General features: G+C 40.9%; 102 protein-coding genes, 2 tRNA genes, 2 pseudogenes, 1 CRISPR repeat array and 1 other annotated feature. Of the genes and pseudogenes, 58 read left to right on the top strand and 48 right to left on the bottom strand.

The window, feature by feature from the left end:
• Positions 1 to 328 precede the first annotated feature (328 nt).
• The 3 genes from H6G96_RS10400 (at position 329) to H6G96_RS10390 (ending at position 6609) form a co-directional block, all read left to right on the top strand.
• On the top strand, positions 329 to 1915 hold the full coding sequence (locus H6G96_RS10400; protein ID WP_242063232.1) for an efflux RND transporter periplasmic adaptor subunit: 1587 nt from the start codon (positions 329 to 331) through the stop codon (positions 1913 to 1915).
• Positions 1916 to 1983: 68 nt separating this feature from the next.
• The gene (locus H6G96_RS10395) at positions 1984 to 5277 is read left to right on the top strand and encodes an efflux RND transporter permease subunit (protein WP_190911384.1); all 3294 of its coding nucleotides are present in this window, start codon (positions 1984 to 1986) and stop codon (positions 5275 to 5277) included.
• A 669-nt stretch (positions 5278 to 5946) separates the two neighbouring features.
• A complete protein-coding gene (locus tag H6G96_RS10390; RefSeq protein ID WP_190911383.1) occupies positions 5947 to 6609 on the top strand; it encodes a hypothetical protein in 663 nt (220 codons plus the stop codon).
• Positions 6610 to 6614: 5 nt separating this feature from the next.
• Here the strand turns inward: H6G96_RS10390 and H6G96_RS10385 are convergent, their stop codons facing one another.
• Positions 6615 to 7673 (bottom strand): glycosyltransferase, encoded by a 1059-nt coding sequence (locus H6G96_RS10385; RefSeq protein ID WP_190911382.1) that lies wholly within the window; start codon positions 7671 to 7673, stop codon positions 6615 to 6617.
• Positions 7674 to 8047: 374 nt separating this feature from the next.
• The gene (locus tag H6G96_RS10380) at positions 8048 to 8992 is read right to left on the bottom strand and encodes a glycosyltransferase family 2 protein (RefSeq protein WP_190911381.1); all 945 of its coding nucleotides are present in this window, start codon (positions 8990 to 8992) and stop codon (positions 8048 to 8050) included.
• Positions 8993 to 9147: 155 nt separating this feature from the next.
• Between H6G96_RS10380 and rplS the strand changes: the two genes are divergently transcribed.
• The 8 genes from rplS to rplL all read left to right on the top strand — a co-directional run bounded on the left by rplS (position 9148) and on the right by rplL (position 13554).
• Complete coding sequence (rplS, locus tag H6G96_RS10375; RefSeq protein ID WP_190911380.1) at positions 9148 to 9510, top strand: 50S ribosomal protein L19; 363 nt, start codon at positions 9148 to 9150, stop codon at positions 9508 to 9510.
• A gap of 152 nt (positions 9511 to 9662) precedes the next feature.
• A tRNA-Trp gene (locus tag H6G96_RS10370) sits at positions 9663 to 9735 on the top strand.
• A 269-nt stretch (positions 9736 to 10004) separates the two neighbouring features.
• A complete protein-coding gene (gene secE, locus H6G96_RS10365; protein ID WP_190734013.1) occupies positions 10005 to 10226 on the top strand; it encodes a preprotein translocase subunit SecE in 222 nt (73 codons plus the stop codon).
• Positions 10226 to 10867 carry a transcription termination/antitermination protein NusG gene (gene nusG, locus H6G96_RS10360; RefSeq protein WP_190911379.1) on the top strand — a complete coding sequence of 214 codons (642 nt, stop codon included), beginning with the start codon at positions 10226 to 10228 and terminating at the stop codon, positions 10865 to 10867. The genes secE and nusG overlap by 1 nt, the downstream gene beginning before the upstream one ends.
• A 6-nt stretch (positions 10868 to 10873) precedes the next feature.
• Positions 10874 to 11299, top strand: a complete 426-nt coding sequence (gene rplK / locus H6G96_RS10355; protein WP_100898684.1) for a 50S ribosomal protein L11 — start codon at positions 10874 to 10876, stop codon at positions 11297 to 11299.
• 115 nt (positions 11300 to 11414) lie between these two features.
• On the top strand, positions 11415 to 12128 hold the full coding sequence (gene rplA, locus H6G96_RS10350; RefSeq protein WP_190734009.1) for a 50S ribosomal protein L1: 714 nt from the start codon (positions 11415 to 11417) through the stop codon (positions 12126 to 12128).
• Positions 12129 to 12209: 81 nt separating this feature from the next.
• Positions 12210 to 12378 (top strand) — a sequence feature (ribosomal protein L10 leader region).
• Positions 12379 to 12441: 63 nt separating this feature from the next.
• Positions 12442 to 13026: a 50S ribosomal protein L10 gene (gene rplJ / locus H6G96_RS10345; RefSeq protein ID WP_190734007.1), complete on the top strand. Its 585-nt coding sequence runs from the start codon at positions 12442 to 12444 to the stop codon at positions 13024 to 13026.
• Between the two features lie 132 nt (positions 13027 to 13158).
• Positions 13159 to 13554 (top strand): 50S ribosomal protein L7/L12, encoded by a 396-nt coding sequence (rplL, locus tag H6G96_RS10340; RefSeq protein ID WP_190911378.1) that lies wholly within the window; start codon positions 13159 to 13161, stop codon positions 13552 to 13554.
• A 150-nt stretch (positions 13555 to 13704) separates the two neighbouring features.
• Here rplL and H6G96_RS41255 read toward each other — a convergent pair whose 3' ends face one another.
• A complete protein-coding gene (locus H6G96_RS41255; protein WP_347242215.1) occupies positions 13705 to 13905 on the bottom strand; it encodes a type II toxin-antitoxin system HicA family toxin in 201 nt (66 codons plus the stop codon).
• A gap of 38 nt (positions 13906 to 13943) precedes the next feature.
• Complete coding sequence (locus tag H6G96_RS10330; RefSeq protein WP_242063229.1) at positions 13944 to 14147, bottom strand: type II toxin-antitoxin system HicB family antitoxin; 204 nt, start codon at positions 14145 to 14147, stop codon at positions 13944 to 13946.
• 843 nt (positions 14148 to 14990) lie between these two features.
• Between H6G96_RS10330 and H6G96_RS10325 the strand changes: the two genes are divergently transcribed.
• Together H6G96_RS10325 and H6G96_RS10320 are read left to right on the top strand one after the other, a co-directional pair.
• A complete protein-coding gene (locus H6G96_RS10325) occupies positions 14991 to 16898 on the top strand; it encodes a Mu transposase C-terminal domain-containing protein (RefSeq protein ID WP_190911377.1) in 1908 nt (635 codons plus the stop codon).
• Between the two features lie 5 nt (positions 16899 to 16903).
• Positions 16904 to 17809 carry an ATP-binding protein gene (locus tag H6G96_RS10320; RefSeq protein ID WP_190911376.1) on the top strand — a complete coding sequence of 302 codons (906 nt, stop codon included), beginning with the start codon at positions 16904 to 16906 and terminating at the stop codon, positions 17807 to 17809.
• Between the two features lie 288 nt (positions 17810 to 18097).
• On the opposite strand, the gene H6G96_RS10315 is transcribed toward H6G96_RS10320, so the two are convergent.
• Both H6G96_RS10315 and H6G96_RS10310 read right to left on the bottom strand, forming a co-directional pair.
• Positions 18098 to 18400 (bottom strand): hypothetical protein, encoded by a 303-nt coding sequence (locus H6G96_RS10315; protein ID WP_190911375.1) that lies wholly within the window; start codon positions 18398 to 18400, stop codon positions 18098 to 18100.
• A 130-nt stretch (positions 18401 to 18530) separates the two neighbouring features.
• The gene (locus tag H6G96_RS10310; RefSeq protein ID WP_190911374.1) at positions 18531 to 18824 is read right to left on the bottom strand and encodes a helix-turn-helix transcriptional regulator; all 294 of its coding nucleotides are present in this window, start codon (positions 18822 to 18824) and stop codon (positions 18531 to 18533) included.
• A 539-nt stretch (positions 18825 to 19363) separates the two neighbouring features.
• Between H6G96_RS10310 and H6G96_RS10305 the strand changes: the two genes are divergently transcribed.
• On the top strand, positions 19364 to 19876 hold the full coding sequence (locus H6G96_RS10305) for a TniQ family protein (protein ID WP_190911373.1): 513 nt from the start codon (positions 19364 to 19366) through the stop codon (positions 19874 to 19876).
• Between the two features lie 162 nt (positions 19877 to 20038).
• Here the strand turns inward: H6G96_RS10305 and H6G96_RS10300 are convergent, their stop codons facing one another.
• Positions 20039 to 24823, bottom strand: coding sequence for a caspase family protein (locus tag H6G96_RS10300; protein ID WP_190911372.1), 4785 nt, complete (start codon positions 24821 to 24823; stop codon positions 20039 to 20041).
• A gap of 73 nt (positions 24824 to 24896) precedes the next feature.
• On the opposite strand from H6G96_RS10300, the gene H6G96_RS10295 reads away from it, so the two are divergent.
• From H6G96_RS10295 to H6G96_RS10275, 5 genes are all read left to right on the top strand, one after another.
• Positions 24897 to 25376: a hypothetical protein gene (locus tag H6G96_RS10295; RefSeq protein WP_206757667.1), complete on the top strand. Its 480-nt coding sequence runs from the start codon at positions 24897 to 24899 to the stop codon at positions 25374 to 25376.
• Positions 25377 to 25705: 329 nt separating this feature from the next.
• A complete protein-coding gene (locus tag H6G96_RS10290) occupies positions 25706 to 27130 on the top strand; it encodes a hypothetical protein (protein WP_190911370.1) in 1425 nt (474 codons plus the stop codon).
• A 14-nt stretch (positions 27131 to 27144) separates the two neighbouring features.
• Positions 27145 to 27300: a hypothetical protein gene (locus H6G96_RS10285; RefSeq protein ID WP_190911583.1), complete on the top strand. Its 156-nt coding sequence runs from the start codon at positions 27145 to 27147 to the stop codon at positions 27298 to 27300.
• 376 nt (positions 27301 to 27676) lie between these two features.
• Positions 27677 to 28687 carry an ATP-binding protein gene (locus H6G96_RS10280; protein WP_190911369.1) on the top strand — a complete coding sequence of 337 codons (1011 nt, stop codon included), beginning with the start codon at positions 27677 to 27679 and terminating at the stop codon, positions 28685 to 28687.
• 19 nt (positions 28688 to 28706) lie between these two features.
• On the top strand, positions 28707 to 31187 hold the full coding sequence (locus tag H6G96_RS10275) for a S8 family peptidase (protein ID WP_190911368.1): 2481 nt from the start codon (positions 28707 to 28709) through the stop codon (positions 31185 to 31187).
• Between the two features lie 226 nt (positions 31188 to 31413).
• On the opposite strand, the gene H6G96_RS10270 is transcribed toward H6G96_RS10275, so the two are convergent.
• The 7 genes from H6G96_RS10270 to H6G96_RS10240 all read right to left on the bottom strand — a co-directional run bounded on the left by H6G96_RS10270 (position 31414) and on the right by H6G96_RS10240 (position 39793).
• Positions 31414 to 32019, bottom strand: coding sequence for a hypothetical protein (locus tag H6G96_RS10270; protein ID WP_190911367.1), 606 nt, complete (start codon positions 32017 to 32019; stop codon positions 31414 to 31416).
• Entirely contained in the window at positions 32019 to 32366 is a 348-nt protein-coding gene (locus H6G96_RS10265; RefSeq protein ID WP_190911566.1) for an STAS-like domain-containing protein, read from the bottom strand. Before H6G96_RS10265 ends, H6G96_RS10270 begins: the two co-directional genes overlap by 1 nt.
• 16 nt (positions 32367 to 32382) lie before the next feature.
• On the bottom strand, positions 32383 to 33258 hold the full coding sequence (locus H6G96_RS10260) for an ATP-binding protein (protein WP_190911366.1): 876 nt from the start codon (positions 33256 to 33258) through the stop codon (positions 32383 to 32385).
• Positions 33259 to 33328: 70 nt separating this feature from the next.
• Positions 33329 to 34477 carry a restriction endonuclease subunit S gene (locus H6G96_RS10255; protein ID WP_190911365.1) on the bottom strand — a complete coding sequence of 383 codons (1149 nt, stop codon included), beginning with the start codon at positions 34475 to 34477 and terminating at the stop codon, positions 33329 to 33331.
• A complete protein-coding gene (locus H6G96_RS10250) occupies positions 34477 to 36279 on the bottom strand; it encodes an N-6 DNA methylase (protein WP_190911364.1) in 1803 nt (600 codons plus the stop codon). The genes H6G96_RS10255 and H6G96_RS10250 overlap by 1 nt, the downstream gene beginning before the upstream one ends.
• A gap of 26 nt (positions 36280 to 36305) precedes the next feature.
• Positions 36306 to 37358, bottom strand: coding sequence for a hypothetical protein (locus H6G96_RS10245; protein WP_190911363.1), 1053 nt, complete (start codon positions 37356 to 37358; stop codon positions 36306 to 36308).
• Between the two features lie 44 nt (positions 37359 to 37402).
• The gene (locus H6G96_RS10240; protein ID WP_190911362.1) at positions 37403 to 39793 is read right to left on the bottom strand and encodes a DEAD/DEAH box helicase family protein; all 2391 of its coding nucleotides are present in this window, start codon (positions 39791 to 39793) and stop codon (positions 37403 to 37405) included.
• Positions 39794 to 39978: 185 nt separating this feature from the next.
• Between H6G96_RS10240 and H6G96_RS10235 the strand changes: the two genes are divergently transcribed.
• The 3 genes from H6G96_RS10235 to H6G96_RS10225 all read left to right on the top strand — a co-directional run bounded on the left by H6G96_RS10235 (position 39979) and on the right by H6G96_RS10225 (position 42751).
• A complete protein-coding gene (locus H6G96_RS10235; protein ID WP_190911361.1) occupies positions 39979 to 40296 on the top strand; it encodes a hypothetical protein in 318 nt (105 codons plus the stop codon).
• A 147-nt stretch (positions 40297 to 40443) separates the two neighbouring features.
• On the top strand, positions 40444 to 40758 hold the full coding sequence (locus H6G96_RS10230) for a hypothetical protein (RefSeq protein ID WP_190911565.1): 315 nt from the start codon (positions 40444 to 40446) through the stop codon (positions 40756 to 40758).
• A 142-nt stretch (positions 40759 to 40900) separates the two neighbouring features.
• Positions 40901 to 42751, top strand: coding sequence for a DUF262 domain-containing protein (locus tag H6G96_RS10225; protein ID WP_242063228.1), 1851 nt, complete (start codon positions 40901 to 40903; stop codon positions 42749 to 42751).
• A 90-nt stretch (positions 42752 to 42841) separates the two neighbouring features.
• Here the strand turns inward: H6G96_RS10225 and H6G96_RS10220 are convergent, their stop codons facing one another.
• Together H6G96_RS10220 and H6G96_RS10215 are read right to left on the bottom strand one after the other, a co-directional pair.
• Complete coding sequence (locus tag H6G96_RS10220) at positions 42842 to 43060, bottom strand: hypothetical protein (protein WP_190911582.1); 219 nt, start codon at positions 43058 to 43060, stop codon at positions 42842 to 42844.
• A 213-nt stretch (positions 43061 to 43273) separates the two neighbouring features.
• On the bottom strand, positions 43274 to 43474 hold the full coding sequence (locus tag H6G96_RS10215; RefSeq protein ID WP_084227262.1) for a hypothetical protein: 201 nt from the start codon (positions 43472 to 43474) through the stop codon (positions 43274 to 43276).
• A 200-nt stretch (positions 43475 to 43674) separates the two neighbouring features.
• Here H6G96_RS10215 and cas12k point away from each other — a divergent pair, with 200 nt between their 5' ends.
• Positions 43675 to 45714 carry a type V CRISPR-associated protein Cas12k gene (gene cas12k, locus H6G96_RS10210; protein WP_190911359.1) on the top strand — a complete coding sequence of 680 codons (2040 nt, stop codon included), beginning with the start codon at positions 43675 to 43677 and terminating at the stop codon, positions 45712 to 45714.
• Positions 45715 to 45951: 237 nt separating this feature from the next.
• On the opposite strand, the gene H6G96_RS10205 is transcribed toward cas12k, so the two are convergent.
• From H6G96_RS10205 to H6G96_RS10190, 4 genes are all read right to left on the bottom strand, one after another.
• A complete protein-coding gene (locus tag H6G96_RS10205; protein WP_190911358.1) occupies positions 45952 to 46119 on the bottom strand; it encodes a hypothetical protein in 168 nt (55 codons plus the stop codon).
• Positions 46120 to 46388: 269 nt separating this feature from the next.
• A CRISPR array of direct repeats spans positions 46389 to 47017; the repeat unit is 37 nt; unit sequence GTTTCCAAAGCCCTCTCGTTAGGTGGTGGGTTGAAAG.
• Between the two features lie 427 nt (positions 47018 to 47444).
• A tRNA-Ala gene (locus H6G96_RS10200) sits at positions 47445 to 47517 on the bottom strand.
• 66 nt (positions 47518 to 47583) lie between these two features.
• The gene (locus tag H6G96_RS10195) at positions 47584 to 48312 is read right to left on the bottom strand and encodes an HAD family phosphatase (protein WP_190911357.1); all 729 of its coding nucleotides are present in this window, start codon (positions 48310 to 48312) and stop codon (positions 47584 to 47586) included.
• Positions 48309 to 49196: a class I SAM-dependent methyltransferase gene (locus H6G96_RS10190; RefSeq protein ID WP_190911356.1), complete on the bottom strand. Its 888-nt coding sequence runs from the start codon at positions 49194 to 49196 to the stop codon at positions 48309 to 48311. Before H6G96_RS10190 ends, H6G96_RS10195 begins: the two co-directional genes overlap by 4 nt.
• A 316-nt stretch (positions 49197 to 49512) precedes the next feature.
• Here H6G96_RS10190 and H6G96_RS10185 point away from each other — a divergent pair, with 316 nt between their 5' ends.
• The 4 genes from H6G96_RS10185 (at position 49513) to H6G96_RS10170 (ending at position 53587) form a co-directional block, all read left to right on the top strand.
• Complete coding sequence (locus H6G96_RS10185; RefSeq protein ID WP_190911355.1) at positions 49513 to 50694, top strand: RtcB family protein; 1182 nt, start codon at positions 49513 to 49515, stop codon at positions 50692 to 50694.
• 87 nt (positions 50695 to 50781) lie between these two features.
• On the top strand, positions 50782 to 51666 hold the full coding sequence (locus H6G96_RS10180; protein ID WP_190911354.1) for an ATP-grasp domain-containing protein: 885 nt from the start codon (positions 50782 to 50784) through the stop codon (positions 51664 to 51666).
• Positions 51667 to 51748: 82 nt separating this feature from the next.
• A complete protein-coding gene (locus H6G96_RS10175) occupies positions 51749 to 52669 on the top strand; it encodes a helix-turn-helix transcriptional regulator (RefSeq protein ID WP_190911353.1) in 921 nt (306 codons plus the stop codon).
• 105 nt (positions 52670 to 52774) lie between these two features.
• Complete coding sequence (locus H6G96_RS10170; protein ID WP_190911352.1) at positions 52775 to 53587, top strand: class I SAM-dependent methyltransferase; 813 nt, start codon at positions 52775 to 52777, stop codon at positions 53585 to 53587.
• Between the two features lie 8 nt (positions 53588 to 53595).
• On the opposite strand, the gene H6G96_RS10165 is transcribed toward H6G96_RS10170, so the two are convergent.
• Both H6G96_RS10165 and H6G96_RS10160 read right to left on the bottom strand, forming a co-directional pair.
• Positions 53596 to 54534 carry a DUF4351 domain-containing protein gene (locus tag H6G96_RS10165; RefSeq protein WP_190911351.1) on the bottom strand — a complete coding sequence of 313 codons (939 nt, stop codon included), beginning with the start codon at positions 54532 to 54534 and terminating at the stop codon, positions 53596 to 53598.
• 166 nt (positions 54535 to 54700) lie between these two features.
• Positions 54701 to 56002: a dihydrolipoamide acetyltransferase family protein gene (locus H6G96_RS10160; RefSeq protein ID WP_190911350.1), complete on the bottom strand. Its 1302-nt coding sequence runs from the start codon at positions 56000 to 56002 to the stop codon at positions 54701 to 54703.
• Positions 56003 to 56470: 468 nt separating this feature from the next.
• Here H6G96_RS10160 and H6G96_RS10155 point away from each other — a divergent pair, with 468 nt between their 5' ends.
• Positions 56471 to 56941, top strand: coding sequence for a hypothetical protein (locus tag H6G96_RS10155; protein ID WP_190911349.1), 471 nt, complete (start codon positions 56471 to 56473; stop codon positions 56939 to 56941).
• A 67-nt stretch (positions 56942 to 57008) separates the two neighbouring features.
• On the opposite strand, the gene H6G96_RS10150 is transcribed toward H6G96_RS10155, so the two are convergent.
• Positions 57009 to 57458: a YlqD family protein gene (locus H6G96_RS10150; protein ID WP_069072569.1), complete on the bottom strand. Its 450-nt coding sequence runs from the start codon at positions 57456 to 57458 to the stop codon at positions 57009 to 57011.
• A 42-nt stretch (positions 57459 to 57500) separates the two neighbouring features.
• Positions 57501 to 59477, bottom strand: a complete 1977-nt coding sequence (locus H6G96_RS10145; RefSeq protein WP_190911348.1) for an AMP-binding protein — start codon at positions 59475 to 59477, stop codon at positions 57501 to 57503.
• A 275-nt stretch (positions 59478 to 59752) separates the two neighbouring features.
• On the opposite strand from H6G96_RS10145, the gene H6G96_RS10140 reads away from it, so the two are divergent.
• Entirely contained in the window at positions 59753 to 59998 is a 246-nt protein-coding gene (locus H6G96_RS10140) for a hypothetical protein (RefSeq protein WP_190911347.1), read from the top strand.
• A gap of 178 nt (positions 59999 to 60176) precedes the next feature.
• Here the strand turns inward: H6G96_RS10140 and H6G96_RS10135 are convergent, their stop codons facing one another.
• Complete coding sequence (locus tag H6G96_RS10135; RefSeq protein ID WP_190911346.1) at positions 60177 to 60749, bottom strand: Uma2 family endonuclease; 573 nt, start codon at positions 60747 to 60749, stop codon at positions 60177 to 60179.
• Between the two features lie 320 nt (positions 60750 to 61069).
• On the opposite strand from H6G96_RS10135, the gene H6G96_RS10130 reads away from it, so the two are divergent.
• Positions 61070 to 61465, top strand: a complete 396-nt coding sequence (locus tag H6G96_RS10130; protein ID WP_190911345.1) for a pentapeptide repeat-containing protein — start codon at positions 61070 to 61072, stop codon at positions 61463 to 61465.
• Positions 61466 to 61700: 235 nt separating this feature from the next.
• Here H6G96_RS10130 and recQ read toward each other — a convergent pair whose 3' ends face one another.
• Together recQ and H6G96_RS10120 are read right to left on the bottom strand one after the other, a co-directional pair.
• Positions 61701 to 63860 (bottom strand): DNA helicase RecQ, encoded by a 2160-nt coding sequence (gene recQ, locus H6G96_RS10125; protein ID WP_190911344.1) that lies wholly within the window; start codon positions 63858 to 63860, stop codon positions 61701 to 61703.
• A gap of 98 nt (positions 63861 to 63958) precedes the next feature.
• The gene (locus H6G96_RS10120; RefSeq protein WP_190911343.1) at positions 63959 to 64099 is read right to left on the bottom strand and encodes a hypothetical protein; all 141 of its coding nucleotides are present in this window, start codon (positions 64097 to 64099) and stop codon (positions 63959 to 63961) included.
• A 71-nt stretch (positions 64100 to 64170) separates the two neighbouring features.
• Here H6G96_RS10120 and H6G96_RS10115 point away from each other — a divergent pair, with 71 nt between their 5' ends.
• Positions 64171 to 64410, top strand: a complete 240-nt coding sequence (locus tag H6G96_RS10115) for a type II toxin-antitoxin system HicB family antitoxin (RefSeq protein ID WP_190911342.1) — start codon at positions 64171 to 64173, stop codon at positions 64408 to 64410.
• Entirely contained in the window at positions 64407 to 64637 is a 231-nt protein-coding gene (locus H6G96_RS10110; RefSeq protein ID WP_190911341.1) for a type II toxin-antitoxin system HicA family toxin, read from the top strand. Before H6G96_RS10115 ends, H6G96_RS10110 begins: the two co-directional genes overlap by 4 nt.
• 488 nt (positions 64638 to 65125) lie before the next feature.
• Here H6G96_RS10110 and H6G96_RS10105 read toward each other — a convergent pair whose 3' ends face one another.
• From H6G96_RS10105 to H6G96_RS10095, 3 genes are all read right to left on the bottom strand, one after another.
• Complete coding sequence (locus tag H6G96_RS10105; protein WP_190911340.1) at positions 65126 to 66685, bottom strand: AAA-like domain-containing protein; 1560 nt, start codon at positions 66683 to 66685, stop codon at positions 65126 to 65128.
• Positions 66686 to 66808: 123 nt separating this feature from the next.
• Positions 66809 to 68188 carry an AAA-like domain-containing protein gene (locus H6G96_RS10100; RefSeq protein WP_347242208.1) on the bottom strand — a complete coding sequence of 460 codons (1380 nt, stop codon included), beginning with the start codon at positions 68186 to 68188 and terminating at the stop codon, positions 66809 to 66811.
• Between the two features lie 632 nt (positions 68189 to 68820).
• The gene (locus H6G96_RS10095; RefSeq protein WP_190911339.1) at positions 68821 to 69483 is read right to left on the bottom strand and encodes a class I SAM-dependent methyltransferase; all 663 of its coding nucleotides are present in this window, start codon (positions 69481 to 69483) and stop codon (positions 68821 to 68823) included.
• A gap of 252 nt (positions 69484 to 69735) precedes the next feature.
• Between H6G96_RS10095 and H6G96_RS10090 the strand changes: the two genes are divergently transcribed.
• Positions 69736 to 70674, top strand: coding sequence for a phosphoribulokinase (locus tag H6G96_RS10090; RefSeq protein ID WP_190911338.1), 939 nt, complete (start codon positions 69736 to 69738; stop codon positions 70672 to 70674).
• Between the two features lie 306 nt (positions 70675 to 70980).
• Positions 70981 to 71712 (top strand): DNA repair protein RadC, encoded by a 732-nt coding sequence (gene radC / locus H6G96_RS10085; protein WP_190911337.1) that lies wholly within the window; start codon positions 70981 to 70983, stop codon positions 71710 to 71712.
• Between the two features lie 503 nt (positions 71713 to 72215).
• Here the strand turns inward: radC and H6G96_RS41250 are convergent.
• Positions 72216 to 72362, bottom strand: a pseudogene (locus H6G96_RS41250) (ISAs1 family transposase); the annotation flags it as partial.
• A 182-nt stretch (positions 72363 to 72544) separates the two neighbouring features.
• Here H6G96_RS41250 and H6G96_RS41245 point away from each other — a divergent pair.
• Positions 72545 to 72718 (top strand): hypothetical protein, encoded by a 174-nt coding sequence (locus tag H6G96_RS41245; protein ID WP_242063227.1) that lies wholly within the window; start codon positions 72545 to 72547, stop codon positions 72716 to 72718.
• A 318-nt stretch (positions 72719 to 73036) separates the two neighbouring features.
• On the opposite strand, the gene H6G96_RS10070 is transcribed toward H6G96_RS41245, so the two are convergent.
• Positions 73037 to 73348 (bottom strand): threonine dehydratase, encoded by a 312-nt coding sequence (locus H6G96_RS10070; RefSeq protein ID WP_190911335.1) that lies wholly within the window; start codon positions 73346 to 73348, stop codon positions 73037 to 73039.
• A gap of 464 nt (positions 73349 to 73812) precedes the next feature.
• Between H6G96_RS10070 and H6G96_RS10065 the strand changes: the two genes are divergently transcribed.
• Positions 73813 to 76098 (top strand): family 10 glycosylhydrolase, encoded by a 2286-nt coding sequence (locus H6G96_RS10065; RefSeq protein ID WP_190911334.1) that lies wholly within the window; start codon positions 73813 to 73815, stop codon positions 76096 to 76098.
• A 111-nt stretch (positions 76099 to 76209) separates the two neighbouring features.
• Positions 76210 to 76362 (top strand): hypothetical protein, encoded by a 153-nt coding sequence (locus tag H6G96_RS10060; RefSeq protein ID WP_190911333.1) that lies wholly within the window; start codon positions 76210 to 76212, stop codon positions 76360 to 76362.
• A 20-nt stretch (positions 76363 to 76382) separates the two neighbouring features.
• Here H6G96_RS10060 and H6G96_RS10055 read toward each other — a convergent pair whose 3' ends face one another.
• A complete protein-coding gene (locus H6G96_RS10055; protein ID WP_190911332.1) occupies positions 76383 to 77348 on the bottom strand; it encodes a glycosyltransferase family 8 protein in 966 nt (321 codons plus the stop codon).
• A gap of 164 nt (positions 77349 to 77512) precedes the next feature.
• Here H6G96_RS10055 and pheT point away from each other — a divergent pair, with 164 nt between their 5' ends.
• Positions 77513 to 79975, top strand: coding sequence for a phenylalanine--tRNA ligase subunit beta (gene pheT, locus H6G96_RS10050; protein WP_190911331.1), 2463 nt, complete (start codon positions 77513 to 77515; stop codon positions 79973 to 79975).
• 123 nt (positions 79976 to 80098) lie between these two features.
• On the opposite strand, the gene H6G96_RS10045 is transcribed toward pheT, so the two are convergent.
• Complete coding sequence (locus H6G96_RS10045) at positions 80099 to 80551, bottom strand: hypothetical protein (RefSeq protein WP_190911330.1); 453 nt, start codon at positions 80549 to 80551, stop codon at positions 80099 to 80101.
• A 226-nt stretch (positions 80552 to 80777) separates the two neighbouring features.
• On the opposite strand from H6G96_RS10045, the gene H6G96_RS41240 reads away from it, so the two are divergent.
• The 8 genes from H6G96_RS41240 to H6G96_RS10010 all read left to right on the top strand — a co-directional run bounded on the left by H6G96_RS41240 (position 80778) and on the right by H6G96_RS10010 (position 86691).
• Positions 80778 to 81626, top strand: a complete 849-nt coding sequence (locus tag H6G96_RS41240) for an AAA family ATPase (RefSeq protein ID WP_242063226.1) — start codon at positions 80778 to 80780, stop codon at positions 81624 to 81626.
• Between the two features lie 60 nt (positions 81627 to 81686).
• Entirely contained in the window at positions 81687 to 82418 is a 732-nt protein-coding gene (locus H6G96_RS41235; RefSeq protein WP_242063225.1) for a hypothetical protein, read from the top strand.
• A 6-nt stretch (positions 82419 to 82424) separates the two neighbouring features.
• The gene (locus H6G96_RS10035; protein WP_190911329.1) at positions 82425 to 83399 is read left to right on the top strand and encodes a WD40 repeat domain-containing protein; all 975 of its coding nucleotides are present in this window, start codon (positions 82425 to 82427) and stop codon (positions 83397 to 83399) included.
• 3 nt (positions 83400 to 83402) lie between these two features.
• A complete protein-coding gene (locus tag H6G96_RS10030; RefSeq protein ID WP_190911328.1) occupies positions 83403 to 84575 on the top strand; it encodes an ATP-binding protein in 1173 nt (390 codons plus the stop codon).
• A 230-nt stretch (positions 84576 to 84805) separates the two neighbouring features.
• On the top strand, positions 84806 to 85075 hold the full coding sequence (locus H6G96_RS10025) for a YciI family protein (protein WP_190732147.1): 270 nt from the start codon (positions 84806 to 84808) through the stop codon (positions 85073 to 85075).
• A gap of 105 nt (positions 85076 to 85180) precedes the next feature.
• The gene (locus H6G96_RS10020; RefSeq protein WP_190911327.1) at positions 85181 to 85975 is read left to right on the top strand and encodes a Tab2/Atab2 family RNA-binding protein; all 795 of its coding nucleotides are present in this window, start codon (positions 85181 to 85183) and stop codon (positions 85973 to 85975) included.
• Positions 85976 to 86114: 139 nt separating this feature from the next.
• Positions 86115 to 86345 carry a CopG family transcriptional regulator gene (locus tag H6G96_RS10015; protein WP_190911326.1) on the top strand — a complete coding sequence of 77 codons (231 nt, stop codon included), beginning with the start codon at positions 86115 to 86117 and terminating at the stop codon, positions 86343 to 86345.
• Positions 86332 to 86691 carry a type II toxin-antitoxin system PemK/MazF family toxin gene (locus tag H6G96_RS10010; protein WP_190911325.1) on the top strand — a complete coding sequence of 120 codons (360 nt, stop codon included), beginning with the start codon at positions 86332 to 86334 and terminating at the stop codon, positions 86689 to 86691. The genes H6G96_RS10015 and H6G96_RS10010 overlap by 14 nt, the downstream gene beginning before the upstream one ends.
• Before the next feature lie 123 nt (positions 86692 to 86814).
• Here the strand turns inward: H6G96_RS10010 and H6G96_RS10005 are convergent, their stop codons facing one another.
• The 9 genes from H6G96_RS10005 to H6G96_RS09965 all read right to left on the bottom strand — a co-directional run bounded on the left by H6G96_RS10005 (position 86815) and on the right by H6G96_RS09965 (position 99856).
• The gene (locus tag H6G96_RS10005) at positions 86815 to 88014 is read right to left on the bottom strand and encodes a DUF4159 domain-containing protein (protein ID WP_190911324.1); all 1200 of its coding nucleotides are present in this window, start codon (positions 88012 to 88014) and stop codon (positions 86815 to 86817) included.
• 44 nt (positions 88015 to 88058) lie between these two features.
• On the bottom strand, positions 88059 to 89090 hold the full coding sequence (locus H6G96_RS10000) for a phage tail protein (RefSeq protein WP_190911323.1): 1032 nt from the start codon (positions 89088 to 89090) through the stop codon (positions 88059 to 88061).
• Positions 89091 to 89317: 227 nt separating this feature from the next.
• Positions 89318 to 91528: a putative baseplate assembly protein gene (locus H6G96_RS09995; RefSeq protein ID WP_190911322.1), complete on the bottom strand. Its 2211-nt coding sequence runs from the start codon at positions 91526 to 91528 to the stop codon at positions 89318 to 89320.
• Positions 91525 to 91938, bottom strand: a complete 414-nt coding sequence (locus H6G96_RS09990; protein ID WP_190911321.1) for a GPW/gp25 family protein — start codon at positions 91936 to 91938, stop codon at positions 91525 to 91527. The genes H6G96_RS09995 and H6G96_RS09990 overlap by 4 nt, the downstream gene beginning before the upstream one ends.
• Before the next feature lie 139 nt (positions 91939 to 92077).
• Positions 92078 to 94039 carry a VgrG-related protein gene (locus H6G96_RS09985; protein ID WP_190911320.1) on the bottom strand — a complete coding sequence of 654 codons (1962 nt, stop codon included), beginning with the start codon at positions 94037 to 94039 and terminating at the stop codon, positions 92078 to 92080.
• A 92-nt stretch (positions 94040 to 94131) separates the two neighbouring features.
• Positions 94132 to 94671 carry a hypothetical protein gene (locus H6G96_RS09980; RefSeq protein WP_190911319.1) on the bottom strand — a complete coding sequence of 180 codons (540 nt, stop codon included), beginning with the start codon at positions 94669 to 94671 and terminating at the stop codon, positions 94132 to 94134.
• Positions 94672 to 94709: 38 nt separating this feature from the next.
• Positions 94710 to 99023: a hypothetical protein gene (locus tag H6G96_RS09975; RefSeq protein ID WP_190911318.1), complete on the bottom strand. Its 4314-nt coding sequence runs from the start codon at positions 99021 to 99023 to the stop codon at positions 94710 to 94712.
• A 27-nt stretch (positions 99024 to 99050) separates the two neighbouring features.
• Entirely contained in the window at positions 99051 to 99614 is a 564-nt protein-coding gene (locus tag H6G96_RS09970; RefSeq protein WP_190911317.1) for a phage tail protein, read from the bottom strand.
• Positions 99614 to 99856 carry a hypothetical protein gene (locus H6G96_RS09965; protein ID WP_190911316.1) on the bottom strand — a complete coding sequence of 81 codons (243 nt, stop codon included), beginning with the start codon at positions 99854 to 99856 and terminating at the stop codon, positions 99614 to 99616. The genes H6G96_RS09970 and H6G96_RS09965 overlap by 1 nt, the downstream gene beginning before the upstream one ends.
• Before the next feature lie 326 nt (positions 99857 to 100182).
• Here H6G96_RS09965 and H6G96_RS09960 point away from each other — a divergent pair, with 326 nt between their 5' ends.
• Together H6G96_RS09960 and H6G96_RS09955 are read left to right on the top strand one after the other, a co-directional pair.
• A complete protein-coding gene (locus tag H6G96_RS09960) occupies positions 100183 to 100872 on the top strand; it encodes a DUF4157 domain-containing protein (protein ID WP_199339482.1) in 690 nt (229 codons plus the stop codon).
• A complete protein-coding gene (locus H6G96_RS09955; RefSeq protein WP_190911315.1) occupies positions 100848 to 101285 on the top strand; it encodes a hypothetical protein in 438 nt (145 codons plus the stop codon). The genes H6G96_RS09960 and H6G96_RS09955 overlap by 25 nt, the downstream gene beginning before the upstream one ends.
• Positions 101286 to 101459: 174 nt before the next feature.
• Here the strand turns inward: H6G96_RS09955 and H6G96_RS09950 are convergent, their stop codons facing one another.
• Genes H6G96_RS09950 through H6G96_RS09935 form a run of 4 tightly spaced genes read right to left on the bottom strand, consistent with a single transcriptional unit; the run spans position 101460 to position 106112 of the window.
• The gene (locus H6G96_RS09950) at positions 101460 to 102101 is read right to left on the bottom strand and encodes an FHA domain-containing protein (RefSeq protein ID WP_190911314.1); all 642 of its coding nucleotides are present in this window, start codon (positions 102099 to 102101) and stop codon (positions 101460 to 101462) included.
• Positions 102079 to 104214: a substrate-binding domain-containing protein gene (locus tag H6G96_RS09945; protein ID WP_190911313.1), complete on the bottom strand. Its 2136-nt coding sequence runs from the start codon at positions 104212 to 104214 to the stop codon at positions 102079 to 102081. The genes H6G96_RS09950 and H6G96_RS09945 overlap by 23 nt, the downstream gene beginning before the upstream one ends.
• A 43-nt stretch (positions 104215 to 104257) precedes the next feature.
• On the bottom strand, positions 104258 to 104935 hold the full coding sequence (locus H6G96_RS09940; protein ID WP_190911312.1) for a response regulator transcription factor: 678 nt from the start codon (positions 104933 to 104935) through the stop codon (positions 104258 to 104260).
• Between the two features lie 55 nt (positions 104936 to 104990).
• Positions 104991 to 106112 carry a HAMP domain-containing sensor histidine kinase gene (locus H6G96_RS09935; RefSeq protein ID WP_190911311.1) on the bottom strand — a complete coding sequence of 374 codons (1122 nt, stop codon included), beginning with the start codon at positions 106110 to 106112 and terminating at the stop codon, positions 104991 to 104993.
• Between the two features lie 440 nt (positions 106113 to 106552).
• On the opposite strand from H6G96_RS09935, the gene H6G96_RS09930 reads away from it, so the two are divergent.
• The 10 genes from H6G96_RS09930 (at position 106553) to H6G96_RS09890 (ending at position 114969) form a co-directional block, all read left to right on the top strand.
• A complete protein-coding gene (locus tag H6G96_RS09930) occupies positions 106553 to 107389 on the top strand; it encodes a Pvc16 family protein (protein WP_190911310.1) in 837 nt (278 codons plus the stop codon).
• Between the two features lie 31 nt (positions 107390 to 107420).
• The gene (locus H6G96_RS09925; protein WP_190911309.1) at positions 107421 to 109079 is read left to right on the top strand and encodes a phage tail sheath C-terminal domain-containing protein; all 1659 of its coding nucleotides are present in this window, start codon (positions 107421 to 107423) and stop codon (positions 109077 to 109079) included.
• 165 nt (positions 109080 to 109244) lie between these two features.
• A complete protein-coding gene (locus H6G96_RS09920; RefSeq protein WP_190911308.1) occupies positions 109245 to 109721 on the top strand; it encodes a phage tail protein in 477 nt (158 codons plus the stop codon).
• A gap of 114 nt (positions 109722 to 109835) precedes the next feature.
• Positions 109836 to 110312 carry a phage tail protein gene (locus H6G96_RS09915; RefSeq protein ID WP_190911307.1) on the top strand — a complete coding sequence of 159 codons (477 nt, stop codon included), beginning with the start codon at positions 109836 to 109838 and terminating at the stop codon, positions 110310 to 110312.
• A gap of 132 nt (positions 110313 to 110444) precedes the next feature.
• Complete coding sequence (locus H6G96_RS09910) at positions 110445 to 110957, top strand: phage tail protein (protein WP_190911306.1); 513 nt, start codon at positions 110445 to 110447, stop codon at positions 110955 to 110957.
• Between the two features lie 298 nt (positions 110958 to 111255).
• A complete protein-coding gene (locus tag H6G96_RS09905; protein WP_190911305.1) occupies positions 111256 to 111606 on the top strand; it encodes a hypothetical protein in 351 nt (116 codons plus the stop codon).
• Between the two features lie 175 nt (positions 111607 to 111781).
• A complete protein-coding gene (locus H6G96_RS09900) occupies positions 111782 to 112165 on the top strand; it encodes a phage tail assembly protein (protein WP_190911304.1) in 384 nt (127 codons plus the stop codon).
• Positions 112108 to 112311 carry a DUF6760 family protein gene (locus tag H6G96_RS42820; RefSeq protein WP_347242207.1) on the top strand — a complete coding sequence of 68 codons (204 nt, stop codon included), beginning with the start codon at positions 112108 to 112110 and terminating at the stop codon, positions 112309 to 112311. The genes H6G96_RS09900 and H6G96_RS42820 overlap by 58 nt, the downstream gene beginning before the upstream one ends.
• Positions 112308 to 114308, top strand: coding sequence for an FHA domain-containing protein (locus H6G96_RS09895; protein ID WP_190911303.1), 2001 nt, complete (start codon positions 112308 to 112310; stop codon positions 114306 to 114308). Before H6G96_RS42820 ends, H6G96_RS09895 begins: the two co-directional genes overlap by 4 nt.
• Before the next feature lie 511 nt (positions 114309 to 114819).
• On the top strand, positions 114820 to 114969 hold the full coding sequence (locus tag H6G96_RS09890) for a PsaJ protein (RefSeq protein WP_190734338.1): 150 nt from the start codon (positions 114820 to 114822) through the stop codon (positions 114967 to 114969).
• A 120-nt stretch (positions 114970 to 115089) separates the two neighbouring features.
• Here the strand turns inward: H6G96_RS09890 and H6G96_RS09885 are convergent.
• Positions 115090 to 115343 (bottom strand): annotated as a pseudogene (locus H6G96_RS09885) (photosystem II q(b) protein); the annotation flags it as partial.

Here is a 115343-nt window from a genome sequence, read left to right as displayed (position 1 = left end):
TTTTATGATATAGAGCAAAAAAATTTCATATCTTTAGGAAAAGCCAGATTTCTCCTATGGGTAGATTTCAGAAAACTGACAAATCTTTATACTAAGTTTATAATTTATTATCTGCAAGAAGATTATCTACCTCTGCGTAAGAAGTAGAGCGGTGAGAAATTTTGGAATTTTGTGGGAAAACAGTAATTTTCTGATACAGAAAATTACTGTTAGACAGCTTATGAATTCTCGCCGTTTTTGTTAATGATATTTCTCAGAATTACTTGATAAAACACGGCTGTTTAACCCCAAAAGCTCCCCAATAAGAGAAAAATAAATGATTTTGGATATGAATAGGCCGCACGAACAGGTGAAAAAGACAGATCCGATAGTTGCCAAACAGCTCATTAATATCCAGATAGATTCAGTTGTGAAGACTGAGGTAGTAATGCCTGCGGTGGTCACTGAGCTTTGTCAAAGTGCGGACTGCGCCAACGCAGATTTGAAAAGTAGACTTCTTGCAAACAGCACTAGTGCAACAAATGGAAAAGGGAAAGGAGAAAATTACTTTTTTTCCTCCACTTCTGTAAGACGTTTATTAATTCCCTGTTTGGTAGGTATAGGACTGCTGACGGCAAGTTGCGGATCACTGCCCAAAGAATCAGCCAAAGCACAATCTCAGCAACCTGGTAGTAGAGAACGCGGTGGTGCAACACCTGTAGATGTGGCGATCGCTCGAACTGACTTGCTGCAAAAATCACCAGAATATACAGGTAATACAACACCGTTTCGGATTGTATCATTGCGATCGCAGGTGGAAGCCCGGTTGTTGGCTTTGAACTTAGATGTGGGCGATACGGTAAAGCTTGGGCAGAACGTTGGGCAGTTAGATGATGCCATACTTATGACCGAATTAAAGCAAGCAGAAGCAGAACTAGCAGCCCTAAAATCAGAAGTAGCTAGGGCAACCAATCAGGTAAGCAATGCCCGTGCAGACGTTGAGCGGGCGCGGCTAGAAGTGGTGCAAGCTCAGGCAGACTCACAACGGCAACAGAATCTATTCAAAGCCGGAGCGATCGCTGAACAAACTGCCCAGCAAGCACGTACCCAGGCAAAAACAGCAGCACAGGCACTACGGGCAGCCCAAGAGCAGATGCGTACTGAACAGCAAGCCGTCGCTGCCGCCCAAGGTAGAGTACTGGCCCAGCAGGCATTGGTTGCTCAAACCAAAGAGCGCAGGTCTTACGCCCAACTGACATCCCCCATCAATGGCATAGTCACAGAAAAAGTGACAGAACCTGGCAACCTTCTGCAAGCAGGTAGCGAAGTCTTGAAAATCGGCGATTTTAACCGTGTCAAAGTCGTAGTGCAAGTTTCCGAATTAGAACTGGCACAAATTCAGGTTGGGCAATCTGTACAAGTCCGCTTAGACGCCTTCCCCAACGAAACATTAATTGGCAGAGTTACGCGCATTTCTCCAGCTGCCGATGCTACAGCTCGCTTAATACCAGTAGAAGTAGTGATTCCCAACACTCAAGGGAAAATTGGTAGTGGACTGCTGGCGCGAGTCAATTTTGAAAACCAGACACAACAACGCGTAGTCGTGCCACAAACAGCTATTCAAAAACAAGCAGGCGCTAAGAACTCCAAGGGTACAGGGGAGACGCAAACAAATGTACAGCAGTCTTCCCCACCTAACACATCTGGGATGGCAGAAGCAAAGTCACAAGACCGAAGTGGGGAAATATTTGTCGTCCAAGACACAGAAGGCAAAACCAAAGTAACAGCACGAGCCGTAATGTTGGGAAAAAGAGCTGATGCGAGAGTGGAAATTTTATCCGGTTTGCAAGCGGGAGAGCGTTATGTTGTTCGTAGTGGTAAGCCGTTAAAAGAAGGTGACACTGTAAGTCTTTCAATTCTTTCAGAAAAGCAATAGTAGGGTGAGTAGTAACCACCATACCAAGGAAAAAAGTACTTAGTAGTCAGCACTTATCACTTAGTATCATGCAACAGGCGAACAATAATAATGGCAATAGCGGATTTAGTCTTAGTGCGATCGCTATCCGCCAGCACATTGGCACACTCATGCTCACCGTGGCAGTAGTTGTCATTGGCGTATTTTTTCTCACAACGATCCAAGTCGATCTCCTACCGGCAATTACCTATCCAAGAATTGGGGTTCGGCTAGAAGCTCCTGGTATTTCACCAGAAGTAGCAGTGGATGAAATCACCAGGCCGTTAGAAGAAGCTTTAAGGGCAACAGAGAATGTAGTACAAGTTTTTTCCCGCACCCGTGAGGGACAAGTCAGCCTCGATTTATACTTCCAACCAGGGGGCGATATTGACCAAGCCTTAAACGATGCTACTGCTGCTTTTAACCGAAATCGAGGACAACTCCCAGATACGATAGAGGAACCGCGTCTATTCAAAGTCGATCCTTCCCAATTGCCAGTTTATGAATTGGCATTGACATCTGCCTCTTTGCCAGGTAAAGATTTACGCGTATTTGCTGATGAAGAGTTAACGCGTGAACTCAGTGTCGTGCCGGGAGTCGCTTCAGTCGATGTATCTGGCGGTGCTGAGGAAGAAGTACGAGTACTTGTTGACTTAAACCGATTGCAAGCTTTGGGTGTCGGGTTAAATGATGTTTTAGATGAATTAACAGCCCGTAACCAAGATACTTCTGGTGGCCGGATTCTGGGGCAAACTTCCGAGCCATTGACTCGGACTGTAGGACGCTTCCAAAATGCCAGAGAAATTGAAAACCTTTCTTTGGAAGTTTCTTCTCCTGCTAGTGCTAATACCACTAATAGTAGTAGTAATACCACTAGCACTACCACTACTACCCCTGCACCTTCCCGCCGCGTCTACTTGCGAGACTTTGCTGAGGTAATTGATGATACTGAAGACCAGCGACTATTTGTTTACCTGAATCGTCAGCCTGCTGTGAAATTTTCAATTCAAAAGCAGCCTGAAGCGAACACAATTACCGTTGTAGACGCTGTGAAGCGGCGAATTGAACAATTACGACAATCGGGTTTAATTCCAGCAGATATGACTTTGAGTCCCACTACAGATGAATCTGTTTTCATCCGTAACTCTTTAAATGATGTCATCTTTTCAGGGCTTTCTGGAGCATTGTTAGCAGCAGCAGCAGTGTTGTTATTTTTGGGATCATTCAGACAAACATTGATTATCAGTTTGACGATTCCGTTGTGTACTCTAACAGCGATCGCTCTGATGAAAATCTTTGGCTTGACTTTGAATGTGTTTAGTTTAGCAGGTCTGACATTAGGAGTCGGTCAAGCAATTGATACATCGGTTGTGATTTTGGAGAACATTTCCGAAAAAACAGGGATGACTCCCAATCAGAAAGAGATGGAGGGAGAGGGGCAGAGGAGAAATTCAAAATTCTTTATTGACAGTGCCATTAATGCTTCCCAAGAAGTAGAATCTGCTTTAGTTGCTGCTACAGGTGCTAACTTAGTTTCTGTAGTGCCATTCCTCTTAATTGGCGGCTTTATTGCACTGCTATTTAATGAACTGATTCTGACAATTAGCTTCGCAGTTGCAGCATCCCTTGTCGTCGCAATCACAGTAGTGCCGATGCTATCTTCTCGACTCTTGGGAATTCGCTGGTCTAGTCGGATTAGTGAATTTTGGTTGCTTAGACAGTTTAATCACCGATTTGAAGATGCTACACGAGGATACAGTAATTTCTTAACCAAGGTTTTACGCTATCGGCTCCTTGTCGTTATCGCTGCTTTGTTAATTTTAGGCGGCGGCACTTTCTTTATGTTTGGTCAAATTCCCCAAGAAATTTTACCCCGCATCAGTACTGGTCAAGCTACCTTGAGAGCGCAGTTTCCTCCTGGTACACCTTTAGCAACTTCTGAGAAAGTTATGCAAATTGTCGATGACATTTTGCTCAAACAACCAGAAACCGAGTCTGCTTTCACAACTGTGGGTGGTTCTTTGTTTGGTAGCAGTACTACAGAAAATCCTTTACGTGCCAGCAGCACCATCAATCTAAAATCAGGCACAGATGTAGAAGCTTTCGTCAAAAAAGTAACTCAGGAATTTAACAAACTCAACTTAGCAGGAATTCTGTTGCGCCTCAACCCTGGTCAGGTGCGGGGTTTAATTTTGAGTAATTCTCCAGTGCAAGGATCAGACGTTGACGTGATTCTGCAAGGTGAGAATGAAGAAAACTTAACGCAAGCAGGGGCACAAGTGCTGCAAGCATTGCAAGAAAGGGCAAAATTAGCGACATTCCGACCAGATGCCGACCCCCGGCAACCGGAAATACAAATTCGCCCCGACTGGGAAAGAGTTTCGGCTTTAGGGTTGAGCGCTCAACAAATTGGTGCAACAGTTCAAACAGCAATTGAAGGTTCAGTTCCCACGCAAATTCAACGCGGTAATCGTTTAGTTGATGTGCGGGTGCAGCTAAATAAAGAAGCAATTGCGCGTCCTTCCCAGCTAGAACAATTACCGCTATTTACAGAAAACAATCAACTAATCCGTCTTTCGGATGTTGCGAACATTCAAGAAGGTCAAGCGCCTGGTGAGGTGCAACGGATTAATCAGCGCCAAGCTTTTATTGTGGCAGGCAATCTGAGTGAGGGAGCTAGTCTTGGTGAAGCGATCGCAGAAGTCAACCAGGTACTCCAAGATGTAAACTTACCTGATGGCGTTTCAATTGTGCCTAGTTCTGCCCAAGAAACTAATCAACAACTTCAGGATGCTTTAAAAACTTTGGGAGCGTTGGCAGTGTTCCTAATCTTTGTAGTCATGGCGGTGCAATACAATTCGCTCATTGACCCGTTGGTAATTATCTTCACCGTACCACTGGCATTAGCTGGGGGAATTTTTGGACTTTACATTACCCAAACTGCGATCGGCGCGACTGTAATTGTTGGTGTCGTCTTGCTGGTGGGAATTGTGGTAAACGCAGGGATTCTAATGGTAGAACTGGCGAACCAAATTCGGGATGAAATTGGTTGTACTCGCCAAATTGCCATTATGAAAGCTGCCCCTCAACGCTTGCGCCCAATTATCATGACTACAGTCACCACTATCTTGGGACTGTTTCCTTTGGCATTGGGCATTGGCGAAGGTTCTGAGTTTTTGCAGCCTTTAGGGATTGTAGTTTTCTTTGGAATGGCGATCGCTACAATGCTGACATTGTTTATCATTCCCTGTTTTTATATTCTGCTGCACGATTTGCTAGGTGGAAATTGGGCGAAGCCAGTGTTAATCCGGTTGCGTGGATTTTCCAAGAAACTTATCAGCTAATGAGCCTTTAAGTTGCATAAAACCAGGTATTTTAATAGGGAGGTACATTTGTACGCCCCTACTATTAACGTAAGTTCGATAAACCTCTCCCTGCCTTGAACTTTCGTTCAAGCCTGTCCCTCTCCGACTTGGAGAGGGACGGTTTTGCGTAGTAAAACCAGGGAGAGCTATTTTTTACGGCTAATTAGATGGACATAATAAGCTGATGCGTGCCTAAATTGTATAAACACTCTTTAGGGTCGTTAACTGTTGACGGTTAACGGTTATCAGTCATCAGTCATCAGTATGTAAATGTTCAAGTTAAATGCGTAACAGCTTATAACTAGTCGAATTCACGTTACTATTAATTTGTTGCAAAGATTTTGGGAAATGTTAAAAATTAGGTATTTTCCAATTTATTTCAACTTCACATATTGTTTCATCTGTCAATAAATAAACTTTAATTTAGATTTTTTATAAAGATTGCGTGAAATTACTAGTGATTGTGATAAAGCATTACAAGAATTGCTTTATAAATCAACTTATGAGTAGATGTAAAATCACTGAGCAAGCATACATTAACCGCTATTTATCTAGCAAGTACATAGCAGTTTAAAAGTGAGTTTTTGCCGATTGATTTAACCCACGCGGTATAGCATTCTCTCAATCAATATAAAGAGGACAGAAATTATGACTACGATAGCAACCAAAATAGCCTTATCTGTTCTAGGAGCAGTAGGAATTAGTTTTTTGTCTTTGACACCAGCGAAAGCCTTCATCTCGGTAGAAACCATCGTGACAGAGGCAAACCAAGACATATTGAAGATAAAAAACCCAAGAACACTTGGGCCAGAGTTTCAACCAGGGCAAGTAATAGAATATGGTGTCCCAGATGTAGCTAATAACTTTGTAAATGGCACTGGATATGATATAGAAAGCTTGGTCTTTGATTTAAAAACGCTGTCCTATAGTAATCCAGATTCTACTCCCGTATTTGATCATGAGTCGGTGCAGTGGGGAGATGTTAATGGAGATCACAAGATTGGTTACTCTAATAACCCTGATCTAAAGAATATCTTTACAGACGTTACCATCAAAGATAACATCATCACTTTTAGTGGTGGCGTAATCCCTAACGGAAGCCTGTTTTACAATCCATTCGCTACCAACCCCAATGTAGCGCCAGGTGGTGGAATCATTCCACCAGTGCCAGCAGAGCAAGTGGATAAAGATGGGCCAGTCAGAGTGGCTAGTTATTACACTGCTGTACCTGAATCAACTAATGTTTTGGGTGTACTAGTCTTTGGTGCTTTAGGTGTAGCTTTCAAAGTAAAGCGATCGCTACACTCTTAATGCCCTCACTCTGTAATTAATTCACGATACACTGCTAGTGTTTCCTGATGAACGCGGGCAACACTCAGCCACTGTAGGTTTTGATTTGCCCGCTGTTTCCATTCGTGTAGCATATCTGCATTACTCAGTAATTCAACTAAGGCTCCAGCCAAAGCATTACTATCTTTTGTTGGTACTAAAATTCCTGCTTCCCCATTGTCCAAAGCTTCAGGAATCCCGTCTACTTGAGTGCCAACGATGGCAGTTCCAGCTTCCCTAGCTTCCGAAAGTACTAAAGGGCAAGGGTCACGGTGGGAAGCTAGCACAAATATGTCACATGATATGAGATAGCGTTGAGGTTCCGCCTGGAAGCCTTCAAAATGGATGCGTTCTTTTACAGAAGTTGCTTGTGCCTGTGCCTCAAATAGCTGTTTATCAGGCCCATTTCCGACCAAATAAAGATGCGCCTGGGGAAAATCTAAGGCGATTTTTTCAAAGGCAGCGATTAACTCAGCAATTCCCTTGCGTTGATACATTCCGGCTACGGTAGCGATCGCTGGACGTTGTAACGGTAAAGGTTGATAATCTTGTATATGTCGGGTGCGGGGGCTGCCCAAGGTTCCATTACAGACTACCCGCAACTTGTTTTCTGAAATACCACGCCGTGCCATAGAATCTCGCACAGCCTTACTAACAGCAATTACCCTGTCAGCTAAACCCATCAGCAGGCTGGAACGCTGAAATTCATTGTGGACTGTGGAAACTAAAGCATATTTATGTCCTTTAAAAATACGGGACAGGATGACTCCTGTCATCATGTGGGCGTGAACGATATCCGGCTGAAATTCTGCTGCGATCGCCACGTAACCCATAGCTGCTTTAATAATATTTATTGGTTTCCTGGTTTGGTCTAATTGGTAGTGTTTGACACCACACATATCTAGTAATTTTTCATATTCACCACCAGCAGAAATAACCGCTACCTCATAACCAGATTTTGCCTGCAAACAAGCCAAATCCACAGCCACATTTACAATCCCGTTACCTATTTCTTGAACGTGGTTCAAAATATGGATGATTCGCATAATCTTTGAGATATGTATAAAAAATAAAGATAAGTAACTGAGTGTAAATCAACATTTTTGTTGAGGTCTTCAACGACAGTCAGTAGTGCGAAAATTGGCACTAGCTACTGACTAAGAGCGTCTATAATCAGTCACTTAGCTTTAAAGACTTATTCAGTAACGGCTCAATAAATCGGGATAAAAAAAGGTAGGATTCAAGAAAAATCCACAGGGTTTTAATGCCTGATAGTTCCCCTTTTCAGGTAGTTATTAACCCTTGTGCATATTACAATTAACCTTGGAAATACTTACCTGTTCCAGGGGTGAAAACATAGCAAAAAACTTGGGCATTCCTTTTTTTGGAGTTCTCTAATGGTTTTGATAATCGTAGGTTCTTAGGACTCAATTAACACAAGTTTGCGAACCTGAGAATTGTTTCCCTGAGAGCGGCGTGATGAGGCAGCAGTTAGCAAAAACTTCCAAGACTGAGGAGAAATTATAGACGGATCTATCATTGAAAGAAAACTCTTGATATTTTTTTGCTTTAGTGCTACTAAAATCCAATGAAGTTTCAGATAATTTTTTATATCCTGAAAATGAGGAATTTTTGAGCGATGTTGCTCATTTACCAAGGCGTAAATTTTTTCTTTCATCAAAATATTTGTGGCTAACCGTCTAGACAAAGAAAACTTTTGATTATAAGCACCTGGCCAGATAGTGCGGTAAGCAAGACACTGATTAAGGAAAATAGCATCGCCAAACTGGGCAATCCGAATCCACGAATCGATGTCATCACAGTTAGCATCGAGTGTGGAATCCCAACCACCAGTTTGCAGGAAAGCATCACGTCGGCAAGCTACTTGTGCAGGTGTGCCAAAGGGTACAAGCTCTAAAAGCATACCGTAGTGAATATCGGACTGTGGAACATAAAAAGCTAAACCGGGACCAACTTGAGGGGTGCGACTGAGTTCAACTTCATTACTATCCACCTGAGCCGCGACACAAGAGCAGATTACAGCATCGGGACGAAGCGCGATCGCCTTAGCCATCTCTTCTATGCAGTTAGGCGCTAAATAGTCGTCATCATCTAAAAACTTAATCCAGTCGCCGCTAGCTTTAGCAATTCCAGCATTTACCGTTGCTGCATGGCCCTGGTTAACTTCGTTACGATGATAAACAACTTTGTCCCCTAAACTTTTGAGATAGTTTTGGGTGTCATCAGATGAGCAGTCATCGGCAACAACCACCTCGCACTCGATTGTTTGGTTACGAGCCGAGTCAATTGCTCTTTGCAGCAAGTTCAAGCGATTATAGGTACTGATGACGACGCTAAATTTCATAAATATTTACCCCTGTGTTACAGCATTCTGCAATATAGCTTTGAACTTTAGGCTGTTGTATCAGTAAAATTATTAATCCTAACAAGTAGACTGAAATAGGATTATCGATTTATCATTGATGATCGTGAGATTTTTTTGAAGCAGACTGAAAGACTATGAGCGCCCAAGAGATTATCCGCTCGATTGAAGCGGAACAGCTAAAATCGAATCTGCCCGACATTTATGTGGGCGACACCGTAAAAGTGGGAGTAAAAATCAAGGAAGGCGATAAATACCGCGTACAACCCTACGAGGGAGTAGTGATTGCCAAACGCAATGGTGGCATCAACGAAACTATTACAGTTCGTAAGGTTTTTCAAGGTGTGGGCGTTGAGCGGGTGTTTCTGTTGCATTCTCCCCGGATTGACAGCATCAAGGTAATACGTCGTGGTAAGGTACGCCGTGCTAAACTGTATTATCTCCGCGATCGCGTAGGTAAGGCAACCCGAATCAAGCAACGGTTTGACCGCCCTTTGTGATCCTTCCTTCAAAAGTATGGGAAAAACTTCAAGCTTCAAGCGGCATCTGCCGCTGACTTGTTTCCCCGACAAAATTGAGGTATGATAAAAACCGGATATTGCGTTAAACTGAAATTTAGTTCAGCGCAATGACTGAATCAAAAACAGCTTGTGCGCTCTTAGTTCAGTTGGTAGAACGCAGGTCTCCAAAACCTGATGTCGGGGGTTCAAGTCCTCCAGGGCGCGCTCAAGAGCAAAAAACAAAGCCCGAAATAATTACGCAGCTGTTAATATAGCAGTTAGCGCTAATAATTTCGGGTAAACTTATTGTGTTTGCAGTTGTTTTGCTTCCAGTAAGTGAAATAGAGTCGAAGTTGCAAACCTGGACGAACAAATTTTAGATTTTCAATTTTGAATCGACAAAAAATTTAAAATTGAGTGCCTTTGCCTTAAAGCATGGGGTAAATCTAAAATCCAAAATCCAAAATTGAGTTACAAATTGGAGATAAACGGTCATGGCCAAAAAAAGTGAAGCAGAATTGCCAGAAACCACAAATGGGTTTAGCTTTGGCAACTTCATACAGGGAACCAAAGAAGAACTTGAAAAAGTAGTTTGGCCCAGTCGGAAACAGATAGTGAGCGAATCCGCCGCTGTCTTGTTAATGGTGGCACTCTCCGCATCTTTGATATACTTGGTCGATGGATTGTTTAGTTGGGCAGCAAAACAGGTGTTCTGATGACTTTTGCAACAGACGAACCTCGCAACTCCACGTTTCAGTCGGAGGAAACAGGAGAAACGGCAGAAGCAGCGTCAAAAGAAGCACGCTGGTATGCGGTTCAAGTAGCTTCAGGCTGTGAAAAGCGTGTAAAGACGAACTTAGAGCAACGCATTCAAACTTTTGATGTAGCTGACAAAATTATCCAAGTAGAAATTCCGCAGACGCCAGCGGTGAAAATCCGCAAAGATGGCAGTCGTCAGCATACAGAAGAAAAAGTTTTTCCTGGCTATGTCCTGGTGCGGATGATGATGGATGATGATACTTGGCAGGTGGTACGAAACACCTCTCACGTAATTAACTTTGTCGGCTCAGAACAAAAACGTGGAAGCAGCAAGGGTCGCGGTCATGTCCACCCCATACCACTAAGTTCTTCAGAAGTCGAACGCATATTCAAACAAACCAGCGAACAGGAAGCTGTTGTCAAAATTGACATGGCTACTGGTGATAAGATAATGGTGCTTTCTGGTCCATTTAAAGACTTTGAAGGCGAGGTGATTGAAGTGTCTCCAGAACGGAGTAAACTTAAAGCCTTGCTCTCAATTTTCGGCAGGGATACACCAGTAGAATTGGAATTTAATCAGGTAGAGAAACAGAGTTAAATACAAATGGCGAAGAAAGTAGTGGCGGTCATTAAACTGGCCCTGAATGCTGGAAAAGCCAACCCAGCACCGCCAGTGGGGCCCGCTTTGGGTCAACATGGCGTTAATATCATGATGTTTTGCAAAGAGTACAACGCCAAAACAGCAGACCAAGCTGGAATGGTGATACCTGTAGAAATTTCGGTTTTTGAAGACCGGAGTTTTACATTTGTACTCAAAACGCCACCAGCATCAGTGCTGATTCGGAAGGCAGCGAAAGTTGAAAAAGGCTCAAATGAACCCAACAAAAAGAAGGTTGGGTCAATTAGCAAAGCACAATTGCAAGAAATAGCCCAAACCAAACTACCCGATCTTAATGCCAACGACATAGACGCGGCAATGAAGATTGTGGCAGGAACGGCTAAAAATATGGGTGTAACAATCACGGATTAGTCATTGGTCATTAGTCATTAGTAAAAAACTAGCGACAAAGGACAGATGGCAAAAGACTGATAACTAAAAATTATCGGGGGAGAGGCGAGGCTTCGGAATTACCCCAGGAGAAAAAATGGCAAAAATATCGCGTCGTTTGCAGGCGCTGCAAGCAAAGGTAGAAGATAAGGACTATCATCCTTTAGAGGCTTTAGCCCTTCTCAAAGACACAGCAACAGCTAAATTTACTGAAGCTGCCGAAGCGCATATCCGGCTGGGAATTGACCCCAAATATACAGACCAACAGTTGCGGACAACGGTAGCACTGCCCAAAGGTACAGGACAAATCGTCCGGGTGGCGGTGATAGCCAGAGGCGAAAAGGTAAACGAAGCAAGCAACGCTGGTGCTGATATAGTCGGATCAGAAGAACTGATTGACGAAATCCAAAAAGGTAGAATGGATTTTGACAAGCTGATTGCCACACCCGATGTGATGCCACAGGTGGCAAAGCTAGGTAAGTTGCTTGGGCCGCGTGGTTTGATGCCATCGCCCAAGGGTGGAACCGTAACATTTGATATCGGAAGTGCGATCGCAGAATTCAAAGCTGGTAAATTAGAATTCCGAGCTGACCGAACCGGCATTGTACATGTTATGTTTGGTAAGGCAACATTCTCGCCTGAAGATTTGTTAGTCAACCTGAAGGCATTGCAGGAGACGATTGACCGTAACCGTCCTTCAGGAGCTAAAGGTCGTTATTGGCGCACATTTTATGTGTCAGCCACAATGGGGCCATCGATTAAAATTGATGTTACCGCCTTACGAGATTTAAAACTGAGCGAAGTAGCGTAAAGGGAGTAGGGAATAGGGAGTAGAGAATAGGGAATGAAATAATTCTCCTACTCACCACTCTCCAGTCCCCACCCCCCCTGAACAATTAAATAAGCAAAGCCGGAGACAGCAGGTGCTAATAGCTTAAATATCCTGCCGAGGTTAAAACTCTAATTGTCAGAATTACCACCCATAAAGGTGTGATAACTATGGCGTAAAGAGTCTTACTACTCAACCCCGGCTAAATTAGCTGGGGTTTGTTGTTTGGGTTCAGGTTTAGAAGAAACGTACAAGTAGGGCACTTCCCCGATTATTTTAAGGAGGTGAGACTGGAATGGGTAGAACACTAGAAAATAAACAAGAGATAGTAGCTGACCTCAAAGAAACTTTGAGTGAGTCAACTCTGGCACTGGTAATAGAGTATCAAGGACTAACAGTTGCTGAAATCACAGACTTACGGCGGCGGCTGCGTCCCAGTGGCACTGTTTGTAAGGTGACGAAGAACACCCTGATGGGCATTGCCATTAAAGATGATCAAAAATGGGAACCTTTGTCAGAACTACTAAAAGGTTCTTCAGCCTTTTTACTGGTTAAAGATGATTTTTCATCTGCAATTAAGGCTTACCAAGACTTCCAAAAAGCCACCAAGAAGACAGAACTTCGTGGCGGTGTCATGGAAGGTCGTCTACTCAAAGAACCGGATGTCAAGGCTCTGGGAGACTTGCCATCTAAGGAACAACTCATTGCACAAATCGCTGGAGCTATCAACGCCTTGGCTACCAAGATTGCTGTGGGTATTAACGAAGTTCCTGGTTCCCTGGCTCGTGCTTTGCAGGCTGTGTCTGACCAAGAGCAAAGTGGTGGTAGTGCTGAAACCGCTACTGAAGCTGATAGCAGCACAGAAACTGCTGCTGAATAGACTTCATGCTTCATCAGTCAAGAGGAGGCAGTGCGGTCTTGGGGTCTCCCAAAGTGGAGCAACTGCCGTTCAAAAGCTAATGACTAGATGACTAATGACTAATAAATAATCAAAATTACAGGAGTTATATCAATGTCTGCTGCAACCGATCAAATTTTAGAACAACTAAAAACCCTTTCTTTGTTGGAAGCTTCTGAGCTAGTCAAGCAAATTGAAGAAGCTTTTGGCGTGAGTGCTGCTGCACCCGTTGGCGGCATGATGATGATGCCTGGCGCTGGTGGTGGTACTGCTCCGGCTGAAGAAGCTGTTGAGCAAACCGAGTTTGAAGTGATTCTCGAATCAGTGCCAGCTGATAAAAAGATTGCCGTCCTGAAGATTGTCCGGGAATTGACCGGTTTGGGTCTGAAAGAAGCGAAAGACATGGTAGAAGCTGCGCCTAAAGCTATTAAAGAAGGTATTGCTAAGGATGCTGCTGAAGATGCTAAGAAGCGCATCGAAGAAGCTGGCGGTAAAGTGACTGTTAAGTAGTCACAATTCTATTACCAGTTTTTTATTAAGGAGCCTAACTTAGGCTCCTTTTTTTGGATTTTTCTTCAATAACTGCATAGCATTTCCCCGATACCCGCCAAAATCTTCGCACTCTCCGCATCTAGTGCTACGATCGCAGCTACTATATTTCTATACCTGTTCATAAGCAGCAATAAAATCATCGCGTGATCTACCCGATTGAGTGCAGAGACTTCTGAGGGTAGAACCTTTGATCAGTTTATGATTTGGCAAAGTTAAAGGAGTAGTTGTGCCATCGGGATTTTGTCTAATCATAGAAATATGCTCTTTTTCTCTGACTATTGAAAATCCAAAACCCTCAAGTGCTTTAATTACTTTTTATTTAGGAGCATCAACAGGAAACCTTGGCATTATATGCTTGCCTCTGTGACAAAAGCTTCGAGTATTGAGGATTCAGATTTTAGTACCGATTCTCCAAAAGTTTCGACATGAAACAAAATAGCCGAACGCACATCATTTAGGGCTTCTTCATAAGTGTCACCTTCACCAACTACAACCCCTTGACCTTGAATACCTAAAGGATAAGCAACATATCCATCAGGGTGCTTTTCCACAATGATTTTGATATTTTCACAGTTACTTCTCCTAAATTAATTTGACATCCAAAAGACAGCTAAAGCATTTTATTCTGCCCATTAAATAACTTGCTCGATAGTTTGCTAATAAGTCAAAAGCCTTACTAAAAAAGTGTTTGGGCCATATTTCTGCATTGATTATTTTCTTACCACTTTTAAAGTAAGTAATGGTCAGTGCGATCGCACGTAAAACGCAGCTATTTTATAATAATGGAGCCTCTGCTTGGATGAAAACAGCAAAACAAGAGGTAGTATTGTAATTAGATTGTAAATAAAGGGCTTTAAAGCAACTCTTGTAATTCAAGAGCCTTGGGCTTGCTGTAATAAATTAAATTAGCAACCATATATTTAGCCGAGTTTTACAGGCTGATTTTGGACAATAATTCTTTAAAACTGGTTTCAACTCTGGGCAATAATTCTTTAAAACTGATTTAATTGCTGAAAGCCGCGAAAATACGTAACTTATGCCCCTGAACTTGAAAAAAATGGACATTAATTCTTTAAAACTGATTTGATTGCTGAAAGCACCGAGAATACGTAACTTATGCCCCTGAACTTGGAAAAAATGGACATTAATTCTTTAAAAGTGACAATAATTATTTAATGGACATAATCCCCTTGTACATTAAATAATTATTGTCCATTTTAAAGAATTATTGTCATCTTTGCATTGAAGATGCATAATCGCCACAACCTTTATTTAACAAGGGGTGTGGCTATTTTATTGTAAATTTATCCAATTACAAATTTTTAAATCAAATGATGTCATAAATACTGTAAACTTTTAAAGTAAATGATGACATATTTTTTGGGGAGCAGCTTATGCCCAGGAAGCCTACGAGCAAAGTCTTTCCAGCATTGGAGACTGAGGAGGCAGCAAAAACGGAGGAAGAACAAACAAAGCACCTGCTTGTTAACGAAGATTCGCCAGATTATCTAAAAAAGGTGGAATTAATTGATATTATCCGTCAAGCACCTAACAAAGCAGCTCGTAGAGATGCGATCGCAGATGCAGCGAAGGCTCTTGGTAAAAGCAGTCGAACTATTAAGCGCATGGTAGAGAACGTTGAACAGGTAGGGGTTGCGACTCTAGCTGTTGGACGTAAGGACAAGGGACAGTATCGTATTTCCCAGCACTGGCATGATTTTATTGTCAGCCTTCATAAATGGGGTAACAGAGAAGGTTCTCGGATCAATCACAATCAGATTTTTGGGTATTTAAAAGCTTTAGCTTTTAAAGGAGAGGAACTGCAACACAAGAAATATGATGAAAAATTTAAGGAATACTCCCAGGTGCGAAAAGATTTAATAGCAGGAAAATATCCTTCTCATGTCACTGTATATAAATTAATAAATTCCTATTTAGAAGAAAAGAATACGAAAATTCGTCATCCGGGTTCACCGATAGAAGGACAAATTATTCAAACAACAGAAGGTATTTTAGAAATCACCCACAGTAACCAGATTTGGCAGATAGACCATACTAAATTAGATATTCTATTAATTGATGAGGAATACAAACAAGTTATTGGTCGTCCATACATCACGTTGGTAATGGATAGTTATTCTGGTTGTGTCACAGGGTTTCATTTAGGTTTTGAAGCGGCCGGCTCTCATGAAGTGGGTTTGGCTCTACGTCATGCAATTCTGCCAAAGCACTACAGGACTGAATATGAACTTCAAGAAGCATGGGAGATTTGTGGAATTCCCGAATATATGGTGACAGACCGCGCGAAGGAATTTAAGTCCGAACATTTAAGGCAAATTTCACTACAGTTAGATTTTAAACGGCGTTTGCGTGCTTTTCCCCAAGCAGGTGGTTTAATTGAAGCAATATTTGACAAGATTAATAAAGAAATTCTGTCATTATATGGTGGATACACTGGTTCCAGTATTGAAGAACGTCCTCCAGAAGCAGAAAGAACTGCCTGTCTGACCCTTGATAAACTAGAAAAAATATTAGTGAAATATTTTGTAGACCATTACAATCGTCATGATTATCCAAGGGTAAAAAATCAAAAACGTATTGAGCGATGGAAATCAAGTTTTTTATTAGAAGAACGTGAGCTTATTGATGAACGCGAGCTAGACATTTGTTTAATGAAAATTGCTATTCGCAATGTAGAAAAATATGGTTCTGTAAACTTTCTTGGTTGGGTATATCAAGGCGATTGCTTGTTAAATTATGCAGGAAAGCAAGTTTCTTTAAGATATGACAAGCGTAATATTATAACAGTTCTTGCTTATACTCGACCTCTTAACAGTGATGCAGGCGAGTTTATTGGTATTGTACAAGCTAGGGATTGTGAACGAGAAAGGATGTCTCTAGCTGAATTGAATTACATTAAGAAAAAACTGCGTGATGAGGGTAAAGAAGTTGATAACTCTTCTATTTTAAACGAACGGTTGTCTAGATTCGAGGATGTTGAACAAAACCGTAAAGAGAGACGCAGACAACGCCGTAAACAAGCTCAGAAAAAACATGAAGTGAAATCGAATAAATCAAGAGTAGTAGAATTATTTCCCGAAAATGCAATATCAGAGGAAATTACAACTTCACAGGAAAGTTTAATATCTACTACCTTTGACGCACATTCACAAAACATTGTAAATTCAATAGATAAGCAAGTTACACAGAATAAACCTGATACCAATCAAACAGCCAAAGCTAAACGACGACCTAGAGTAGGTGTGAATGATTGGAATCAATTCATGAGGGATAATTGGTAAGTGTAATGTCAGAGACAAACTTAGTCCATGCCAATCTAGAATTTCAGCAGCATCAACCTGCTGAGGAACTACGACGATCGCCTAAAGTTCAAGCTGAGGTAGAGCGGATTGGTAAAGCTAACACCTACTTTCCCCTAGACCGCGATACAGAATTGTTTGACTGGCTTGATGACCAGCGTGATGCAAAACTCTGTGGTTATGTTACCTCCGCTACGGGTTCTGGCTTATTAAAAGCGTCTCAATTGTACAGGACGCAATACGTAAAACGAAGGGGAACGCTGTTAGAAATCCCTGCAACTGTAATTTACGCCGAAATAGAGCAGCATGGTGGGCCAACAGATTTGTATTGTTCCATTCTGGAAGAAATTGGTCATCCACTCGCTAATGTTGGCGCATTAAGAGATTTACGATCGCGGGCATGGGGAACTCTCAAAGGTTATGGTGTCAAAATACTCATAGTCGGTAATGCCGATTATTTAACTTTGGAAGCCTTTAATGAGCTAATTGATGTTTTTACAAAACTGCGAATCCCCGTTATCTTAGTTGGGACTTACTATCTAGGCGATAATATTCTTGAACGAAAAAGTCTTCCATACGTGCGTGTTCATGACTCATTTTTAGAGTCATACGAGTTTCCGAATTTAGCGGAAGAAGACATTATTGAAGTTGTGGACGATTGGGAGAGGAAATTTCTTCCTGAAAATCGCCGATTAAATCTTACTCAAATTCAGAGCGTAGTTTCTTATTTGCGGCTAAAGTCTGGAGGTTTGATAGAACCTTTATATGATTTACTCCGCAAGATTGCAATATTAAAACTAGATCAGCCAGCCTTTGAATTGAGCCAAGCTAATCTGACTAGGAAATTTGGTAGACGAAAAGAACCAAAAGTTAAATTTAATAGAAAAGCCTGAATTTTGTGCTTGACTCATCATTACTGATAGGTTTTGACAAAATTAATTTTGTCAATAGTAGTTAAGCTTTACAACATTCTCTAAGGAACCTGACTGGCGATTGCTTGCTTCTATGCGAATACTGCATTGGCTAGTAGTTCGCGCCATAGGCTGCGTTTATTAATATGTCTAAGTAGCAAAGAAGAGTTTACCATCCCTGCTTTATGAGGAAAGGCAAATGTTAAAATAAGCTACAAAAAAAGACGTGAATTTAACCACGTCTTTGGGTGATTAGAAAAAGATTTACTCCTAAGCTACATCTGCTACCAGCAAGCCATTGACAGCTACTATGATCAGCTGGGCTTCAAAGGCTGTCTTACAACAGGGTCTTTTATCGCTATTACAAGGTTGCGTTACCCATTTACCCTCCAAGTTTTGGTAAAAAGTGCCGAGAAGTTGCGAACCATTCCACACTCGATACAGTTCTCCGAAATCATCTAGCACTGAGTCGATTTCAATTTCTGGTGCTACTGCATCAGCTAAGTGATCAACATATTCCTCAAACTCTGATTTTGCAGAAGCTTGGTTATCAAACTCTTCTTGTACAATCATCTGAGTAACCTCATTGATGGGGTTTAACAAAAGGCGATCGCCCTCCGGCAAGAGACTGCGATCGCCTTTTTGATTTCAGATTTCATATTAGATACTGTGGTAGCTAAAATCAAGAGAGCTATTTAAAACTTTATATCGTAACTTCAATAGTGCTAATAAAATCACTTATAGAGATATTCAATGCTGTGCAAATAGATTCTAATACTTTCAGTGAGACACTTTCAGACTCACCATATTCTAGTTTTTTCAGGTTTTGATGGGAGCATTCTCCGCCTCTGGCAGTGATTTCATCTGCTAGCTTCTGACGGGATTTTTTACCACGGAATCGCTTTAAAACTTCTCCTCTGTCTTTATTCCAGGCTACAGATACAACATCTGCAACATAAATATACATTTTTGTTTCTTTATCACCCTTATGGCTCATATAATAGCTACAGCAGTAAACAAAGCGTGAATTCTTGAGCTACTACAGTTTACAAACTATGAGGATTTAAGATGAAAGCGAGTCTCCTTTGGAGAAGCTTCTCTAGGAGAGAATGCGTCAACGCAAACGCTAACGCACCAGAAGTGACTTAGTTTTTACAGTCTCCTAGCAATTCTCATTGGCAAGAACTTAAAACTTGCAATTTTGTGTTGCACTAATAAAAATTTATTGCTCAAACAATGCGATCGCATCGCAAAGTCAAACTTTTAATTCCCGCCATGAAGGATTACAGTTATTTAAGCAAGTTTATATGCCGAAGTGTTAAATTTGCGACTAAAGTCTGGACTTTTGAACTTTTATATGATTTCTTTCGCAAGATTGCGCTACTGAAAATAAATGAGCCGCATTTTGAACTGAATCAATATAATTTGACTAAAAGGTTCGCTAGACGCAAGGAACCAAAAGTTATATTTACGAGGAAAGGCTAAAGTGGCATATTTGCTTTGAGTTCAAGCCGTTTAGGTATTGAGATGTAAGTTATGGAGCCAGAAGAGGTTCAACGTCCGCCTTGGTATGTAGAACCCAACGAAGGGGAGAGTATTAGTCACTATTTTGGACGATTTAGGCGACACGAAGCAGTTTGCGTCTCGTCTCCTGGGAGTTTAAGTAAAGCCGCAGGAATTGGCCCAGTATTAGCAAGGTGGGAGAAATTTCGGTTGAATCCGGTTCCCAGTCAAAAGGAATTAGAGGCGATCGCAAAACTAATAGGTTTGGACGCAGACAAGATAGTTCAAATGCTGCCGCCACAAGGCGAAAAAATGAAGCTTGAGCCAATTCGTTTATGTGCAGCTTGTTATGCTGAGAAATCATATCACCGCCTAGAGTGGCAGTTTCAATCAACGGTGGGGTGCGATCGCCACAAGTTGCGTTTGCTTTCAGAATGTCCCTTTTGCAAAGAACGTTTTGCTATCCCGGCGTTGTGGGAACAGGGAAAATGTAACAAATGTCATACGCCTTTTAGAAGTATGAAAAAACGGCAGAAAGCTTACTAAGGATTGCGATCGCACTCAAATCAAGAGCTTATTGTGCCTAATCTTCTATGAGCATTCCTCTGTAATTCTCAATGTAATGACAGCGAGTTGAAGACAAACTGAAGTGCGATCGCTAGTGGAGGCGATCGCTAACAAAATGCGCTAGTTGCCAGACTCCATTGCCTATTCCAGCTTTTCTCCCTTAGTAACACTGGGAACAGTTAATTGTCTTAATTCTGCTTCAGTGGGTATAGCTACACTTGGATCTAGCTTTCGGGCCTGATTAAACTTAGCTTCAGCAGTTTTGATGTCTCCATCTATCTTCGCTATGGCTTGACCTTGATTAACCAGAAACTGAGCTTTTTCGCTGTTGCTCCACTTAGCAAGGTCGAGACAGGTTTGGGCTGCGGCTTTTGCTTCGTCAGTCTTAGCTTCTAGAAGTGTAGGATGCTCGTGTAAGTTATCGCACCCTACTTTTAGCCAATCTTGCCAATTACCACCAAGCCACAACCGTAGCGTATGGTCATCACTGCCACTGACAATGTACTGACCATCGGGACTGAACGCCAACGCCCTGACAGTATCGGTATGACCGTTGAGGGTGTGGAGCAACTTGCCTTTTGTATCCCACAACCGTAGCGTATGGTCATCACTGCCACTGACAATGTACTGACCAGCGGGACTGAACGCCAGCGCCGTGACAGTATCGGTATGACCGTTGAGGGTGTGGAGCAGGTTGCCTTTTGTATCCCACAGCCGTAGCGTATGGTCACCACTGCCACTGACAATGTACCGACCATTGGGACTGAACGCCAGCGCCGTGACAGTATCGGTATGACCGTTGAGGGTGTGGAGCAACTTGCCTTTTGTATCCCACAGCCGTAGCGTATGGTCATCACTGCCACTGACAATGTACTGACCATCGGGACTGAACGCCAGTGCCGCGACACCTTGTGTATGACCGTTGAGGATGTGGAGCAACTTGCCTTTTGTATCCCACAACCGTAGCGTCCTCCTATCAGTGCTGACAATGTAGTGACCATCGGGACTGAACGCCAGCGCCCAGACAAAATTTGTATGACCGTTGAGGGTGTGGAGCAACTTGCCTTTTGTATCCCACAGCCGTAGCGTATTCTCATAACTGCTACTGACAATGTACTGACCATCGGGACTGAACGCCAGCGCCGTGACAGCTTGTGTATGACCGTTGAGGGTGTGGAGCAGGTTGCCTTTTGTATCCCACAACCGTAGCGTCTTGTCACGACTGCCACTGACAATGTACTGACCATCGGGACTGAACGCCAGATCCGTGACAGCATCGGTATGACCTTTGAGGGTGTGGAGCAGGTTGCCTTTTGTATCCCACAACCGTAGCGTCTCGCTATCAGTGCTGACAATGTACTGACCATCAGGACTGAACGCCAGCGCCCAGCCACCTTTATGACCGTTGAGGGTGTGGAGCAACTTGCCTTTTGTATCCCACAACCGTAGCGTATTGTTATCACGGCCACTGACAATGTACTGACCATCGGGACTGAACGCCAGCGCCGTGACAGCTTGTGTATGACCGTTGAGGGTGTGGAGCAGGTTGCCTTTTGTATCCCACAACCGTAGCGTCTTGTCACGACTGCCACTGACAATGTACTGACCATCGGGACTGAACGCCAGATCCGTGACAGCATCGGTATGACCTTTGAGGGTGTGGAGCAAGTTGCCTTTTGTATCCCACAGCCGTAGCGCATTCTCATAACTGCCACTGACAATGTACTGACCATCGGGACTGAACGCCACCGCCATGACAGCATCGGTATGACCGTTGAGGGTGTGGAGCAACTTGCCTTTTGTATCCCACAACCGTAGCGTATGGTCATCACTGCCACTGACAATGTACTGACCATCGGGACTGAACGCCACCGCCGCGACACCTTGTGTATGACCGTTGAGGGTGTGGAGCAACTTGCCTTTTGTATCCCACAACTGTAGCGTATTGTCATCAGTGCTGACAATGTAGTGACCATCGGGACTGAACGCCAGCGCCCTGATCTCCGTGACAGAACTTGTATAAGCGGAGAAAATATTGCGCTCACGCACAGCTTCTATTGCTTCCGATAAGCTAGATTGAACTTCACTCAAAACCTGTCCCAGTTGTGACTGACTTTCACCAGTTGCCGCAATTGCTGAAATTAATTGCTCTACATTTGTTTGTATTGTCAGTAAGTATTTGATATTTGCAGCTTTTTCTCGTAGATTGGCGATAGTTGCTTGTTTTTGAGACTCGGCGGCAAATTTTTTGGCTCTAGACTCCTGAGTTTTAGCGAGTTCTGCCTGCTGTCTGGCGATAGTTGCTTGTTTTTGAGACTCGGTGGCAAATTTTTTGGCTCTAGCCTCCTGAGTTTTAGCGAGTTCTGCCTGCTGTCTGGCGATAGTTGCTTGTTTTTGAGACTCGGTGGCAAATTTTTTGGCTCTAGCCTCCTGAGTTTTAGCGAGTTCTGCCTGCTGTTTGGCGATAGTTGTTTGTTTTTGAGACTCGGCGGCAAATTTTTTAGCTCTAGCCTCCTGAGTTTTAGCGAGTTCTGCCTGCTGTTTGGCGATAATTGCCTGTTTTTGAGAATCGATGGCAAATTTTTCGGCTCTATCTTTCTGTGTACGAGACTCAAATCCAAAAATTGTTGAAGCCACTGCACCTATGGCTACCACTCCTACAAAAGAAGCAACAACCCCAAACCTGACCCATTTACTTGTATTGCGCTGCTGAATACTTTTCTGCACAAATTCCGATGCTGGATGCGACAGCAAACCGAGATTCCTATACTCTTGCAAGTAATTCTCTGCCTCTGCCAATTTTGACCCAGTAAACAGATAATCTTTGGACTTGTTTTTACTTTCCCACTCCTCTGATGCTGCCTCAATCTTGCGCTCAATGCGGATGGCGGCTCGGTTTTCGCTTACCCAAGAACGCAGTCTTGGCCAATGACGAATCAGGGCTTCATGGGCTACATCCACTACTGTCACCGTCTTTTGGCTCTCTCCCCGTGCTTGCAGTTCAGATGTTACGACTAATCTGGCATCTGTCAACTTCATTAGCACTTGTTCCACCACTTCTGCCGATTGCTGGGGGTTGACTAAATCTGTCTTAAATACCTGTCTACGGGTATCTTCTGTTCCTTCTCCCAACTGGGTTAACTCTATGAATATCCGTTTAGCAGTCGCTTGTTCTTCTTTTGAGTCGAGAGCATCATAAATTTCATCCGCCCGTTTTTGTAGCGTGCCTTTGACTCCACCAAGTCTGCTATATTCTGCCTGAGTTAAGCGATTCACCTCTCGCTTGCGCCACAATTCCGTTAGAGTATATTGCAACAAAGGTAAACTACCGGGGCCTTCGACATCGGCTAGCATTTGTTCAACTAGTTCCCGTTGCACTTCTAACCCTACTTGATAAGCAGGTTGGGTAATGGCTTCTGTCAACTCCTTTTTATTCATAGGAGTGACAGTGACTAGATTCTCTTGAATTTTCTGTGCTAATCCTGCATATTCTTGTTCAGCACATTTCCCAAAGAAATCTGCCCGCATCGTTATTACTACTGTCAACCCAGAAGCATCTAATGCTCCTAATAAACACTCAAAAAACTGTTGTCGCTCGCCTTCATCTTGACAGAGAGTAAAAACTTCTTCAAATTGGTCAATGACGAGAATGAGACGATGGGAAACTTGATTTTGTGAGGGTAGAGTCTTTGCATCAGGCTCTAGCTCATGCGGTATTTCTCTTGGTTGCAATGTGGCTTGAACTAATTGAGTTAATCCGCTTGCACCCTTGTCGAGTAATTCTTCTGTCTTTTCTAATTCAGATTTTGGTTTATCTGTTTGTGTTTGGGTATCCTGAACCTGGCGGGGAGTTATATTATTTACAAATACTCTAGCTAAACTCTTAAGGGGATGCTCTCCAGGGCGAAAAATCTTGATCGCCCATTGATCGCTTCCTCCCAATCTTTTGCCTAACTTCAGTTGATGCAGTAAACCTGCCTTCACTACACTAGATTTACCACTTCCAGAAGCCCCGACAACCGCCAAAAAATTCCCTTGCCTAATATTCTCCAAAAGTGAATCAGTTAAAGCGGTGCGTCCGTAGAAATATTTGGGGTCTGATTCGTTAAATTCAAAAGCTGCTAGACCTTTGTAAGGGCAGAATTCTGCCATTAAAACAGCACGGTCAATTTTTTCTTTTTGTCCCGTCAGGATAATTTCTCCGCCAGTGTTATGAAAAATGGGGCGCTGACGGGCAGTTTTTAGCTGCTGCTTGATTAAGTCAACCAGCGAGTAGTTTGTCACCCAGCCTTCAGCATGACTTTCAGGTTTAAGTGCTTCTACTAATGCGCCACTCAAAATCCCATGATTGCCACTCAGTTCTTCATAGGCGACTTCAAATCCACGAGAAGCGGCAATTAAACATCTATCCTTTGTCTCAAAACTCCCAGGATCTGCATCATGGAAATTGAATAACTCACCGCTATAACAACAATCTAACCAAACAATTTGCTGACGAACCGGGGAAGATTGTAAGAGTTTGCGTAACCAGTCTAGGGAAAGTCCCCACTGTCCAATAACAGGACAAGTATCGCTGGCAGCTAAAAAGCCTTCTGTGACTCCACCTATATCTTTGCGTAAACCATGACCAGCAAAAAAGAGCAACGCTGTATCAGGAATGCTGCGTCCAGGGGGATTGAAAAGTTGGACAATAGCTGTTTCTAATTCTTGCAGTGTTAGCTGCTGCTGAGGATCGACAAAGTAAGATCCATCCTGATTATAAGCTGCTGGTAAACGCTCAACATGGAACTTGCCATAAGTTTCTAGTATTTGGGCTATGGCTTCTGCATCAGTTGCTGGTGCTTTGAGATGCGGCGGGCGATCGCTAGATTTTTGTATCAACGTAGGATAGCGATTAATGCCGATCACCAGTGCTTCTCTTTCCATAGCCGCCAATCAATTTAAGTATCAGGTAAACTTAATGTTAATCCTCGAAACCAAAATTATTAGTAATTTTTCTATGGAAACAACCAATCTTCATAATACTTTATTAGCTCTATTACTAGCTTTGAAGGATTCAGAGACTCCTTTGAGCGATAGAGAACAGTCTGATTTATACCAAGTTGCTGAACAACTTTCTGCCAACCCAAAAGCCTGGGAGATACTCATCGAACCCCGCTTGTTGGTGATGATTCAAGCTAACGAACCTTTAAATCAACGGTTTAAAGCTGTCAAATATCAATTAGATAATTTAGGTGATACAATGCCCCTGAATTTACTACCCAGCAAGGCTGAACTAGAACAAGCTGTACCAAAGCAGAAACCTCAACCCACAACCCGCGCTATTCCACAAGTTAGCCCTTCAGACTTGAGAAGCAATGAAATTACCAATATGGCTATCAAGGTTTTAGCAGCTCCCAATCCTTCTGAAACTGCCAAAAAATTAAGTAGCTTTGAGCAATTGCAACAATTTTTAAACCAAAATTTTGCACAAAAATAACGCTATTCTAATTCATCTATTATTTAGATTTGCCTTAGCCGTAGCGTTTTACTCCATTGTCCTTAACCCGCCTAACTAAAAAGGCGGGGTTAATTCCTATTTTCTCTTGCGTAATTGTCAATAGATGACTACACTGATGGCAAAACTTTCTGAAAATGGACTAAAAGTATCTATAATTTGGTTGAAATCGACTTGAGCTATAAGTCAATAAATTTATTTATTACCAGACTGAGTGACAATAAAATATTTCTGTCTATATACAAAGAGGAAAAACTTTATTTATCTGTATCTACCATCCAGAAATAAAAACTCTAACATTTTTTCCTTGAATGGCTGACCTCATATATCCCACTATCGACCTCTTTCTCTATGACTTGAAGTATAGTTTAGGCGATACTCCAGAAGAGATTAAGCAGAATCAAGAATCTTTTTATATTAAAATTCCTGAATATATTCGTCCATTATTATTAGAGAATGAGCAAGATTTGCAAGGCGAATATGTTCATCTGCTCAAAGATGTATACGCACAGACAAAACATCAGAACGACCAATATGAGGGCTATTTCTATCCTGTACTACTCGGTGATAGTTATGGCTTACTTGTAGAGTGTGCGTTAAAAAATAAAACTAATGCTCAACCTGCTAAATGCTTTGTAGATATCAAAGCTGAAATTGAGCGAATGTTGAAGAGTCAAACAGCTACTATTGGGCAAACCTGGATGCTCTCAGGCTGGCTACCTCCTTCTCAAACGAAAAGCTCCGAAGAGATTGCTCAAACTTGCTATCAGGCACTAATGCCCGGTTTAGATTGGGAAGGAGATTTACAAGGTCAAGGACACTTTCTCGGAGCAAATATTTTTGAACTAACTCAAAATAATCAGCATTTTATTATAATTATATATCCCGATGAAGCTACTTTAAACCAATCTGGCAAATTTTATTCTGACTGGATACGTTTATTTTATTATCGGCACAAAATAGTTTGGGCTTATAGTCAAAGTCGTTTATTAAAACATTCTCTACAAACTTATTTTACTAAAATTAAAGTTGGAAGTGATACTATTGAGCAAGCTAGAAATAAGGGAAGCGAGTTAAATACTTTGCATAAAACATTAGTTGATGTGCAAAATACACTAAATGAATATACAAGAGAGTTAACTATCCTTGATTTTCAAGGCGGTACAATTGATATTAATTTAAGTAATTATGAAAAACGTCTGGGTAGAATTAAACAAAAGTCTAACAAACTTCAATCAAATAAAGAGACAGAAGTGAAGTTTTTAACAGAGTTTAGTAAATTAGTTAAAGATAAATATCGCCTACAGATAACTAAAGACTCAGAAAACCTGGAACGAGGTTTAAAATTACTATCAGATACCATTAATGCCGTTCGTAGTCGAGTTGAAGTAGAAAAAGCTGAACGCGATCGCAACTTTCAAACTTTCGTTAGCCTCTTAGCTGCGGGATGGACTTTTGGCTCGTTTATTGCCGCTTTACCAGGACTAGATAAAGAAAATGATAACCCTGTAAGGTCTACTCTAATCAGATCATTCAAAGTTAAAGTAAGTCCAGAACGAGCAACAGGTACACCACAGATAAAAACTACGCAACCAGTAACAAGTACACAACAGACAACCCCAAAGGAACCTTGGTGGCTAATCCCAGCTACTAAGGGAGTATACACTATTAGCGGATTTGTCATCGCTATTTTAGTACTTTTGCTTTGGCGGCGTTTATGGAGGCGATACCGTTAAAGAATTGACAGGGTATGTCTACGTACTCTAACTTCACTCACAAAATTCTCACAATAGTCAACTTTGCTCTCATCAACAGAATTATCGCCAGAAATTGCGATCGCCACGAGTTGGGTTTATTAACAAAATGTACTAACTGTGAGACACCATTTCCAATACCTGCCGATTAGGAGGTAGGGCAATGCCCTCATTGTTCTCTGCCTTTTGCAAAAATGGCGAAGCGTCAGAAGCGTCGTTAACAAAGGTGATGGCTAATTTTATGCTATGTGTTAACTAAATAACTATTACCCGTTGGGAGAAGTTTTGATTTAATCCCCCGTCGATTAGTGTCAAATGACACCAATCTGAGGGATAGAGCGGCGGCGCTTGTAGCCTCCAAAGAACAAGCGCCGGACAGTAGAAAAATCGGTCTCAGCTAAAGAACTTGAGGGATTATTCCTGTCAGGTGTAATATTTCAGTGCTATGATAAATAGCTTTTCATATTTTATAGTAAAAAAGTACTATAAAATTAGGGTATGTGAAGTATCCGATTCCGGCTCTAAAATATGGCACGTGGCGAAATCATTAGAAAACTCTTCAGAAGCTTCTCTCGCAATGAGAGAGAAGAGTTTTTAGCTGCCGCCAAAGAACTTATTGAAGAAGAAAGAAATAAAAATCATATATTGCTTGCTAGGGATTTAGAAAAGCTGCTTGAAAATGGGAATGGATACACTAAACCCTTAGCTGCTAACCCTACCCCCTGGAACCAGTTTCCTGAACCACCTAAAGATAAGGATACTGGGCTTGCCTTGCTTGAGGTAAAACAATTCGATCTGACATGGGATCACATCGTCCTTAGTGAAAAAATTTTTGATACCCTGCAAGAAATCGTCCTCGAAAACCGCAAGCAGGACATTCTTGCAGCCTATAACCTCAAGCCCAAAAATAAATTACTATTCTGTGGCCCACCAGGCTGTGGCAAAACTCAAACCGCAAAAGTTCTCTCCAGCGCACTGGGTCTGCCGCTCGTTTACGTGAACCTAACAGCAGTATTCTCTTCTTACTTAGGTGAAACTGCAACCAATCTTCAGAAAATTTTTACCTATATCGAAAAGGGAGAATGGCTTGTTTTGTTTGATGAGTTTGATGCGATCGCCCGCGATCGCGACAACTTAAATGAGCATGGTGAAGTCAAACGCTTAGTGAATAGTTTGCTACAACTCATCGATAATGCAACCAATCAAAGCATATTTGTCGCGGCCACCAATCACGAAAAACTTCTAGACAGTGCTGTTTGGCGACGATTTGATGAAGTTATTTTCTTTGATAACCCATCAGTTGAACTACGGACGGCTCTTTTGAGTCGTTACTTATCTGCTATCCGTTATACTGCTATTAATCTGTCTACCTTTGCTGATCGACTTGAGAATGCTACTGGAGCAGATATAGAGCGTATATGCTCTGATGCAATTAAAGCCGTGATTCTACGGGGCGAACGTACCTTGACTGCTGATGATTTAGAGGTTGCGATAGGACGTTTTTTAGAAAGACAAAGTATAATAGCAAACTCAACATAATTATTTACGTCGAACCACAATGGGGAGTCAGTTTGAACACCTGAAATTACCTAGAATAATAAACATTGAATTACCTCGGCGCTCCACTGGTGGTGGTTTTGGTGGTACAAAACGTACTGATGTTAGTGAACACGGTAAGCAGCTATTAGGTCAAATTTCTACGCTAATTGAGCCTGTTAAACAAAAGACCAGCCCTTTCCGTCTTGATCCAAAATTGATTTTTAAGATAAAAGTTACTGAAAAATATTCTTTTTCAGACAATTTGGTAACTCAAATAGGACTAAATGTTTTAGCACGCGAACCCAATAAAGCTATTGTTGTCTTCTCATCCGACAATGAGCTAACAGAATTCAAGAAGCGGTTAGAGAATTACAGCCAAATTAAAGATGGCCCCAAATATGAATACTTAGGGGCAATCGATGAGCTAGTTCCCCTCGAACCTGAAGATCGCATTGGTCGTCTCTTAGATATAAAACGTGTACAACCTGGTGAACTTGCCGCTTTGGATTTAGAACTTTGGCACACAGGCAATCGAAAAGAAATGCGGAAGTATTTAGATGATATTGCCGATGTTCTAGAAAGTTTAACCAGCGATACTGCTCCTATGAGAATGAGTGATAGCTACATAGGTGACTATCTCTGTATTGCTCGGATTAAAGTGACTAATGAAGTTTTAAATCTTCTGCTGCTAGAGGAAATTGTTAAAGAAATTGATCGCCCTCCCCAACCTGCTTTTGAAACAGCGGCTGACTATAATCTGCCAATTTCCGATTTTCCTGAAGTTGTTCCCCCACCTGAAGATAATTGCGGCGTTCTTGTTATTGACTCTGGTGTACAGCGTCATCATCCTTTAATTTCTAAGGTACTGGGTGAGGCTGAAGTATTCCCAGATGCGAAACGGCAATTGATAAAAGGTGGATCTGATGATGTGCATGGGCATGGTACAAATGTAGCTGGCATTGCTATCTATGGAAATGTTGAAAACTGCATTCAACAGCGTTCCTTTGATCCAACAGCTTGGTTATTTTCTGCTCGTGTAACAGATGAGAATAACAGATATGATGAGGATCTTCTCATAGAAACTCAATTTGATGAAGTTATTCGTGCTTTTGTTGAACAGTATCCTAATTGCAAAGTTATCAATATTTCGCTAGGTAATGCCGATCAAATTTACCGAGATGGTCTGAAGCAGTTTCGGCTAGCCGCCAAAATAGATGAAATTGCTTATCAATACCAACATAAAAATATTCTGTTTGTAATTTCAGCTGGTAATGCTTTTTATGAAGAGGCAGAGTCAAATGAGCAGCTACGGACTGATTACCCAAATTATCTGCTGAACAAGAGCGCTCGAATTATTGACCCAGCAACTTCAGCAATTGCATTGACCGTAGGTTCTTTATCATTTGGTCGCGGTAGTGTCACAGAACCTTCTGATGTTCGTCGTCAGGCGATCGCAAATTTATCAGGATACCCTTCTCCATTTACCAGAACTGGCTTTAGCGTAGATGGAATGATTAAACCTGATGTTGTAGACTTTGGTGGAGATTTAGTATTAGACCTGAGTTATCGAGAAACTTTAGGTCTACCTAAAGTCAATGTATTGCCAGATAGTGTAGCTGGTGTTTCTGTTCTAACTCTATGCAAAGATTTCAAAAGTTCTTTATTTCATATCTGTAGTGGTACGAGCTTTGCTGCACCTCGTGTTGCTAACCTTGCTGCTCAACTTTTTACAAAATACCCAGAAGCTAGTTCTAATTTGATTCGGGCGCTTATTGTTAACTCTGCACTTGTTCCCAAGGAAATTCCACCTGAATTTCAATGTAAAGGCAATAAGTCTCAAAGTAAACAAATTAAAAAGCAATTAGCAATCTATGGCTATGGGCAGCCTGACTTGCAACGTGCAATGTATTCTGCCGAGAACTATGTTGTTCTATCAGAAGACAATATTTTGATAAAAGTAGGCTATTTTCATATTTATGAAATTCCCCAGTTGCCACCTGATTTTATTAAAACAAAAGGCACTCGTATATTATCAATTAGCTTGGCATTTGACCCGCCAACTCGCCCAACTCGCGGGGACTCATATCTAGGAGTCACAATGGAATTCGACCTTTTTAAAGGAATCGACCACGAAATTGTGAGAAATGCTTACGAAGCTGTGAGTAAGGCAAATTCTGCTAATGAGTCTACAGAAGATACAAAGAAAAAGTTAAAGCAAAAATATGGTGCTGGCATTGAAGTCAAGTTATCGCCGGGTTCTAAACTGCGGAAAAAGGGAACAATACAAAGGGGACTAGTAGAAATCTTTCCTCAATCCACAAAATATGATGAAGGAAACATGATCCTGGTTGTGAGTTGTAACCGTAAATGGGCAAATCCAGATGAAATAGATATGCAACGTTATGCCTTAGTTGCTTCCATTAGCCATTCCGATCCTCAAGTTGATTTATATAATCGTATGAGAATCAAGATTAACCAGCGACCAAGAGTAAGAGTTTAATTAATGATGGTTGTTACAAGCAACTGCAATACAACTTTATAAGATGCAGGTATTAAACTTTAACTTGCTTTTTTAAGAATGTGATCGCACCTCCCAACCCAAACCCCACAAGTTCAAGCGATCACCTCATGAATTTGGCTGCCTAGTACCTGCTTCACCAATAAAAGCTTGTGCAGAGATGGCAGACTGTAAAAAGCCGATTTAGAAGGTTTAGGTACTCACACTTCTACCTGACCAAAAGTTTGCCTTGGCTTGTTGCAGCTGCGATCGCACCACTATTTGCAGTAAAAACTTTAATACCTGGGACAGTCACATAATCACCATCATCGGTAATTATTTGTGTAACTCCAGCTTTGTCCATCGCTTGCAGTATCAGCAAGTCGTAACCGTCAAGTAATTGGGTTTGAAATCTGGTTAGCGCCGCATTGCTTGTTTCTTCGCTAACCAAAACATCTGTGCATACAGCACTAGATATCACCTGGCTCCAAGCGGTTTGAACTTCTGCTACAACTTTTGCTCTCTCCGTTGGGAAGTTATGGCGGTATTCTTTAGATTTTAATGTAGAAGAAAATATTTCTCTTTCTGTTTGCTCGATGTTGTGTGCTAATTCTGCCAATGAAAGACCGCAGTATAAAAGTAATGAGTTAGCAGAAATGGCTTTGGCAATGTAGGAAGGATACTCTGTAATCTGATAAGGACGAGATGAAATACTGGCATTAGTATAGGTATACCAATACCAGGCGTTTGTATCTACTAAGAAAATATCATCATTTTTCGGAGCGTCAGACCGGATATCAACCACTTCAGCCTGAACTGTGTAGTTGACTGGCATTACTGTGTATTTGCTTGTTCGCTGATAACTTGGTCTACTCTACTACGGAAATCAGGGTCGGAGTAATACCGCTTGGAATTTTCTATTACTAGTTTGAGTATTTGTTTACCAACCGTATTTAGATTGGAGAACTTGAGCAGACGGTTTAGGGTTTCTGGCTTAATATCCCGAAGTAATTGTCCAATAGCAAAGTTAAAGAACGGGGAAGCAAAAATTTCTACTCCTGCAAAGTCTAGCTCAACTTCATTAAGAGCTAATAATTCTGGATGAACCAAATCGTACACTTTCTGACCATCGCCAGGTGTAATACAGTTTTTGCCTACAAGGGTTAAGATTTCGTGTTTCATAGTCCGCACATCACCCTTAAAACAACGGCTCGTCATCTGGTTCAAACTCCAAAGCATAATACGATTCGTCGCACAGGAGTGTAATATTTACCAGTGTTCCTCCAAAGAAACTTTGTCTATTTTCGTAAACTTCCTGTTTTTCATCTATTGTCGCACATCCATCATGGCTTAAAATTTGAAGTCTTCCCTTATTTATATGAACAAATTGTTTTAAATAGTCAAGACCAATACCACCCGTTACTCGTCCACCCCTGGTAGTTGTCCCCTTTTGAAAAGCCCATTTTAATGCTTGGTCTGCTGGTAAGTTGGGATTATTCTGGAAATCGCGCACATTTTGAGGGATTCCTACGCCAAAGTCAACGACTGTCAGTTTAAGTTGTTTCAGGTCAGGATAATGTTGTCCGCAGCTAAAGACCCCTATATCTGTCCGTCCATGTTCAAAAGCATTGGCATAAATTTCTAACACTGTTGCAACAATCAGCTTTTGCAAATTTTGGCTGACATGAACCCAGCCTCTACCAAGCCATTGTTCGGCTAGGTATTGAACCAACTCATCTTTATTTTGCTTTGGATCTTCTCGATACGGGATAGAGTTTCCCTGCCAAGGTTCCATATCCTGGCAAAAGGCATACATAAAACCATTTTGTTGCAGATTTATCTTGACTTTTTTATGAAGAGTATGTTGTTGAAAAGTGACTTTTCTACCTTGTGATTCAATTAACCGAATTAATCCACCCAGAAAAGCTACTGCGTTTGGTCGTAGAAACCAACATTTGGAAAAGTCGAAGATTACTTCTGAGCAGTCTTGGTTGACTTTTTGCCAAAGTTGAAACAAGCTATCAAAGTCATCTAGGTTATCGTTGACAGTCGGAATTTGAAGAGTAAGGCTCACAATTCCCTTTTGAATGCTTCGTTAAGTATCGATTTTAGCAGACCTTGTAAGGGGAATTGGTTAGTTTTATCTACAATTCTCCTTTGAATGCTTTGTCCCAAATGGAAGGTAATAGAGCATTAAGTTCTTTCATGGCCTCTACTCTTAGTCGTTTCATCTTGTCTATTTGATTAAAAATAGGGATTGCCTTCTGCTGATATTCAACTGTTGGCATGGATATTTTCATTTTCAGAAATTGCTCTGGGCGAGTGCGTTCGCGTCGTCCTCCCATTCCTCTGGTTAAGTCTTTTAGTTTAGTCCAAAACCAAGGCGTAGCAACTAATGCCGATAAATATTCTGGAATAGCTTTTCCTGGGATACAACGAAAAGTACGGTATTCAGGAGAAACGTATTTACCAACTAAGTAAGACGGACAAATACCTATAGCACCTTCCCATCCTTTAACCTGACTTAGTACTAGCGCACCTTCGTACAAGCAGTTAAAAGCTTTATAAGTAGTTTGAGTTGCGTCTATAGCTTCTTTAGCAAAAAGTCCTCCTCCAAACCCTTTGACTCCCACTTGAGGGTACTGTTTTCCAAATAAAACTTGCTCTTGCTGTTCGTCTAGAGTAAGAATTTCATCAAGTGTAACTATCTTTGAATCTGCCAAGCTTAAATGTAAGCTAGTAATAAAAGCTTCTGTTTCTTCTAATGCTTTTTGACGAAGTGATCGCACTTCCTCAACTTTTCCCGTCAGTTTTTTAATCTGCGCCACAATCTGCCATTGTTTCTCTAGCGGTGGTAGCGGAACTAAAACTTCTGGAATTCTTTTTAAACTTAAAACTCGATTTCTACCAGCGGAACCAGGAGAAATTTTTATTAATTGTTCTAAACCTGCTGGAGTGCGAAAGTAATTTAACAAATATGGAGGTAAGCATAGAGTTTGATTTACACGAAAAGTTGGGAACCGAGTTGAACCATACATCCCTTCTTCTGCTTTAGAAGCTAGTCCTACCGCACCTTCCCAAGCAAATGTAACTTGAAGAATAAAATCTCCCTCTTGAATTAGGAAAAGCTGTTTATCACCTACTTCAAGTCCAGTTCTGGGTATTTTATGAAAAATCCCACGTCCGAAACAATAAATTCCTATTTCGGCATACTGAGCATCAGGAAGGATTTCAACTGGACGGCGTTCTAAAGTGAGTAATGTACCCAGGCTGACTTGAGAAACATAACTCATTACTCGGCACCTGCGAAAAATTGCTTAATCTCTGCCATAATTGCAGCAACCCGTCTATCCTTCTCCAAAATGTCAGCCACTAACTGCTCAGGCGGTAAATGCTCAAAATCCTTTTGATTATTCGGGTTTTTCCGGTCAAGATTATAAATCGCCCAGTAAATAGCATCTCCTTTAGCATTTTCATCTTTAGCAATTTGACGCTGACTTTGCTCCTCAGTTTGGGCTTGTTTAACCTCATCCTTAAGAAACTGAACCTGATTCTGAATCCGTGCAATATCTTTTGATGGGGAAAAATCCAAAATTGAATTCTGTAAACTTTGGATTTTCTCAGCTAATTCTTTAACTGTCTTTGCAAGCTGATTAGCACTTTTCTCTGCTTTCTCAGCAGCATTCCAATGAGGTGTTGCTTCTTTTTTCGCTTGATTATAAACTTCCCTAAAGTTATATTTATAAGCTCGTTCATTCTCTTGTCGGTTCTTCCACCATGCCACGCATTCAGCAAAATTTTCATCTTGTATCGGCTTAGTTTTGGTGTAAGTTTTGCGTCCCTCTGGCAAAGGTAACTCATAGTACCAAATTTCATCTGTTTGTCCAGAACGGTCAAAAAATAACAAATTTGTCGGAATGGGGGTATAAGGGGCAAACACCCCGTCAGGTAAACGGACAATCGTATGCAGATTAAAATCCTTGAGCAAATCTTCCTTGATCTTGGCGCAAATTCCATCCCCAAACAGCACTCCATTGGGAAATACTACTGCTGCGCGTCCTGGTTTTGGCCTTTGTCTGAGACGACGCATAATCAACTGAAGGAATAACAACGCCGTTTCTTTGGGTTGTCTATCTGGGGGAAAGTTATTTTTAATTCTGTCTTCCTCCTCACCCCCAAACGGCGGATTTGTGAGAATCACATTTACCCAATCTTTTTCACCCATCTCCGCCAGGGTAAACCGCAGACTATTTCCATCATCAATATCGGGATATTCAAACCCATGTAACAGCAAACTCATGTGCGCTAACATCAAAGGCAAGGATTTTGCCTCACCGCCAATAATGCTTTTTTGTAATATCTGCCAATCTTGGGCGCTACAATTCTTTTTCAGGTATTCATACGCCTCAACCAAAAAACCACCTGTTCCGCAAGCAGGGTCAAAAATGGTTTCCCCCAGCTTCGGTTCCATCACCTGCACGATAAACCGCACTACCGGACGGGGGGTGTAAAACTCTCCCGAATCTCCGGCCGCGTCTCGCATTTCCTTCAGCATGGACTCATAAAGGGTGCTGAGGAGATTCACTTCTTCTGATTTATCAAAGTGAATATCATTTACTTTATTCAGCACATCCCACAGCAAAGTCCCGCTAATCATGCGGTTAGTGACATCTTTGAACACCTTGGCGATTACATCAGCGCGATCGCGTCCGGTTTTGCTTTTGAGATTCCGCAAATAGGCGAGTAACCCTGCTCCTTTCGTACCATCTGGTAAAGTTGCCTCATCATTGTTGATGAAAATTTTGAGGCGATCGCCAGTAAAATTTTCATTAGCTGCCCAATCTCGCCAGCGATAAGGCGGTTGAATCGTTGGTTTATAGGATATTCCCTCTAACTCTGCTTCCACCTCATGCAGTTTCTCGGAATCATCCAAAAGTTTCAAAAACATGATCCAAGTCAACTGCGGAAGCCGATCTAATTCTCCATTTAATCCCTTATCCGTCCGCATGATGTCACGCGCTGACTTAACCACGCTACCCAATTTTTGGGCAGTGGTTATGGATTGATTATTTTGTTTAGTAGGGCGTTTGGGCATTTATGTTTAAGTAATCATAAGGATAGTTATAATGATTTTATTAATTCTTGCTCGATTTTTTGTAGATTACCTTGATCCGAAATTAAAACATCCCATTTCTGGAAAGTCTCACAAATTGTATTTTTTATTAGATGTTGCCCACTGAAATTTATTAGCCAGATTATTGTTTTTTCTTGTTGGTCTTGCTGGGTAATTTTACGAGTTAGTACAGTATGATAAAGTGATTGAATTAGATGGTGATTAGGTACACCTGCTTGAAGAATAACAATCCATTTTTCTTTATTTAATGTCTCTGCTTCTACTATCACTCTATAATAAGCTTCTTCAGTAATATTTAAGCTTTCAATTTCAAATTTTGGAAGCGATATATCCTGTTCTAAATTAAATAATTTACCCGATACTTTTTGTCCATCAAATAAATTTATTAAAGTTAATATTCTATTTTTTACATTTTTAGTTACAATCTCAAATAAACTACGCATAGGAATATCTATGCGCCGAATTTCTGGAAGGTAATCTTTAATAAATTGCTCATCTTTAATATTATTTTCTAATAAAGATAAAAATTGTTCAACAGCTTTTAAAACCAATGGATGAACAGTTTCAAATTCTAAGTTAACTGAGTAGTGGACTATCTTATTGCGATATTCATTTAAGAGTATAATATTTTTTTCTAATTCGCTATCTTTTAGCAAATCACTTATTTTTAGCATAATAGCAACTCGTTTCATAGCAGTGATCAGAGTTACAGAACGTGGACTTTCTGGCTCTTCAAACAGGTCTAATATAGTAGCATTAGGTTGTGCTTGACGAAGGGTTAATAATTGAGTTAAAGCAATATCTACATTTTCAAAAATTAGATATTCATTAGTTTGAACCAGTAATAATTTAATACCAAGTTCAATTCCATGATGAATCCAAATTAATGATTCTTTAAGTAACCAGCCGTCTTTAGTTTTGTCAGCTTCATTATATAATGTATAGCCTTTTTTGAGCGAGTGATAACAGTTTTGCTCCAAGCTTAACCGTAAATTATGCTCGCTATTACTATTCTCATTTATTTTATTCTTCTTATTCATAAAACCCTGTAGTTACATTTAAAAAAGTAAAATGTTTTGTATCTTTATGCAGTATAAAGTAGTCTTTGCAATTGATTCACCGCCTTCCTAAGTTGTTTAACCCCACCAAATCGTTGAACAATTTCAACTACATTGCCATAGTTATCAAACTCGCGGTTCGCCTTAAATGTCGTCGGAATATTAAACTCATCTACCCCTTTTTGTGCATACTTGTCCAAAATAATCTCTAAAATAGCCCTTGTATCTTCTCCGTATTGCTGAAAAAAGTCCGGCTTACGACGACGCAACGCTTCAGCCCGTTGCTTGCAAGTCAGCACCGGAGCATCAAAGGCAATATGACATAGTAAATCAAAAGGGTCAGCTTCGGGAAGCTTAGTAACTTGTTTTAACTCATCAAAATCAATATCCCTATCCGCCAACAACTCAATAATCTCTGAACGCTGTTCTGGATCTGCCCAGCGTTGCTGTATTTCTATAGTGGAACGATACAGGATGCGAACTTGTTCTCTGGTGTAGTCAATTAATCGAGACAAGCGCAGTTGATTATCTGGATTTAAATCATAGATTCTTTCTTCAACAATCTCTTCGCTTCCCCCGTCAGCGTAATATTTCCGAGGTGGTATGTCATCATCATCTGGAAGTCCCGGAAATCCAGACCTTTCATCGTCTTCCAAGTCGTCTGCTTCCTCTTCTAACTCTTCTGAATCTAATTCCTCTTCATGTTCAGAGAGTATTTCCCCCTGATCATCTATCTCTGATTCATTAATAAGGGCGGGTTCTCCATCAAAATCTCTATCTTCAAACAACACCGTGCTATTGGTGTAGTCGAGTATATTAAACGACCGTTTACCCCGTTCTTCTCGTACACGGGTTCCCCGCCCAATAATCTGCTTAAAGTCTGTCATTGAACGAATAACACGGGCAAGCACAACATTTTTACAGGTAGGAATATCTACCCCTGTTGTTAGTAACCTAGCAGTTACAGCAATAATATGAGTTTCATTTAAGACATCTTTAAATTTGTATAGATGTCCCTTACCCACATCACCAGCTTCAGAGGTAATGCGAGTGATATAGTCAGGATTTGTTCTGGTGATATCGCTGTTGAGATTGCGTAATTCCTTGATCATTGCCTTAACGTGTTGCTCATCTACGCAAAAGACAATGGTTTTGGCATAGCGATCGCCACTCCTCAAAAAATCAGTAATGTGTTGTGCGATCGCCTTTGTCCGTGCTTGTCTCACCAATTTCCGCTCAAAGTCTGGAGTGAGATAAACTTCATTGGGAATTGTTCTTCCATAGCGGTCAATCTGTCCAGCGTTAGGTCGCCATCCTTCCCGATCGGAACGGGTAGTAATCCGATAAACTCGATAGGGAGCTAAGAAACCATCATCAATCCCTTGTTTGAGGGAATATGTGTAAAGGGGATTGCCAAAGTAGCGATAGGTATCAACATTATCATCGCGTAGCGGTGTTGCTGTAAGTCCTAACTGATACGCAGGTTCAAAATGTTCTAGAATTTGTCGCCAGTTACTTTCATCCCTGGCGCTACCTCGGTGACACTCATCAACAATAATCAAGTCAAAATAATCAGGATTATATTCTCTGTAAAGTCCAAAGCTATATTGTGTATCACCAATTGCTTGATAAATAGCAAAGTAGAGATCACGTCCTTTTTTCGCTTCCCCCTGAATTTTGTAAATTCTTTCTTGATTAAAGGCAGAAAAGTCTTTATTCATCGGGTCATCTACCAAAATATTCCGATCTGCCAAAAACAGAATTCTAGGAGAACGAGATTCTCCAGAAGTATTCCACTCCAAACTTGACAGTTTCCAAGCTATTTGGAAAGCAACAGTAGTTTTACCCGTTCCCGTTGCCATTGTTAGCAGTAGGCGCTTTTGACCTTTGAAAATTGCCGCTAGTGCAGCATTAATAGCATTTCGTTGATAGTAGCGCAGTGGTTTATCTAGAATTGGATAAAACGGAGTTAACAGTTTTTCTGCTATGTCTGTTCTAATTTGCTCCTTCGCTTCCCCAGTTAATCGTCGCCAAAGTTCATCAGGGCTGGGAAACGATTCCATCACATCAGACTGCTTACCCGTGATGAAATCAAACTCTACAATTCCTTGTCCGTTAGTGGAGTAAGCAAACTTCACCCCTAGAAGATTGGCATAGTCTATTGCCTGTTCCAGTCCCTCATCAGGAGTTTTATGTTTCCTTTTCGCCTCTACTACGGCTAATGGAAATTCTCCGTTATACAGCAGCAAATAATCTGTAAATTTTCGTTCACCACGAGGTTGACGCTTGTTCTTGGGGCGAATTTTGCCATTAGTGAAGTAATACTGCTCAGTATAATCGTGAGGCTCTTTTTCCCACCCTGCATCTCTTAGTTTTGGCTCAACATACTTACGGCAGGTATTAGCTTCATTGCTCATTGCTTGCTATTTTACTAGTTAGTTTTCTAACTTAGCACCTAGTTATGTGTACGCACAAAAAAATCATATTACCTTTGTTATTCAAGATGCAAATAATACCTGAACGATAATCAGCGATCACATTGCTTTTCTACATATATCGTGGCTCATAATGTCTTTAATGTAGTCACGAATCGTGAGTAAACGTGTTACTCAGATCAAGCAAGGTCATAGACATCATTCGCCTAAGGGTTGAATATAGAATCGACGCGCTCAGTGAAAAGCCCTTGGAGCCGATGGAATACTGTAAAAGATGGGTTGATATGTCCCCGGATGATCGGGGGTACAGAAAAGCCTGCATAGCCGCTCTCGCCGAAGCAACTGGGCTGAGTCCAAGAACTATAGGTAATTGGGGTTCCAACTTCGAGAAGCGCCCCAATTATGCAACGCATATCTTACGCATGGCTGATATGCTCAACCAAATCAAAAAAATAGTCCTACCTCCTGACTTTCCGCAACAATAATTTACTCGTGAATCGTGACTAAAATACTTGTGCTAAGAGCAGATATTTCTTAAGTTGAGGTCAGCAAGTATGGGTTTTGGGTGCAGTAGCTAGGTGTCTTCACAATTCCCTGCTGCTGTAACCCTTACTAACTCACGAACGCCCAAGATGCAAACTGGGAGCCAATCCCACCAAAATAAACATCAAATTGATATCCTCTGTCAGTTGCCCCTAGAACCGATGGAATATTGTCGTCGTTGGGTTACTCACGAACCAGGACGTAATTATCGCAAAGCTTGCATTAATGCGATCGCAGAAGTTACAGGTACTAGTCCAAAAACTGTTAAAGATTGGGGGACAGACTTTGATCGACGGCCTAGATACGTTACCCGAATATTACGGCAAGCTGATTTAATCAATCAATTTAAGCAGCTAGTAGTAAGGGGAATTGTTGTCTTACCTCCAGACTTTCCTCAAGATTAAGCATAAGCGATCGCTACTCACGACCAACTGCCCCAAAAACCCCTTGCTGTTACCCCAAAGAGAATCTTAGGCTGACATACAGAAGTACTAGCTGTAATGAGTAGCCGCATTTTTCTTGATGACAAAAATGGCAGAACATCAAATGAACTCAATCTCTACCTTTGACATCACTAAATATTTTCTCCTTGATGTCATGAAAGACATTAAAACTGGACGTATCCAACTTCCAGATTTTCAACGAGATTGGATTTGGGACGATATCCATGTGCGTCGTCTGCTTGCCAGTATATCTCTGGCTTACCCAATTGGTGCAGTAATGATGCTTCAGCAAGGTAATCAAAGCCGACAATTCAAACCGCGCCCGCTTGATGGGGTATTAAAACCAGAAAATTATGCTCCAAACCTACTAATCCTTGACGGGCAGCAACGCCTGACAACTCTGTTTATGGTGCTGCTATCTCAATTACCTGTAACCATAAAAGACCAAAAAAGCCAAAAAAGTATTAAAAAGTGGTACTACCTGGATATCAAAAAATGCCTTGACCCAGAATGCGAACGTATTAAGGCGATCGTTGCATTACCTGAATCCAAAATTATCCGAATTTTCTCAGGTAACTTAATTGATTGTTCTACTGCTGAAAAAGAATATGAGGCGTTCTTGTTTCCTTTATCCAAGGTTTTCTCTTTTCCTGAATGGCGTAGCAAATTCTCTAGGTATTGGCGATACAATCCTCAAAAACTAGAACTAATTGATACTTTAGAACTAGAAATTGTGAAGAAATTTGAGCATTATCAAATACCTGTAATCCAATTACGTGACTCCTTACCAAAAGAAGGCGTTTGCCAAGTATTTGAGGATACAAATACTTCTGGCTGTGACCTCAATTACTTCGACTTAATGAGTTCCAGCTATTGCACTGCTGACTTCAGTCTGAGAGATGATTGGAAGCAGCGAAAAAACCGCTTCCAATCATTAAAAGTGTTGCGAAAGCTACGAAGCACTGATTTTGTACAAGCAGTTACTTTGGTAACTGGATACGCAAAGAGGATAGAAGCTTTAAAGCAAGGATGGAATGTCGATAAATTACCAGGTGTTGCTTGTGGTCGTGCTGAAGTACTAAAACTCACCAAAGAAGAATATCAAAAATGGGCTGACCCAATTACCAGAGGTTTTGAAGAGTCTGCTCGTTTCCTTTATAGTCAAAAAATTTTTGATGCAGATGATTTAGCTTACCCCATTCAATTAGTCATTCTCAGTGCAATTTTTACCGTTCTTGGAGAACGTTCCCGCTCTTTTCAGGTACGTTCTATGCTGGAACGTTGGTTATGGTGTGGGATGTTTGGTGAAATATATACACGCTGGTACGAGGCAAGAGCCGGGAGAGACGTTATAGAAGTTGTAAATTGGTTAGCAGGTGGCTCACTTCCATTCACCATTGTCCAAGCGGATTTCTCCTTTGATAGGCTGATTAGCGTTAGAAAACGTTACGGTGCAGTGTATCAGGGTTTGGCAGCTTTATTACGACGCGAGGGGGCAATTGATTGGTGTACTGGGGAACAAATCAATGATGTGATTTATTTTGAAGAACAGATAGATTCGCATCACATCTTTCCGGTGGCATGGTGTCGCAAGCAGGGCATTGATCCCAAAAAGTATAACTGCTTGATTAATCGCACACCTTTAAGTGCCAAAACGAACAAGAAGATTGGTAGTAAAGCACCTTCCGTTTATTTAGAGGAATTTGAACTTTCTGGGACATCAGCAAAAAGGCTGGATGAAATGTTGCGATCGCACGCTATATCTCCAAAAAGTTTACAGCGAGATGACTTTGAAGCATTTTTCCAGATGCGGGCAAATAATTTGCTGACTCTAATTGGAAAGGCAATGGGCAAAAGTTTAAGTTTTGAATCTTTAAAGGATTTTGTTGGAGAGTATCATAACGGCAATAGCAGTGAGTATAAGCTTCATCCCGAAATCATAAATAATTATTGAGCAATCACCGCCAGAATCGTTAACTTTCCTCAATAGTGTGAGTATTCTGCCACCAAAATAAACCGATAGCAAATGCGTTCCTCAATCCTCCTAGTGCTGTTTTTCAGAGGACTCTTTCTTTTTCAACCAGTCCCTAATCGCCTCCTCCAAGGCTGCTGTCTGTGTGACTTCCAGGCGAGCGCAGGCTATTTCAAAAGCAATTTTCAAATCTTTAGGAATTCTTCCCCTAACTTCTCTAGTTTCTTCTACCATCTCCACATAATGCCTGGGTTCGGGCTTAATTTTGGCACAGCCTTTTGACAAAATCACACTTGCGCTTTTTGTGTAGCCTTCAAAAGACCTTCCCTAATTAACTTTGCCAGACGTTCGTCAAGCCCATTTGACACTTCACTTTGCGTTGAAGTTTTTACATCTTGCAAAGAACCAATAACATATCATGCACAAGGATTTTGCTCATGTAGTGGCTGAGGATATATCGCATATCAGGAATTTACAAATTGTCCTATCTGCGACACCTAGATATTATTGCGGCGGATTTTGCTTCTTTTCCCGCTCCTCAACTGCCTTACTCACAAGCCGCACAACAAGATTACTGATGGGACGGTCTTCTTCCTCAGCCCATCTCACCAAAGCCTCATGGATATCTTTGGGGAAATATATGGAAGTTTGTACGCGATCGCTCTGACTCATCAACACTACAAAGATTTGTTGCCAGTTCATCATACTCCCGTAACCTTGTTACAACACAAAACAATGTTTAACAATGTGTGACAATGTTTTTGTGGTAAATTGAAAACATTATTGAACAAATGCGGCAATGCCGAGGTTTTTGGATGGCGATCGTTATCTGGCGAAGACGAATAAGTAGTTAGTTCTAAATTACACAAACAAAAAATTATTGATTTGGTGGAGATGTTGTCACCATGAGTAGCGATCGTAAGAGTAAATCCACGGTTCCAGTTCATAGAACCATACGATGTCATCTAGATGCTAGTGAAGATATACTTCGCAAAGTATGGGAAGAAATGACTCAAAAAAATACTCCTCTTATTCTTCAATTGTTAAAGAATGTAAGCGAACAACCAGAATTTGAAGCTAATAAAGAAAAGGGAGAAATAACTAAGAAAGAAATCGTAGAATTACGTAAAGCTTTGACAAAAAATCCTGAATTTGAAGAACAATCAGGCCGCCTTCGCTCATCAGCAGAGTCTTTTGTAAAAGAGGTTTATTCTTCATGGCTTACTTTATACCAGAAACGAAAAAGGCAGAAAGAGGGTAAAGAATATTTTCTCAAAAATATACTTAAAAGTGATGTTGAACTTATAAATGAAAGTAACTGTGATTTAGAGACAATACGTTCTAAAGCGCAAGAAGTGCTTAATCAACCAGAAGAATTTATAAAACAACTTACTATTAATGATGAAGATGTAAAGCCAACCAAATCAGCTAGAAAAAGAGTTAATAAAAACATTAATAATAAAAGTACCGATGCAGAACAAAGGGAAGATTCTAGTTCTCCAAACAATGTAGAGAAAGATAGATTAGAAACATTAACTAATATTTTATATGAAATTCATAAACAAACACAGGATACTTTAACGCGGTGTGCAGTAGCTTACCTGATAAAAAATTATAATAAAATTAGTAATTTAGAGGAAGATACTCAAAAACTAAAAAAGCGTCGTAATGAGAAAATAGTCCAGATAAAACGTCTAGAGAATCAAATTCAAAATAATCGATTACCTAGTGGTAGAGATATAACAGCAGAAAGATATAGTGAAGCATTTGGCAACTTAATGAATCAAGTACCTAAAAATAATCAAGAGTGGGAAGATTGGATAGCTAATTTATCGAAAAAAATATCACAGTTACCATATCCTATAGATTATTTATATGGAGACTTAACTTGGTATAAAAATGACACAGGCAATATTTTTGTTTATTTCAATGGTTGGAGTGAATATCACTTTAAAATTTGTTGTAATAAACGCCAACGTCATTTTTTTGAACGCTTTCTAGAAGACTACAAAGCTTTTAAAGTAAGCCAGAAAGGTGAAGAGAAACTTTCGGGAAGTTTAATCACACTACGTTCTGCACAGTTGCTATGGCAACAAGGTGAAGGCAAGGGTGAGCCGTGGAAAGTTCATAAATTAGCTCTGCATTGTACCTATGACGCTCGTTTATGGACAGCAGAGGGTACTGAAGAAGTGAGAAAAGAAAAGACTGACAAGGCGCAAAAACGAGTAAGTAAAGCAGAAGAAAATAAAAAGTTAGAGAACAATCAACAAATACAATTGAATAAAGATAAATCTTCATTATCTCGACTTAATAATTCATTCAATCGTCCTGGTAAACTAATTTATCAAGGTCAATCTAATATAATTGTTGGTATCAGTTTTCATCCTATTGAGTTAGGGACGGTTGTCATAGTTGATATAAATAATAAAAAAGTACTTGCCTGTAATACAGTCAAACAGTTGCTAGGCAATGATTTTCACCTGTTAAGCCGCAGACGACGACAACAAGTGCATTTTCGGAAAGAGAGAGAACAAGCTCAGAAAAAAGATTCACCGTGTAATATTGGAGAATCACAACTAGGAGAATACGTTGATAAATTATTAGCGAAGAAAATAGTAGAACTCGCCAGGCAATATCAGGCAGGTTGCATTGTATTACCTAAATTAAAAGACATCAGGGAAATTCGTGCCAGTGTAATTCAAGCAAAAGCTGAGACTAAAATTCCAGGTGATGTAAATGCTCAAAAATTATACGTAAAAGAATATAACCGTCAAATACATAATTGGAGTTATAACAGACTCCAAGAATTCATAAAGTCGAAAGCTGCTGAGTTAAAAATTAGTATTGAATTTGGTATCCAACCCCATTATGGTACGCTGGAAGAACAAGCGAGAGATTTAGCATTTTACGCTTACCAATGCCGGATTAATACTTTTGGTAGATAAAATTTCTACCCGAAGAATGTAGTCTTAGGGAAATTAAATCGGTGCCGTCATACATGCTCTTTTGAGCCTTAACTGTATGATGCTACAGTATTAACCCCTTTGTGTAGATACTGTGGAATGGGTTAGTTTAACGCTTGGAAAAGCGTATTCTTTCTGACCCTGGTAGCTGCCAACTCTACCTGTGCGATCATCTAAGCGTTTGTTAGTGGTAATTGCTTGGGTAAGGTAATACTGCTGTTAGATGAGAAAGTACTCGCACCGAGACGCATGGGAAGTATAAGGTGTTAGGGTTCCAAACAACCCAGAACCTTTGCTCTTGACATCAAACTCTTTTAGCTTGGTGTTAGGTGCCAGAGCGGCCTGTACTACTAAAATCTTAGATTTTGGTTTTACGAGGAGTGTCATTACCTCTTACTTTACAACAAAGTAAGGGTACGGGTATACCGTCACGGTGGCTACCGAACTACCACCCCCTAATTTTTATTTTTGGCAAGCCAAAGCGGGGGCAAAATCCCTGGGGTTCTGCCAAATGTCTAAAACTCTTGTCTGCACTGGGTATTACTGTTTTAGTCATGAATAAAATTTTATTCGTTGGCCGTAGAAAATAGGAATTAAAGAAGGCTTGCCAAATTTGCCTTCAAAAGCCATTGTTGGCAAGAGTTTTCACGGGTGCGGTTTCCAAAGCCCTCTCGTTAGGTGGTGGGTTGAAAGTTCTTAGGACTGAATCACAACTGGCATTTTGCTGGGTTTCCAAAGCCCTCTCGTTAGGTGGTGGGTTGAAAGTGCCAACAATCAGAGGGCTTGCTACTTCAATTTCTGTTTCCAAAGCCCTCTCGTTAGGTGGTGGGTTGAAAGATTGTTTTGCGAACAGGAAGGTTTTTGATTTCGTTATGTTTCCAAAGCCCTCTCGTTAGGTGGTGGGTTGAAAGCTAGCTGTCCCTGTAAAAACGTTTCCGTCTTTAATGTTTCCAAAGCCCTCTCGTTAGGTGGTGGGTTGAAAGGCTCTAAGCGGTGGAAAGGATTCTGTAGCAGTCCTATGTTTCCAAAGCCCTCTCGTTAGGTGGTGGGTTGAAAGTGGATTGGATTCAGGGCAAGAAGAAACCCTCGACCGGATTGGGGTTTCCAAAGCCCTCTCGTTAGGTGGTGGGTTGAAAGTTTTCTATGGTTACTACAGACGATCGGATCTTACTTATGTTTCCAAAGCCCTCTCGTTAGGTGGTGGGTTGAAAGGAGCTAGCCAAAGATATTGCTGATAAACATAGTAAGGTTTCCAAAGGCCTCTCGTTAGGTGGTGGGTTGAAATTTCTTATCCCCAAAGTAGGCGCTTTGGTTATATAATTTTGTATTAGGGTGGTTTGAAAGGAGCGCTGCGATCGCACATAAAACGCAGCTATTTTATAGTAATGGAGCCTCTGCTTGGGTGAAAACAGCAAAAGAAGAGGTTATATATTTTTGTAACTAGACTGCAAATAAAGTGCTTTAAAGCTATTCTTGCAATTTAAGAGCCTTGGGTTTGCTGTAATAAATTAAATTAGAAAACATATATTTAGCCGAGTTTTACAGGCTGATTTTGGACAATAATTCTTTAAAACTGGTTTCAACTCTGGACAATAATTCTTTAAAACTGATTTATTTGCTGAAAGCCTCAAAAATACGTAACTTATGCCCCTGAACTTGGAAAAACTGGACATTAATTCTTTAAAACTGACAATAATTATTTAATGTACACATGGAGAATAACGGATTTGAACCGATGGCCTCTGCGGTGCGATCGCAGCGCTCTACCAACTGAGCTAATTCCCCTTAATCAGTACTAAAGTCAAGAGTAATATTACTCATTAACTTCATACACTATCACCATAGAGTATTTTAACATTCACTTGCCGATGGCTGAGGCTCTTTTTGAGAATAAATCTTCTGCACACGTTCCAGTTCCAATTCGCTTAGATAATCAACAGTCCAGTTACAGCAGCGCTGGAGCATATGGAATGGGTAAGTATTCGCTACACCAACAACTTGCATTTGCGATCGCTTCGCTGCTGCAATTCCTGCTGGTGTGTCTTCAATGGCCAGACACTCGTGTGGTTGAAGATTCAGTTCAGGGTATTCTTTATTTAAGCGTTTTACTGCCAGTAAATAACCATCGGGTTCTGGTTTACTAGTGGTGATGTCATCACCGGCAACAATAACTTTAAAGTGTTGGGCTAGTTTGGCGCGATCAAGTACCAATTCTATTTCTTTACGAATAGCGCCACTAACTAAACCTAGTTTCAGATTCCGCGATCGCACCTGATATATTAAGTCTTCAACACCTGGATATAAAGGCAGTTTCTCTATTTTTCCTAGTTCTACCACATAGGCTTCTGCTTTGCGGTACAGCAACTGAGTTAAATAGTTTTCATCGCCTACTCTACCACGATTAGCGAGTAGTTGCTGAAAACAAGCGCGGTCAGTGCGTCCTAAAGAAGCTTGACGCTCACTCACCTTTTGGGGTTGGAGATTTTCTTGAATGAGAATCTCATCAATCAGTTGCAGGTGAATTGGCTCATCATTAATGATGACACCATTAAAATCAAAGAGAACTGCCTTTAAACTCATGCCATTATGCCAAACGCTGGAGATCCAAGTTCCTCCAAATTATTATTATCTATTGATGTGGCAGTATACTGACGGACATTTTCAGTTGCGATCGGTTTAATGCCGCTAGTGATCTGATTTATCCACCATACATCCTGCGATCGCACAGCTTCAAATCCGGCTGCGCCCATATTCGCGTCCACGCTACCAGCAGCATACTCACGAATATATGGCTCTTCAAAAACATCATTAAGCCATTCTAACTGACGGAGAGTCTTTTGATTTCCATCTAGAATTAATACTTGCCCTCCAGTTACCAACAACCTAAAGCTTTCTCGCAAAATTGCTAGGGACACCTCATTTGGTGTTTCGTGGAATAGCAAAGAAGCTGTAACCAAGTCGAATGTTGCGTCACTCAAACCAGTTTTTTCAGCATTCCCATGTCGCCAGACTATATCTAAACCAACATTTCTAGCTTTATCTTCTGCCCTTACCAGCATATAGGGTGATAAGTCCAAACCAATAACTTCCGCTTGGGGGAAAGCCTGCTTTAACATTAAGGTAGTGGAACCAGTACCGCAACCTAAGTCAAGTATGCGTTGTGGTTTTACCTTGACGGCATCAACTAAAGCCTGACGGACAATAGTTTCATTCGGTGGCACAACATATTGCGTAATCGGATCGTAACTAACTGCTGCACCGTAAGTCAGATATCCGCCTGTAATCCCGTGAAAATTTTGGCTACTGTAGTACGAGGGAATTATGACATCATCTCGTCGCAAGCGATCGCATTCTTTCTCCCAGTCAATACTATCAGCGTAACGCCGTAACCCGTCTTCATCAATCAAAAGACGCACTACAGGGGATAAAAAACGTTCCCAGATTGTATCTTGACGCACTGCCATATTGTGTCAGAAGTTTAAGGGTTATTTAAGCAAAGTTATTTCCTTTACAAATTTTAATATATTTGGGAAACATCTGCTTTCCCTCTGTGGTATGGGCTTGACCTTTGCAACTTTTTTGATTACATTTGTAGTATAAAGGTGTTACTCCTAAGATTAGTTGTTCAGCTTCACAAAAACTGAGCGAGTGAAATGAAAGACAATACAACATTAAATTGCTACAACTAACGAGGTAATGGGTTATAAGTCAGACTAATAATTCTCAGTGCCATATACCCAATCCAAAATCTAAAATTTAAAATCCAAAATACAAAAAATTATGCCCTACGAAAAGTTAGAAATTACCACACCAGCACCCGTCTTATCTTGGGCAAATCACTCATTGGGCCCAGAAGAAACCAAGATGGCAAAAAATGTAGCATCGCTACCATTTGTGTTTAAGCACGTGGCATTAATGCCAGATGTTCACTTAGGAAAAGGTGCTTTAGTTGGTTCTGTAATTGCAACTAAAGAAGCGATTATCCCAGCTGCTGTGGGTGTGGATATTGGTTGTGGGATGAGCGCTATCAAAACCTCATTTACCGCCGAACAGCTAGAAGGTAAGCTGAAAAAAATCCGCCTGGATATTGAAGCAGCCATTCCTACAGGATTCAACGAAAATAAAGACGTTGAAAAATCTGTCAGCAATTGGCAACGCTGGGATGATTTTAAAGACTTGCATCGCGGTGTGCAAGACCTACAAAGCAAAGCGATGAAACAGATGGGTTCTCTCGGTGGAGGAAACCACTTTATTGAAGTGTGTCTTGATACAGAGAATCAAGTTTGGCTGATGCTGCATTCTGGGTCGCGCAACATCGGTAATAAACTTGCACAGTGCCATATTCATACAGCCAGGGAATTAGCAAAAATGGCAGGTAATAAATTGCCTGACCCTGATTTGGCTCATTTTGTCGCTGGTACGCCAGAATTCCAAGCATACTGGCACGATTTGCAATGGTCACAAGACTATGCGCGTGTCAACCGTGATGTGATGATGGCACGTTTTAAGCACATAGTTGAGAAGCATTTAGCAGGTGGGAGGGCAACTAAACCTTTATTGCAGGTTAATTGTCATCACAATTATGCCGAAAAAGAAGTGCATTTTGACGAGGATGTATACGTTACTCGTAAAGGTGCAGTCCGCGCCCAGACTGAAGATTATGGGATTATTCCTGGTTCGATGGGGGCAAAGTCTTTTATTATTAAGGGTAAAGGTAATGCCCATAGTTTCTGTTCTTGTTCCCACGGTGCAGGGCGTTTGATGTCTAGAAATAAGGCAAAAAATGTCTATACGCTTGATGATTTAATTGAGCAAACAAATGGCGTAGAATGCCGCAAAGATGAGGGCGTGTTAGATGAAATTCCTGGTGCTTATAAGCCTATAGAACAAGTGATGCAAAATCAAGCAGATTTGGTTGAAGTTGTAGCAACACTGAAGCAAGTTCTTTGTGTTAAGGGATAAGTTTGTTGGGTGGGTAATGCCCACCTTTTTTATTTTTTTAAACGCAGAGGGACGCTGAGGTAAGCGCAGAGGTACGCTGAGGAAGAAATGATTGTTTTAAGTGAATCGACTGAACAAATAGAGCCATCTGCCAGCGCTAGCGAAAATAAATTAATGATAGAGGCTGCCCAATTATTAGGGTGCAAAGTCTACCATATCCCGCGAGATTTTGAACGATGTGGTACAGCAGAAAATGCTCTTTGGCATATTCCTAATTATCCTAAAGTAACTGCTGGTATCTGGATAGGATATATTCCTGAGTTTGAGCGTTACAAAGCCATATATCATGCAGCCCTGACTAAGGGGATAAAACTACTCAATACTCCTTTAGAACACCAGACAGCACTAGAGTTTGACCTATTTTACCCTCACTTAAAAGGATTGACACCTGACAGTGTGGTAATTACTTCAACAAACGAATGTATTGAGGCTGGTGAATTATTGGGATTTCCTGTGTTTGTCAAAGGCGCAGTCCAATCTATAAAAATGCAAGGATGGAAATCTTGTGTAGCGAATAATCTAGAGGAATTAGTTAGACTGACGGAGTGTTTATTAAAACTTAAAGATCGTTCACGAGGTAGAGTCATTGTTAGGAAATTAGTAAAATTATGGCATAAACGCCTAGCCCCAAATGGCTTTCCAATGGGAAGAGAATTTAGATGTTTTATTTATAATCAGCAGATTATAAAATATGGATATTATTGGGATGGGCAAGATGACTTGAGCAAGTTATCAAAACAAGAAGAGACGCAAGTATTAAAGTTGGCAATCCTAGCCTCGGAACGTCTTAGTGTTCCTTATATAGCAATTGATATCGGGCAATTAGAAAGTGGAGAATGGATAGTCATAGAAACAGCTGATGCACAATTTGCTGGATTGAGCCACATTCCTGCACTTGAATTGTGGAATAAGTTGAAAGATATACGCTACTGATGCTTTTAATGCGAAACTATGTAATTTGATCGCGCATTAGCTTATCATCTTTTTTGTAGTAGCTCATAAGTTAGTAGGCAACATGAAATCTGAACAACTCTCAGCCATTGATGTGGAAAGCGGAAATCTGGTGCCGATGAGCTGCAAACCTCCTATTTTATCCAGCACTAATCACTGGAACGGGATTGTGCTTGAACAGCATCATTTACCCGCATTTGAATGTCCAGAGCTTTGCTTACAGCAGCACAGCATTAATATTTGGCTTGGTAATTCATGCCAAGTAGACTGGCGACTAGCAGGTGGAAGGTTACACAGTACGCAGATGAGGAAAGGTTTGGTTAACGTCACTCCAAAGGGAATTCCGACTCAAGCGCGTTGGAATCAGGAAATCAAATTTCTCCTAGTCTCTTTTGATTCCAGTTTATTTAAGAAAGTAGCAGATGATGTGATCATTGGGAGCGATGTCTACGACGGGCTACGCCTACGCAATATTGAAATTATCCCACAGCGCGGAGTCTGCGATCGCCAAATTCTTCATCTGGGAATGGCACTCAAAACAGAGCTTCAAGCCGGATGTCCATCTGGTAAATTATATGGTGAATCAGTTGCTATTGCTCTAGCAGCCCATCTCCTCAAAACTTATTCTGGAAAACGGCAACTAAATTCAGAGTTGGAGGTTAATCTTTCTGAATATCAATTACGGCAGATAATTGATTATATTTATGACAACTTAGCACTAGAATTAACACTAACAGAACTGGCTAGTCTAGTGAATATGAGTTCCTATTCATTCTGCCGTTGGTTTAAACGTTTAATGGGTATTTCTCCACATCAATACGTCATTAAATGCCGGATTGAACAAGCTAAATTTTTACTTAGTTATAGTCAGTTCCCTATTATTGAAATTGCACTTAAAGTTGGCTGTTCTAGCCAAAGCAACTTTACTACCATTTTTCGCAAGTATGTAGGAATTACACCTAAAGCATATAGAGAAATGATATAAATTTTGTGAGTTTGCAAGATTTTAACATTTTTAAAGCAAGTTTTCAGAAGACAGAAGTTTCACTCACAACTTATTCTTATAATTGACCAGTCAAACAAAAATATTATGGAAAATAGCCAATACGAACAAGAGTATAAGAAAAAAGTAATTGATTTCTTCGATAGCAGAACTAGCTACGATAACAATTATACAATTGAGCGCGCTCTCCCTCTCCTAGATTTGGTTCAGCTTCAAAAGGGGCAAAAAGTATTGGATATGGCAACAGGCACAGGTATCATTGCCATTGCTGTTGCACAAATTGTCGGCTCTGAGGGAAAAGTTACTGGAGTAGATTTTTCTTCAGGGATGCTAACTCAAGCACAACAGAAAATTGAAGAATTAGGCTTGCAAAATATCGAACTTATTGAAGCCGATGCTGAGTATATTGATTTCAATGATGAGAGTTTCGATGTAATTCTTTGCTCTACAGCAATAGTCTATTTTAAAGATATTCCTGCTGCTCTACGTAAATGGTATCGTTTCTTAAAACCAGGAGGAATTCTCGGTTTTTCTTGTTGCTCAGAGGAATCTTGTGGAGCGCCACTTATCATCGAAATCTGTAAGAAACATGGCATTTCGCTGACAAGTATAAATGAGCCAACAGGCTCTCCCGATAAATGCCATGTTCTGCTTACAGAAGCTGGTTTTAAAAATATTGAAGTGAAGACTCAACAACTAGGTTTCTACCACAATCTAGAGCAAGCTAAAGAATGGAATGGAGGGTGGTTTCATCCTAGAGAAAACCCTTTGTTACAAGTTTCATCAGAGCAAATGGCAGAATTAAAAGCAGATTATCGTCAAAAAATTGAAGCAGAGGCAACAGAGGAAGGTGCTTGGTATGAAAATCTTACTTTTTTTGTAACTGGTCGGAAAGTTTAAAGCAAACTCTAACTTTCTATTGTATTTAGCCAATTCATCAAATCAGCCTCACTGGCGAAATCTAGTAAGACTTCGCCCAAGTTTTCTAACTGAGCTAGGGACAACTCTTGCAACCGAGATTGTAACTGAGAATTGATTGAACCGAGCCTACGAGTTAATAGACGCATCACTAGCCTCAGTTCTGATTGCCTTCCTTGTTCAATACCTTGTTCAATACCTTGTTCAATACCTTGTTCAATACCTTGTTCAATACCTTGTTCAATACCTTGTTCAATACCTTGTTCAATGCCTCGTTGTCTTCCTTCTTGAAGTCCTTCTTGGAGAATTTCTTGATAAATGGCAGATTCTCTCATATCTTCTTTCCTCAAAAACTGACGAATTAGTTCTGGCTCGAATACCAACCCTGCTAGAAGTTGGGTACATACCGAGATACTCTGCTTGGTGGCTTCTTCTTCAATCATACTCACCTGAACTGCTACCTGTTGAAGTAACCTTTGAGGAGAATTTGTTCGTGCCAAAGTTGCCAGAGGTAATAAACCAGGAGATAACAGTAATGGTTCTGGATCTTGTTCCCAAATTCGGATGATGCGGTAACGATGGGTAGTATTGCGGGCAGTAAATTGATCTACAAAGACAGATTCTGAAGTTGTCGGTTTAAGAAAAATCACTATCTGCTCGATATCGCAATTGTATTGTCGATATAGTCGCACCCAGTAGTCCAACATCCTCAGTGGCAAAGGTGGAGTCGATGCTGGTAAGGTTTGAAACTCTAAATGCAGTATTTGATTGGCAGTTTGCAAAAAGGTTACTGAGTCGGCACGGATTGGTTCTTGATTTAATTCTGTTTTAAGAATCTGGATATCCGTTGCCTCAGATGCGAGTAAGTAGCGGATAAAATCTTCTGGATACTGCTCAACCAGATATTTCAGGGTGTTGTCGTATGTCACTTTGATATTAGTTTAGACATAAACTCATGTAAGAGATGTGATATCGCCACATAGTTTGTTTGTCCATAAAAAATTTAAGTGTAGGTATTATTTATTGTTAGCGCTACTCTACGAAAACTGCTGTTCACTGATAGCGCTAACATTTAAATTTGGTGTCTTTTCAAAATTACATTGTTAAAGATTGAGGATTTGTCTCAATCAATTTCGCTAAATCTTGCAAGAACGCCGCAGCATGGGCACCATAAATAATGCGGTGGTCAGCAGTAATATTGACTTGCATTTGTTGCCGCACGCCAAATAAACCGTCTGGTGTTGCTACCACTTGCGGGCGGGATGCCCCGATCGCTAAAATTGAACCTTGTCCAGGCGGCAAAATCGCATCAAATTTATCTACGCCAAACATCCCCAAATTGGACAGGGTAAAAGTACCACTGTTGTATTCTTGAGGCTGTAGTTGTTTTGATCTGGCACGTTCTACCAAAGACTTCCAAGTACGCGATAGAGAATAAATATCCACTGCATCTGCATTTTGCAGGACAGGTGTAATTAATCCGCCATCATCCATCGCTACTGCTACGGAAATGTTGATATCAGAATGATAAACAATCCCCTGGTCTGAGTAGCTAGCATTTAACAATGGATGTTTTTGCAACGTTACCGCTACAGCTTTCGCCAGTAGCGCTGTCATTGTCACGCCTTTCGATTTAATTTGTTTATAAAGTTTGTCTAACCCATCAGTGGTAATTGTATAACCGACGCGGAAGACGGGCACGGATATGGTAGCTACCATGTTCCGCACCACAGCATTTTGGAAGGTAGTTAGAGGAACGGTTTGACCAGGAACAGCCGCTACCACTGGCGCAGGCGCTGGGGTTTGAGGTGCTGGAGGTGCAACTGGGGCGCTGGTTGGTACAGGTGCTGGTGGGGCAACTGGGGCAGTGGCGGGTTGTTTGCCCTTATTGGACAATGCTTCTACATCTTCGGCGACAATGCGACCGTAGGGGCCACTGCCTTGGAGCGTAGTTAAATCAACTTTGAGTTCTTTGGCTAACTTACGGGCACGGGGTGAAGCTACAAGCCTTCCTTCTTTGTGGTTAGACCCGTTTTGAGACGCTAAGGCAGGTGTTGCAGCTGAGGCTGTAGCGGCAACTGGTTCAGGGGAAGCGGTAGGAGTAGCCGCCGCGCCGCCGGAATTGGCAAGAGATTTCGCCTGTTCAATTTCAGCTTCCGTTTCGGCAATGAAGGCGATCGCAGATCCTACCGGGGCAGTTTCACCAGCTTCAACTATGATATGGGCAAGAAATCCCTCGTAAAAGGTTTCTACATCCATATCTGCCTTATCTGACTCTACAACCACCACTGTTTCCCCTTTTTCCACTTTGTCCCCTGGCGATTTCACCCAGGAGACGATTTTGCCTTCGGTCATGGTAGAACTCAGAGCCGGCATAAATACTTCGTGAATGCTCATAGGGTGGTTTGGGAATCAATGGTTTATGGACTTTAACAGCTTTTATCAGATCGAATTGTATCTTGGCAGGAGAGTTTTGGACTGGAGATTTTATATTTTGATTGGGGAGTGGGGAGTGGGGAGTGGGGAGTGGGGAGATGAGGGAGATGGGCGAGATGAGGGGGAGAGTTACCGAAGAGGCGGAGGGGCAGTTCTTGCTGGGAGCAGGGGGAGCAATTCCAGGAACCTAAATATGAATTGGAGGTCTATAATACAGAGCTATCCTCAATGGTTAGCCAATATCCCGATCTCGTTTTAGAGTTGTTGACTTGCAAAAAACAGCACGAGTTTCTCACAGATTAAATGAGATTGCTATTTATATTCCTCATAACCACTGCTTAAGATACAGGAGCTGCTTACAGGTAGAGGATATAAGATACAGTTCAATCTAGAATTCAAAATTGGTCATAAACCTATTTGAAATTCCTTATGTCGGCAAAGTTGAAATTCTTTTTAATTGTGATACTAAGTATCTTTGCCACTGCTGGCGCTGGAGTTTATATTACCCAGCGCCAGCCACCTGCACCGATTGTTGAGACTAGTAATGGACAAACCCAGCAGGTGGGAGTAATACATGAGTCTCAAGAGGTTGTGGCATACTCAGAGCGTTCCAATTATAAAACCATACCTTTAGAAAAGATCAACTCATCTCTCCAAGGTAGCGATCCTGCTACCCTCGCCCTAAATGCCCTTGACGGCATAGCATCAGTGAAAGGAACGCGAAAGGTAGAAGTAGCTTATCCACAACGAAATCAAGCCCTTGTGACCATTACACAAATCAAACAAGGTGATGATTCAGTTGGTATTAAATATCGAGTTGAAATGACAGCCTTCGGGCGATCGCTTTTTATTAGCTCACCTCCAGTCTGGCAAATTGTTTGGGCTGGAGTGAGAAATTAGTTAGGAGTTAGGAGTAAGGAGTGAGGAATTTAAACTCATAACTCATAACTCATAACTCATAACTTTACTAAATGTCGCCGCGAATTTCTTCTACAACGCCATCGCGCAAAACGATTTCGACCTGCATTTTGCTAATCAGGTTATCACCCGTCTCTACGCGGAAAAAGCCTTCCATTTGGAATTGGTTGACTTCTTGATCTTGCTGAAGAAACTGTACTTGCTGGAGATTTTGCAGCAACTGATTTTTCTGCTCTAGAAATTCACTTTTCTTTTGATTGACTTGGAGTTGGATATTGTCAATTTGTTGGAGAGTTTGGGGACCAGGTGGTTGCAGACTCTGCTTTTGAATTGCCGCGATCGCTCTTTGTCCTTCTACGTCTAGCTGTTGCAGTTGCTGATCAAGTTGATTGATCTGCGTTTGCAGCTGCTGTTGTACTTCCTCTTTCCAGAGAGGAGTCACAATGACTTTGACGTTAACGACGCGTTTGAGAAGCAAGTTAGATTTGGAGACATCCATAAATATTTCACGTTCACTCTTTACAGTTGGGAGGTGGAATTATCAGGCAAACATGCCGTCAATAATATCGCGATAACGTTCCGTGACGACATGTCGGCGAACTTTCAGTGTTTGTGTCATCAAACCATTTTCGATGGAAAACGGTTCTAAAATGAGTTTGAATGTCCCAATGCGGTCATCCGGTCGATAGCCTGGACGATCTTGCACTTCTCGATTCAATTCTTGCCGAAATAAATCCTGGATCATTCTACTCTCGAAGTCAATTTTTTGAGTAGGTGAAGAAGTCACCTGATCTTTCTGCGTATCCAGTATCAAATTCTGATTTGCTGCCCATTTTTCTAAGGCTTCAACATTGGGGACGATTAAGGCTCCCAAGCTGCGCTGATCTTGGCCGATGAGCATAATTTGATCGATATATGGCGATCGCAAACACGCATCCTCAATTGGCTGTGGCTCGATGTTTTCCCCGTTGGTCAATACAATCGTATCCTTGGCTCTGCCTGTTAGCACCAAGTCGTTTTGTGGTGTCAGCCAACCCAAATCGCCGCTATCAAACCAACCTTCAGCATCAATTGCTTTCGCTGTCGCTTCGGGATTTTGGTAATAGCCTTGCATAATCTGCGGCCCCCTCAACAATACTAAGCCTCGCTTTTCTACTGGTAAAGGCGCTTTTGTCTCAGGATCTACGATTTTAGCTTCTGTAGCGGGAAGGGGTTGCCCTGATGCACCAATCAAATTTCGCCAAGGACGACGCACATGGGTAACAGGAGAAGTTTCTGTCAAGCCATAACCTTGCAAAATCTGCACACCAATAATTTCAAAGAAATTATCTATGTGTCTGGGAAGCGCACCGCCGCCGCTAATCATCTGCTTAACTTGTCCTCCTGTGGCTTCGCGCACTTTGGCATAAACCAGTCGTTCTCCCAAGGCATGGAGGGGTAATAAAGCAGATGCTTGGATCTTAGCTGCTAATCGTTCGACGGCTGAAGCATGAAGATTATTTAAACTCAATCCTTGAGCAACTCGCCGCGCTTTGATATATTTCTCGCTATTGCCCAATAAAAAGTTAATTAAGCGTTGCTTTTTGGCTGGTTGTTCACGGAACTGCTTTTGCACTCCTTCATAAATCGATTCCCACAGCCGGGGTACACCCACCATGTAGTTGGGTTTAAATTCTCTCAAATCTGCTTTCACGGAGCGCAAGTTGGTATAAACTTGTGTGCAACCTTGAGATAGTAGGTAATATTCAACAGTTCGTTCGTAGCTGTGCCAGGAAGGTAGAATACTGAGAACGATATCGCCAGCGTTTGGTTGCAATACTGTGCCAAAGGTTGTTACTTGGTGCATCAAATTGCTATAAGACAGCATTACACCCTTGGGTTTACCTGTGGTGCCAGAGGTGTAAATTAGGGTTGCCAGAGCATCACGATTTTGCTTGACTGGCACAAAATTATGATTTTCACCAATTTCGAGCAACTGGGCAAAGTTCAGCACCTTTAGGGTTTCGTCTGTTGGTGGTGCTTCATCCGAAAGTAATATCACCACCTGAATTGGTAAATCTTTGAGACGGTCTTGCAGTTTTTTAAGTGTCTTTAAATCTTCAACTACTATTGCCATACTGCCACTATTAGCGATGATAAACAGCAGTTCTTCTTTTTCCGCTTGGGAGCTACGCACTGCATCAACCCCTCCAGCCGTCATTATGCCTTGATCAGCAATAAACCAGCGAGGGCTATTGTCAGAAATTAAAGAAATGCGATCGCCTACCTTTACTCCCAACGACTGTAACCCAGAAGCAAATAGCCGTATTTGCTCTGCTAGCTGGGTATAAGTAATCGCTACTTCTGGTTTAGCGTGAGGGTTACGGAGGGCGACAATATTACCAAATTGTTGAGCTGCTAAAGGCCAAATTTCTGGCAGTGATTCTACATTTGTGTAATCTACCAACCGTTTTAAGGCTTGGCGTTCTCGCTCACTGATGTTAGATAAAAAAGAAGACGCGGTTTGGGTTTTTTTCATAACACCTTACCTAAATATAGTAAATTGATCTTTTTCCAGCTTATTTTGTTATTACGCTACAATATCTATCCTTATTATCCACATTGCCTTCTGTGTACGATAATTCCAGGAATTCCACGTTTATATTTACAAAAATTTATGTTAAAGTTAATTTACATAGACTGCAAGCAATAGATTGATTGAACATCAATTTTAGAAGTTATGCTTGCAGTTAAGAAAACCGATGTCTACGACGAGCTACGCCTACGCCTATTTTTCACAGGGGATGATTACCTATGAATTTGATAGACGCTACATTACTAACGCTGCTCAATATTGCTGCTTGCATGGCGTTACCTAAGATTTTAGCTATCCTTCTAGCTCATGAAACTAAACTTACTGAAGCGTTACCTAATGGTTTGAAATCACAAACTGCCAAAGCTGAACTTACCAGTTTTCCTTATTGTACAGCTTACCCAGTAACAGGTAGTCAATTTTGCAAATTCGGCCCTGATTTCTGTTCCAATTGCTCTCCAAATTAATAGAGTAATTTCAACTCTAAAATCCCCAATTTTTAGTAATTATAGACAGATTGTCTCTAGATATCGCCTTGATGGGGAGAAAATTTAGTTATTAGTGAAAGGAAGGCCATGTCTCAGGAAATTTATACACATCTTGTTTGAGAAAAGAATAAGTGTGTATATCTCCCAAGATAAGCATTTATACAGGGAAAAGCTGGTCTATGATACAGCTAAAACCAGGCAATAGAGAAGAAATTATCCTATCACTACTAAATAAGGTTTCTACCAACTTAAGTTGACTTTGTTCGCGCCGATAGACCTCTAGTTTACGCGATCGCCAATCAGCAATCCAATATTCTTTTACTCCTCTGGAAGAATAAAGTTTAAGTTTAGCTTCCTTATCTCGTCTTTCATCTGACTTGCTTGCAGACAACACTTCTACTATTAAATCTGGTGCGCCAGTTAAATGTCCCGCTTCATCTAATGTTAGCGCCAAGGTTTCTTTAGTAGCCCAAACTACATCTGGAATCACATTATCTGATTCTGAAAACAAAACACCGGGGTTGATTACAGCTTCCCCTAAACCAGTGGACTCTGACCAAATATCAAGTTGTCGGAAAATTCTGCCACAAGCTTGCTGATGCTTGAAGTGAGGTGCCCTAGTCACAAATAATTCTCCATCAACTATCTCATACCGCGTCCCTTCATTTTCTGCAAAGAGTTCTACATCGTGAATTGTCCAGCGTACTCCTGTATTAAGCATATGACTCATCAGCTAACTCCTTTAATCTTGCTCTTGTATTTTAATCATAAGAGGATGTTTGTAAAGCTGTAGCGATTAGAGGATGTTTGGAAAGTCGCAAAGTATACTAGACATGACTATTTTTTCTAAACAGAAACCGCCCAGAAAGGCTTAGACATCCATATATTTGAGATTAGAAAAAAACTTGGAGGTTAAATCATGCCTTGGGAAATAACTGCTGAGGAGTTGTTGGCTCGGTACGCTGATGGAGAGTGAAACTTTGCGGGGATTGAGTTGATCAATCCGAGGGTGTTCCCCTCGACAGTTCGATTGACCTCGAAGGGGCTATTTTGAGAGATATCAATTATTTGCGCGGAGCCTATTTGAGACAAGCCGAGTTGTGCCGAGCCGATTTGACTGGAGCCGATTTATTTGGGGTTTCCTTGGAAAGTGCTTCGTTGAAACGTGCTATTGTCAGGGATGCTAATTTATATTCTGCCAACTTGAGTTGGTGTAACTTGACTGAAGCCGATTTGGGAGGAACCAATTTGGCTCAGATAAATGCTAGTAGTGCTGTCTTTTGTGGAGCCAACATCAGTAGTTTCGAGTTTGCTATTTTGATTAAAACTAACTTCAGAGATGCTTATATCGCTCCCAACATTATTTGGAGTTATGGGAATTTTGTTTACCAGACTACTATGCCCGATGGCACTATCAAAAGCGGGCCTTTTTTCGGAGAATTTTAGTTTATCTCTAATTGCAGCCATTAAGGGTACATTCGGAACAAGTTAAGAGGATATTTGTAAAGTCTCAATTAATACTAGCCCTGGCGATTAGAAATTGCGGTTATACAGACAAAACCAACCTCCGTGGGTTTGTAGCTCTTGATTTTCTCTTAGTCCACGGAGGTGGACTTTGCTTGTGTAGCCGCGAATTATATTCGCCCAATACTTTTAAAGCATCTTCTAAACCTTGAAATTATCACTTGCGATTTTCACGCCGCCATTTACCCCGTACTAAACGAATTTCATCAAAAGTGTAGCTTTCACCGAGTTGTTCTCGAATTGGCGTTAAAGAGATATCACCAAGCACTTCTAAAACTTGCCAAATTTTTTGTTGATGTTCAATAGGTACTAACTGATTTATGTCTACAGACTGATTTTTTTCAATCAAATCTGTTAAATGGCGAATAATTGTCGTAGGACGAATATTGCGTTTTTTGGCAATTTCATTAACACTTAAACCTTGTTTATGTAATTGTAATGTGAATATTTCTGTGTCAGAAGGTAAGCTAACAGAGGGGGTAAAACTAACTTGGGGTGGATCTATCAAACCTTTTTCTTGACGGTAGGCGCGAATTTCTGCGAGGAATTTATCGCCATATTGAGAAAGTTTGTGACTGCCTACGCCCGAAAGTTTACCAAATTCGGTTAGCGTTGTAGGTTGTGCCTGTGCCATCAATTTTAGAGTAGAATCCTGAAAGACAACGTAAGGTGGTACAGATTGTTCATCAGCAAGTTGTTTACGGAGCGATCGCAACCTCTGCATTAATATCTCTGCTTCAACAGCCTTCTCACTCCCTTCTTCCCAAGTAACCTTCTGTGCTACGGGAACAACAAGGGAAACTGTACGCTGTCGCCGCATCACTTCCCAACTGAGGGGGTTAAGTTTCAAAACTGAATATCCATCGTTAGTCTGTTCTAGCAACCCTTGATGTAAAAGCGATCGCGCCAACATTCGCCATTCATCTACGCTCTTATCTTTGCCAATACCGTAGGTAGAAAGTTTATCGTGTTCGTACTGGATAATTTTGTCTTTTTTTGCCCCCCGCAACACATCAATAATGTGCAGCATCCCAAATCTTTCTTTACAACGCGCCACACAAGATAAAAACTTCATGGCTTCAATTGTCCAGTCTTGCATTGGTTTGGGATGACGGCAATTATCGCAGTTACCGCAATTACCAGGAAAACGTTCCCCAAAATAACCTAGTTGAATTGTCCGTCGGCAAACAGTACCTTCAGCATAATCAATTACTTGACGCAGTTGTTGTTTAGCAATCAACTGTTCTTGAGGATCAGTTTTTTGGTTAATACTCCATTCAATAGTTTTAATATCACTGAAACTGAAAAAAAGCGTACAGCGTGAAGGTTCACTATCCCTTCCCGCCCTACCTGATTCTTGATAATAACTTTCTAAATTACGCGGTAAATCAAAGTGAATTACTAACCGCACATCTGGCTTATTAATTCCCATTCCAAAGGCAATTGTCGCCACCATGACGCGCACATCATCTCGAATAAATCGAGTTTGATTGGTGCTGCGTTCTTCATCACTTAACCCGGCATGATAAGATAAGGCGGAAATTTTATCATTTTGCAGTTTAAAGGTGAGTTCATCAACTTTTTTGCGCGTTAAACAATAAATAATTGCTGAACCTTCATTTTCGCGGATGAGTTCTAATAATTCAGCATACGCAGACTTGGTTTTAGAACGAACTTCGTAGTAAAGATTTTGGCGGTTAAAGCTAGCAATGTGGATACTGGGTTGCTTTAGCCCTAATTGTTGGATAATATCAGCACGGACGCGATCGGTTGCTGTAGCGGTAAGGGCGAGGGTAGGGACATCAGGATAGCGTTTCCGCAGAGATTTCATCTGGCGGTATTCTGGGCGGAAGTCGTGTCCCCACTCAGAGACGCAGTGGGCTTCGTCAATAGCAAAAGCCGCAATGCCAATTTTTTCTTTGACTAAATCGAGAAATGGGAGAAATCTTTCACTCAACAGACGTTCTGGGGCGACGTAAAGTAGCCTAACTTTACCGGTAAGGATGGCTTCTTCCCGCGATCGCACCTTATACGGATTCAGACTACTATTGAGAAATGTGGCGTTAATATTATTGTTTCGCAATCCTTCCACTTGATCTTGCATCAAAGCGATTAATGGCGACACCACCACCGTTAAGCCTTGTTTGATCAATGCTGGTAACTGAAAACACAAAGATTTTCCCCCACCCGTAGGCATCACAATCAATAAATCTCGATTTTGCAGCGCATCTTCGATAATTTGCCGTTGTCCGGGGCGGAATTTATCGTAACCGAAGTGATATTTTAGCGCTTGTTCGAGATGGGGATACTGAAGCATAGCGATCGCTTTTCCGGGGTCTGTCTGCGTGAGTAGTTATTAAAGATATCAGGATTTTAACTCACATCACCGGCAGCTTTGGGAAGCCCTGCGTTTCTTTAGGGCGTAGGCGCAGCCCGCCGCAGGCATCGCACTAAGTCAATCATCATACATGAGCGTAGGCGCAGCCCGTCGTAGACATCGCTTTTCTTTTGAGAAAGTTGGGAGAAAATTAGCGATCGCACTGCTTTAACCAACATAATTTAAAAGCCTTTATCATGGAATCATGCTGAAGTAAAAGTAGGTAGCTCGCAAACAACTTGAAAATATTATGGATAACAACAATAAACAAATTTACAATTACACAGTTCTTCTGGAAAAAGAATCAGATGGAGGTTATCACGCTTTTTGTCCAACCCTAAAAGGTTGTCATTCTCAAGGAGACTCTTTTGAAGAGGCCATTGATAATATTACAGAAGCTATTGAATTATATATTGAAAGTTTAAGGGCCGATAATCAGTCAATTCCTAAAGAGGATTTAATTGTTAAGCCATTAAGTATCTTGGCATGAGTAATTTTCCCAGTGTCAAAGCTAAAGAATTTATCAAAGTTATTGAAAATTTAGGTTTTTATCTTGACCGTCAAAAGGGAAGCCATGCTATTTACAAAGATAGTCGTGGACAAAGGGTTGTTGTTCCTATTCATTCGGGAAAAGACCTAAAACCAGGGAATCTAATGGGTATGATTCAGGATATTGGTATTAATAAGGAAACTTTTTTTGAGTTATTGGGAAAATAAAAAATTTGCTCGTAGGCGCAGCCCGTCGTAGACATCGCTTTTTCAGAGTCTATCTGCGTGAGTAGTGATCAAAGATATCAGGATTTTAACTCACACAGGACTTACGCAAAATACCTCTCAAACTCTTATTCCTCCGTGTTCTCTGCGCCTCTGTGGTTCGATTTTCCGTTACCTGTGCGTAATACCAATTCTGTATGAAGATGCGCTAAACCTAAGTAAAAGAAAGAAAAACGAATCGCAAAGGACGCAAAGGACACAAAGAAAGAAGTTAAAAGGGTTTGGCGCAGCCTCACAAAGAAATGGTATAAGTCCTATCACATTATCGGCAGCATTGGGGAGACTTGGGTTCCTTTAAGGCGTAGGCGCAGCCGACCGCAGGTATCGCATTATTCTCCTAGCGTTCGGCTCAATCAATGCTATAATCAGCACAAATTTCTCACTTTAGGAATGTATATAATCAGCAAAGTGAAATTGCGAGAATTCTGGGTTCAACAGGCTGATTGAAAATTTGCAGTTATTCCTTTGCCCTCATGAACTATTCGGTTACATTTTAGTTGCGATTCTAAAGCATTAATCTTTTGTAAAAGGGACACTCCCCACACCATAGAAATCGCCAACTTGATTGTCATGCCCACAAGTAAAAGTGTCACTATTGTGGCACTTTTCTTTTGTTGAGCCAGCCTTTTTTGGTGTTCTGCAAGTCGTGCTTCAACTTCTTTGGCACGTTCGGCCTCTAATGCTTGCTGCATTTCTCGCCGATCTAATTCTTCACTAGCAGCTAAAAACCGATAATCTAAGTTGCTTAAGCTTTTACCATGTGCCCAGGTTTCGGCATCAATCAGCGCTTGTCCGCGTAATAAGCGAGATTCATCCTTTTGGTTTGAAGCTATCCATGCATTGAAGGTTTCGTAATAGGGACGCAAGTAAGCTAATTTTTTTCCAACCCATTCTAAATTGAAAACTTCTTGATAAATTCGGTTTTTGATTTTCAGAAATCCTTGCTTTTTGATTACCAAACCAGACAGCAATAGTTCAACTTGTTCTCGACTATCGTCGGCTGATACTTCCACTCCTTGGAGAATTTGTTGATAAATTCCCAGCAATCTGGCGGCAAATTGTTCGTTTCCGAGAATGCGATCGCGAATTGTCCGTAAATGCTCCGGTTCATCTTGTGATTCCCATTTCTCAATGATGTGCGATCGCACCACATTTTCTATCCAAAATTCTTCTGTGCCAGGGGGAACTCTTAGCTTTCTACCCACATCATATTGAGATAAACTGACAATTAATCGACACAGCTTTTGAGTAAGAAATGGTTGCCCTTCTGTCCACGCTAATATTTCTTTCAAAAGTTTCTGGGGATAATTTTCTTTAATATTTAGCCCTAAAGATAGCGGTTGAGCTTCTTCAAATGTGAAACCATTTACTTGGATAGCTTTACCAATATTAAACGGGGTAGTATTGTTTCGATATCGGATTAAGTCTGAAGGTGTTGCAACACCGAAAATTGCAAATGTAATCCGATGATACTCTGGATCAATTGCTCGTTGGTTATAGCAGAAGCGAATAAAGCTAAAAAAGTCATCAACAGAGAAGTCAAGACTGAGAATGCTATCGATTTCATCAATAAAAATAAATAGTCTTTCGTGAGGAAACTGAACTAACAGAATTTCCGAAATAAATCGACTGAGTTTCTGAACTAAAGAAATATCATTTTGTTCTTGCCACCAAGTTCTTAAATTGACTTTTCCTAACAGCTTAAAACTCAACCATAGATCACCCACAACTCCTTTATACCACTGCTCTGGAGTTATATTTTCACAACCAATATTAGTCATATCAATAGTGGCACATTTAAAGCCCTCTTGTTGGAAACGATGCTTTGTTTTTACCATAAGTGAGGATTTGCCCATCTGCCTACTGCTCAGAATGTAGCAAAATTCACCCTGTTTTAAGGCTTCGTAAAGTTCTACATCTGCTCTGCGCTCAACATAGCTAGGAGCGTCACTGGTGAGCGTACCACCAACTTGGTATCGATAATTACTCATTTGATTTAAAAAAATTAGTTATTATTTTTAATAAATAAATTCGTCTCAAAAAAATTAATTAAGTTTATATTAACAGCGACAACTCTTTTGATTATTTGTGTTTCAAAAGTTTCCATAATTATATTACCCTGATTTTTTTCCCAGTTGTTGGCTAAAATAAAGGCGATACAATTCACACATTGTGTGAGCCTGATTCCCATTGAGTTGAACCAAACCCATACTTTCTAGCTTGTAGGCAGCGATCGCGTCTAACTCTACTTTTTCATCTGTTGCAATTACCTTTTCCATAGCTGACATTAATTCTGGTTCTTTTTGGAGTAAGCTCAACAGTTCTCGTAAATGCTGACTATAAATTCCCACTGGTGTAGATGCCGTTTCTAGTAACACCTCTAACGGCATTTCCTCTTGACGTAGATGATAAAGTGCAAGACTCACCAAATAGGGATGTCCTCCTACCATTACTTGTAAGGGTACAAGGCGTTCTGCTCCTTCGGAGTCTGCTGCCCAATATAGCCCGTAAGATAATGCTAAATTTTGTACCTGATTGAGAGTAAATGGTGGCAGCGTAATTGTTATCCCGACATTGAAAGGCGATTGGTTTAGCTTAAGCGGAATATAAATCTCTGTGGTGTAAACTACCACCATTCGCAGTTTTTGCCAGATTTGATCTTGCTTTGCTTGTTCGTGCCAAAATCGCAGCATTGGCAGAAAATCTTGGGCAATATTAGGATGTTCAAAAACTCGATGGACTTCATTCAAAGCTAAAACTACAGGGCTTTGATCAATGTATTGCAGCAGATATGCTTCAAAATAGATTTTGCAGCTTACCTTGCTGCCCATTTCTGTATCCCAAAAATCATCTAGACAGGGAAGGAGATTTAATTGCCTGCTGACATTGATACAAAACCAACGCAAAAATTTATCAAGGCAAGCAAAAACATCTTGGTCAGCTTCTTGAAAGTCCAAATAGACAACTTGATAACCTTGCTCTTTAGCATAAGCAATCATCCGGTTTAGCAGTGAACTTTTACCCGTCTTTCGAGGTGCTTTGATCCGGATTAAACAACCAGGGTGTAAAATCTCATTATAAACAAGTTCTTCCAAAGGAGGACGATTGATGTAAAGAGGAGAACCCAGTGGTACAGGCCCGCTAGGAAATTCGATATTGCTTCCTGAAAATAAGTTTGGAGAAACCTTTTTTACACTAGATTCTTCACCGAACTTTTGTTGGCTTTGATTTTCCTGATCGCTTATCTTCTCTTGTAGATATTTCTCTAACGCTAAATGCAGGTTTTTTTTAGTTATTTTTTTTCCAAGTGCAACGGAAAGGTCTTGCCACAACTCAGAGCCAACTTCCTTAATGTAATTGTTGCGGTAACCTGATACCTCTGCCATTTCATCGTAAGTTTTGCCCAACCACGATTGAGAGAACACAAACCACTGAATGGAGGCGAGAGGCTTGTCTTGCAAAATTCTTTCTACTGCTTGCAGAATATCTTCCACGAATATTAATATTAAAGGTTAAACACTTAGTAGAGACATTTATTTACTTTGGTCTATTAATAATATACAACAAAATAAAGGCTTAAAAAAGAAAACCCAATATGTATGAGTACAATTTTGTACACTATAATTAATCTTTAAATAAAAAAATTCTTAGTTTGACACTTTAAAGTTGCAAAAGTGGATTTGAGTTGGAAAAATTAGCTGTTATAACTAGTCTATTGTTTTTGCCAAGCCTTAGAGAAAAGGTAATTCATACATCAACTCATCCTCGTAAATTGGCGAAGGTATTGTTGGATTAAATTATTTTCATTAATTATTATATATTATCTACCTAGATAATCTCTTATTTTGCTACAGCAGACTTTGATACATACATTTTTATATACTATCTTACGCTATGCCCACGCCAAGCAAGCGCTTGTCTCTAGTACTGGGGGGAAATTGTGCGATGGGTTACGCCTTTGGTAGGCGATCGCATTTTCAGCAAAGTTCTAAGTACTATTTTACTGAAATAGTATATAATTTTACTTTTTACACACAAATCTAGCCTCAATAGGATCAAGAGCTTCTCCGAGATGAAGCAGGAAGATTTCAGTTTGAAAGCATTCGTTAGTAAATTATGAACGGTATTATTTCTTCAATGCCAGAGTTAAGCCATCTGCGATCGCTACTAAACTAAGACTAACTCTTTGGTCTTGATGCAGCTTTTGATTAAAGGCACGAATCTTTTTAGTTCTATTATCTTGCACTTGGGGGTCAGCAACCCTGCCTGACCAAAGGACATTATCAATCGCAATTAGTCCCCCTGGACGCACTAATTGCAGCGATCGCTCATAATAAGCATCATAGTTGCTCTTATCTGCATCGATGAAAGCAAAATCAAAGGTTTCTGCTTCTTTGGTTGTCAGCAGCCGATCCAAAGTCTCCAAAGCTGGGGCAATGTGCAGTTGAATTTTATCCGCAACTCCTGCTTGCTGCCAATAGCGCCGAGCGATCGTTGTAAATTCTTCACTCACATCACAGGCTACCACCTTACCGTCGCTTGGTAATGCCAATGCCACCACCAAGGAACTATAACCTGTAAATACCCCAATGTCCAAAGTTTTCTTAGCTCCCAGCAACTGCACGAGTAACGCCAGCAGCTGTCCCTGTTCGGGAGCAATCTGCATTTTCCCTATTCGATACTGAGCTGTTTCCTGTCTCAGTTGCGTTAAAATCTCTGGTTCTCGGAGAGAGACTGACAATAAATAATCATAAAGGTTTTGTTCGAGTCCTAGTGTTTGAGTTGTCATAAAACGTTCATTCCTCTTTTGCCTAAACCCTACACACTAATTCTCTGGTTTAATCTCTATATCGCTGAGTGAAAAAAGATGTTAGCCCAGGTTTGATACTTCAACCTGCAATCAACCAGCGCACAGACATTCTATATGTAGAGATATTGCATACCAAACCTTTGTTTGAGTTACTTGCCTAAACACCTCTAGAATAAAAACTATTGTAGGAAGATTTTATTACTAAACTTGCTTTTATTCTGGGAGGTATTGATGAGCCGTCCAATAATTCTTGGTATTGTAGGTGACAGCGCTGCTGGGAAAACAACACTAACGCGAGGAATCGCTCAGGTACTCGGCCCAGAAAATGTTACGCTCATTTGTACAGATGATTATCACCGTTACGATCGCCAACAACGTGCAGAGATTGGCATCACTGCCCTCCACCCGGACTGCAACCACCTAGATATTATGCAGCAACATCTGTCGCTGCTACGCACAGGACAGCCAATTCTGAAGCCAGTTTACAGTCATAAAACCGGCACATTCGAGCCACCGCAGTATATCAAGCCGAATAAATTCGTGATTATTGAGGGATTGCTGGGTTATTCTACTCGTGCTGCCCGTGACTCTTACGATGTTAAAGTTTACCTTGCACCCCCAGAAACAATCCGCACTAAGTGGAAAGTCAAGCGAGATACACAAAAGCGGGGTTACACTGCCGAACAGGTGCTAGCGGAACTAGAAAAGCGCGAACCAGACTCAGCACAATTCATCCGTCCGCAGCGGCAATGGTCTGATATAGTTATTAGTTTTTACCCACCCACAGAGGAAGCTGATGAAACGAATGGACACCTGAATGTGCGACTGGTACTTCGTCCAACAATTCCCCACCCAGATTTTACCCAGATTATCAACTCTAGCTATGGTAATTCTGACTCAGCGATCCGTCTGGGGCTAGACAGGGATATGAGTAAACCAGTAGATGTCTTAGAAGTTGATGGTCATGCAACCTTAGAACAGGTGAATAAGCTAGAGCATATTATTTGTTCTGATATGCCCCATTTACGAAATATTTGCGATCGCGAAAGTAATCCAGAACTGGGTAAAGTTGCTGGTACAACTGGGGAAACACTGCAAAGTTACCCCCTTGCTCTTACTCAGTTGATCATTACTTACCATATGCTGAAAGCGACGCAAATTCATCAGTAATCAGCGAATACGAAGGAGTTTAACGGGTTTGTGATCGCGTTTAGTGTTGGGCTGTTGAATTATGCGATGCCTACGGCGGTAAACTACGCCCTTTGCTGACGCTATCCAAACTTTAGATGCATCATAATCACAAATCTAAATCTTGTGGCAAGTATTTGGAAAGATGGTGTTATCACACGTATCTCTACATAGGAACTAGAGGTAAAATTCCCCAAAATTAAAGATTTTCTCAAGTAAAGATAATTTATAGAGCAAACAAGGGATAACTAAAGATAGTTTGATGTGTGGTGACGATTATCTTAGTTTATGACCTATTGCCTCAGAATTGCCGACCTACCTACAAATGAGCGTCCGCGTGAGCGATTAATGACGCATGGTGCCAAAATTTTAGCCACAGCAGAGTTAATCGCAATTCTTCTAGGCACTGGTCAAGGGCCGGGCAAACTATCTGCTGTGGGTTTGGGACAATATATCTTAAGCGAATTAGGCAAACACCAACGTGATCCTTTGGCAGTTTTACGAGAAGTTAGCCCTGCTGAGTTGATGCAAATTTCTGGTGTTGGCCCAGCGAAGGCGACAAGTATCTTAGCAGCAATTGAATTGGGTAAACGCGCCTTTCAATCTCGTCCGAATGATGGCACATTAATTGATAGCCCACTTGCTGCTGCTGCTACCCTCAGTCAAGATTTGATGTGGCAGATACAAGAACGTTTTGCAGTGGTGCTATTAGATGTTAAGAATCGTTTATTGGGTACGCAAGTAATTACCATTGGCACAGCAACTGAAACCCTAGCCTCTCCCCGTGATATCTTTCGGGAAGTTATTCGTCAAGGTGCAACGCGAGTAATAGTTGCCCACAACCATCCTTCTGGCAACCTTGAACCCAGCCAGGAAGATATAGAATTGACGCGTCAGTTATTAACAGGGGCGCTGCTTTTGGGCATTCCGGTACTAGATCATCTGATTTTGGGTAATGGCAATCATCAGAGTTTACGGGAAATGACAACCTTGTGGGATGAGCATCCACAGGGAGATTAACTCTCTTCTTTTTTTGTATAACCGTGCTATAAAGATGACAAAATCAGTCAGTAGTTATCTTGAGAAGTCAAGCTCGTTCCGACGCTCGTTCTTCACTAACGCTGCGCTATCGTTAATGCTGCCTTAACAGAGTGGCTTTTGCTGCTCCGACTTTTCGCTACGACGGACTAGTACCGCAAGGCGGTAGTCAAAAGTCAAAATGAATACAGTGTAGTGTAGGCATTTCGTTGATTTGGAATGGGTTGTTTATTTGCGCCCTGCTGTACTAGGGCGTGTTTTCAAACTACTCGTTTAGCCTCCTAACTTTTGAGATCCCCCTAAATCCCCCTTTTTAAGGGGGACTTTGAGAGGTTTTTGCCCCCTTTAAAAAAGGAGGTTGGCAGGGTGGTTTCATATAAACAGAGAAAAAACCTTTTGGAGTTGGTTGGATAAGGCACGTTGTGCTTGAGGGATAGTTCGGAAACCAAAAAATCTGGCGATCGTATCGTAATGAAAAAGCTGTGCAAAATTGCCCAATTAACAGGAGCATTGCCACCACGACGCAGTGGAAAATCTTCGGAAAAAGTAACATCTTTGAACCAGTGTAGTCGATTTTCAATTCCCCAGTGTCCTTGAGTATCAGCAAGCAATTGTTGAGCTTCGAGATTCTGGACAACAACACCACGTTGGTGACTAAATACTGACACAACCGAGATAAAGTTCTGATATGACTGACTATAATCTGTCAGTGTGCAACGAATGCTCTTAGCATCAACTGCCAATCTTCCTCTGGTTTTGGTGGGGCGATTAAGTTGGAGGGGAGATGCGATAGCAATGCAGAGGAATCTACGCGATGAGTGGTAATCGCTACGTGTTGGATACGAATGCGATAGTAGCTCTGCTTCAAGGAAATTCTCAACTTATTCAATTACTCCAAGATGCTGATTGGATTAAAGTTTCAGTTATTAGCAAAATTGAATTTCTCGCGTTTTCAGGGCTGAGTCAAGAGGATCGTCAGCGTTTTTAGCAGTTTTTGCAACGAGTTGAGGTTGTCAACTTAATGGCGAGTGATGCTGTTTTGATTAAGAAAATCATTGGAATTCGCTAGCAATATCGGTTGAAACTACCAGATGCAATTATTGCAGCAATGGCGATCCAAAATTCAGCAAGTTTGTTGACTGTCGATGAAGAGTCTGCAAAGGTAACAATTTTAACAGTAATGAATTGGTAGCTCTACCTTTTCCTTGCAGTGCATCACAAAGCGATGCCTACAGTCAGCTTCTCTACGAGACGCTGCGCGGACGCTAACGTATTACTAAAATCACCATTCAATTGATGGTTTTTGTTAGTTCTTTTTCACATCACGAGCCATATTGAGAAAGTAGTCGTCAATTTTGGCATTAGGACGACGCCGGGTAGTGGCGGAAATTTTAGGAGTATTATCTTGATTCGTTTCAATTTGCTCTTTTGCAGAAGTTTGTTTTATACCTTGCTGCTGATCAGATTCCAAGAAATAACCAGAGCTATTGAATCCAAACAGGTTGCCAAAAAAACCAAAGAAATTTCCGAAAAAATTGGAAACACTTTGGAATAAAACACCAAACAAGCCTTGAATCCGAATGAACAAGTTCCGAACAGTTTGAGTTAGACGAAACATAACAGCACCCTCTATGATTGCCTATTATCATTGTGACTTAATTCCAATAAGAGGAATGATGCTATAGCGGTTCCCACTCAAATGTGGTACAAAATTATGTCGCAAGGTATAGGGAACATACCGTACCCCTACGGGTATACTCACGTAAGCAAGAACCGCTATATGCAAAAAATCTACCAAGCGTAGGCGTAATACCATTTTGGATTTTAGATTTTGGATTGGAAACCGCTTAAAGTATCTAGGTTTTCTCTGTCCATCTGTCACAATCATTTTTAAAGTTGGTATGAGAGCAACGAAAACTTATTACAGGTTACATCTGAAACATTTATACTTGGCACTACTAACCCGATAACTGCGTCAACTCTCTTGCAGCTAAATTACTGTATCAGTTTTCCTGGTGCAGCAATTTAACGTTGATATGAAATGAAATATAGCCAATTAACCTCATTTAGTAAGCAGAAGTAATGAAAACTCAGTTCTGGGAAAAAACCATAAAAATTAATGCTACTTTAACTAAGTTACTATTTAAGCCTGTGCGTAGAGGCTTACTTCTATGTCGTAGCAAGCTACTTAAAGCGTCTAGTGTTGCGCTTAGTCGCCTCATTCATCAAGGTTGGTGGCTTTTAAGGAAACGTCTGCTGCCATTATTATGTCTGATATCATTCGTTTCCGTATTACTAGTCAACACTTTTGCTCCTAGCCTTGCTCAACTACCTCCTCAACCTCGTCAGGAAATTCGGGGGGTGTGGCTGAGTGGTAACGATTTTAGCGTTTTTAGAAATCGCTCAAAGGTACAAGCAGCTATGAGCCAACTACGGCAGTTAAACTTTAACACTGTTTATCCAGTAGTGTGGAACGATGGCTATACACATTACCCCAGTGCCATCATGCAAAAAAAGGGTATTCCTTTCTTCTTTAAGGGAACAGATGGACAGGATGTGATTGCAGACATTATTAGCCAAGCCCGTAGAGAAGGGTTACTAGCAATTCCTTGGTTTGAATTTGGTTTCATGGTTCCTCTAAGTTCGGAACTTGCATCTCAGCATCCAGATTGGCTGACACAAAAGCCAGATGGGACTCAAACTTCAATTAGTGCTGCGGGTGAAGTAGCGTGGTTGAATCCGTTTCACCCGGAAGTGCAAAAGTTGATCACCGAACTCGTGATGGAAGTCATTACTCAATACAATGCTGATGGCGTTCAATTTGACGACCACATGAGTTTACCTGTAGATTTTGGTTACGATAAATACACAATTAATCTATTTACTCAAGAAACTGGCAATCCTCCCCCATCCAATCCGCAAGCTCAAGCATGGATAAAATGGCGGGCAGATAAAATCACTGCATTCATGTTACACCTCTACCAAACTGTGAAAGCCAGAAAACCGAATGCTATTTTCTCAGTTTCTCCTAATTATTATGATTTTGCCTACAAGTTGCAACTGCAAGACTGGCTCAACTGGGTACGGTTGGGTATTGTCGATGAATTAGTCATGCAGGTATACCGTAATGATTTAGAAAGTTTTATCGCTCAAATTAACCGCCCAGAAATTTTAGAAACCCAAAAAATCATCCCAACTGGTATCGGTATTATGGCAGGGTTACGAAATCGCCCAGTCTCCATGCCACAAATCCAATCCCAGGTAGAAGCAGCACAGCAACGCGGTTTAGGTACTGGCTTTTTCTATTACGAAAGCCTTTGGGATATTGCGCCTGAACCAGTAGCGCAACGACAATCAGCATTTGCCGCTCTTTTCCCAAATCCAGCGTTGCGGGACATCTCTCAAAATACACCGCGCAAGCCAACTTTTGATACTATATCCCTACCTTTATATACAAAACCTTCTCTCGGTCAACGGGTTCGCGGCTATTTTCTGGAAATGGCGATCGCAAATGGTCAGCCAAAGCGTATCTTATTAGATACAGGTTCAGCAGGGCTGCGAGTCCCTAAAGAGTTTTTAGGTAATGCTCCTATCCGCAGAACGGGACAAAATATCAAGGAAGTATTGAGTGATGGTACTATCCTAGAAGGAGAATTAGTTTATACTAATGTCCGGTTTGGTTTACTTCCCGCCGCAGAACCCGTTCCGGTACAGATTGTTACTAGTCGCCAATGTACTGCCCAAAAACCTAATTGTTCAGCAAAGAGTAGTGTGCCATTTTCTGGGATTATTGGTGTCAACTATTTTGAAAAATCACTACCCTATAATCCATTGAGAAAATTACCAGGAAATCTGAGTAACGGATTTATTGTGATGGGAAATGGTGGTACTAACAACAATGGCAGCCTAATTCTCGGTTTAACTGCCAATAATCAAGCAGGTTTTAAAATGGCTGCTTGGAGTAAACAAAGCGAAATTAATGATATACCCGGTAACAGATGGGACTCTCGATTGAGCAAAGCTTGTTTAACTATTGCTGGGAGTTCTGCTAAAAACTCTTGTAATAGCAAAATGATCACTGATACTGGAACTATTAATGGTTTGACTGAATTCAAATTAGCTTCTACAGCAGGTAAACTTAAACCAGGAGTATTAGGTTCAGCAAATGCTCTAAAAGTAGCAATTAATGGCATTTTTGATTACAGCCTGAAACCAGGAACCCGCGACGGATTTAATCGCTGGAATTTGAGTATTTCACCACAGGCAGAACTTCCTATATTTGTAAATACTGGTATCGCCTTTTTTGATAAATACGATGTCCTTTTCGACCATGTTAATGGAAGACAAGGCTTTCGCAGTCGGCGGTAATACCATTTCACTTTAATAATGATACAAATACGCTGGTAGGGGCATGGCATTGCCCATTGGTGTCAACTTAAGCAAAAAGGAAGCAAAAGATGTAATCTAAGAACATTAATAATGGTGTTTTTAGATTACATCATGGCAAGAAAACGTCCAACGCGAACAGGAAACCCAGACCTGCGGCAACAAATACAAGACCCATTTTTTTCTAATAGAAACGTCTTTGCTATAGGCTTGCAACCCTTGAGTTTAATTATTTTTCTCGGTTGAAAGAAAGATTTAGTTTTTTATTATGCTTTTAACAGTGACTTAATTCGCTGCTTTGCCATATAATAAATGTTACTAAAAAACGCAATCTGTTTTTGCCTTTCTTTTTTTACAGCTTGTTCAGCATACCAATTAGACCAAATTGAATTATCAAGGTATTGAAAAAATAAATCTTTGTAAGGATGGTTGCAACTATTGTGCCAAGGCTTATCTTTAGTTGAAAAATGAATAATATCAGGATTATTAATAAGCTGATTGAATACATCTTCTGTAAACGGACTATCTTGCCAAGATGAATATTGAAATAAATATGGCATTTGATTCCATTTGGGTTCAAGTTCGCCCCATTTTCCTGCAAGAATAGCATTCAAACCATCTTGATCGTGCCAGCGCACATACTGTTTATTTATTCTCACATACTCAATTACTTTTTCACAAATATTATCTTCCCGCCATTTTTTGAGATTCATTACTAAAACCCCAGAATTAAAGTATTTAGATTCTGAGGAAATGCCAAGATTTTGATAATTAATGAGTCCTCTTGGCGAAGATACATAAGGCGCTCCCATATCCTGTGCTGCCAAAAGATAATATTCTCCAATATCAATATTCCATAATTGCTCTATATTTCCTTGGACAATCACATCGCTATCAATGTAAATTGCCTTATTAAATTGCTTTGGTAACATTTGAGGAATTAAAAGCCGATAGTAAGCAGCAACTGTAATAGTGGATGAAGTCTGTACGTTTTTAAAGTGCTGCTTTTTAGGCTTGATCCAATTGATACTGACTTCCTCAGATTTTAAGTTTTTGATAATTCTATGTTTGTTGAGTTTACTAATTCCACCATCAATAATATATAGAACCAACTTATGCTCACTTTGGAAATTGGCAATAACTGAGCGGGTAGCCGATGCTATAGGCATAGAGTAGTTATCATCAGCAGCACAAACAAGAACAATTGATTTTTCGTTGGATAGGATTGTCATTATTGCATTTTTATATATTGTTTAGCATCAAAGATTGTTCTGTCAGTCTAACGTAGTAGGATTGTTCAAGTGAAAGGGTACGCCTTGCGGGATGAGTAGCCATCGATCGCTAGTAGTCACCCTAAAATAAAAACAGAAGATGATTCCTAAAACAAGCACACTCCATGCGTATTTCTCTAAATTGGCTGCGCGAACTAGTAGAGATAAAACTTAGTCCAGAAGAATTAGCCGAAACCCTGACAATGGCAGGGTTTGAGGTTGAAGATATTGAAGATCGCCGCACTTGGGCAAATGGCGTGGTTGTAGGGAAAGTGCTTGAGCGTCAACCTCATCCCAACGCCGATAAATTGAGTGTTTGCCAAGTGGATGTCGGCGCAGGTGAGACTTTAAATATTGTCTGTGGCGCTGCCAATGTGAAGGCAGATATCTATGTGCCAGTAGCAACTACAGGTACTTACTTACCCAACATCGATTTAAAAATTAAGCCTGCAAAATTGCGTGGTGTCCCATCTCAGGGCATGATTTGTTCTTTAAAGGAACTTGGTTTGCCCACAGATGTAGACGGAATCCATATTTTTTCTCAAGAAAATTTACCATTGGGTAGTGATGTGCGTCCGTTATTGGGTCTAGATGATGTAATTTTAGACCTCACCGCAACTGCTAATCGCGCTGATGCTCTGAGCATGGTAGGCGTAGCACGAGAAGTAGCAGCTTTAACTGGTGGAAAGTTAAGTATTCCTGAACCTGGTGAAGTCTCTATTAACAATAGTGCCGGAAATTTAGCTTTAAAAATTGCCAATACCCAAGCTTGTCCTGCATACATTGGTACGGTAATTGAACAGGTAAAAATTGCTCCATCACCCGAATGGTTGCAGCAGCGTTTACGGGCTGCTGGGGTACGTCCTATAAGTAATGTCGTAGATATTACTAACTACGTTTTGTTGGAATGGGGACAACCACTGCACGCTTTTGACCGCGATCGCTTAAAATCTGTTGCAGGTAATGAAAGTTTAACTATTGGTGTCCGCTTCGCCACTGCTGGAGAATCTCTCAAAACCCTGGATGGACAAACTCGCACTTTATCAACCCAAAATTTGTTAATTACCGCTAACGAAAAACCCGTTGCACTGGCGGGAGTCATGGGTGGAGAAGAAACGGAAGTCCATGAAGGGACTCAAAGTCTAGTTTTAGAAGCAGCTTTATTTGATTCCGTGGCAATTCGCCGTTCTTCCCGCAGTGTTGGCTTAAGAAGTGAGGCTTCTGGCAGATATGAACGGGGAGTTAACCGCGCTGAGTTGGAAGTAGCTAACCGTCGCGCCTTATCTTTAATTAGCGAATTAGCTAGTGGAATTCTTGTCCAGCAAGAAATTGCCGACACTCGCCCCGATCCTTCTACCTGGAGTCGTTCTATCGCACTGCGTTTAGACCGAGTTAATCAGATATTGGGGCCAATCGATTTAGGAGAGGACACAGGTGAACTCCAAGAACAAGATGTTGAACGCATCCTGACTGCATTGGGATGTAAGTTGACTCCTTCAAAGGATGTTTTAGGAGAAGATGCTACGCATCAACCTAAATGGTCAGTTTCTGTTCCACCCTATCGTTACCGCGACTTAGAGCGAGAAATTGATTTAATTGAAGAAATCGCCCGGCTTTATGGCTACAACAAATTTTGTGATACCTTACCAGAAAAAGCAGAAGCTGGTTATCTGCCCATAGATGAGGAGCTGATTCGCAAGTTACGAGCTTTTCTGCGGGCTGAAGGGTTGACAGAATTAATTCACTATTCTTTAGTCAAACCAGGAGAAGACAGACCGATAGTGCTGTCAAACCCTTTATTTGCCGAATATTCAGCACTGCGAACCGATTTGCTATCTGGGTTAATTGATGCCTTTCAATACAATTTAGAGCAGGGTAATGGTGCCCTTAACGGTTTTGAAATCGGGCAAATTTTCTGGCAAGAAGAAGACGGTTTGCAAGAAACAGAAGCCCTGGCTGGAATTGTGGGAGGCGATCGCACACTTGGCAAATGGTCAAAAAGTGGACGCGAAGAACCTATCACTTGGTTTGAAGCCAAAGGCATTTTAGAAAGTGTATTTCGGCAACTTGCCTTGCAAGTAGAATTTCAGCCCGATCGCCGCGACGATCGCTTACATCCAGGACGCACCGCTTCCCTATGGATTCGGGGTAATAGACTGGGTATTTTTGGACAACTTCATCCCCAATTGCGACGAGAAAAAGGTCTACCAGATTCAGTTTATGTTTTCCAGTTGGATCTAGATGTGCTTTTAGAATCTTTAGGGCAAGATGAAATTCTGGTTCCAACATTCCAGCCTTATTCTACCTATCCAGCTAGCGATCGCGACATCGCCTTTTTCGCACCTGTGAAAATCTCAGTTGCCGACATTCAAAAAGTAATCACTAAAGCGAGTAAAGATTTGCTCGAATCGGTGGAATTATTTGATGAATATCGAGGTGAAAATGTCCCCGAAGGACAGAGGAGTTTAGCATTTCGCTTAGTTTATCGGGCTAGCGATCGCACTCTTACTGAGGCAGAAGTTGAACCAGTACACAATAAAGTCCGCGAAGCTTTGGTGGAAAAATTCGGCGTAAACCTGAGAAGTTAGAAGTTATATCATGTTCGGCTGATTACTTACTAAACTCCAAGAACCTCACCCCGCCTGCCGCTACAGTGTACACACAAGTAGAATTACCCCCCTTATAAAGGCTACGGTGTATACACAAGTATTCTAGAGTTGCACCACAGGCTTTTGATCCCCCCAACCCCCCTTTTTAAGGGGGGCAAAAAGCTCCGCCAAATCAACAATTGGGTACGTCGAAATAGCAAATGGGTACGCCGAAATAGCAAATGGGTACGCCGAAATAGCAAATGGGTACGCCGAAATAGCAATTGGGTACGCCGAAATAGCAATTGGGTACGCCGAAATAGCAATTGGGTACGCCGAAATAGCAATTGGGTACGCCGAAATAGCAATTGGGTACGCCGAAATAGCAATTGGGTACGCCGAAATAGTAATTGGGTACGCCGAAGTAGCAAATGGGTACGCCGAAGTAGCAAATGGGTACGCCGAAATAGCAAATGGGTACGCCGAAATAGCAAATGGATACGCCGAAATAGCAAATGGGTACGCCGAAATAGCAAATGGGTACGCCGAAATAACAAATGCGTAGGCGTAGCCCATCGGTGGGAGTTTAAGATAAATTGCCTTTTGTCAATCAGTTAAAATACTCAAAATATCCTTAATAATAATTGTGTATGGGTAGACGGGGAGGAGGCGATCGCAATAATACTAATCCCAGTTGCTTGAATAAAGCAGTATTACATCTATACTACTAATCAACAGTATTTACTATATAATTTGCTCTGACGCTACTTATACTAAAATAGTAAATTTCTGGTAATCAACGATGATAGAGTTTGCTGCCATCACTTCATTGATTAGTAAATATGCTCCTCAAGCCAGTCAAATAATCATTAAACAAGCTCAAAAAAACGAAGCTATTATCAAAGTTTTACAGGAATTAAAACTCAATCCTACCGAAATTCCTGATGATGTTGATACTGTTTATGTTTACGCTCTGGTAACGTATGGTGTATTTAAGCCGGAACCAATCTTAAAATTGTTTAGAGAGAAAGTAACTAAAGATTATTTTTGGAGTGCTTATACTAATAATACTCCGTTTAAGTTCGTAGAAAATATCCGCCAGTTTATTGATAGTAATGGTTTAGACACTGATATCCGCAAAGCTAACATTAATATATCAGCAGAATTAGAGGAATTTGGTGAGATTTTTATCTCTGTCGCTAAACGCAGTACATCTGCAAAATTTTTGATTCCTCCAGACCAAACTTATCCACATTGGGATTTAGATGTTTATCCTAAAGAATTTAAAGCCTTAATTTCTGAAAAAACTCGTTTATTTTGTGGTCGTGAGTTTGTTTTTGAGGCGATTAGAGATTTCCTTGAAAATGAAAAAAAGGGTTATTTTACTGTGATTGGTGATGCAGGGATGGGTAAAAGTGCGATCGCTGCTCAATTTGTTTCATTTTATAAATGCCCTTGTTATTTTAATGTTTTCACAGAAGGACGCAACAAAACAGAAAAGTTTTTAGCCAGTATTCGTCAACAATTAATTAAGCGTTATTCCCTAAAAAACGCAGAAACGGATAATTTACAAACTTTGTTACAAAAAACCAGTGAAGAACTAAAAGGACAAAAACTTGTCATTGTTGTTGATGCATTGGATGAAGTATAACAAGAAGGAAATAGTAATTTATTAGATTTACCACAAAATCTTCCCGATGGAATCTATTTTTTGCTGACCAGACGACCTTATAATAAAGACAAAAAACGGTTGTCTGTAAATACTTCTTACATTGAATTAAATTTAAAAGATGAGGAATCTCATAAAGATATAAAAGAATATTTAGGCTTATTCATGAAGATGAGTAAAGATGAGATTCGACGATGGATTCAACAATTAATTAAAAATTCAAACCAGTCTGAAAATCAGGAAGAAATTATTGAATTAAATGAGTGGGTAGAAAGACACAATCCGCCTATTAATCAGACAGATTTTATTGATAAATTAGCTGAGAAAAGTCAAAATAATTTTATGTACTTGCGCTATGTTTTACCAGCAATTGCTACTGGTAAATATAATGACTTGAGTTTAAGAGGATTACCACAAGGACTTGACGAATATTATACAACTCATTGGCAGCGTATGGATATGGAAAATGATGACAATGACATTAATGTAAGAATACTCTTTATTTTGGTTATCAGAGGTGATGCAATATCATCAAATATGATTGCTGATATTCTCGATGAGGATATATCTCCTGTAGAGAAGATTTTAGGTGAATGGGTGGAGTATATAACACCTAAAAAAGTACAAGAAGGAGATGAAGAAAAAACTTATTATACTATTTATCACCGCAGTTTTCTGGAATTTCTGCAAAATCAACCAAAGCTAGATAAAAACAAAAATAAAAGGCGGTTTAAAGAAGTTAATCAAAAATTTTATAAATATTTTAATGCTTAAAGTCAAATGAGTAAAATTGCTAATAGATTCACATCTTTGAAGAATCTTGAAGAAAAAAAATCTTTTCTTGATAAAACACCAATTTCTGCTTTAAACGGGGGATTGACAGACGAATATTATCAAACTCTCACAGATTTTGATTTTATTTATCTAAAAATTCAAGATTCTCAATTTGGAGTAGAAGCCCTAATTAGAGATTATTTCTTAATTGAAGATTTGGAAATATTAGAAAATTTAGAAAAAAATGAAACACTAAACCCCGAAAAAGTTAAAATCCTGAAATTAATTCAACGTGCGCTAGAATTATCTTCCCATGTTTTGAATGAAAACCAAACCCAATTAGTAGGACAATTATGGGGAAGGTTGCAGAGTTTTCCCCAACCAGAAATTCAGCAAATTTTGGCAGATGCAGCAGAAAGTAAAAGTGAAATTCCTCGATTTCGCCCCATTACAGCCAGCTTAACCACTCCAGGCGGAAACCTACTGCGTACCTTGACTGGTCATAACAACTCGGTAAATGCAGTAGCGATCGCCCCAGATGGAAAAACAGCCGTATCTGGTTCAGATGACAACACCCTGAAAGTGTGGGATTTGCATACCGGAAAGGAAATCTCTACCCTGACTGGTCATAACGACTGGGTAAGAGCAGTAGCGATCGCCCCAGATGGAAAAACAGCCGTATCTGGTTCAGATGACAACACCCTGAAAGTGTGGGATTTGCATACCGGAAAGGAAATCTCTACCCTGACTGGTCATAATGGCTCAGTATATGCAGTAGTGATCGCCCCAGATGGAAAAACAGCCGTTTCTGGTTCAGATGACAACACCCTGAAAGTGTGGGATTTGCATACCGGAAAGGAAATCTCTACTTTTATTGGTGATAGTCCTATAATTTGCTGTGCAGTTTCCCCAGATGGATTGACAATTGTAGCAGGAGAACAGTCAGGGCGTGTTCATTTCCTCCGTTTAGAAGGGGGTTAAAAAATGAAACCGATTGCTCAAAATCCGATCAATATCCCCAAATATCCCTTAGAATTTCAGCAAATCATTACCGCTAAAAATCAAAACTTTGTCGGTCGTGAATTTGTCTTTGCTGCTATCAACAAATTTCTCAATCAATCTGACCGGGGCTACTTTACTATTATCGGCGATCCTGGTATTGGTAAAAGTGCCATTCTTGCCCATTATGTCAGCCAAAATCCGGGAGTTGTTTATTACAATGTCGAAATCTCAGGTAAAAGTCGCGTTGAGGAATTTCTGACGGCAATTTGCACTCAATTAATAGAAATCGCCCAAAATCAAGGTATTAAAAATCTTACCCCTAACTTTCCTGACTCTACCACAGAAGACAGTGGTTTTTTATCGTTGTTACTGCAACAAATCAGCAATAGATTGCAACCAAAACAACGTTTAATTATTACTATAGATGGCTGCGATAGAATTGATATCAATAATCAACCACGCGGCTCAAATATATTTTATTTACCCCGTTATCTACCAGAAAAAGTTTATTTTATCCTGAGTCGTCGTCCTTTTTTGGCAGATAAATCAGGTTTATTAATTGAAACACCAGCCCAATCTTTAGATTTATCAAATTACCCTGAACAAAACCGCGCTGATATTCAGGAATATATTAAAACTTATTTAAATGAATTATCTCATTCTGTAGACGCTTCTGCGGCTACTCTTCTCCTGACGGAGACGCTACGCGAACGAGAACGCCAAAGGCAAACCCGCACGGTGCGTAGCCTGAGCGAAGAGAAGAATCCCGGAGATGTTTCGCTCAACATGACACAAGGTTTTAATGATGAAACCAATTTTATGTATGTTAAAGAAATTTTAGCAGATATTACTGAGGATATTTACCCCCAAAACTTACAAATATATTATCAAAATCATTTAGAAAAAATGAATTTAGCAACCAGTAAACAGCAACCAATGGCTTTGCAGGTGTTAAATATCTTAGTTCAAGAGCAACCAATATCAATAGAAGCGATCGCCGAAACATTAGATGTAGATGAATATGAAATCAAAGTAATTTTAGACAAGTGGCAAGAGTTTTTACATTTAGAATCAATTGCAGCAGAAATCCACTATAGTATTTATCATGCTAGTTTTCGTGATTGGTTGAGGCAACAAATAGAGTCTAAAGTTTGAGTTAAAAGGGCGTTTAGAGGATGTTTGAAAAATCCTCTTGTCGATAGCAAAAGTTTTAGATCCCCCTAAATCCCCCTTAAAAAGGGGGACTTTGATTCCGGTTCCCCCCTTAAAAAGGGGGGTTAGGGGGGATCTCAAAGTGCCTAAAGTCACAGGGAAAGACTTTTCAAGCAACCTCTTATAAACCGCGAGAGTAATATCTTATTAACCAGTAGGAGAAACAAGCAATTATGACTAAATATGTACTCTGGGGAACTTACTGCGAAGACGTTCTCGAAAAACGCACCCCCTACCGTCAAGCCCATTTAGACGGATTAGCAAAACAAAAAGAATCCGGTGTGCTTATTACCATTGGCCCCACCAAAGATGTCACAAAAGTTTTTGGAATTTACGAAGCCGAAGACGAAGCCACTGTACGCCAGTTAATTGAAAATGACCCCTACTGGAAAAATGGCATCTGGACTGAATATTCTGTCAAAGAATGGATTCAGGCTTTTTAAATTGTTATTGGGCATGGGGCATTGGGCATTGCTTATTTCTTCCTCATCTCCCTCATCCCCCTCATCTCCCCCACTCCCTACTCCCCACTCCCCACTCCCCACACTATGAAAATTTGGCAAGTTGATTTTTATCGTCGTCCATTGCAAGACGCATCTGGACAAATTCTATGGGAGTTGTTGATTTGTGACGCAACTCGCAGCTTTGAGTATGAAGCTAGCTGTCTCCAGTCAGCAGCTAATTCTAGTTGGGTTGCTGCTCAACTTGAGTTAGCCGCAGGTGAAAAATTGCCAGATGTGATTCAGGTGTTTCGTCCTCAGTCTCTAAATTTAATTGAGGCGGCGGGACGCAATTTAAGTATTAATGTCGAACCTACCCGCCACACTTTGGCACTGAAGCAGTGGTTACAAGAAAAGCAGTATCCCTCAACCCTGGATAAACCACCTCCAGCACCATTACCAGAAAACCTTTGGGGAGAACAATGGCGTTTTGCAAGTTTAGCTGCTAGTGATGTGGAAACGATATTTAGCGATCGCCCCATTCCCATTCTGCACATCCCAGAACATCGCAAACCCATCAATTTGGGTTTGGCATCAACAGTACCCATCCCTGGTGTAGTAATTTATGGTGGACGGCAATCGATGCGCCTAGCGCGGTGGTTGCAGCAAGCCCGTCCCGTAAGCTTAAATTACATATCTGGCGCACCAGACGGCTTAGTATTAGAGGCTGGCTTGGTAGATAGGTGGATTGTTGCCACTTTTGAAGATCCAGAAGTTACAACAGCAGCCCAAGTATATGAACAACGGAAACAGCAAAGCCGAGGATTGCATTTTTTGTTAGTTCAACCAGATGATTCTGGGATGACTTATAGCGGTTTTTGGTTGTTGCGGGCAGAAGATTGATATTAATTACCAGAAATATTGTTTTCTACTTAATACCGATTATCTGTGAGTTTACTCCCGAACAAGGGGCTTAAGCTGCTTGTCTTTAATTATAAGATGATAAAATCATACTAAATAGTAAGACAAAAAGTTAATATAGATGCTCAAAGTCACGATTACCTTAGAAGAAGACATTCTGCGATTTGTAGATCAGTATGCAGAGGGTAACCGTAGTGCATACATCAATACACTGCTGGCAGAACACCGCCGCCGAACTTTAGCAGCAGAAATGATTGCAGCCCTCAAGCAGGATACTGAAGAGCCAGAATATCAAGCTGAAGTTGCTGCTTGGGATAGTGTTGTTGGGGATGGCATAAATGCCAGGGAGTAATTTAACTTATCGCCGGGGAGAAATACGTTGGGTGAATCTTGAACCAACAATGGGGGCTGAAGCAAAAAAAATCCGCGCTTGCTTAATTGTGCAAAATGACATCATGAATCAGTATGGCTTGCTAACAATTATCATGCCATTTCGTCCCGGAAGTAAACAAGCCCCCTACGTTGTAAATGTGAAAGCAACACCAAATAATGGACTAGACCAAGACCGTTTTATAGATATTGGTCAAATTCGTGCTGTTGACCATAGTCGTATTTTGGGTTTGGTGGGCGTGCTGGAGTCAGAACACTGGGAACTTATTGGTACAGCCTTAAATATAGTTTTGGGATTTGTACTTTAGGGGTGTTAGGGAATAAAGAAAGATAGAAATTAAATTGAGGCGAACGATATTATCGGGTAGGTATTGCCAAAAAAATGTGAAATAGATGCAATATTATTTAAAGTAATGTCCACCCTACTACTGCTACCATTGCCCTAAATTATCTTCCTGTTGCAAACCAATTAACTGTCGCCGTTTCCAAGCATAGTGAAGAATATTAATTCCGAGTTCCTGAGCTGTACGAATGCTCAATCTGGGTAAACTCAAATCTCTATCCAGTCCCCAAGCAGTTGCTAAATCTCCAATCGCTAAAATAATCCCTCCACCCATTAACAGTTTAATTTGCTGTTGATTAACCATTGGCAAAGCAGCAAATAAAAAAGGTTTTGTCCTTAAAGGATGACTTCGTTGCAATTCTTCTAAAGGTCTTAAAGGACTCTCTAACTGTTGCGCTAATGCTTGAGTACTCTCAATCAAAAGGTTAGCATTTGCTGGTGCATCAACTAGAAGCACACCACCTAAATTTAAGTAATTTTTAAGGGATTCAAATTCGAGACTATTGAAAGATATGGCCTGTCCACCTGTTAGATAAAGTAGATCATAATCTTGAATATTTTCTCCTAAAGAAACCTGGCCTGGTTCATCAGCTCCTCGCAAACTGGGGTACAGAGGTTCTACTGCTTGCAACAAGTACGAAAGGCTGAAAAAATTACGCGCACATTCAGGATCGCTATGAGTCGCTTGCGCCATACACACAAGAGCTTGGGGACGCATTTGTGCCTGACGGCGATAACGCAAATCAACATTGTTATATCCAGGAAAGAAAGCATCCGCAGGTTGGGTAATTTCAGTATGTCCTGGTTGCAGAAGTATGCGGCATATCTCAATTTCTGAACTGGCTGGTATGGAGTTTCTTTGATCAATTCGATAGGTTTCTTGAACAATATCTCTTTGCTGCCCACGCCGCAATTCATCAGGATCTACATAGCTAACTACTAAGTAGATCATAAGTGGTTCTGAGCTTGCTACTTCTAGATCAATAGGAAAATCATAAGAAGTCGGTACAACAATTAGATTACCTGCTAAATCAATTGCAATACCAGGTTGAATTTGCACCCAACGCCCATCTCTATATCTAGCTTCTACTTGACTTGGGGCAGCCACATCTCGAACACCTAAACCGCAGACAATCCCTGGTTGGTTTAAACTTTGATATTGGGCATTTTGCCGATTTCTGTGGTAATCATGGGCTGTACGCCAGCGTTCCGCATTGATTAGTAAACCGTCTGCGGCTTGAAGGCGTTCAAAAGATTTGATTGGTGGCGGTGGGAAAGGATGGGACATAAGTAATTTTGGATTTTATCTTTTACTTAGTAATTACGAATTATTTAATCAGAGGGATTTTCGATAGATAATTCATAGGTGCAAAAAGCAGGTTTCTCTTGTTCTATGATTTTTTCGATCAGTTGTTCGTTGATGATGCCACTAGAAATATTTGAACGCAAACGCACTATAAAGTGATACGGTTGTCCACCTGCTAAAACTGCATTTCCTAATTGTGCCTCTCCGATAATGAAACTTGGCCCAAAAGGTTCTGTAATACTAATATGTTTATCAGCTTCATTAGGTAAATCTTCGTCTAAAGGTAAACCAGTATAAAGATGTAAATAGAGACGTAATCCTTTACGAGTTCCCCGCCACCGATAAAGTTCTACAGCCCGGCGAATTAAACGTCTTTGTTGCTGGAGATCCCAAACTGAATCTACTTGCCAAGCAACCCAATGAGCCATAAAAGGTAGTAGTGCTTGCGGTGCTGTCAATGGGTCGAGGTTTGCCCACATGACATTGTAACTATCAATGGCTGGTTGAAAAGCTTGCTCAAATATCTTCATGAAGCGACCAATAAAGTCTACTTCTCGATAAAGAATTGGCAAAAACTCCATGTAGTCCATGTAGGGACGAATGTATAAATCAAAATACTCGCTGGTGTGGATTTGTTCTTGGTCTGTGCCTGAGTCTATGCGTATAGTAACTAGGCTGCGAAAGTTGAGAGTTAATTTATCTTTTTTTTCAGGAGCGATCGCTTCTTGATCTTCAAAAAATGTAGCGGGTACTCGAAAATATAAAACAGCATCCATCTGTCCTCTAACAGGAATTTCACTGCCTTCTGTCCCAATCTGACACCACTCAGCAGGAAAATCGCCATCAACGCTTAAGCTTACGTGCAAAGGGCGCTGTTCTAAGTTTTGCACTTGCACAATCATCTCACTGGGATTACCAGGATGCAAGAGTAAACTACGTGCAGCCTCATTCATGCTTTCTGCTCCGTTGAATGCCAAACCTGCCACAGGTAAAGCTTCAGGAATTTGCATTGGCGTTAATTGAACACGTACTGCTGGATTAGAGCGACTTACAACCATAGGAGTGGGGGAGTAGGGGAGTGGGGGAGCGGGGGCAGGGGTGACAAGGAGAGAAGCCTGAGCCGTACCCTTCGGGATCTTGCTACGCGAAGGAGGAAAATAAGAATAACTCTTGATCCTTGACCCTTGACTCCTTCCAAATGACGAATTAAGAACTTGTATTGAGCGACTTGTGCCGAGCGACTCGCCCTGAGCGTAGCCGAAGGGAGTCTAGGTAAGCCGAAATATTACGAATTACGAATTATTTGAATGTCGTGATTTGAACGCAGATTATTATCAGCCCAAGAACATATCAAACCTTCTGATCCTGGGTCGATCAACTGTTCTGGTGATGATTGTCGTCTCCAATTTTCCCCTTGCTTGCGGATGGGAAACAGCAAGACGGGGCCTAAATGACGCACGCCTGTGGTTTGTTGGAGTAATGCCACAATATCCGATGTATAAACGGGTCGCCCAAATGGCCAACCTCTGCCGTCTATCCCTCCCGTTAATGGATTTAAATATTTATACAGCGCCACCCTTAAGTTGCGGAGAATTTCCTCTCTGGCAAAGGGATTTTCATAGGCTGGCTCTAGAGCAATTTCTGTCTGCACAGAAACGCCTACATAATTTGGTTCTTGTAACTCTACTTGTACTCCTAATAACCGTCTTTCATTTAAATAATTCGAAATTTGCTCTTGAAGCGCGATACTCAAACCAAATTCTTCTGGTGCTATACCTTTTCCTTGAGTGATCGCATCTGTATTTGCGAATGGAACTACTACTAAACTAACTATACCAGCTTGTCTTTGAGAATTCGCTGGCAAACAGCGAACACGAGCGATCGCCCCTCTGCCTGCCTGTTGAGCTAAAACTTCAAAATCTTCGGCAGTGACGGCGCGATCGCGGGTGCGGAGGATGCGGGGAGCCTTAATCACAGCTTGCTCCAGCGACTCGGCATCTGCACCATTGATTGCTGGTTTTAAATTTATCACCCTAGTAACATACGGATATGCAGACTGCAAAAACTGGATTGCCCCAGTTTGAACATTGCCTTTTCTACCACCACCTATGCGATAAGCAACCATCTTAATTTCTGAACCACGGGGAGGAATTGCACCGTATTGGTGTTCAGATTGGTTGTTTTCCAGAGTGCTAACTTGTACAGATGTGTCGTCTAGTAGTGGTTGCTGGATTCGCGATCGCACCTGGGTTTGCTGTTTGAGTTGGCTAGGTTCTCGAATCAGCGGCCCAAATTGGATTCTAGCAGTGAGGGAATCGACAGTGTAGTGTAGGTCTTGGGGTCCAGAATCAGCAAAATCTTTCACTTCAGTCCACCTCTGAGGCAAACCACCAGCGGGTGTAACTAGGATATATTCATTTTCTGTGCGTTCTAAAATCGGTGCAGCATATAATTCAAAAGTCTGTCCGGGTTTACCATTACTAATTCCTAGACGTTCATCTTGAATCAGCTTACTGTGACTAGCCCTAACTGTACCGCCAATTGACCGCACTGCTAAACCAGCAATCCTTGGTGGATTATTGTAACCGGATTGATTTGTTTCTGAGATAGTAAAGGTACAGCGCAGCCAGCGACCTCGGTAAGAGGTAAAGTTGGTTACAGGCCAATTTTGCGGTAAATGGAGACGGACTGTTGCTCCTACAGAGGAGTTTCCACTTTCATTCTGTTGGACGATTTCGTAAAAACTGAACCCGCGAGTCTTATCATCTGACTCTTGCAATAAAACTGATTGCCAATTTTCCCCATCCCAGGCTTCCCACTTCCGAGGTGGTTGATTGGGGTTAATACCAGTAGGCGTCGCTGCGGCTCCTCGAAAAGTAACATCTAGAACATTACCATCTAGAGGATCATCAGAATTGATCGCTAAATAAAAGCAGTTACCAGGTTGGGGTTCCTCTTCAAATATCGGCTGTTCACTACCTGTCCAGTAACCGTCAGATTGACGAGTCCACGAACTTGTAAATCTTTCTCGCAGAGATTGGGGAATGTCTTCGCTACTTTGAGCAGTTAAGAAGTGTTGTATGCGGGGTTTACCGATAATTAGAGGAGAATCTGTCCTGAAGATGATAGCTTCTGTTGTCTGAGTCCGGATAGTTGCGGCTTCTAATCCTGCTGGTATAGTGTAGGCTTCAGGTAGTCCAGCGCTTAAATAAAAAGTTAATTCCGTGTGGGCTGGGGCGGGAGGCTGGAGACGAATACCCAGTAATTCTAGGAAAGCTATATAATTTTTTTGAGGTACTTGGTTAAATCTGAGCAACATCTGGTCAGTTAACCAAGCGAATAACTCAATTAGCGTAATCCCTGGGTCGCTGAGGTTGTGGTCTGTCCATTCTGGACAGTAGCGAGGAATACGCAGAACACACTCTTCTACCAGATCATCGAAGGTGCGATCGTCTAACTTGGAAGAAGGTAATTTCGGTAGAAAGTCAAAGTTCACGACTCCTCCCCAGCTGAAACTAAATAATAAGGATAAACAAAGCTATAAATATTGTGACTGTCTTTGAGCCGATAATTAATGATGATGTCTACTTTGCCACGTACAGGGTCAGGATCAGTTAGAACTTGATCGATAATAATGCGTGGTTCCCAAACTTCTAAAGCTTCTAAGACATAAAGACGGATTCGTAGTAAGGTATCGCTATTCATAGGTGCAAACGCTAGTTCTGACAAGCGCGAACCAAACTTAGGTCGATAAACCCGCTCACCTACTCCCGTGCGGAGGATAATCCAAATAGATTCTTTAACTTTTTGATCTTCACGGCTAAGTTGTATCCCACCTTGCACACTCAAGTGCAGTGGATAAGCCCAACCTGTCCCTAAATAGTCTTTTTGCCGACTATAAACCATATCGTGCTACTTAGACAGCTGTTACATGGATATTTTTAAAGATATCGGCACAGAAGGTTTAAGCCTATTCGCCAAAGGTCTAGGTTGAAGAGGCATAGAGTAGAGGAGCACAGGGGAACGTCAAGGAGAGGTAGCTAACTTATTTAGGAATAGGAGGAGGAGGAGTGGGAATAGGAGTGGGAGGAACGACAGGTCCCATAATAGGAAGAGGGTTCGTAATCACAGGAACACCTGTGATTGAAACCGGCCCCCCTGATAGGATGCCTATGGCTCCAATACCTGTGAAGATATCCATTTTTCCAAGCTTTGTTGACATTTCTATAGGTCCAAGCGTTGTTGAAATACTTATCTTTCCAACCGTTGTTGACATACTTACGTATCCAAGGGTTGATGATATGAATACACCGTTACTAGCACCTAATGACAGAAAAGAATCACCACTAACTGAAATAGTATTGAGGCTGTCGTTCATGTCAATTTTATTACTGCCTTTAGTTCTAAGACTTATTGCGCTATTCATTAGGTTATCGTCATCATTCATATATATTCGATGACCCTCTTTAGTTTTGAGCCTAATACCTGCCTTTTCCAATCCTTTTTCCTCATCGATAAACTGTAGAGTGTGACCTACACGAGTTTTAAAGGTACGTAATCTTACACCGTTTTCTCCAACTGAGTTATCTACACTTTCTGGTGGTGCAGCCTTACCGTTCCATAACCCGCCAAGAACGTAGGGACGGGTGATATCGCCATGCTCAAAACCTACCAAAACTTCATCGTCTACCTCTGGTAAACAGTCGAAACCTCTGTCTGGGCCTGCTCCTACAGATACAACTCTCGCCCAGTTACTTTCATGATCTGTTGTAAGCGTTGGAAACTTGACCTTCACTCTGCCTAATTTAAGTGGGTCTTCTCTGTTATTTGTCACAATTCCTATTAATAAAGTCTGAGATGGGCGTAGGCGTTTTTCTGTGGATAATGTTGTGAATAAGTTACCAGAACGTAGTCCCCGCACGCTAAAATCAGTTTTATAAATCCGCTTATCCATGTAATGGCGTGTGTCTGTTACATAATACTTCCCACTATAGCGATCGCCTATCTTCTCAAGACTAATAACCTTTCCTGGTCGAATCTCAGGATTTCCTTCTGCTTCAGCATCTGCATAAACAAATTCTCCTCCCAGTTCATCACACAGAGCCTGAGCCATAGTCTTTGCTTGCTCTGCGTTGGCAACGGGTTTATCTACAACAATCATTTCGTAGGGCTTAAGATTGGAAAACGCACTACTGGTACTACTTCCTAGCTGATTACCTGTTTCAGTTAGTTGCTTTTCTTTACTGGCTGTTTCGATAATTGGTTCTTTCTGAGTATAGTCCCAGGCACGTACTTGCACAGAACTCACTTGTTCAGCACTGGTGACGCGAACCCTAAATTTATTAATATTATCTCCCCAGTTAAGTGCTAAATCTCCCTGAGCTTTTGGTTTGCAAAAATTCATTTTTCCATCGCTCATAAATAGTTCAAAACCAATGCGGGCAGCCCTTTCCCGCAAAAACTCCATATAAGTTTGGTTTTCTACGAAGACATACTCATGCTTATGTCCTTCGCCATCTGGATGTTCTATATTGCCTTTTGGTATTCCTACTTCTCCAAGTATTATTTCGACTATGTCGCTATCAAATTTTTTCTCAAAAGCACGATTATAACGGCCTCTATGAAGACGATGGGAGATATCATAGCCACGAACAATGATATCAGCTGTATTGTTTTTATCGAAGTTAACTTCTAACCCTGTAATTTCACCTTCAAACAGTAATTTTTCTATCACCTCTGTAAAATGTTTATCTTGAGTAGTACTCGAACCAAAACCCAATTTTATTCCTTTCCCAATTTTAAACAACTGCTCATGTCGCCAAGGCTTGTTTTCTGGTGTATCAGGTGTAGAAGCATACCTATTACGTATTACTAGCGTAAACATTGCTGGCAAATGACAGCTTTCTTCTATTGTCATTTGCAACACATCTTTGATCAATTCACGAGAAGCGGTTTCTCCGTCTACCTGGATTTTAAGTTTGCTTAAGTAAAGGCTTTCTGTAGACATAACTATTATTCTGTAACTATGAAATTTCCAGAGCAGTCTTTAATGACAAAGGTATGAATAATTAGTGTTTCTTACTTTGGTTAATTACTTTTTCATATTCTTGGATCTAGCAGATTATTTGTGCCTCCAGAAGCCGAACTACTTCCTCCAGGAAGGTTTACTTTATCTACTTCTTGCAAGTCTATATCTACCAATGCCCTTACTGGTGTACCATCACTCAGAAACATATTTAAAGTGTAAGTTAAAGACGTGATTACACAATAAAAATACTCTGATCCCCATGTGAATATGTAAACAGGTGGACGACTGTCATCTGTGTTTTCAATAGCTTCTACACCTTTCTTAATTTTGTCTATATACTCCATAACAGATTTTTTTGTTTCATAAGTATCATAGACCAACTGTTGGAGTGTGAATCTGTAAGGATCAACTCCAGAAAAATTTACTTTAGGAAGTAGAGTAGTTCCTCTATTACCTACCTGACATTCCCAGTTAACAGTCCGAGTAAAACTAATGTCTGTGGGATTAAACATTAATTCAATATCTGGCGCTTCACCGTTATAAGCTATAAGTTTAGCTTTCTCAAGTGTTGATTTAAGCTTTTCAATCTCAATAATATCGGGAGTTTCCATTTGAGTATTTCTCCTAAAATTAATTATTAAATGAGAATTTACCAGGGTGCTCGACCAGAGTAATGACCATGCCGCTCTCGCTCAATTTCTATCCGGTGCCGTAATCTGTTATAAATTTCACGGACTAGAGCTTCAAAATCAGCTGTATCACCTTTATTATTACTTTTATGATTTCCTTTATGATTTCCTCTACAAGACAAATCAACCTTATCATCTTTATCATCTTCAGAAGACAAATAAGTGTTCTTTATCGTGTGAGTTACGGGTTTTATTTCTCTTCTAGATATGTCGGGTGGAGTTGCCTTTCGACCAGCAGCAAAGCCTTTTGCTGAAGGAAGGTGTTTAGCAAAAACTTGTGACGATTCTGATGACTTCTGCTTCTTAGATTTTCCATCATTAGTGATTTGATCATTGTTTCCATTTAGTAATTCTTCTACGCTTGACCATTGAGAGGGTGTATCTGACCGTTGTAAACTAGTAAATTGCTCATTATTTCCATTTAGTAATTCTTCTACACTTGACCATTGAGAGGGTGTATCTGACTGTTGGGAAGGTGTATGATTAGTGAGCTTTAGTTTTCGGAAAATCAAGGTAGGCGATGAGTATTGAGATGAAGGTTTACTCACGTCAGTTGTTTTGTTTTGAAGAGTATTAAGCTGTGGAGAATTGAGGATGGAAAGCTTCTGTCTTCCAACATCCAACCCTAAAGAAGAGGGAATTAAAGAATTAGATATCTGAGGTGAGTGAGGTTTAGCACTTTTTAGCTGTAATGAAGTGTCTGGAAAAGAATCGACTTTAGTCGGAGTTTCTGGAGAAGTTTTTTCTTCTGATTTCTTAAAATTAGGTGTTTGTAAACTATTTTGCTCAACTTCAGGTGGTGTGCTTACCTGATCTTGTGGGGAGGTTGGATTATCTGAGGTATCAACAAAGGTTGATATTTCAGGATTTGTTACCGCAAAGGAAAATTTTGATTCTACTGTTTGTTCACTGTCAACAGTTTTCTTGAAAATACTTGCAGTTTCATGAATCTCAGGTGATGTAGTGCTAACTACTGGTACTTCAACAGTCTCAGGTGATGTGGTGGTAACTTTTGGTGCGATCGCAGTTTCACTAATCTCAGATGATGTAGCGCTAACTTTTGGTACTTCACCAATCTCAGGTGATGTAGTGCTAACTACTGGTAATTCAACAGTCTCAGGTGATGTGGTGGTAACTTTTGGTGCGATCGCAGTTTCACTAATCTCAGATGATGTAGCGCTAACTTTTGGTACTTCACCAATCTCAGGTGATGTAGTGCTAACTACTGGTAATTCAACAGTCTCAGGTGATGTGGTGGTAACTTTTGGTGCGATCGCAGTTTCACTAGTCTCAGATGATGTAGCGCTAACTACTGGTACTTCACCAATCTCAGGTGAGGTAGCGCTAACTTTTGGTGCGATCGCAGTTTCATCAGTCTCAGATAATGTAGTGCTAACTACTAGTACTTCGCCAATCTCAGGTAATGCAGTGCTAACTTTTGGTGCGATCGCAGTTTCACTAGTCTCAGGTGATGTAGCGCTAACTTTTGGTGTGATCGCAGTTTCACCAGTCTCAGATAATGTAGTGCTAACTTTTGGTACTTCACCAATCTCAGGTGATGCAGTGCTAACTTTTGGTACTTCACCAATCTCAGGTGATGTAGTGCTAACTACTGGTGTGATCGCAGTTTCACTAGTCTCAGATGATGTAGTGCTAACTTTTGGTAGTTCACCAATCTCAGGTGATGTAGTGCTAACTACTGGTACTTCACCAATCTCAGGTGATGTGGTGGTAACTTTTGGTGCGATGGCAGTTTCACTAGTCTCAGATGATTTAGCGCTAACTTTTGGTACATCACCAATCTCAGGTGATGTAGTGCTAACTTTTGGTGCGATCGCAGTTTCACTAGTCTCAGGTGATGTAGCGCTAACTTTTGGTGCGATCGCAGTTTCACTAGTCTCAGGTGATGTAGCGCTAACTTTTGGTGCGATCGCAGTTTCACTAGTCTCAGGTGATGTAGCGCTAACTACTAGTACTTCGCCAATCTCAGGTGATGCAGTGCTAACTTTTGGTACTTCACCAATCTCAGGTGATGTAGTGCTAACTACTGGTGTGATGGCAGTTTCACTAGTCTCAGATGATGTAGTGCTAACTTTTGGTGCGATCACAGTTTCACCAATCTCAGGTGATGTAGTGCTAACTACTAGTACTTCGCCAATCTCAGGTGATGCAGTGCTAACTTTTGGTACTTCACCAATCTCAGGTGATGTAGTGCTAACTACTGGTGTGATCGCAGTTTCACCAATCTCAGGTGATGCAGTGCTAACTTTTGGTACTTCACCAATCTCAGGTGATGTAGTGCTAACTACTGGTACTTCACCAATCTCAGGTGATGCAGTGCTAACTTTTGGTGCGATCGCAGTTTCACTAGTCTCAGGTGAGGTAGCGCTAACTTTTGGTGCGATCGCAGTTTCACTAGTCTCAGATGATGTAGCCTTAACTACTGGTACTTCACCAATCTCAGGTGATGCAGTGCTAACTTTTGGTGTGATCGCAGTTTCACCAGTCTCAGATGATGTAGTGCTAACTTTTGGTGCGATCGCAGTTTCACTAGTCTCAGATGATGTAGCCTTAACTACTGGTACTTCACCAATCTCAGGTGATGCAGTGCTAACTTTTGGTGTGATCGCAGTTTCACCAGTCTCAGATGATGTAGTGCTAACTGCTGGTGCTTCAAGAATCTCAGGTGATGTAGTGCTAACTTTTGGTGCGATCGCAGTTTCACCAGTCTCAGATGATGTAGCGCTAACTTTTGGTGCGATCACGGTTTCACCAATCTCAGGTGATGCAGTGCTAACTTTTGGTGCAATCGCAGTTTCACCAGTCTCAGATGATGTAGTGCTAACTGCTGGTGCTTCAAGAATCTCAGGTGATGTAGTGCTAACTTTTGGTGCAATTGCAGTTTCAGCAATCTCAGGTGATGCAGTGCTAACTTTTGGTGCGATCGCGGTTTCACCAGTCTCAGGTGATGCAGTGCTAACTACTAGTACTTCACCAATCTTAGGTGATGTAGCGCTAACTTTTGGTGCGATCGCAGTTTCACCAGTCTCAGGTGATGTAGCGCTAACTTTTGGTGCAATTGCAGTTTCAGCAATCTCAGGTGATGCAGTGCTAACTTTTAGTGCGATCGCAGTTTCACCAATCTCAGGGGGTGTGGCGCTGACTACTGGTACTTCACTAATCTCAGGTGATATGGCACTAACTACTGGTAATTCACCAGTCTCAGGCAATGTGGCACTAACTTTTGGTGCAATTACTGTTTCACCAGTTTCAGGCGATTTAGAGGTAATTTTTGGTGCAATTACTGTTTCACTAGTCTCAGGTGATGTAGCGCTAACTTTTGGTGCAATTGCAGTTTCACCAGTCTCAGGCGATGCGGCGTTAACTTTTGGTGCGCTCGCTGTTTCACTAATCTCAGGTGGTGTGGCCCTAATTTTTGGTGCTTCAGCGATCTCAGGCGATGTTGCACTAACTTTTGGTGTGATCGCTTCTGACTTTGGGCTGGCCAAACTAGATGGTAACTCAGAATTTAATCGGAGATCATCGTTAGCAATCTTCCTGAACAAAGACGAGTTTTCTTCAATACTAGGCGAAGTTGATGTTGTTATACTACTAACAGAATCATTATCACTTGTAGTATTTTCTGAAGCAATATCCCGTTGTAATTTGGGGATATCCAAAGGAGCCTCAACAGACAGAGGCTCCTTTGATACTAATAAGCTATCTTCATTACGATTAATAGGAATGTTGCTTTCATGAACAAATTGAGCAACATTTTTAGCTGCAGCTGATTTGACTGTTTTTTTAGTCTTAGATTTCGGTTTTGACTTTTTTTCTGATGGCTGTTGAGATTTATTTGTTTTTATTGATTTAGATTTACCTTTAGTATTTAGTTTTTGTGGGGTATCATTAATCGTATTTTTCTCAATGCTAGTTGGCATTATCTCTGCAATACCGTCTTTGATTGATTCACTACTATTTTCTCCTGGAGTTATTGAATCAAAAGAATCAAACTCAAGTAATGGAAACGCACCATTTATATCTTGAGTATCCCAACCTATTAAAGGTTGTATCGACGGTTCATGTTTACGAAATAAGAGAAATTTATATGATGTGACTAATGGTGGTTTAGTTTGTATTGGACTAATAACATTACTTTGTGAATGCAGAAAATGAGACTCTTTTCTCAATAACATTGTTTGGGGATTAGATAAAGACGATCTTACCCCAAGTGGATGAACATTATTTCTCAGTGGAGATTGAATAATTTGCATAATTTTTTACAATTAAAAAATAGCCAATTAACTAGAAGGAAAATATCCTGTTCCATCTCGTTCTACAGAATTGCCTCCTCCTGCTTCTTTGGCAACTTGTAAACCTTCATAAGCCAAAGTTAATTCTTCAATGGCAACTGCATTTCCATTTGCTTCTAGTGTAGGTGTTGCCCAAGCTATAGGAATAGCACCAATTAAAGTCCAACTCATCATCGTTTCACCAGCTTGATTGAAAATCAGAATATTGACATTGCGGCGAGATGTTTTCTCGGTTTCATCAAAAACTGTATTAATCCAGTTCCAAAAACCTGGATGATCGGTAAATCCACGTTTAAGAGTTATGTCTGCAAATTCTGTATGACCTAAATAAATTCTTTGCTGGTCGTTGACACCACCTTCGTGAAAAACATTTTTCTGAATTTGAACACTTAATCCTGAACATTCAGTAAAAGATGCAGCAATAGAACTGTCTATTTCTATATAGAAACGGTTAGTAGTGACATAATTGAATTCGTGATCAACGTCGCCTTTAGCAAGGGTATTAGGAATGCCTATTGTATCTAAACCACTTCCAATTAAACTTCCAGCCATCACAACCACCTTTGGGAACTATAATTACTTGTCCTTTCCTGCTGTGATCGCAGGTCTTCTAGCAGAAGTTTATACACCCGCTCTGTGAGTTGGTTTAGAAGTAGTGAGTCGTTGAGGTATTTACCCGCAGCAGCAATAGCTGCTTTACTAGCATCAGATGACCCTGAAACCCCCACGTATCCAGCAGTACCACCAACATCTCCATTGAAGGTGAAAAAAGTTTGTTGCTGTTTTGAGTCCATAAGAAAATCTCTCCTAAAATCAAGGTTAAAGGTACTGCATCAGAATCAAAAGTAGCCGAAAGTCGAACTTCGTCTTTGCGTGGATTTAGACTTTTGATGAATTGCTTGGTGAGTGTGATCGCGATATGCTATAGCATATTTTGCATATTTGTACCAGCAAGATATTCAGCCACCTACTACTTAAGCATCAGGAGAACAACATGAGATAACGTATAAGTCAGTCCACAAAAGCAAGTACTGATTCCTCCTCAATACCATCTCTCAAACAACCAACGCGCGGCTTCGGTAAGGAGTCTTCCTTATCTTCAGCCCCAGCAGTTCCATTGGTGCAACCCCTGAATAAACCTTTAACTCACGACATAAGTCGAATACCCCTGCATCGTCCCCAAACAAAACTCTCAATTAGCCAACCTGGGGATGAATTTGAAAAGGAAGCTGATAGTGTAGCACGGCAGGTAATGCAAAGAATAGGGCAGCCTGTAAATCCCCAGTCTATCCAACGAGAAGCATTGCCAGAGTCAGAAGATGAGTTGCAAATGAAATCTCTGAATAATAGCAGACTGCAACGACAGCCAGCACCAAAGGATGAGGAAGAATTACAAATGAAGCCGATGGTGCAGCGTCGGGTCAAGGCTCTGATGACAGATGCGCCAGACCTAGAAGCGTCGATTAACCAAGCAAGGGGTAGTGGACAGTCGATGGCGGACAATATCCGCGAACCGATGGAGGTGGCGTTCGGCGCTGATTTTAGTGCGGTGAAGGTTCACACAGATGGTAAATCTGACCAGTTGAATCGGTCAATTCAGGCGCGTGCTTTTACAACCGGACAGGATGTGTTCTTTCGGCAAGGGGAATATAATCCTGGGAGTCGGGGCGGACAACAGTTGTTGGCGCATGAGTTGACTCACGTTGTGCAGCAGAGTGGGGGAGCAGTGCAGCGATCGCCATTAAACTTCCCGCAACAGTCGTCAGCATCAGCCAGTATGGGAAGATGGGTTTGGTACAGAGGGCGTTAGAACTAAATACCTCCCAAAAGCTTTCCTGGGATGAAAAAGGCCAGGAAACATGGGATTCTAAGCCATCAGATCCTTCACCCATAGCACAGCATATAAATAACCTTGTAGACCAAGGCGTACTAAATGCCACTAACGTAAGTAAATTTGTTAGCGCTCATACTATCGCGGCTGCAATGGGAGGAGAGAATCATGAAAGGAATATCGTGGGATGGGATGGAGATACACATGAGAAAAAACAAACAGAATTTGAATGGGCGGTGCTAAAGGGACAAAAGACTACATACACAGATGCAATAGAGCCTGAAGCCAATGAAGAGGGTGAAGTAACAGTAAAAGCCAAATTGTACGGAGATGAAAAGTGGCAAATTATCCTTGATGAATGGGCAAATACATTAAAAGACCGCATAATTTAGTTACGATTCCACAATCATTGCACCTTACCCCCAGCCCCTAAGAGCCTGCGGGGAACTCAGGGCCCCTCTGGTGATTAGGGACAGGGAGACAAAGCACAGCTTTGGCTCTTTGGGGTTCTTCAGGTTTAATAAGTAAACTAGCAGACATGATATAAGCTTTGGCAAAGCTTATTGCTACACAATATATACAGTGAAATTCACTAGATTATCCTGGCCGAATCGCAGTAAATCACCATTAAGCAGGCGATATTGCATACCAGGAGTTAGAGGATTGTTGTTTAAATAAATACCATTTGTACTCATATCAACAATCATGTATGCATTCTGCGACCAGTCCCAATCGACTCGCGCATGACGACGAGAAACTATTCCCTCACTAGGGATGCCGGTCAAGTCAATTTCTGGCGGCACTATTCCTGGACTCTGGCTGCGACGACCAATATAACCTCCTTCCCCAACAAGGTTAAATTCTCTCCCAGTAGTATGAATCAACTTTAAGACTGGCGCTCTTTGAGGCGGGGGAGTATAAACAGGCGGTGTTGGTGGATAGGAAACCCGTGGCTGATATGTTGTTGAATAATCAACAGGAGCTTGTTGAGGAACCTGGTAATTAGGTTGCTCTGGTGGTCGCTGATACTGAACAGGTGGCGGTTGACTAGGTTGTTGTTGAATAGGTGGTGGTTGACTAGGTGGTTGTGGTGTAGGATCGACTACATTACCCACAGGAGTGGAACACCAGGGACAAACCTTAGCATTGTTAGGCAGGACGCGGTTAAAATATTCACAACTGGGATTAGGGCACCGATTTGCAAGCATAAGAATTTATATCATCAGGCATAGGTTGTAAAGCTACAAGACCTACTTTACTAAGTAAACACTGACCCTGACGAGTGGTTAACATCTGAGCAAATGTAGAACCACCAGGCAGGCGGTTGCTGTCTTTAGGGTACACTACAAAAATAGGGTATCCCAATGGGTAGCTTTTGAAAGTTGTGACATCAACATAATAATCATCATGTTGACACAAATCATCTGAGGGATTAATTGAGCGGCGATCGCGCCGTTGAAATAGGGGTTGAATCGCTGATTTTTTGTCATCTGCGATCGCTAGCGGATAGCCAGTACACTGTTTCCAAGTTTTACTGATAATACCAAAACTGATAATACCAGTGGTTCGCCCCTCTAAAGTTTCACTGCGTATCTGATTTTGGGTTTTTGTTGTATCAAGTTTAGTAACTTTTGCTGTAAATAAAGCTTCGTCTTGAGGGGAATTTTTGAGAACTATTTCTTGAAATTTATTGATTGCTTCCGGCTCAGTTGGGGCAAAAGGTTTCACAGGTAGATTTGGAAGTTTAGGACTAATTTCTTGCCAATTGGTAATTTTACCTGTGTAAATTCGACGCAATTGCTCAATATTTATTTGCCCTCCCAGAGCATTAGCAAGATTTGAGTCTCTTTTATTAAATGCGACAAAAACAATTAATCCATCATAGGCAACTTGTTTTTTATCAAATTTACTGGTGATGTTATTTTCCAAACTAGTAATTGCAAATTCTTTTTTGCTTGCTTGGACTTCTTCTATACTTCTAATCGGATTATTTGCATTTGATGACAAAACAGATTCATAATTAAATATTGCTGTTGCGTCTAGCTTGGGTTTGGTCAATAAATCTCCTAAACGACTGTTGTCTACTGGTTGCGTTAAAACATAGCTCCATGTACTGTCTTTTTCTCCTGTATAAGTAAATTTTCCAGAAGGAACGTTAGGGACTTCTGAGAAATTCCGCACAAGTTTAGACCATAGAATATATTGATTAGAACTATCTGTATTTTTGCCCAAAAGCAAATACCAAATTCCTCCACCAACTAATAATAAAGCCAGAATACCTAACAAGATTAAAGGCATTGGCAAACGCTTTTCTATTTTTTGAGAAGCGGCCGACAATTGCACTGAATTTTTCGCATGATCTTCTTTGGGAAGTTGTAGTAGTGCTTGACGAGCCGCTTCTGCACTCTCGAAAGGAGTTTCTAGCCCAATTAAACGATAAATAAACTGCTTTAAATGACTATCAGTATCTGGCCATTGTTGATTATCTTTAGGATCGAGAGACTGGTTTGTTAAAAAATTAGTTGTCCGTCCTACCCATAAATAAAAGGCTAGCAATCCTAGTGATTCTAAATCTTGCTCAGGTTTGGTGGGTGCGGGTTGAGTAATAATGGGTGGAATAAATAAGTTTTCCCAGATAGCTAAATCACAAAAGTATATAGAAAACTGTTGATTATTTTCTATCTTAATTAAGGTACTATCCAAATTAATGTTGCCATGAGATACACCCAGTTGTGTTTTATTTGAGGGAAAACGCAGCTTTTGGGTGTGGAGAAACTGGAGAGTTTGTAAACCTTGATTTAGTACTTCACGTACATCTGGAGATGTCATTGCTCCCTTCTCTATGAGATATTTCCCTAAAGTTTGCGATGACTCTACTCCTTTAATAATTAAATAACAGCGTTCTCCTTTTTCGTCTGCGATCGCTTCTTGAGTTTCGACAAGACGGAAGTTTTGAATTCTACTATCGGCTAAACTTATCCCACCCACCCTTTTGAAAGTCTCTTTCCGCTTCAGAGTCTCGCTTTCATTAAAACTACGGTTGGGTAGCAGGTATTCTTTGATGATTACAGGCTGTTTGTCCTTAAGTTGGATGCCTGAGTATAAGCGCCCTAAACCCCGCGCACCGACAAAACTATCTATTTGATAAGTACCCTGATTTCCTTTAATCTCAGCCTTCTGTGGTAAAGTTGCCGGAAAACCACATTCCAAGCAAAACTTAGCGCCCTTGATTTGCTGCGCCGTTTGGAAAGGGCGATCACAATTTAAGGGAGAATTATACGAACAGGGGTATTGTTGATAAAAAGATTCAAATGAAGGCATATACAAAAAGTTTCCTGAATTGCGCCGATTACTTATGTCGCGCTCAAGCGTGAACTAATCCTAACTTGAGGGCAGCCACAATAGCTTGAGTCCGGCTAGTAACCTTCAATTTCTCGAAAATACTTGTGAGATGCGCCTTAACAGTTGCAACTGTTACATATAAATTTTTAGCGATTTCTTCATTAGAAGCACCTTGAGTTAACCAGTATAAAACTTCTTGCTCTCTTTCTGTTAAATGCACCTCATGAGATGCTTTTAAACAAGAGTCCGAATAAGTCTGGAAAAACCGGAAAAATCGACTAGCAACTTCTGAAGGTAGATAAATTTCCGACCTTGCAACAGTCTCAATAGCTTCACACAATTGTGTTGCCACACGATTTTTAAACACATAACCTGCGGCTCCCGCCTGCATTGCTCTAAAGATCCAGTCGTCTTCTTGATGAGCCGACAATACTAAAACCTTGCCAGTATAAGCAGCTTCCTTAAGACGTGCCATAACTGTAATCCCATCACATCTTTTCAATTGCATATCCAGCAAAATTAAATCTGGACACTTTTGGGCTGTAAATTTTAAAACTTGCTCAACAGAATCTGCATCACCGATAACTTCCACAGGTAACGCAGAATTAATACTATAAAAACTTAAGAGAGTATGCAATCCTTGACGAAAGCGTTCTTCGTCATCCACCAGCAAAACTGAAAGCTTATTATCATTAGCCATATTTTGAATTACGAATTACGTGAGCGAGTCCGCAATCGTTATTACGAATCACGAATTAATCTAAGCTTTTTGGTCGAGGCAAAATTACAGAAAATTGCGCTCCTCTTTCGGATAAAACTTGTGCCCAAATACTTCCTTGATGATCCAAAATAATTTTTTTAGCAATAGTTAAACCCAGTCCTGTACCTCCTCGACGTCGGGAATAAAATGGAGTAAATACTTTTTGTAAATCTTCATGAGATAATCCTGTCCCTTGATCTGAGATTTTAATTAAAACTTCATCTTGAAAAACTTGCCAACTACAGGTAATAGTTCCTGAATTAGGGCTGAAATGAACAGCATTACTAAGGATATTGTCAAATACTTGTTTCATTTGTAATCTGTCTATTTTCAGTATTGTCGATGTATCAGGAATCGATATTTTAAGTTTTTTCTGCTCAATTAGAGGTTGTAAATTTGTAATACTTTCAATTACCAAACTTCTTAAATCTCGAAGTGTTACTCTTAATTTTGTACTTTGACTACAATCAATCAGTTCGTTTAAATTAGTATCTAAATTTTGTATACTTTCGCCGATTATTGTTGCTTGTTCTTGCCAAGGACTATCCTTTAACCCTAAGCGTAAATTATATGCATACAAACCTATAAGCCCTAAAGAGTTACGCAATTGATGACCTACCCGATGTAGGATACTTTCCAGTAGTTGAATTTCAGTTTTTTGCCTTCTAGAATCAAAGGAAATATCTACATACTTATTGAGTAGCATAGCAGAGCGTTTTACGTACAATTGCAAACTCTCTGAGAGAGGTTCATGAGTAATGATTTGAATATATTCAGGTTTTTGATTTCTATAGGCTATGGGGCAAATGTAAGAGATGGATGAAAAGTCCTTAAGTTTAAATTCACGTAAAGTCAAAGCAGGCGGAAAATCTGTAAGCCATATTTCTGACCGCAAATAAGCTAAAGTTTTTGATAAAAATGGAACTTGACCTTGACCATAATGGATAACTTCTTGATGATTTTTCTGCAAGCAATCATGATAGACAATGCGAGCGAAAAAAATTGGATACTGACTAGTTAACTGCTCAGACTCTAGCTGACAAAAGCTTTGAATGTCTGAGGAACTCAAATGACGAGAGCCATTTTCTAGTGTTTGTACAGAAAAGCCTAGTGTCATAGCTTCACTCGCTTTTTGCAACCAAATGTTTTACTCTTCTGCTGACCAGCATAAAATTATGGAGTATCAACAATGTTTATTTTTTTATTAAGTTATCTTCGTAGATAATTCATACAAAAAATTATTAAGTTTATATTTGTAAGTATTTTTACTTATTTAGGTATATTAAAGCACATAAAACTTATTTTTTACATTTATATAAATATTGTGTTTAGTTTCAAGGGATAGACTGAACTACAAACTAAAGTCACTGCTTTTCGGATTTTTGAAAATTTAATATCTTCCAGCAGCCTCAATCATTATTCTGGGCAAACTCGGGACTGGGAAAATTTCAATACCCAATGCGCTATCTCAAAATATCGACAAAAGTCTAATTAACTTTAGAAGGCTGATACATATATTGTAAATGCATCTGGATCAGCTACCAGGAGAACACCTTCATGCTTATCTTTGTTCTTCAAACTTTAGCCGAAATTCTAGCTGGAGGAACCTCACTTACCAGTACGGAGCAAATTGACTTTAGCCATCCTGGTAATCGAAGGGAACAGGGAGTAGGCCCGACTCTAAATTTATACATTTATGATATTCGTGAGAGTAAACAGCATCAACAAGCCGGAAAGCAAGTTGAACGTAATGTTGCACACCATCTACAATCTGGCTCTGTAAATTGGCCACCTAATTGGTTTGATGTTTCACTACTATTAACAGCCTGGGATAGGACGACTTTAGGCGAGCATCACTTCCTCAGTGAAGCCTTGACCGTACTTCTACGCCATCAACCTTTGGAGGAGGAGTTTTTAGTTCCTGAATTGCGGGGTCATGGTAATTTGCCTATGACGATTGGAATACAGCCGTCACTTGAGCTTGGCGGCATCTGGAGCGCTCTTCATGTACCTTTGCGTTCAGCCTTATATTTAATAGTCACCGTGCCTCTTAATAGGCAACCAAATATAATACCTTTAGTTTGGGAACGAATTTTTGACCTGCAAATTACAACGGGTGGATATGGTAGTAACCAAGTCATGACTAGGCGAGTAGTAATTGCAGGTTCTGTCAAGAGTGCGACAACAAATCTGCCACTACTGACGGCAAAAGTTACTCTCCAGAAAACTACAAAATGCATGGAAAGTAAGAAAGAAGGACTGTTCTTTTTTGAAAACCTTGAGAGAGGTAACTATGTTTTAAATATAAGTTGTCCTGGTTATTTACCCAAGAATGTTAATGCATTGGTAGATAACAGTTATACCTTTAAAGAGATATTTTTAACTCCTGAGTAATTAAGTTTTTACTAAATTTGGAGAAACTTTCATGGCTAGACTTGATTATTTTGCTCCTGGTGTCTATATTGAAGAATTTGACCGAGGGAGCCGACCGATTGAAGGCGTTAGCACAGCAATTGCCGGGTTTGTAGGCTTCACAGAAGATATTCGAGATGATGCTGAACTATATAAGCCGATGTTGGTGACAAATTGGACGCAATATCTCAATTATTTTGCTCGTCCTAATTCTGATGGCTTTACCGATTTCAACGCCTACTTACCCTTTGCAGTCTATGGCTACTTTATGAATGGTGGTGGTCGCTGCTGGGTGACAAGCATTGGCACTCAATTACCAAGCGCACCCAAAGCCACGGCTGCAGAACCTGCTATTCTAAGAATCAACGCTCGAGGCAATCGTCCAGCCCTGCGCTTTACTTTGCGCCCTGAGCAAGCAGCAGGCGGATTACTAAATATCTTAATTATCGATAGTTCCCCTCGTGCCCTACCTGAAGGTACTGAAGGAGAAGCTCCTCCAAATACGGGGGAATATTTCACAATCCAGATTCGTCGAGGAGATGAGCTTCTAGAGCAATACGAGAACTTGACGATGAACCGCGAGCCTAATGGTCAAGTAGCAACTTATGCACTGGCTGCATTGAGAAATTCTCTGTACGTTACTGTAGAAGACATTACTCAAAGCGGACAGCCTTTAACTCGCCGTCCGGTTAATGGTCAGTACGAACTAGCGCCACCAATTCTTGCCACCGCGCCGGATAGATTTTCACAAGATATAGAAGGGGTACGAGACGATCGCACAGGGGTACGCGGTATTTTTGAAATTGATGAAATCACAATGGTGGCTTGCCCTGATCTGATGCGGGCTTATGAAGAACAAGTGATGAACTTGGATCAAGTCCACGGGATCATGGAACTGATGATCAGTATGTGCGAGGGTTCTGCCAGTGGCGATATTCCTAATCCGCCCAACCGCATGGTTGTACTTGATCCGCCACCTGAAGCCGTTAAACCCCAACAAGTAGTGAATTGGTTGAATAGATTTAATCGTCGTTCAATGTTTGCAGCTCTTTACTATCCTTGGATCAAAGTTCCTAACCCGCGCGATCGCGGCAATCCCATTCTAGTACCTCCTTGTGGTCACATGATGGGTGTTTGGGGACGCACCGACGAAACCAGAGGTGTTTATAAAGCGCCTGCAAATGAAGTACCCAGAGGCGTAATTGGTTTGGCTTACGATACCAATTTCCGCGAACAGGAACTATTGAACCCTCTTGGTATCAACTGCATTCGCAATTTCCCAAACCGAGGTATTCGCATTTGGGGAGCGCGAACTTTAGTTGAGCCAGATAAAACAGAGTGGCGTTATATCAGCGTGCGTCGGTTAATTAGTTACTTAGAAAAATCAATTGAACTGGGTACTCAATGGGTAGTTTTTGAACCGAATGATCAAGATTTGTGGGCGCGTGTCAGACGTACTGTCAGTAACTTTTTAGAGCGTATTTGGCGTGAGGGTGCTTTATTTGGAGATTCACCAGCACAAGCATTTTATGTTAAATGCGATGCGGAGTTGAATCCACCAGAAACTATCATTTTAGGTCGTTTGTATGTCGAAGTAGGCGTTTGCCCTGTTAGACCAGCAGAGTTTGTAATCTTCCGTATTAGTCAATGGAATGCACTTGAAGAGCAATAACTGATTAAGCTAACCCACTTATCATATTGCACTGTTTCGTTGAGAATGTCATTAGTCATTAGTTTTTTCTAAACACAAATGACTAATAACAGCCCTTAATGCGTAATAGCTTCGTATCTTCTGCAATTTTTCCACACTATTAATTTATTAGGAGATAAGATTCTCATGGCAAACGAATATATTGGTGCTTCAGTCTTTTACTTTAATGCAGAAGGCATTGAGGAGAAATTCGTTAAATCAGTTACAGGATTGGGGGTAAAAAATAATGCCACTACCGAGGTTAGAGGCTCAGGTAAAAGTGGTAAGGTAATCCGTCAAAACACCCCCGGACAAGTGGAGTATAATAGTGTCACAATTACCTTGAATTACAACGGTGACGATAGCATCTACCAATGGTATTTAAGGTGTAGCCAAGATGGAGAAAAGCGTGAATGGGATGCCAACCGGAAAGCAGTTTCAGTTATTGGTTATGCCCAAGATAGGTCAACTGAAGTAATCCGTCTAAATCTGAAAAATTGTTTTCCCATATCATATACAGCGCCAGAATTCGATGCTACAAACAATGATTTGGTAACAGAGGCGATTGAAATGACTGTTGAAGGTTTTAAGATTGAAAGAAGTCAAAAATCCCTCCCGACTTAAAAGTAAAACTGAATTGTTCGGTTTAATTTAACTGTTCTTTATAGGTAATAGGTTGCTATATCTTAAGATAGCAACCTTAACTACACTATTAATTTTTCAGAAGATGAAATTCTCATGGCAAACGAATATATTGGTGCTTCTGTCTTTTACTTTTGGGCAAATGACATTAACGAGAAATTCGTTAAATCAGTCACCGGATTAGGAGTAAAAAATAATGCTACTACAGACGTTAGAGGCGTAGGCTATAAAGGTAAGATACTGCGTCAAAATACTCCTGGACAGGTGGAGTATAATAATGTCACAATTACCTTGCATTACAATGGTGACAGGAGCATCTACGATTGGTATTCGAAGTGTAGCCAAGATGGACAGAAGCGTGATTGGGAGAAAAATCGTAAAGAAGTTTCAATAGTTGGTTATTCCCAAGATAAGCAAATTGAAGTAATACGCTTGGATCTTGCAAGTTGCTTTCCCGTATCATATATAGCCCCAGAATTCGATGTTACAAACAGTAATCTGGTAACAGAGGTGATTGAAGTAGCTATTGAAAGTTTTGAAATCACACAAAATCAAAAACAACTCCCGACTTGAGGGTAAAACCTAATTGTTCGGTTTTATTTAGATGTTTGTTATTGGCAGAAGGTTGCCATAACTTATAGATAGCAACCTTAACAGCTAAGTTAAGTTAGATTTACATCAAAAGTCAAATTATTAATATATTCTATGGCAATACCATTATCATACCTTGAGCAAGACAAAGAAATTCTCACAAAATATCGTTTCTATATAGGACTAAACTTAGGCTGGACTGATAAAAAGACCTATTTTTTAGAATGCCAAGGTTTCACAAGAACCCTGGACGTAATTGAAATTTGTGAAGTCACTTCTCAAAAGTGGGCAAAAGCATCAAAAGGTAGAGCAGTTATAACTAAAATTCCTGGCAATGCTAGGAGTGGTAATATTATTCTGCGTAGAGGTCTGACCAAAGTCAAAAAGTGGTGGGATTGGTTTGAAGAAATGGAAAAAGGTGAGTGGAGTGAACAACGTAAAAATGTTTATTTATCTATTTACGATCAAAAAGGCGACGAAAGAGCTAGATTTGAATTAAATGGTGCTTGGCCTACTAGTTACAAAATTAGTGATTTTGATGCTACTAGTCATGAAATAGAAATTGAGGAGATGGAGATTGCTTTTGAGGAATTTCAACGCGTGGAGATTACTTTGCTCGGTTTTTAAGGTCATAAAAAATTTGTCAATAAGCAATAGTGCTTAAAATTTTGCCAATATTGGATATAAAACATAATTCTTAAGCTTGCGATGCTGTTCTCTAGGGGAAGAAAGCTATGCATAGTGTCTCGTAGAGAAGGCTCCCTACGCCTGTGTGCCATATTTTAAAGCATCATTCTTACGCTCATAATTCAGTATCAAGCTAAATTTGATACAAAATTAATTGGCTATTACAAAGTAAATACTATTGAAAAAACTGATTTTGTTTTAATCTGTTACGAATACGCGTGAAGTAATCAGGAGGACTATGTTTCCTACAGAGTTTGAATTTACACTGCCTAAGGGGTATCTAGACTCTGAAGGCAACCTCCACCGCAAGGGTGTAATGCGGTTATCAACGGCGATAGACGAGATTGCACCCTTACGTGACCCACGCGTTAAAGCTAATCCCGTTTATGCCACAATTATTATCTTGTCGCGAGTGATTACCCGCTTGGGTGCTTTAGCAGAAGTGTCTCCGGCAATAGTGGAAAAGTTTTTTGCTCAAGATTTAAATTACCTTCAAGATTTTTACCGTCAAATCAATGGATTGGAGGGCGAAACTCCTGTACCAGAAGATACAACAATAACTTCCCCCGAACCACTTGTTCATAATTGAGTTGAGCTTATGGAATACGGGGATAAAGGAGATGAGGAAGCAGGGGGGTAGGGGAGCAGGGGAGAATAATTACTCTCGACCGGAGGCGGAGCGTCTCCGGCTCCGCTCTTGACTCAGCGCTCTCAATGCCCCATGCCCAATATCCTATGCCCAATACCCAGTCCCCAAATTACCTATGCGCCGTAAGAAAGATACTCTCTGCACAGAATTCGCCTTTACTCTTCCTAGAGGGTTGAGTGATAGTGAAAACCGAATACATCGTCATGGGGTGATGCGTTTAGCCACCGCCAAAGATGAAATTTTGACACAACAAGAACACAAAGTTAAGGAAAATCCCGCTTACGGCGTCCTAGTGATGCTTGCACGGGTTATTACTCGCTTAGGCAGTCTCAACTCTGTTAGTCCTGATTTACTCGAAGAACTGCTCCTGCATGACATTGCCTATCTGCGAGAATTTTACAATCGAATCAACCAGCAAGGAAATGTACACATTCCCACACAATGTCCCCAATGCAATACTCAATTTTCAGTGGAGCTAGAACTAGCGGGGGAGCCGTAAGCTACCCCTCTGATACTTTATATGAGGAGGTAGCATTTATTGCTTATCATTTCCACTGGTCACAAGATGATATTTTAAATTTAGAACACACTACCCGTCAGCGCTGGGTGGCAGAAATCAATAAAATTAACCAAAAATTAATATGAAAGTAAAAGTTAGTTACTCACCAAATCTAAGTGAAGTCAATGAAGTTGACCTTACCCCAGACAGTACAACAAGAGGAGAATGGCTAATAGGCCGTTCTCCTGATTCTGATTTACTTCTAGACAGCCCTGATATCAGTCGGGTACATGCTAAGTTTTTTGTTAAAGGTGGAAATTACTACTTTTCTGACCTTGGCAGTAGAAATGGTTCAATATTCAACGGGAAACAGGCTGAAAAAGATCGATTATATTCTTTGAGCGATGGAGACGTTATCAGGATTGCAGATTACGTTTTGATTTTGGAAGCTGTTGCTCCCGTCTATGAGCAACCAGAGACAGTATTTAGAATTATAGACCCTTCATTGTTTTCTCGACCGCGATCGCCTGAAAATGTCAGCGCTGCCAACGTTGCTAATCCAGCACCAGAGGTAGCCAACGAAGTTTCAGCGCCAATTAACCAAGAACTAGAAACGCCTGAACTTAATCTTGTTTCCCTAGAAACCAGCGAAATCTCAGAAATTTCTACTCAACCTGATGATGTTATCTCGGTTGTTGAGGTAAGCACCCCTGAAAATATCATTCAGTCACCAGATGTTAGTAATGAAGTTGTAGATTTCGGGACATCAGTTGCAGCAGAAGTCAACGCAGATGTTGAGGAAGTAGAAGTTCCAGAAATCAGCGAAGCCTCAGAAGTTTCTTTTACTGTAGCTGATGATGCGATCGCTGCACCTGAAAACATCATTGAAACTCCTGAAGAGGAAAGTTTTCTTCCCGAAGCTACCTCCGATGAGGATGCATTTGAAGCAGCACTAGCAGCAGAATCTACCTTCGTACAGCAGCGTGATACAAGTGCCATTCCCAAAGCTACCTCCGATGAGGATGCATTTGAAGCAGCACTAGAGGCAGAAGTCACCTTCGTACAGCCGCGTGATATTTTCGGCGAAGTTCCTGCACAGAGCGCCATTTCAGAATCTACCTTTGATGAGGATGCAGAGTTTGAAGCAGCACTAGAGGCAGAAGTCACCTTTGTGCAGCCGCGTGATATTTTCCACCAGGTATCTGAAGAGGAGAGTATCGCTCCCGAAGCTACTCATAATGAAAGTGAAATAGTAGATTTAAATACACCAGTCGCGGAAGAAGTTAGCGCAAATTTTGGCGAATTTGTCAACGAAGCTGATGAAGACGAGGACATTCAGCCGCAAGAAACATTAAGCGAAGTTACACAGAATGACAGTGAGGAATTGGTAAGTTGGGATACGTCATTAACAGTAGAAGACAGCATAGAAGTTGACGAAGTAGAACCTAGTTTTGCTGTTGATGAAACAGGAATTGAAGTTTCTGAAATATTGACAGAGCATGATAATACCGTTGGGGAAGATTTGAGCAATCAGTATATTGATTTGAGCAACACAAGTACTGAAGAAGTCAGTGTAGATGTTGATGATGTTCCAGTAAGTGAAGTTTCTGACTTAGCTGATATCCAATCTTTGGAAACAATAGAGAGTGGAGCGACTGAGAGCATCAGTCCAACTCTTGAAGAGGTTTCTGAAGTAGAAGCAACTCAATCTGATGAAACTCCAGAAGAAACAAATGTAAGTGAGCCTCCGCAAGTGATTATTGAAAGAAACATAGTACTCATCGCTCACGAAAGCAAAAAATCAGAACTTGCTGAATTTGTTTCTCAGCATCAGGAATTTTTCTCACAGAGCTTTATAATTACCTGGCCATCTGTTGGCGAAGTCTTACAGCAACAAGCAGAGATAACTATTAGTCAACAAACCCCCGCACCAACTTCTGGAGGATATCAAACAATTGCTTCATTAGTTGGAGCAGGTGAAATTTTAGCAGTTATTTTTCTGAGAGATTTGCTACAACCACAGCTTGGTCAAGCAAATGAAGAAGCGCTGATCAGGTTATGCACTATTAATCAAGTTTTACTGGCAACTAATTTGCCAACAGCAGAAGCGATCGTGCATTATCTTACACCGATAGTAGACTAACACTAAAATACTCATAAACAACAATATCCCCAACTTTTTAAAGAAGTTGGGGATATCAGCATTGCAAACATTCTGGTTCTAACAATCCGGGAATAGCACCTACACAGGGCGTTGAAGCAGAGCGAATAGGATTTAATGATGTCGCAGCAGTTGTATAAATACACATCTGATTCATATATTCAGAGATGACCAAGGTATCAATACTCTTCTCTTTAAGCCAAGTCTCTAACTAAGTTTCTCTAAATTTCCTGAAGTAATAATAGATATTTTTTGTATTTCAGATTACTAATTAATTTAATATTTATCGAGTCTTTGGTTAGAGGCATAGTGAAATATTAGTTCTTATCATTGAGATTGTAGGAAAAACTTGAACTTGGAATTCTATATAGAATAGAAGTTTCCAAACGCAACGCTAACAAAGCTGTTTTTTGTAAAGTAGACTACATACAAATAAATTATTGTTTAGCTGCGCTAGTTCAAGTTAATTCTTAAATTCTTTAGAGAGTGCTATATGCAAAAATCAAACGACCAAAAAGACTATTTCGTTAAGTACCTTTCTCTTGCTCCTGTTCTTGCCGTTATTTCTATATCAGTTGCCTTCTCTACGTGGGCGGTTTTTAACTATTTTTTACCCGATCTTCTTTTTCATCCTATGCCATGACATGAGTGGTGATGAGCTAAAAGGGTAATCATCACTATTTCATTGTTAGTAATATTGTTGAAACTAAAAAGCGCTCTTCCAAAAAGGAGAGCGCTTTTTAATAAGAGCGAAACTTCAGAATTAACCGTTGATAGCAGGAGCGCTCAGAGCGACAGGAGCAACATCAGAAGCCGCCAAATCTAAGGGGAAGTTATGAGCGTTACGCTCGTGCATTACTTCCATACCCAGGTTAGCCCGGTTGATTACATCAGCCCAAGTGCTGATCACGCGACCGCTTGAATCAATAATTGATTGGTTGAAGTTGAAACCGTTCAAGTTGAACGCCATTGTGCTTACACCCAAGGCGGTGAACCAGATTCCGATTACAGGCCATG

Source organism: Nostoc sp. FACHB-892 (assembly GCF_014698795.1).
GTDB lineage: Bacteria > Cyanobacteriota > Cyanobacteriia > Cyanobacteriales > Nostocaceae > Nostoc.
The sequence above is the reverse complement of the archived record's forward strand: the minus strand, read 5'-3'. Positions and strand labels throughout refer to the sequence as shown.

What these genes read in the sequence shown, in the direction of transcription:
- H6G96_RS10400 (WP_242063232.1), top strand. Translation starts at nt 329, where the DNA reads ATGAATAGGCCGCACGAACAGGTGAAAAAGACAGATCCGATAGTTGCC.
- H6G96_RS10395 (WP_190911384.1), top strand. Translation starts at nt 1,984, where the DNA reads ATGCAACAGGCGAACAATAATAATGGCAATAGCGGATTTAGTCTTAGT.
- H6G96_RS10390 (WP_190911383.1), top strand. Translation starts at nt 5,947, where the DNA reads ATGACTACGATAGCAACCAAAATAGCCTTATCTGTTCTAGGAGCAGTA.
- H6G96_RS10385 (WP_190911382.1), bottom strand. Translation starts at nt 7,673, where the DNA reads ATGCGAATCATCCATATTTTGAACCACGTTCAAGAAATAGGTAACGGG.
- H6G96_RS10380 (WP_190911381.1), bottom strand. Translation starts at nt 8,992, where the DNA reads ATGAAATTTAGCGTCGTCATCAGTACCTATAATCGCTTGAACTTGCTG.
- rplS (WP_190911380.1), top strand. Translation starts at nt 9,148, where the DNA reads ATGAGCGCCCAAGAGATTATCCGCTCGATTGAAGCGGAACAGCTAAAA.
- secE (WP_190734013.1), top strand. Translation starts at nt 10,005, where the DNA reads ATGGCCAAAAAAAGTGAAGCAGAATTGCCAGAAACCACAAATGGGTTT.
- nusG (WP_190911379.1), top strand. Translation starts at nt 10,226, where the DNA reads ATGACTTTTGCAACAGACGAACCTCGCAACTCCACGTTTCAGTCGGAG.
- rplK (WP_100898684.1), top strand. Translation starts at nt 10,874, where the DNA reads ATGGCGAAGAAAGTAGTGGCGGTCATTAAACTGGCCCTGAATGCTGGA.
- rplA (WP_190734009.1), top strand. Translation starts at nt 11,415, where the DNA reads ATGGCAAAAATATCGCGTCGTTTGCAGGCGCTGCAAGCAAAGGTAGAA.
- rplJ (WP_190734007.1), top strand. Translation starts at nt 12,442, where the DNA reads ATGGGTAGAACACTAGAAAATAAACAAGAGATAGTAGCTGACCTCAAA.
- rplL (WP_190911378.1), top strand. Translation starts at nt 13,159, where the DNA reads ATGTCTGCTGCAACCGATCAAATTTTAGAACAACTAAAAACCCTTTCT.
- H6G96_RS10325 (WP_190911377.1), top strand. Translation starts at nt 14,991, where the DNA reads ATGCCCAGGAAGCCTACGAGCAAAGTCTTTCCAGCATTGGAGACTGAG.
- H6G96_RS10320 (WP_190911376.1), top strand. Translation starts at nt 16,904, where the DNA reads ATGTCAGAGACAAACTTAGTCCATGCCAATCTAGAATTTCAGCAGCAT.
- H6G96_RS10315 (WP_190911375.1), bottom strand. Translation starts at nt 18,400, where the DNA reads ATGATTGTACAAGAAGAGTTTGATAACCAAGCTTCTGCAAAATCAGAG.
- H6G96_RS10310 (WP_190911374.1), bottom strand. Translation starts at nt 18,824, where the DNA reads ATGAGCCATAAGGGTGATAAAGAAACAAAAATGTATATTTATGTTGCA.
- H6G96_RS10305 (WP_190911373.1), top strand. Translation starts at nt 19,364, where the DNA reads ATGGAGCCAGAAGAGGTTCAACGTCCGCCTTGGTATGTAGAACCCAAC.
- H6G96_RS10300 (WP_190911372.1), bottom strand. Translation starts at nt 24,823, where the DNA reads ATGGAAAGAGAAGCACTGGTGATCGGCATTAATCGCTATCCTACGTTG.
- H6G96_RS10295 (WP_206757667.1), top strand. Translation starts at nt 24,897, where the DNA reads ATGGAAACAACCAATCTTCATAATACTTTATTAGCTCTATTACTAGCT.
- H6G96_RS10290 (WP_190911370.1), top strand. Translation starts at nt 25,706, where the DNA reads ATGGCTGACCTCATATATCCCACTATCGACCTCTTTCTCTATGACTTG.
- H6G96_RS10285 (WP_190911583.1), top strand. Translation starts at nt 27,145, where the DNA reads ATGTCTACGTACTCTAACTTCACTCACAAAATTCTCACAATAGTCAAC.
- H6G96_RS10280 (WP_190911369.1), top strand. Translation starts at nt 27,677, where the DNA reads ATGGCACGTGGCGAAATCATTAGAAAACTCTTCAGAAGCTTCTCTCGC.
- H6G96_RS10275 (WP_190911368.1), top strand. Translation starts at nt 28,707, where the DNA reads ATGGGGAGTCAGTTTGAACACCTGAAATTACCTAGAATAATAAACATT.
- H6G96_RS10270 (WP_190911367.1), bottom strand. Translation starts at nt 32,019, where the DNA reads ATGCCAGTCAACTACACAGTTCAGGCTGAAGTGGTTGATATCCGGTCT.
- H6G96_RS10265 (WP_190911566.1), bottom strand. Translation starts at nt 32,366, where the DNA reads ATGAAACACGAAATCTTAACCCTTGTAGGCAAAAACTGTATTACACCT.
- H6G96_RS10255 (WP_190911365.1), bottom strand. Translation starts at nt 34,477, where the DNA reads ATGAGTTATGTTTCTCAAGTCAGCCTGGGTACATTACTCACTTTAGAA.
- H6G96_RS10250 (WP_190911364.1), bottom strand. Translation starts at nt 36,279, where the DNA reads ATGCCCAAACGCCCTACTAAACAAAATAATCAATCCATAACCACTGCC.
- H6G96_RS10245 (WP_190911363.1), bottom strand. Translation starts at nt 37,358, where the DNA reads ATGAATAAGAAGAATAAAATAAATGAGAATAGTAATAGCGAGCATAAT.
- H6G96_RS10240 (WP_190911362.1), bottom strand. Translation starts at nt 39,793, where the DNA reads ATGAGCAATGAAGCTAATACCTGCCGTAAGTATGTTGAGCCAAAACTA.
- H6G96_RS10230 (WP_190911565.1), top strand. Translation starts at nt 40,444, where the DNA reads ATGCAAACTGGGAGCCAATCCCACCAAAATAAACATCAAATTGATATC.
- H6G96_RS10225 (WP_242063228.1), top strand. Translation starts at nt 40,901, where the DNA reads ATGAACTCAATCTCTACCTTTGACATCACTAAATATTTTCTCCTTGAT.
- H6G96_RS10215 (WP_084227262.1), bottom strand. Translation starts at nt 43,474, where the DNA reads ATGATGAACTGGCAACAAATCTTTGTAGTGTTGATGAGTCAGAGCGAT.
- cas12k (WP_190911359.1), top strand. Translation starts at nt 43,675, where the DNA reads ATGAGTAGCGATCGTAAGAGTAAATCCACGGTTCCAGTTCATAGAACC.
- H6G96_RS10205 (WP_190911358.1), bottom strand. Translation starts at nt 46,119, where the DNA reads ATGACACTCCTCGTAAAACCAAAATCTAAGATTTTAGTAGTACAGGCC.
- H6G96_RS10195 (WP_190911357.1), bottom strand. Translation starts at nt 48,312, where the DNA reads ATGAGTTTAAAGGCAGTTCTCTTTGATTTTAATGGTGTCATCATTAAT.
- H6G96_RS10190 (WP_190911356.1), bottom strand. Translation starts at nt 49,196, where the DNA reads ATGGCAGTGCGTCAAGATACAATCTGGGAACGTTTTTTATCCCCTGTA.
- H6G96_RS10185 (WP_190911355.1), top strand. Translation starts at nt 49,513, where the DNA reads ATGCCCTACGAAAAGTTAGAAATTACCACACCAGCACCCGTCTTATCT.
- H6G96_RS10180 (WP_190911354.1), top strand. Translation starts at nt 50,782, where the DNA reads ATGATTGTTTTAAGTGAATCGACTGAACAAATAGAGCCATCTGCCAGC.
- H6G96_RS10175 (WP_190911353.1), top strand. Translation starts at nt 51,749, where the DNA reads ATGAAATCTGAACAACTCTCAGCCATTGATGTGGAAAGCGGAAATCTG.
- H6G96_RS10170 (WP_190911352.1), top strand. Translation starts at nt 52,775, where the DNA reads ATGGAAAATAGCCAATACGAACAAGAGTATAAGAAAAAAGTAATTGAT.
- H6G96_RS10160 (WP_190911350.1), bottom strand. Translation starts at nt 56,002, where the DNA reads ATGAGCATTCACGAAGTATTTATGCCGGCTCTGAGTTCTACCATGACC.
- H6G96_RS10155 (WP_190911349.1), top strand. Translation starts at nt 56,471, where the DNA reads ATGTCGGCAAAGTTGAAATTCTTTTTAATTGTGATACTAAGTATCTTT.
- H6G96_RS10150 (WP_069072569.1), bottom strand. Translation starts at nt 57,458, where the DNA reads ATGGATGTCTCCAAATCTAACTTGCTTCTCAAACGCGTCGTTAACGTC.
- H6G96_RS10145 (WP_190911348.1), bottom strand. Translation starts at nt 59,477, where the DNA reads ATGAAAAAAACCCAAACCGCGTCTTCTTTTTTATCTAACATCAGTGAG.
- H6G96_RS10140 (WP_190911347.1), top strand. Translation starts at nt 59,753, where the DNA reads ATGAATTTGATAGACGCTACATTACTAACGCTGCTCAATATTGCTGCT.
- H6G96_RS10135 (WP_190911346.1), bottom strand. Translation starts at nt 60,749, where the DNA reads ATGAGTCATATGCTTAATACAGGAGTACGCTGGACAATTCACGATGTA.
- recQ (WP_190911344.1), bottom strand. Translation starts at nt 63,860, where the DNA reads ATGCTTCAGTATCCCCATCTCGAACAAGCGCTAAAATATCACTTCGGT.
- H6G96_RS10120 (WP_190911343.1), bottom strand. Translation starts at nt 64,099, where the DNA reads ATGTTGGTTAAAGCAGTGCGATCGCTAATTTTCTCCCAACTTTCTCAA.
- H6G96_RS10115 (WP_190911342.1), top strand. Translation starts at nt 64,171, where the DNA reads ATGGATAACAACAATAAACAAATTTACAATTACACAGTTCTTCTGGAA.
- H6G96_RS10110 (WP_190911341.1), top strand. Translation starts at nt 64,407, where the DNA reads ATGAGTAATTTTCCCAGTGTCAAAGCTAAAGAATTTATCAAAGTTATT.
- H6G96_RS10105 (WP_190911340.1), bottom strand. Translation starts at nt 66,685, where the DNA reads ATGAGTAATTATCGATACCAAGTTGGTGGTACGCTCACCAGTGACGCT.
- H6G96_RS10095 (WP_190911339.1), bottom strand. Translation starts at nt 69,483, where the DNA reads ATGACAACTCAAACACTAGGACTCGAACAAAACCTTTATGATTATTTA.
- H6G96_RS10090 (WP_190911338.1), top strand. Translation starts at nt 69,736, where the DNA reads ATGAGCCGTCCAATAATTCTTGGTATTGTAGGTGACAGCGCTGCTGGG.
- radC (WP_190911337.1), top strand. Translation starts at nt 70,981, where the DNA reads ATGACCTATTGCCTCAGAATTGCCGACCTACCTACAAATGAGCGTCCG.
- H6G96_RS41245 (WP_242063227.1), top strand. Translation starts at nt 72,545, where the DNA reads ATGAGTGGTAATCGCTACGTGTTGGATACGAATGCGATAGTAGCTCTG.
- H6G96_RS10070 (WP_190911335.1), bottom strand. Translation starts at nt 73,348, where the DNA reads ATGTTTCGTCTAACTCAAACTGTTCGGAACTTGTTCATTCGGATTCAA.
- H6G96_RS10065 (WP_190911334.1), top strand. Translation starts at nt 73,813, where the DNA reads ATGAAAACTCAGTTCTGGGAAAAAACCATAAAAATTAATGCTACTTTA.
- H6G96_RS10060 (WP_190911333.1), top strand. Translation starts at nt 76,210, where the DNA reads ATGGTGTTTTTAGATTACATCATGGCAAGAAAACGTCCAACGCGAACA.
- H6G96_RS10055 (WP_190911332.1), bottom strand. Translation starts at nt 77,348, where the DNA reads ATGACAATCCTATCCAACGAAAAATCAATTGTTCTTGTTTGTGCTGCT.
- pheT (WP_190911331.1), top strand. Translation starts at nt 77,513, where the DNA reads ATGCGTATTTCTCTAAATTGGCTGCGCGAACTAGTAGAGATAAAACTT.
- H6G96_RS10045 (WP_190911330.1), bottom strand. Translation starts at nt 80,551, where the DNA reads ATGGGCTACGCCTACGCATTTGTTATTTCGGCGTACCCATTTGCTATT.
- H6G96_RS41240 (WP_242063226.1), top strand. Translation starts at nt 80,778, where the DNA reads ATGATAGAGTTTGCTGCCATCACTTCATTGATTAGTAAATATGCTCCT.
- H6G96_RS10035 (WP_190911329.1), top strand. Translation starts at nt 82,425, where the DNA reads ATGAGTAAAATTGCTAATAGATTCACATCTTTGAAGAATCTTGAAGAA.
- H6G96_RS10030 (WP_190911328.1), top strand. Translation starts at nt 83,403, where the DNA reads ATGAAACCGATTGCTCAAAATCCGATCAATATCCCCAAATATCCCTTA.
- H6G96_RS10025 (WP_190732147.1), top strand. Translation starts at nt 84,806, where the DNA reads ATGACTAAATATGTACTCTGGGGAACTTACTGCGAAGACGTTCTCGAA.
- H6G96_RS10020 (WP_190911327.1), top strand. Translation starts at nt 85,181, where the DNA reads ATGAAAATTTGGCAAGTTGATTTTTATCGTCGTCCATTGCAAGACGCA.
- H6G96_RS10015 (WP_190911326.1), top strand. Translation starts at nt 86,115, where the DNA reads ATGCTCAAAGTCACGATTACCTTAGAAGAAGACATTCTGCGATTTGTA.
- H6G96_RS10010 (WP_190911325.1), top strand. Translation starts at nt 86,332, where the DNA reads ATGCCAGGGAGTAATTTAACTTATCGCCGGGGAGAAATACGTTGGGTG.
- H6G96_RS10005 (WP_190911324.1), bottom strand. Translation starts at nt 88,014, where the DNA reads ATGTCCCATCCTTTCCCACCGCCACCAATCAAATCTTTTGAACGCCTT.
- H6G96_RS10000 (WP_190911323.1), bottom strand. Translation starts at nt 89,090, where the DNA reads ATGGTTGTAAGTCGCTCTAATCCAGCAGTACGTGTTCAATTAACGCCA.
- H6G96_RS09990 (WP_190911321.1), bottom strand. Translation starts at nt 91,938, where the DNA reads ATGGTTTATAGTCGGCAAAAAGACTATTTAGGGACAGGTTGGGCTTAT.
- H6G96_RS09985 (WP_190911320.1), bottom strand. Translation starts at nt 94,039, where the DNA reads ATGTCTACAGAAAGCCTTTACTTAAGCAAACTTAAAATCCAGGTAGAC.
- H6G96_RS09980 (WP_190911319.1), bottom strand. Translation starts at nt 94,671, where the DNA reads ATGGAAACTCCCGATATTATTGAGATTGAAAAGCTTAAATCAACACTT.
- H6G96_RS09975 (WP_190911318.1), bottom strand. Translation starts at nt 99,023, where the DNA reads ATGCAAATTATTCAATCTCCACTGAGAAATAATGTTCATCCACTTGGG.
- H6G96_RS09970 (WP_190911317.1), bottom strand. Translation starts at nt 99,614, where the DNA reads ATGGCTGGAAGTTTAATTGGAAGTGGTTTAGATACAATAGGCATTCCT.
- H6G96_RS09965 (WP_190911316.1), bottom strand. Translation starts at nt 99,856, where the DNA reads ATGGACTCAAAACAGCAACAAACTTTTTTCACCTTCAATGGAGATGTT.
- H6G96_RS09955 (WP_190911315.1), top strand. Translation starts at nt 100,848, where the DNA reads ATGGGTTTGGTACAGAGGGCGTTAGAACTAAATACCTCCCAAAAGCTT.
- H6G96_RS09950 (WP_190911314.1), bottom strand. Translation starts at nt 102,101, where the DNA reads ATGCTTGCAAATCGGTGCCCTAATCCCAGTTGTGAATATTTTAACCGC.
- H6G96_RS09945 (WP_190911313.1), bottom strand. Translation starts at nt 104,214, where the DNA reads ATGCCTTCATTTGAATCTTTTTATCAACAATACCCCTGTTCGTATAAT.
- H6G96_RS09940 (WP_190911312.1), bottom strand. Translation starts at nt 104,935, where the DNA reads ATGGCTAATGATAATAAGCTTTCAGTTTTGCTGGTGGATGACGAAGAA.
- H6G96_RS09935 (WP_190911311.1), bottom strand. Translation starts at nt 106,112, where the DNA reads ATGACACTAGGCTTTTCTGTACAAACACTAGAAAATGGCTCTCGTCAT.
- H6G96_RS09930 (WP_190911310.1), top strand. Translation starts at nt 106,553, where the DNA reads ATGCTTATCTTTGTTCTTCAAACTTTAGCCGAAATTCTAGCTGGAGGA.
- H6G96_RS09925 (WP_190911309.1), top strand. Translation starts at nt 107,421, where the DNA reads ATGGCTAGACTTGATTATTTTGCTCCTGGTGTCTATATTGAAGAATTT.
- H6G96_RS09920 (WP_190911308.1), top strand. Translation starts at nt 109,245, where the DNA reads ATGGCAAACGAATATATTGGTGCTTCAGTCTTTTACTTTAATGCAGAA.
- H6G96_RS09915 (WP_190911307.1), top strand. Translation starts at nt 109,836, where the DNA reads ATGGCAAACGAATATATTGGTGCTTCTGTCTTTTACTTTTGGGCAAAT.
- H6G96_RS09910 (WP_190911306.1), top strand. Translation starts at nt 110,445, where the DNA reads ATGGCAATACCATTATCATACCTTGAGCAAGACAAAGAAATTCTCACA.
- H6G96_RS09905 (WP_190911305.1), top strand. Translation starts at nt 111,256, where the DNA reads ATGTTTCCTACAGAGTTTGAATTTACACTGCCTAAGGGGTATCTAGAC.
- H6G96_RS09900 (WP_190911304.1), top strand. Translation starts at nt 111,782, where the DNA reads ATGCGCCGTAAGAAAGATACTCTCTGCACAGAATTCGCCTTTACTCTT.
- H6G96_RS42820 (WP_347242207.1), top strand. Translation starts at nt 112,108, where the DNA reads ATGTCCCCAATGCAATACTCAATTTTCAGTGGAGCTAGAACTAGCGGG.
- H6G96_RS09895 (WP_190911303.1), top strand. Translation starts at nt 112,308, where the DNA reads ATGAAAGTAAAAGTTAGTTACTCACCAAATCTAAGTGAAGTCAATGAA.
- H6G96_RS09890 (WP_190734338.1), top strand. Translation starts at nt 114,820, where the DNA reads ATGCAAAAATCAAACGACCAAAAAGACTATTTCGTTAAGTACCTTTCT.